Genomic DNA, 115343 nt, shown 5'->3' on the forward strand with positions numbered 1-115343 from the left:
ACCGGCCTTTGGACTGGCAGCCCAATGCTCATCATACGCCATAACGACAATATAATCGGCAAAAGAGCCTAACGAGCGACGATCCAGAAAAGCAGACCACATCTCACTGTTCGATTTCGGCGTCACATCAACTGAGAGCATCAAGCCATGAATGCGCGCCATCGCTTTGATTTCGCGGACAAATTGAGTGATATTCGGTCCATCATCTGTATAGACGTTCTCAAAATCAATGTTAATGCCGTCCAAATGATAGGTCTGTGCATACTCCAGCATCTGCTCAATAATATGCGTACGTGTCTCATATGAGGCAACGGCTTCTTTCGTAATATCCGGATCAAAGCTGTTATCCATCAAGCCCCACACTTCCATGCCGGAATGGTGAGCCCAGTTGACGTATGCTTTATCCCCTTTGCTTTTTACGTTGCCTTGTCCATCTGTAATATGGAACCACGTGGGACTGACCACATTAACTCCAGGCATCTTGCCAATTGAAGCCACATCAGGCTGTCGATTGTATACAGCTTCCCAAACCAGGTTGACCGGTTTATTCTGCCACTTTTTCTCCGCCGCAGTCAGTGTGAATTTTGGCTTGTCCAGTTCCTTTTTCTCCGTAAGGGTGACATACTTATTAGCCACATAACCGGCATAACCATTATCCAACTGAACAAAGCTCTGGTCATCTCCTGTTTGCCATACTCTTACTCGTGCGTCCTGCTCCATATCAGCAATGATGGGAGAAGATTCTCCCCCGCGTTTGTATAGTGGAACCGTTTTGTCCACCTTGGAAGACAATGTATCAATCTCTGCATACTGAATGGTGTCACCTCCACGCATCAGTAGCACTGCACCCGTTATAGCATCTTCCTGTATCGCTATCCCATATACTTCTTTTAATGGTTTGAGCGGAATATAAGCTTCGCCCCCAACCACCTCCGGTTTAACCGTCATGGGATAATCTCGATGATTAAGTTCCGCCTTCGTACTGCCTTCCTTCATATGGAGCACTCGCTGCGGTGTTGCAATAATGATATCTCCTGTGCCAGCTTCATAACGTATTCCGGAATCGATCGCCTCTTGCAGCACCGATACAGGCAACTTAAGCTGATCCCCCGTTCCTGAAGCCTCACCATCCATCAGTTGTCCGTCCACAAAAATAGGTTGGTTCATTCCAATCCAGTCGGGGTCTTCGTGAATCTGATTAAGCCAAACATTCGTTACTAGCCAATAAGCACCGCCTGCAATAACACAGGCAGCCAAAAATCCAGGCCAGAACGAGCGGCGCTTCTGACGTGTATATCTGCTTTTTCTACTCAAACGTCTACCTCCGTTAATCATGCTGAATCATGAAATATCTAACCTGCTGAGACTATATACATTCTATCGTCCTAAAAACAAAAAACGTGAAGAATCCAATCTGAATTCTGCACGTTAATATTGTAATTCAACTCTCTTAATCCCTGCAACTTTTACAAACACCATAAACTTCCAATCGGTGACCATGTACTTCAAATCCTGTACTTGACTCCGCCTGGAGCTCCACGCTTTTTAGCGAAGGATAACTAAAATCTTCGATCTTGCCGCATTTATCGCAGATAACATGGTAATGATCCGTCACATTGGCATCGAAGCGACTTGAGTTATCTCCGTATGTCAACTCCCGGACCATGCCCGCTTCCAGAAACATCTTCAAATTGTTATATACAGTCGCCACGCTCATACTGGGAAACTGGGGTTCAAGCGCACGGTAAATTTCATCGGCAGTCGGATGCCCCATGGATTCCATCAGATAGTTCAATATGGCATGACGCTGGGGTGTAATACGGACACCGGTCGTTTTCAGATGCTCCAACGCATGTTGGACACGTGTTGCCATAAAACCCACCGCCTTACCTTTCATTACTCTGCAGAGACAGAATGTATGATCACTGTTCTCTTCATTCAGAGTTGATCCTCGGCTGGAACAACGACTTACATTTTCCTGCCGTGTAACCTTGCCAGTTTATATTTATTGTACGGCGATTGCAAGTTTATTGTCAACGCGTCAGTCAGGGAACTTCGGACGTTTGGTCTTGGGAATTCTGTCCGTCTTCGGTCATTTGTTCCAAGTTATCATCCGTATCTTCCGAATCCAGTGAATTCGTTCCAACAGGAGGCACTGCAGGATTACGATCAATAGTGAGGTCGCTGTTTCCCTCAACTTTAACCGTATACTCTCCTTCACCAAGCTGGCCCTCAATCGTTTTATTCTTCACTTTAAACGGCAGATCCGTTTGCAGATCTCCATAACTGCTGGAACCACTGAGGCTATAATCCCCCCGCTCCGGAAGCAGAATGTTAATAGCACCTACAGCGCTATAAACGTCCCAGTCACCGCCTACTTTGGCGGATACAATACTTATACTACCATTGAGGGATTGAGCTTTGACTGCCAAACTTGCGCCGTCTACACTGATATTTCCGTTTCGGGTATCCGCCGTGATCTCTCCGACGGAGTCCGTGATGCTAATACTTCCGACTTGTGTAGTCAGATTCACATTTCCAGAAACCCCACGGGCCTTCATGTCGCCTCGATTACTGTTCAAGTCCACATTTCCGATCGCATTTGCCACAACGACATCACCATTCAGCGTTTTACCGGAAATATCACCTACCGCATTCGTAATTCGTATACGTCCATTTCCGGTCTCGGCCAAAATAGTACTAATGGCCTCCGGACGATTCAACAGTATGGCTCCATTGGACGTTCGAATATCGAGATTAAAACGACGATCATCCGGGATCGTTATGGTGATATTCATCCGCGGCTGTGTTTTCTCGTTCTCTCCATACGTTTTGCCTGTAGTCTTGATATGAATCACTTTTGTCCCGTCTGCCTCAACAAAGGAAGCGTCCGCTACTGCTTTGGCCTGTACTTCAGTTGTCTGATCCACCCAAACTACCGTGCGCACTTCAATCTCTTCTGTGTCCCCCCGCTGTATCGAGATATCCCCGTTAACTCCCTCAACTACAAGGTCCGACGTATCCATACCTACAGGCACCCGAATCGTGCCCTTATCTTCCATATATCCTGCTGCCTGACTATAATCCATGGATGCTGCTCCCAGATTAAGACTCACCCTGTTCCACAAATGCATATAGTGATCCTGCTCTGAAACGATAAATACAGAAGCCGTCAGGACAAGGGACGTCAGGATGCCCTTCGCATCGGGTCTAAAGCGCATTTTAATTTTCTCACCTTGGTTGTCTGAAGCTGCATTCCCTCTTCGACGTGTCACTAAGAACAACAGTATGTATTCTACACCTAACACAACGAGCAAGAGGGGCCACCAATCGACCATCTCATATACATAGTCCGTTCCCCACCGTTTATCCAAAATCAACAGCACACCGACAGCTACGAGTAAGGCGGCAGCCGTATAGCGGCCGACCCGGACTTTACGGTTCATGGCTATCCCTCCTTGAATAGTTCACACTAGATTTTCTTCTTGCGAAGCATGACCCAGATTTCCCGTCCGAAAAGGATTAGTCCTCCTGCGATCATCAGAACAGCAAAAGTGTATCCGCCATAGACAGCGATTAGCTCTTTAAACCAACGTGGTTTACGAAAGAACAATACCAGCAGCGATCCCCCTACAATCAGAAGCAACCCAAACGAAATGCCTCTCTCCCACACCATCATGGCTTCCCCTGCAGAACGATCATTAGGGATGGGCTTGTCCGAGCTATTATGGGTAACCGCTCTTCTCCTGCGCATCATCACCCAGTCCGCAGATTGTAATACGTCGAATACATTGTAAAAGTAAATCACCGGAATAAACAACGCCAGCAGGATAAGCAATGGTACATTGATCTGTATTCCAATAGTTGAGAAGTACAAGAGTGCTGACAGGTCCAGAAGCACAAGCATCATGAAAGTCAGACCTCTCATGTATAATCGGAGATAAATATGGCCCAGACCCGGAATAACCGCACTTAGCAACCCGGCAATAAACTTGTGAGTCCGATTTCGGACAGGTTTTCTGCGCGTTCCGCTGGAATTATTGTTCGACTGACGTTTCCGTTTCATAAACGACTCCTTTCTTCCGGGGCTGACGTTCCCGCTCTTCATGCATTTGGTTAGATAGTACCCTAAAGAGCCAGGAGAGTAACTGGAAGAAATATGGTTATGAGCAAAAACCCTCCGGCACTACAGGCCTCAGAGGGTTTAATTCATTTATTCGACTGACACTTTCGTTACATGTTCCCACTGTCTTAACTTGGATACGAGCTGCACTGCACTGAACTCATGCGGCATGTAAACATGCAACACAATTTCAATTTTGCGTTCAACCGATATCATTTCTGCATAAGCCAAATCCTGCTCATTAACCGTTATTTTACGGATTTTGATCTTCTCCTGCTCCATAAATGAAGATACCTGTTCCAGGAAACCGGGCTCAGACAAGGTATGAAGTGTAACGACATGCAGTTTGTTTCCCCGTATATACCTAAGCTCCAACTTATTGAATACCCAGAGGTTAAGTAATACCAAGACTGTTGACACGATAGAGGCAAAAAAGAATCCCGCGCCTGTTGCCAGTCCGATGGCTGCCACAACCCAAATGGAAGCTGCCGTTGTCAGTCCGGTAATCGACTTGCCGGTAAAAAGAATCGTGCCCGCTCCAAGAAACCCAACGCCTGTAATAACGGCTGTAGCCAGACGGGCCGGATCAATCCTTACGTTTAATTCATTTGCAAAATCTTTAAAACCATAAATAGACAACATCATGATTAGTGCAGATCCAAGGCACACCAGAATATGGGTACGCAGACCGGCAGCATGATTGGAACGCTCCCGCTCCAGGCCTACAAGCCCTCCAAGCAGCATAGCCAGTAATAATCGTAATAAAATGTGCCACTCATCTATTAACCAGGGATTGCCCAAAGCCGGTATTCCTCCTCCAAGTTGTTCACATCATTAATCTTTATTCTTATGAAATGTCGTTAATTCCACTCCAGGTGCAATCTGTACAACTTCCACGGGTTTAAAACCGAACTTGGTATACAATTTCACGGCTGGCTGGTTCAACGTTCCTGTGGAAACGATATAACGAGGGAGATCCGGATACTGCTCAAACACATACGTCATCAAAGCAGCAGCAATTCCTTTACGAAAATGATCAGGATGCACCATCATTCGTGTAATCGTCAACGTATTGATCTCTTCCTCATCCACTGCAACCGCACCAAGCAATTCGCCATCCGTGTCCAGATAGCCATAGAAAGTCTCTCCACAATTCTGCAGCGTCTCCATCGTATCCATCAAAGGTGGAATTTCCTGAAACCCGATGATTTCGGCTTCAAGCCGATAAGCTACATGCTGCAGTCGCCAGAGCTGACCTACTGTCTCCAGATCACTCAATGACAAAGATTGAATCTTCATAACCTACCTCATCTCCTTCATACGTCCACTGAATCCAGACAATAAAATCAAACTTGTGCCCCTAACAAAAAGAGGCTGTCACAGGGACGAGCCTCTTTCTGTCCGGCCTCACCGGATGGATTAGCGGTTCAGTACATCTGTAAGCAGTTGATTGGCTAGTCCCGGATTGGCTTTGCCTTTGCTTTCTTTCATGACTTGACCAACGAGGAAGCCAATGGCCTTCTGCTTACCAGCCTTGTAATCTTCCACGGATTGTGGGTTGTTTGCTACAACCTGCTCCACAATGGCGAGAATGGCACCTGAGTCACTAATCTGGACCAGACCTTTTTCTTCAACGATTTGCTGTGGAAGCTTGCCGCTCTCGAGCATTTCCTTAAATACCGTTTTGGCGATTTTACTGTTAATTGTACCTTTTTCAAGCAGTCCAATCATCTCGCCCAGACCTTGGCCAGTCAGTGGCACCTGAGTCAATTCAAGGTTGCTGGTATTCAAATAACCAAGCAAATCACCCATAATCCAGTTGGATACGGCTTTGGCATCCTTGGTGTATTTCAGACTGTCTTCAAAAAGATCAGCGACCGCTTTGGAAGAGGTAATAACCTCCGCATCATAATTAGGCAGTCCATAATCAGCGGTATAACGGGCTTTACGCTCGTCCGGAAGCTCCGGTATGGAAGCTCTGATCCGTTCTTTCCAGGCTGCATCGATATGCAGCTTCACCAAGTCCGGGTCTGGGAAATAACGATAGTCATGCGCTTGCTCTTTACCACGCATCGACAGTGTTTTCCCTTGAGCCTCATCCCAGCGACGAGTTTCCTGAACCACTTCACCGCCGTCGTCCAGAATTTCCGCTTGGCGATACTGTTCATATTCCAGACCACGCTGAACGCCGCGGAAGGAGTTCATGTTTTTCAGTTCGGCTCTCGTTCCAAGCTTCTCCTGTCCATGCGGACGCAAACTAATGTTGGCATCACAACGCAGTGACCCTTCTTCCATCTTCACGTCAGATACATCACAGTACTGCATGATGGCACGCAATTTCTCCAGATATGCACGCGCTTCTTCCGGAGAAGAAATCTCCGGCTCGGAGACAATCTCCACCAGCGGGGTACCAACACGGTTGAAATCGACCAATGAAGCATAGCCGCCGTCAACGTGGGTAAGCTTCCCTGCATCTTCTTCCAGATGAAGACGCGTAATGCCGATTCGCTTCGTTTCACCGTTGACTTCTATATCGATCCAGCCGTTCTCACCGATCGGTTGATCGAATTGTGAGATCTGATAAGCTTTCGGAGAATCGGGGTAGAAGTAGTTTTTGCGATCAAACTTGCTGACATCAGCAATGGTGCAGTTAAGGGCCATGGCCGCTTTCATCGCGTAATCTACAGCTTGGCGATTCAATACAGGCAATACGCCTGGATGTCCGAGACAGACCGGACAAGTATGTGTATTTGGCGGTGCTCCAAAGGCAGTGGAGCAACCGCAAAAGATTTTGGAGTTTGTATGCAACTCGACATGGACTTCAAGTCCAACGACCGTTTCATATTTAGATGCGGACATTTCTATATTCCTCCGTTCCGGGCAGTCTACAGCTGCGGACGCTGCTTGTGGAATTCCGTATTTTGTTCAAACGCATGCGCTACGCGCAGTACGGTCGTTTCATCAAAAGCTTTACCGATAATTTGCATGCCGACAGGTAGGCCATCCGAGAATCCGCAAGGGATGCTGACTGCAGGTACACCAGCCAGGCTGACTGGAATGGTTAGAATGTCGTTGAGATACATCGTAAGTGGGTCATCGACTTGGGAACCAAGTTTGAATGCTGTTGTTGGCGCAGTTGGTCCAATGATGACATCATATTTGGCAAATACGTCGTCGAAATCCTGTTTGATCAACGTACGGACTTTTTGAGCTTTCAAATAATACGCATCGTAGTAACCCGAGCTGAGTGCATAGGTTCCAAGCATAATGCGTCGTTTCACTTCGGGACCAAAACCTTGACTGCGGGACTGATGGTACAGGTCCAGCAAGTTTTCCGGATTGTCTGCACGGACACCATAACGCACGCCGTCGAAACGAGCCAGGTTCGAAGAAGCCTCTGAGGAAGCGAGCAGATAATACGTAGCCACCGCATATTCGGTATGCGGAAGGGATACTTCTTCCCATGTTGCACCGAGTCCTTCGAGGACTTTCAGGGCAGACAGGACTGTTTCTTTAACTTGAGGATCAACGCCTTCTCCAATGTATTCCTTTGGAACAGCAATGCGAAGTCCTTTGACGTCCCCTGTCAGTCCGCTCAAGTAATCTGGGATATCCACTTTCGCGGATGTCGAATCTTTGGCGTCATAACCAGCAATGGCTTGCAGCACATAGGCAGAATCCTCGACATTTTTCGTCAGAGGTCCAATCTGATCCAGGGAGGATGCGAATGCAACCAGACCAAAGCGGGAAACGAGTCCGTAGGTAGGTTTCAATCCGACAACGCCGCAATAGGATGCAGGCTGTCTGATGGAGCCCCCAGTATCTGATCCCAATGTGAAATAAGCTTCTCCTGCCGCAACAGCCGCAGCAGATCCACCACTTGAGCCGCCTGGAACACGATCGAGTGCCCAAGGGTTACGTACAGGGTAGAAGCTTGAATTTTCATTGGAGCCGCCCATGGCGAATTCGTCCATGTTCAACTTCCCGATCGTCACGGTATCCGCCGCTTTCAGCTTCTCGACAACCGTTGCATCATATACCGGGTCGAAGTTGCGCAAAAACTGGCTGCCGCATGTTGTGCGCAGTCCGTTCGTAACGATGTTGTCCTTAATGCCGACTGGCAGACCGAAAAGTAAACCTTTCTCCTCACCGCTGACGAGACGATCATCCAGTTGACGTGCACGTGCACGTGCTTGTTCTTCATCCAGCGCCAGATAAGCCTTAACCTTTTCATCCCGTTCACCAATGTTCTGATATGCCTGATTCACCAGATCGCTGACCGACAGCTCCTTGGCGTACAGCTTGTTATGTATCTCCGGCAACGATTGTTCAAATAAACTCACGTAATTCGTCCTCCTTCCGGTTATCCGTTATTCCATTACAGCAGGCACTTTGAATTGCCCTTCTTCTTCTTCTGGTGCATTGCGCATGACCTGTTCAATCGACAGACTTTCCTTCGTCTCATCTTCACGCATCACATTGCTGACGTGCAGCACGTGAGTGGTTGGCTCAATGTTCTCTGTATCCAGTTCATTCAGCTTCTCAGCATATTTTAAAATCGCGTTCAGCTGTCCAGTCAGGGTCTGCTCTTCTTCGGCAGTCAAATTAAGCCGGGCCAGCTTGGCCACATGCTGAACGTCATTATTCGAAATACTCATTTCCGGATGCCTCCTTCATTCGTTCTAATTCCTGAAACCGCCAAAACGAATCGTTCGTTTAACGGGCTAAAGTCCCAAGATAACTTTTTTCATTATAGGTGAGATAGTTCGACAATTCAATGCAAATGACCCGAGTTACCGAATATGCAAAATAACCCCATAACAATGGAGTCTTCCTTTAATGCAAATTTCAAAACCTAATTAACTGAATTTTCACACGCATAACCAGTATAATGAGGGCTTCAACGTTCATACGTTCCAATCTAATCAAAAAAGAGCCGGCATCAGCCGACTCTTAAAATTCTAAATCCATGCACGCAGGTTAACCTGCTTTATAAAATCCGCCTGTGACATAACATCGTTCGCGGTTTCCTCTTCCTCTTCCACAGCTTGAAAATCTCCGTTCATCAGATGATGAAACAGTTTCTCATTGTGTGTCGCAAGGGCGTAATCTATCAACGCTTCTCGCTCGACCCGCTCAGCTTCCTGCTTCAGCAGAACCTCTTCTAGATCGACGTCGCCGGATGGAACAAAAAAGTTCCGATTCACCTGCGGCACTCGAAGCACGTAATCGAACGCATTGTCCGGATTCCGGTCATAAGCGATGATGAAACCATATTCCCCCACAGGAAGATTCTGCTCAAACGCATCCGCGACGATGACAACCTTCTCTCCTAATCGCAGCATCGTCTAACCTCCTGGTAGTCTATCTTTTTATTATTTGTATAGTCTACTAGAAAAGAATAGCGATGTCTACGATTACTAGAATTAAACAAAACATTTGTGCAAAATCTTTTTTCCATGTCGCAAACTCATTATTTGCCCGATGTTTGCTTAGGAGTCCTGCGGTCTGCTCGGATCACAACGAACCAATATATGATCAAAGGTGTGGGGAATCCGGTGATGCCCCACAATCCCCATAACCAGGGGAAACGGTCACGCCTTCGTGCATCCTGAAAGATCCATGTTCCCTGTATCAGCAAAAGAATGGCAATCAGAATAAGCCATATGAGCGGAATTTCATTTAAAGGATAATGCAGATCATTCATGACGAGTCTCCTTCCGGCGTCGCCCTGACCAGATTGCTGCCACGGCAATCGCTGCGCACAAGCTAATAGCCTGGATACCCAAATATAGAGCTGGAGCCGAATGGAACAATAAGGCACCAAAAGCGATAATGAACAATCCCACAATCCAGAACAAGATCATTTCGATCCGATTGGCTCGTCGTCTCATTTGTCTTCGTTCCTTGACTTGGGCTTCAATTGAGGCTAATGAAGGAATATTTACAGGTTCATACGCATCATCGAGCACTTTCAACTGTTGTTGCATCCGCATCAGAATCTCTTGTTCATCCTGTTCTTCAGATCCACTCATGCTCATCCCAGCTCCTTTCTCAATTGACGAAGGCCATAGGCAGTTCGAGACTTCGCCGTTCCGGATGGAATACCAAGCATTTCACCAATTTCATCATAGCCATAACCATAATAATGCTTCAGCAGGACGGCAATACGATGTTCTGGGGTTAACCTTGTCATAGCATCCATCACATCTGTCCATTCTTCATTCCGGCTCTCAAATTGCCATCGCAATTTTCGTACAGCCTGATTACGAATTGCTTCCAGCCAAATCTGTTCTCTTCGCCTGCGTCTAGTCTTGTCGATATATATACGGGTGGCAATCGTAATCATCCATGACGAAAAGGCAGACGAGCCATCGTATCTATGAATATTTTCCATACATCGAATCATTGTATCCTGCACCGTCTCCTCGGCAACGTTGGGGTCCATCGTTACTTTGACAAGATACTTATACACAAAAGCGTAATGACGCTGCAGCAGTTCTGCCAGTGCACTGTCATCTCCCTGTATCGCTCTCTGTACCTCTTCCAGTTCGGCTGCCTCCATCTGAATCATCACCTGCTCTCCGCTCAGTCTTATGTTATTACGACAGGCTCTGCAGAAACGTTCAATTCAATCCAAAAAAAATCTGAAGCCGACAATTTCCCGGGCAATCAGACTTCATTTCGGTAATCTTGCAGTTTGTCGAACCACGGTTGGTTGCGGGCTCCGCTGCTTAATAAACGACTTCTCCAGATATTTTGCTGTTGATCTTTGATTGGATTCATCTCATTATTCATGTAGTTATGTAGTTGAGGACGCTGGTTAACTGCTTCTATTCTGCTACTTTCCATTGCTCGACGGTTTTCTTCGATGATCACATGCTCGGCACGTTGTCCCAACTGAATCACTCGCTTTTTCTCCACTTCTATTTCCTCGCTCTCATTAGCTATTGTTTCATAATTCTTCTGACTATTATCATCTCAAGCTTATTATAATTCGACTGACTAAATGGACTAGAACAATCTTCTGTAGATACTTGTCAACGATCTGTATGTAGGGCTAAACGGGATGTAACTTTGATAAAAAAGAGGCTGAAAACAAAAAAAGAACGCAAACCGGGTATAGACCACAGTCTGCGTGCTTCGCAAGTTAGGGTGTTTCTTTTTATTGCTTCAGTTAGATGGTGCTTAAACGCTTGTAACAACTAATTGCTATTCTAATGAAAAAGTTGTCACTTGTCCAGACTTTCTTCACATAAATTGTCGGATCATCTTGCAGACACGTAAGGATTGTTCTTCTTCTCATAACCGATTGTCGTTTTGGGACCATGACCTGGATACACTTTGACCTCATCCGAGAAGGTGTATAACTTGTTCTGGATCGAATCAATCAGATCCCGTTCACGGCCTCCGGTCAGATCCGTTCTGCCTACACCCATACGGAACAGAACATCACCTGCAAACAGATCATCACCACATAGCAGACTTACACTGCCTGGTGAGTGTCCCGGTGTATGGTACACTTTGAACGTATGGCCAATAAAGTTCAAAGTCTGCCCTTCGTCCATGGCATATTCAGCTGGATCTGTCGAAAGCGGCGGGGTAGCCTGAGGCCAGTTCAAAGAACCATTCAATTTCGGCGTCGTGAGCCAATCGCTCTCCAAGTCATGCAAATAAACGGGACAGCCTTTCAATTTGCGAATTTCATCCACGCCACCCATGTGATCAAAATGCGCGTGAGTTAGCAGGATCGCTTCGATCTCCAGGTCCTGAATGGCTTTGAGTAATGGGCCCGGATTCATTCCCGGGTCAATGATTACGGCTTTACCTGGATCATCACCCTGCAACAGATACGCATTGGTCTGGAGCGGTCCCAATGAAAATGTACGAATGTTAAGCATATCGGCTTAGTAACCCGAAATCAGTTCACGCAACTCACGAATAATCGCTGCATTTGACTCCGTTCCTTCCCCATAACGTTTCCCAATCTCTTGACGTGCAACAGCCAAATTATCCTGATAATCTGCCGCTTCACGGTCCGGGTTGAGACGTTTGAATTCAACCATAACTTCCTGCACATGTTGCGGACGAGGCCCCCATTGACCCAGTACATGTCCGCCCGTATCTGCAAAAATAACGACAGGGACAGAGCGTCCGCCCATCGTAAGGAACTCATCCATCACTTCAGGGTGATTTTCCAAAATAAGAACTTCTGTCGGAATGCCGGAGATTTCCAGCGCCTGGAACACGACCGGAACATTACGTACCACATCGCCACACCAGTCAGCAGCCAAAATTAACACACGCAAATCATCGCGGTGATTCAGGCTTTCGAAAAATTCACGATCATCCTCGCTTGGCCATGCAAAGCTGTCGTAGTTTGCCTGAAACTCACTTTGGTTCTTCGTCATGCTCTCAATGAATTCTTTCGGTGGCAGACCTTTACCGAATTTGTGAGACAAGTTTGGTTTTCCCATAACTAGACACTTCCCTTCTTTTTACGAACATTCATCCATTTAATAAGTACATAAACAATCATAAGTGCAAGAGCAACGAGCAGAATCGGCATAATATAAGGTGCCGCTTTCTCGTTGATATGTTGCCATTGATCTCCAAGTATCATCCCTAAATATATAAACAATGCAGACCAAGGTATAACAGCGAGGGTTGTCAGCAAAATAAATCGACCCGTATGCATTTTGGATATACCGGCAGGAATCGATATGGCATGTCTTACGACCGGAACAAAACGCGCCGTGAAAATGACACCTGTCCCATACTTGCGGAACCACTCTTCGGAATGGTCGATGTGCTTTTTCTGGATCAATATGTATTTTCCGTAGCGTTCAAGTACAGGTCTTCCGCCATAACGGCCAATCCAGTAAATAAATAGCTGGGCTATGACACCGCCCACGGTACCAAAAATCATTGCACCGAAAAAATTAATATGGCCTTGTGAAACGAGAAAACCTCCATATGCCAGTACAATTTCACTCGGAATAACTTCAAGCATTAGTCCAAGCATAATTCCAAAGTATCCAAGACTCTGAATCCAATCGAATAATTGATTGACAATGTTATGAATAACGTCCATCTCGACCCTCTTTCTTCATCCTGATTGGCAGTGCCCTTCCACACCATGGATGTTCGTCCCTATTTTATCACAGGCATGTAGCTGTTGCTACTTCCCCCGTTTGGGATAGTGTCCCGCAAGCAGCCGTTTGCATATGGTATCGGGAGAGGAGCGTGAGAAGATGTCATTCAAATCAGCACCCGGTACTCCCCCGGTAAAACATAACACCCCAGGCCAGAAACTGCCTTCTGCCCGAGGTATCCGAAGAGCATGCAGCAAAGAGCTGTATCGAACAGCCAAAAAGTTAAAGGTATATATCTCCCCCGAGCTGATGAAGCAAGCGGAAGAATTGTATTATGGGAAGGTCATCGCCAATCTGCTCTGGATCGGAGAAAATCGGGATAATCGCAAAAAATTATGCGAATGGTGGAACGCGGATGTCAGCTTAGAAATTGCGACTCTATGGGGTGTGGAGGTAGAACCGCTGCAAGCTGCCTTTAAGAATGCGTTTGGCGGATATCGCCTGTAGGTTGGGAGTATGTTGAATCATTGTTTTCATGGAATTTGTTCACTATCGGCGTTGTGTGAGGTCAGATATTCAGGGACTCTTTCTGGTCACTTCTGAAGCAAGTGGACCAAAAGCAAGGAGGCGCAGATTATCCCCATAACGTAATGCTTCTTCTTCAAGCCCAAAACGCCGATCATTTCTCTCCTCCCCTGCTGCCACTTCTTCCGCCAGTTGTCTGTAACGTTCATATATCCTTACTCCAGCAGCAGCGGTCTGCCTCCCTCGTTCAGCATACCCTGCCGCCAGTTCCCTCCGTGATGCCTGTTCCATCCAATACAAGGCTTGGGACTGGCATGACGCGTCAAAACGATTCAGGGCCAGGCCTTGTTCAAAATAGTTCCCGGCCGACTCTCCTCTACCCGATTGAGCGGCTAACCGCCCCAGCTCTCCGTAGAGTTGGGGTGAAACAGGGGAAAAGGACAAGCTCTGCACCAATATGGATTCAGCCTTTTCCGCTGGAAGCGTACGGGACAGAGAGATGGCGATATCCGGTCTGTAGGGGTTGAACTTGTACGCCGAAGTAAGCAGCACCTTTCGTTCAGCACCCCCTGTATCTTTTGACATTGCTAGACGATATTGTTGTTCTGCCGCCACATGTTGTCCAGCAAGCCAGGCTGTCCCGCCAAGCCAAAACATGACGAACAGTCCAGTTAATATCCGTTGAGGCCACGGGCTCAACTGTGGGAAAAAACGGGGGTGTTTTTTGTCAGCCGAGGCATCCAGTAGAGTTGGCGACGAGAGGGCCCAGCCTCCAAGCCAAATAAACATCATCCAAAGGAAGGTGAAGCTCCAGTCAAAGTCCATAGCGCCATGGAGGCCAAAAACAATAACCGAAGGCAGCAGCTGTGGTGCATGCCTCCACATCGTTCGCAAGGTGGAAAAGAACCATCCGGCGATAAGCAGCAACCCGATCACGCCTGTATCAAGGGCCAGATCGAGGAAGCCGTTGTGGACCTCGCCTCCAACATAAGGCGAGGATTGGATGGCGCGAAACATGTTGCGCCATGTCTCTCCCCCGTGGCCCAGCCATGCGGCCTCGGTCCAGAGCTTCAGGGCGTCCCGCCACATCTGAAGGCGGGACAGCCCTGTGCCAACACCAGCCGCCATGCGTTCGGTGGTGGAGGCCACGGCCACAGTGGCGGCGGTGATTGCCGCCAGCACTGTGGCCGTAAGGGCAGCGGCGCGCGCACGAGCGCCGCTGTGCCACAAACGGCACAGCAGCAGCGTGCCGAGCAGCGCAGCTGCCCATGCCCCGGCCAGCGCCAGCAGGCCGGGCACGGGTGCAGGCGCCAGCTGGGCAGCAGCCAGCTGGCGGTAGAGCCAGGCCGCGCACGCCAGGGGCGCGGCCGTGGCCAGCAGCAGCGGCAGGCGGGCACCGCGCCGCTGCAATGCGAAGGCGGCGACCGCGGCGCAGCCGGTCGCCAGCCAAGCGCCGCGCGACTCGCTCAGTAGGAGCGCGGCTTGCGCGGGCATGAGCGGCAGTGCTGCCGCGATGAGCCGCCCGGCCGACAGCGGCCGGGCCATGACGCGTGCGGCGGCAGCCAGCCGCTCCAATGCGTACATGCCAACAACGGCACCGTACGCATTGGGGTACTGCAGCAATCCACCGAGCCGGGCTCCGGCGGAGCTGATCTCGGGGTCAGCGGTTCGCATGACCCCATAAGGCAGCGGCAGCACACCGCACGCGGCAAGTACTCCGCTTAGTACAAGCAGGCCGCCTGCCAATTGCCAGCCGCAGGCAAACCATCGCGCTCCGTTTGCGCGTGAGGCCAGTATGACGGTTAGCAACGCAAATATCGCCAGAAGGCTCCAGCGCAGCATCTCATCCAAGCTTCCCTGTACACTGACAGAGCCCATCCATACATGCAGGCCAAACCAGACTGCCATAGCCAGGGGACAAAGCATCCAGCGGAAATGAGCATACTGCATAATGGCCACATATAGTCGTTTGAGGTAATCCAACCACTGAGCAATCCCTAGCTGCCCTCTCGTCTTCGGTGCATTGAAGCACATAATGAACAAAACAAACCAAATAAGTACACTTCCTGATGCCATCAGTACCATAGGATATACGTCCGTAGCATAAAACAATCCCCTACATAGACATCCTGCCAACAGTAAAGCCACTGCAATTAAACCAAGAACTGCCGTTAATTCCGATTCTGAACTCCACTTAGCCTTCTTATCTGATTTCCCCCCCTTCATGCGTCCCTCTCCTTTTTCCCGTCTCCGTATTCTTCTTAATTAGTTTCAAACAAAAAAAGACAGAAGTCCCCATTAGGGTCTTCTGCCTGATTACATGCCTTTGGCACATTATATATATTTTCACGGGACCCTCTTACCAGTATGTCCCGTCAAAGGCGATGGCAGACGATCTACATCGTCTCAAAGGATCAAGCAACTAAATCATGCATCGCTTTTCATTATCCCGTAAACATTCACATTCAACAGTGATCACAGTGGCTAGCATCTTGGGTGACATCTTTGATAGATTCCCCATTTGAATTCTCTTGGCTCGCATCTGCCCCATGGTTCGGCGCAGCTTCTTTCAGCTTGCCGTCACCTGGAAGCAAGTCCGCACAAGCCCGCTCCAAATAAGGATCTGCGTGAATGAAATCACGGAATGCAGTATATTCATTCCACATGTCAGCAGTCTGCCCAGCCTGGCCTCGTACTGCACGGATTAATATATTTTTCGGCGTATGCTCCATGTCGATAAATTCGAGCAACTGCGTTTTGTATCCCATCAGATCGAGCAGCTTGGCCCGAATGGCATCAGTTGCCAAAGCGGAGAAGCGTTCCTTCAGAATACCGTGTGACAACAACGGATTCATCACGTTGGATTCAATCTGGTCAAACAGCTCGTGCTGACAGCACGGTACAGATAGAATGACCGAAGCGCCCCATCGAACCGCTTTCTCCAAAGCAGCATCGGTTGCTGTATCACAGGCATGCAGCGTTACGACCATATCCACTTCATTCAGCTCGTCGTAGTCAGCGATGTCTCCAACGAGGAACTTCAGGTCACCGTAATGCAATTTGTTTGCCAAATCATTGCAGTGTTCAATAACATCGGCTTTTAAGTCGAGGCCAATAATTTTAAGCGATCTGCGCTGCTGTACGGACAAATAGTGATATAAAGCAAAGGTGAGATAAGACTTCCCGCAACCAAAATCAACAATGGTAAGTGGACGGCCCTCCGGCAGATGCGGGATGACATCCTGTACCATTTCGAGGAAACGGTTGATCTGTCTAAACTTGTCGTACTTGCGAGCCAAAACGCGGCCTTCCTCGCTCATAATCCCCAGCTCGACCAGGAACGAAACGGGAACTCCATCTTCCAGCACATATTGCTTTTTGCGATTATGCGAGAGGTCCACCGCCGTCTTGGAAGGCGACTTGGTCAAGATGGACACTTTATATTTTTTGCTGATCAAAATTTGATAGTCTGCGTCTGTAGTACAGAGCAGACCTTGACGAAACGTCTCTTCGCATAGCAAAGTCATGCGCTCTGCCGCTTCATCCGGAGTCAAATTCTCGTGCAGCACTTTGTTGGTATAATGAAATGCGAATTGATAATGAAGCTGATTCTTGAGCGTTACCGGCTTGACTTGCACTTTCGTATACGAGACATTGTCCCGTCTGCGCAGCTGGCTCCAGGTCGCTGTAATCAGCGAATTCTGTTCAAAGATGTCTTGTATAAGCTTTCGCAATGAATCCACGGGGGTACATCTCACTTTCGGTTTGGTTTGGTCAACCGTTACCATAACACAATTCCGTTCCCTCTCCAAGTTAACGTCCTATTCATCGGTTTAACGGTTCAGCTCGGCAAGCCCCTCTTCCACTTCCTCACGAGGCAAGCCACCTTGTTGCAACTGCTCATCTTCCAGTTGTCTTAACCTTTCATAGAAAGCCTGTACCTCACCCCGATACTGAATAGGATGGCTGTCGTCTACCTGCAGCAGTCTGTACCAGCTATTCTCAGCCTGATCATAACGCCCCTGCTGTTCACGATACAGGGCAAGCTGCTTTTCCGTTCGTGCCGGAAGTTCGTATTGTTTCGTCTGCTTCAATATTCCCTCCACACGATCTGGTGCATCCAGCAGCTTCGGATTAGCCCCATTATTCAGTGCGTACAGGTAAAAATGAAGTGATCTCATCAGACGAATAAGTGCTTCATTCTCCGACTCCATTTTTTCCTGGTCATCTATGCCCTCTACTTTGGCCTTTTCATTATAAATGTACGCCTCTTCTTCGATCAGCCTGGCGGCTTGTTGCAGATTGTCCACTTCAATGACGCCGCGAAAACGGAACATTTCAATGACATCTTCGGCCGGCAGTGAGTTCAGCAGAGATAAATTCAAACCAAACTGCCTACGTAGGAGCTCGTCCAACTCAGACAGAGCCTCCGTGTGTTTTCGCTGTTGTTTGAGTGTAAATACTTTGCCGATCGCTTCTGTCATTTCCTCCATCATGCGGAGCAGATAATCTTTCCTGAACATGCTATGTGCCCCCTCATCATTCGATCGTGTACATTCCAGTTTCACTTGCATGATCCATTCTCATCATTTTAATTCATGCCATGACAAAAAGCCAAAACATGGTCTATGGCTCGTCCTATGCTCTGGCCCTGAACAAATATAAAACCCCTGCCGTTCTTGAGCGAACGTTACAGGGGTTTAGCAAGGTACCGACGCTCCGCCAAGGAGGCGAAATCATCTGATACTCTATTCATGTTCCATTATTACTTCGATAATCCCGTCAAAAATTGTTTAATGACCTGAATTAATTCTTCCGGAGCTTCATACATGCTCATATGTCCTGCTCCAGGAATCACGGCTTGTGTAATATGTGGCTTGTCACTTGTGAATGTACGTTCCGGCGGAATGACGGCATCCTTCTCTCCGGCAACCAGCAGGACAGGAAGCGGTGTAGCGGACAATACATCACGGCGGTCCGGTCGTTCTCGCATAGCCAGTGCAGCTCCAGTTGCCCCTTGCGGTGCAGTCTGGTAACCAATTTCCTTCACACGAGTCACTTGCGTCGATAGCGATTCCACATGTTCTGGTGCAAACAAACCGGGAACCAGCCCATCTACAAAGTGAACAATGCCTTCCGTCTGGATGGTGGATACTGCACGAAGGCGTTTTTCTTTACCCTCTTCACTATCCGGATACGCTGTGGAATGAATCAAGCCGAAGGCATTCAATCGTTCTGGGTGGCGCTGTGCAATAGAAAGTGCGATATATCCGCCCATGGAGTGACCGAGCAGGACAGCCTTGTCCACCTTTAGCTCGTCCATTAATTGCAATACGTCATTGCCCATCTGATCAATGGTATAACTACCTACAGGCGCGTCCGTTTTGCCATGTCCACGCAGATCGGGTACGATGCAACGATAGCTGCGTGCAAGCTCAGGCACCACTTCATCCCAGTAGGATGAACTGCCGCAGTATCCGTGGAGCAAAATGAGTGCTTCTCCCTTACCCTGTTCGGCATAACAAATCGTCGTTCCGTCACACATCACTTTTTCCATATAAATCCCTCTCTCTGCGCGAATTAAATTAATTCAAGTTGTATATTATTAAGCCTGCATATCATTAATGAAACGTTTATCTGTATTTCACTGCTTCGGCGACCGCCTCAGCAATCGTTCGGGACATGCCCATAACAAAATGAAGCGAGGTCATCTGTAGAATGGAATAAGGTCTCGGTCCATTGGCATTCACTACAGCAGCCACGCTGTAATGACCAACTGGCGGCAGCTTGCCGCCAACCGATTTTGCCGGAATAAGTGGATGTTCCGCAAGATAGTATGTACCTGTTGCCTGTTTTGGACCCAGACAAGCATCTATGGCGATGATGGCATGATGTGACGGGACAAGCGCCAGCCTCTTCTCCAGTGTATCAGCATCACAAGGAGAAGCCAGAGTCCCTACAACGTGATTCACTCCATACTCCTGCAGTAGACTGCCTGTCAGTGGGCCCAGTGCATCTCCGGTGGAACGGTCCGTCCCGATACAGACAAAGGTGATTTCATCCGGTGAATGAAGCTTATAGATGTGCTTGAAAAATAATACCAAGTCTTCTCCCTGCACATTTTGGCGGGCTTCCCTACTTTGATGACGAACCAATTCCCGCTTATATGCTGCCAATCTATTTACCTCCTTTACACATGTGCTCCCTACCTGAGGCTCTATGGTTATATTCCTCATTTTACCCGATGCTTGATTTCGCCGCAAAAGCATTGGCCTGGGCCTGTCCAATCATGATACAATGACAACAGTTTCCGATAAGGAAGGGATGGACATAACGATGGATTTAACGCAAGCAAGCGCAGCCAACATGGAATATATGATTGAGGCGATCAAAACGAAGCTGCGGATGGCCAGTGGAGCTGCCATGCAGGCTTCGGCTTTCCCACTTGAGAAGTATGAAGATTTGTTTGACCTGTATGAGATGGTCCTGGGCAAGGAACATCTGAGTATCTCTGAAGTGGAAGCTGTCGCTTCCGAACTGGGTAATCTCCGCAAATCCTAGGCATTGCCCATGGAAAAGAGGACCTGTCCTCCACATCACAGTGGAAACAGGTCCTTTTGCGGTTGTTTTTTCGTCAAGGCAAATCCACCAATACAAATTCAGCAGTCTCGCTGCCTGTACCTGTAATTTGCAGATCACAGCTTTTGCGGATTCGTGCAGCATCACCCGGCTTGAGATTGAAGTTACCATCTGAACATACAATCTCAATGTGACCACTAATCAGAAAGAGATGTGTACGCCTATCTTCATGTTGAGAGTACATTAATTTTTTGCCGGATTCCAGATGGGATAGATAGCAAGTTACATCCTGTGAAATAGGCAATGCTCCTTCGGCTCCTTCTCCCCCTTGTCCCGATACAATCGGACAAAGACGGTTCAGATGCTCCTGAGCCTCCACACGACGATTGGTATACGCTGGCTTCAGCATGCGCTGGGAAGGCAAGAACCACATCTGTATGAAGCGTACCGGTTCATCCTCTGACGGGTTAGTCTCTGAATGTTCTACCCCGGTACCCGCACTCATGACCTGAACCGTTCCCGGTTCCAACAATTGCTCTGTTCCCATGCTGTCCGTATGTTTCAACGTACCTGATATTACATAACTAACAATCTCCAAGTCATGATGTGGATGTCGCTTAAAGCCTTCCTGCGGCATCAGTGTGTTGTCATTATGAGCCAGAAGACAACCAAAATGGGCATTGCTTGGATCATCATAGTCCGCAAAGGAAAAGCTGAATTCACTGTGTATCCAACCTCGATCCGACGTGTGCCTTTCTTCCGATGTCACTACTTTAATCATGTTCATCCACCTCCAAGGGTTTAAAACTGCCGCACTTTCGCAACAGTTCTTGCGTGTATATTTAGAATTCTATAGATTAATACCAGTTGGTATGTCATCTTTACCCGTGGTCCGGGAATTCTAATCACGCCCCTTGCATATGGTTATACGCTTTCTTCTGTTGAGTGAAGCTTGAATTCGCTATCTGCCCGCCCTACGACTTTACCTGCGTCATTCCGAATGTCAGGTGGATATACTTCTGCCAGTCGTTCAATGGTTTTCCGATTGCTATACCCAATCTGCTCCAGAATGGATTGGGCAATAAAGGCCCATTCTTCTTCCGAACCGTCAAGCACTTTGAACGTAATTCCGAGGCGTTCCTTTTTCAGGGCAAAACCAAACACACCCTTGAAACCGCCTTTGGCTACAATGTTGCTGTCTTCAAGCAGCACGGAATCCACACGCTGCGTTCCTCCTACCATTAATGGATATTCGTTCATGGCTCCAGTAATGGTCTCTACCGCGGAGCGTGTAGATGGGTCCTCGATCAGATCCGGGCAAGCCAGCTTCAGATATGCGTTCGACAATGCCGATAACGGCAACGAAAATACCGGAAAGCCGCAGCCATCCGTCCCAAGTTTAATCTCTTTCTGTTCAATCCCTGCCATATAGGCCATGGTCTCCAGAATTTCACGCTGTACTGGATGCTCTGGCTCTGCATAACTTCCCAAATCGGCCTGTTTCATCTGAGTGTATGCGAGAATGCCTAGATGTTTACCGGAGCAGTTGTGGAGAATACGACGCTTCTCTCCTTGAGCACGCAGCCATTGATTCCGGCTTTCTTCATTTAGGGGATAACTCGGTGCGCAAATCAAGCACTCTTCACCCAATCCTATTTTGCTTTCTAACTGCTCCAGCACCTGAATATGCATCGGTTCCGATCGGTGCGAGGAAGACATGATGGCAATTTCCTGAGATGTAAGGCCATAATGACCGGCAATACCAGCCCGAATCCCCGGAATGGCCTGAAAAGGTTTGGCGGAGGAACGGGTAAACGCTCTAAAATGAGGATCGCCGGCTGAATATACAACATTGCCGTTCTCATCCGTAATGCTTATGTGTCCGTAATGGGCGCATTCCATAACGCCCGCACGGTATTCTTTAATTAACAGGGCACTCTCCATGCGAGTTCTCTCCTTTATACTCCCGAATTCATCTCTGCTTTGCGTCACGACGCCGCATGGGATATCTTAAATAGTATAGTACAAAAGCGACGTTTTTACAGTTTTTTCGACAGACATTTCGGGTAATCCTTTATCAATCTTTATCTACCTACTACCATCGCTGAAGGAGATATTCATTTATGCTGCGCAAAACGCATTCACCCACTTCCGGATTAGCTAGCAAAACTTCGGTACGTCCACTGCTCAATTGGGCTGGTGTCGGAATTATAGCCAGCGTTTCGGTCGTCTTCTTGCTGGCGACTCTGGGAGCGTTGCTGGGTAACGATGTTATCCTTTCATTGGATGATCGTATCCAGCAGTTGTTTTATCTGAACTCGGATTCACGTCTTCATCTGTTGCCTTTCATTTCATTCATTACTGCGCTCGGTTCTTTCAGACTTTCTGCCATGGCAGCTATCGGTTTTTCAATTCTACTCTTGTGGCAGCGTCGTCCTCGTTTCCTCATATATGGATATGCGTTACTCAGCAGTTTTGCCATGATGTGGATCCTCAACACCTTATTGAAGGAAATATTCAAGCGGAGCAGACCTGAACTGGATCATCTGTTGGTCGTACACGGATATAGTTTTCCAAGTGGTCATGCGATGATTTCGATGGGTTTTTACGGAATGCTCTTTGTCATCTGGGCGATTGAACGACATCAACGGGCATCTGGAGTTACTCTGCCTGTCCTCTGCGGAATATTGTTTATATTCCTGATCGGTATCAGTCGCATTATGCTGGGGGTACATTATCCAACTGATGTCTTCACCGGATTCGCCGCTGGTCTGGCTTGGATCTTCTGCATGATTAAGGGGATTCAACGTTCCGTCTGAATTGTATTATCCTACAATTTCCAGTACATTTCTCCCTACATTGATTGTTTCACCTGGAAGCACGGCGTTTATATACGAAGTAAGCAAACGCGAACAGACACCATCCTACATCAAACAAAAAGGAGGCGGTTGTTATGTGGGGTATCATTATCAGCATTGTTATGGCAGTCATTATCGGTGTGATTGGTGATGCACTTGCCGGCCATAACATGCCTGGAGGAATCATCGGTGCAATGGTTGCCGGATTTGCCGGAGCCTGGCTGGGAGCACTCTTGCTTGGTAACTGGGGACCGGTCATCGGTAACTTTGCCGTAATTCCTGCCATCATTGGAACAGCGCTCTTTGTCTTTTTGCTGGGGCTTGTGTCCAGACTGTTCAGACAGGCTGCCTGATCGGTCAACAAGGTGTTCGTTGTTTCGTATCCGTTTCTTAAATTTGAAGAAGGAGTGATTTGACATGAATAAAACAGAAGAACAATATCCTGTACAAAGCGGTTCCACTTTCGCCAAAGGAATTTTCATCGGAGGTTTGCTGGGAGCAGCAGCAGCATTACTCTTTGCCCCTAAACCAGGGCGCGAATTGCGTGGTGACCTTTCCGAGAAAGTGGGGATCGTTACAGATCGCACAAAAGAAGTTGCAGCGGTTGTCGGGGATAAAGCTTCCGAACTGGCTAAAACGGTCTCTTCCAAAACTTCTGATATTGCAAAAACGGTAAACCAAGGCCGTAATGACGTTATGGACTCCGTAAGAAAAGCTTCCGCTGATGTGGCGAATGAAGCATCCAAAGCGTCGGACGAAGTGGCTGCCGCTTCTGTAGAAGCAAAGGAAGATGCACGTAAAGAATTGAACTCGACCAGCCTGTAAGGCTTGTTGATCGAGTGACCAATAGCCAGCTGTATTCCAGCTGGCTATTTTTTATCCACTGCGAGATTAAAGGAGGAAGAACATGAGTAAAGTCACAATGAACGGCAATACGCCCATTACCAGAGGAAAACCCGCACAACAGTATGATACAACAGAACACCCTTTTGAATTGCGTCATGAGGTCAAACGTCTGAACACACGGCTGGATCAGATTGCAGACAGTCTGGAAAAATCTCAAATCAAGGATATTATCGAAAACTACAGCAGTCCCAAAAAACGTATCATTACCAACTTCACCGCTGGTATGGCACGTGGTTTGGGTTTGACGGTAGGGACCTTCGTCGTTCTTGGTCTGCTCGCATTTATTCTCAGTCAATTCGTAAACATGCCGATTGTGGGACAATATATTGCTGACTTACTGGGATACATTGAAGATTACAAAAAATAAAAGGCACAGGGTGAGGCTGGCAACGTCATCGCTTTCGATTGCCATTGGCATGCTTCTCTGTTTCTTTGGCCGACGGCTGGGAGGCCTTCACTTTGAGCAGATCCCCTGTCCAGCCCTTCATCATCATCCATACATACATGCCGATCATGCTAATGATTATAAGCGCAAGGACGAGTACAACACCCCATGTTTTGTCGATCCAAGGCAGATTCTCGAAGTTCATTCCCCAGATGGCTCCTGCAGCCGTTGCCGGCGTGAATACCGAGGTTACAAGGGTCAGTGTCTTCATAATCTCATTGCCCCGCACCCCTGAAATGGCATTATCAATGGAGATCAGTGTATCAATCTCTGTCTCATAATGTTTGAACAAACGCTCCATCCTTTCGATCCGGTGCTGGAGCTGCTGGAAAAAGCGATTCTCTTTCAATTCATCAAGGTAGGCTTCCCTGGCGGCGGCTATCAGCTCGGAATACGGAATGAACAGATTACTCCAATACAGCAACTCAAATCTAGCCGCAAGTATCTGATCCATCAACGTGCGAGCATTGCGGGATTCCATCGTCCGCTCCAATTCCCTCAGATTCATCTCAAAATGATCCATACCCACATGGTAATAATGCAATATGGCACGAAAGAGCACAAACATGCCGTCCCTTGCTTCACTGCACTGTTGTAACATGGCTGCACGTTCACCTGTATTCATAATCCCTCTGGTATTGTCATCTACATTCAAGGTAACCAGTCTTTCTTGATCCACATAGAAAAACATCTGATTATCTTTACGTTGATCGTTTCTTTCATTCTTGACCGCATATAATAATGACCCGAATATCACGGGCTCCGTGCCGTTCATGAAGCGGACGGACAGGTAGTTGGACTCTACCTCCGGTATTTTGCGAAGCCAGTACTGCATTTCTGGAAATACGCTCGTTAGTTCCTCCAAGGCATCAGCCATACTCTCCTGATCAGGTGCCACCCAATCCCACCATTCCCAATGGTCTGAGTAGGTAAGCTTGTCCCGACGCGCTTCCAGCTTGACTTTATCCACAATCACAAACATCCACTCCTGCATTCATACTGTTCATTAGAAAATCATTGATCCCAAAAAAAGGACACGTATGCATTCCATTGGAATCACGTGTCCTTCTCTATGCCGTGCTCAATATCATCACCGATCTGCATCTCATAATAATGAAGCATTCGACATAATCTGTTTTAATTTCTCAGTGGCTCGCTTCTGGATACGGGATACACTCATTTGGGAGACTCCCAATTTCTGAGCAATTGCCCGCTGCGACTGACCATCCTGAAATGCCAAAATAAGCACCTTTTGTTCCTGTTCCTTCAACTGTCCCAATGCCTGCTGCAAGTCCATCCGCTTCTCAACCGAATCGAAGTCATTCACATCAGAACTGATCAGTTCGCCCAAAGTGGCCGCACTCTCATCCTGTGATAGCGGAGAATCCAGTGACACATAATGGTAACATTCCCGACCAGCCAAGACTTCGATGGTTTCCTCAGGGGTTAAATCCAGGTATTCAGCAATCTCGTTCACACCTGGTGAACGCTCCAGCTTCACTGTCAATTCATCAATGGCATGCTGGACAAGTGCTCCCTTTTCCTTAATTCTGCGGGGCACCTGAATATACCAGGACTTGTCCCTCAAATAATTTTTCATATGACCGATCATGCTCTTCATGGCATAAGGTTCAAACGGAATACCGAGATTGATATCGTATTGCTTAAGCAAACGAATCAGAGCCATCTGCCCGGTCTGATACAAATCCTCATACAGATCGGGTCGATTCCGCGCAATTTTACCTGCTGCCATCTTCACCATCGGTTCATATTTGCGGATAAGAACTGTTGCAATTTCGTTATCCTGGGTTTGCTGGTATTCCCAGATCAAACCTATAGCTTCAGACATGGACTCTGGGGGAGTCACTTTTTCATTCATACTTTCTCCTCACTTCTTGCAAGACGTTTTACGAGTACTACTTTCGTACCTTTGCCCGTCTCACTTTCCACACTGACATCGTCCATCAGAGCTTGCATCAGGTAAAATCCAAGTCCACCGATTTGGGCATCTGTCAGCTCTTTGTCGTGAAGGCCTGCACGGGATACCGCCGGGTTAATGTTCTCGAAGCTGGCACCTTCATCTTTGACGGTAATAGCCAGCGTGTCATTATCCACTTCGAACACAACCTCAACCATGCCGCCTTCGTGTGAGTAAGCATACAGTACAGAGTTATTACAGGCCTCGGATACAGCAACCTTCATATCCTCAATGTCCTCATAAGAAAATCCCATTTTGGACGCAACACCATATAGATTGAGTCTTACAATATCAACGTAATCAGCTGTCGCCGGTAAATTAAGGGTGACTCTTTGAACTTCTGCATTCATTCCTTTTTCGATCCTTTCCTATTGGGAATTCTTCTGTGAGACAAAGAATTTGGCAATACCCGTCATATCAAAAAGTTTCTGAATTTGCGCAGGAACTTCCTGTACTTCAAAGCGAGCTTCCATTCCATGCCGTGCTTTCAGAACAGATAACAGGATACCAATGCCTGTACTATCGATGTACTTCAAGTCTTGCATGTTAATGATCAAATCTTGTTCCTTGTTGTCCACGAGCGGCTCCATCACCAAACGGAATTCAGGAGCAACCGACAAATCCAGTTCGCCAGTCAGATACACCGTGCACACGCCGTCATGTGTTTCTGTTCTTGCATTGAATTTTTCATTTTTATTTGTATTCATTAGACATCTCTCTCCTGATCAATGGTTTCTTTACCTAATAACCCATCTACAGCAAATATGAAACAGTAATCGAATTAGAAAATATTTCAATTGGCCTGATTTATGGCCGATGCGTTGGATTTGAACACTTGCCTTTCTTCCTGAAATCGGGACAACTTCTGTTTCACATTGCCCATTTTTACAGGTTTGCTGATGTAATCGTCCATACCTACAGTGGAACATCGCTGTTGAATACCATCCATGACATTGGCGGTCATCGCTACAATAACCGGCTGCTGGTCTTGAGGAAGGCTCTCACGAATTCTGCGAGTACACTCCAATCCATCCATCACGGGCATTTGTAAATCCATAAATATATAATCATAGTTGCGGTTCGCCAAAACCATCTCCAGCGCCTTCTTGCCATCTTCGGCGATATCTGCGATGAGTCCAAGCTTGCTCAGCATAATTGACATTAGTTTCTGATTAATAGGGTGATCATCAACGATTAATACGCTTGGATGCATTTCATAATTTTTTTTAATGTCCGTAAGCTGAACGTCCCCCATACCTGTCGTCAGCTCAGTTTCGACATACCGCTGCGCCTGAATAGTAAATACAAACGTTGCACCACGCAGCTCCGACGTATCTAGATATATCTTTCCACCCATCATTTCAACGAGCGTTTTGCATATAGCCAGCCCCAGACCGGTTCCACCATATTTGCGCGTCATAGATGTATCCAGTTGGGAAAACGGCTGGAACAGACGGTCTACTTTGTCTGGTGCTATACCTATTCCTGTATCTTTCACAGCAAACTCCAGCGTCATTCGCCCGTCTTTTTCCTCATTAACGGATACGATCAGATACACGCCGCCATGGTCCGTGAACTTGATGGCATTGGCAATCAGATTCAGCAAAACCTGACGCAGTCTTGCCATATCTCCATAGATCAATTCGGGTACCGAATCTTCCAGGAAATATTCCAACTCAATATTCTTTTTGCTGGCTTCTGCCGCGAACAGTCTCAATACTTCACTAATACAGGAAACAAGTTCGAACGGATGCTCTTCCAACTCCATTTTGCCGGATTCCATCTTGGTGAAATCAAGAATATCGTTAATCACCGTAACAAGTGCATCGGCACTGCGACGAACAATGTCCGCGTATTCCTTCTGATCTTCCTTCAGATCCGTTTCCATCAACAGATCAACCATACCGATGACGCCATTCATCGGCGTACGAATCTCATGACTCATCATGGCAAGGAACTCGGTCTTCGCGTTTGCAGCGATTTCCGCTTCCTCTTTAGCCTGAATGAGCTGCTGATTCATCTTCTCCAGTTCCTGCGTCTTCTGATGCAGCAGCATCGTCTGTGTTTTCAAACGTTTATTCGTGATAAACATTTCTACAAAGCCCTCAATTTTGGATTTCAAAATCTGAGGGATAAACGGCTTGACCATATAATCAATGGCCCCTGCGGAATAACCTGCAAATAAGTGCTCTGCCTCTCTGCTATTTGCAGAGATGAAAATGATCGGCACGTCCTTAGACTTGTCACGCGCCTTGATTAACTTTGCTGTCTCAATTCCGTCCATCCCAGGCATCTGCACATCCAGCACAATGACCGCAAATTCGTCTTTCAGCAAACAGCGAAGTGCCTCTTCCCCGGAGGTTGCCTTGACGAGCTTGTACTGTTCCGATTCCAGAACCGCTTCGAGAGCGAGCAGGTTCTCGGGGCGGTCATCTACCAATAATATGTGGATTGGTTCATTGAGCCCCATGACTAAGCTTAACCCCCTATTTAATCTTCCGGTATATTTTTTCCGTCCGGTCTAACGGCTCGTAAGCATCGCTGAATTCCGTAAAATGTATGGATTCCTTAGATCCCAGAACAAGGATGCCGAAGTGGCTCAAACTTTCATGAAAAAGTCCGTGTACATGGTTCCGCAGTTCATCATTGAAATAAATCATGACATTGCGGCAAAAGATCACATTAAACTCGTTAAAAGACCGGTCTGTTGCCAAATTATGTTCGGCAAAAATAATATTTTTCCGTAAATAAGGATGAAATATAACGGAATTATATTTCGCGGTGTAATACTCCGAAAATGCGCGGGTGCCCCCGGCTTCCAGATAATTTGTAGTATATAATTTCATTTTCTCAATGCCATATACGCCTTCCTTGGCCTGTTGCAATGAGCGGTCATTCATATCTGTTGCGTATATTCTTGCCTTGTCGTACAGTCCTTCCTCATGCAGCATAATCGCCATGGAATAGACTTCTTCCCCTGTAGAACAGCCAGCATGCCATATCCGGATATATGGATAAGTCCTCAGTACAGGAATAATCTGTTCCCGAAAGAACCGAAACAAGGTTGGATCACGAAACATTTCCGTTACAGGGATGGACAGATTCTGTACAAAACGATCAAATGCAGAACGGTCATGAAGTACTTTCTCCTGTAAACCCGAAATGGTCTTCAGTCCTTCGGCATGTACATAATGCCAGATTCTGCGTCTTAACGACGGTAACGCGTAGTTCCTGAAATCATATCCATATAAACGGTGCATACCTGCCAACAGCAACTCGATCTCGATCAGTTCACGCTCTTCGTCTTGCGGCATGCGGATCGATTCTGCCTCCGCCTCGGTAGGTTCCCACGGTGTCATATTTTCTCTCCACTTCTTCATTTGTTACTTGCGTAATAGATGTATTGTCTTTCATTACCCAAACTATCGGGTTACGAATACAGCCATACCCGCATTAAGGATAACAATTGGTCCGTTTGGATCGGTTTTTTCACATAATCGGATGCTCCAGCCTCAATACACTTGCCACGGTCATCTTTCATAGCTTTTGCGGTTAAGGCAATAATTGGCAATTTTTCGAATTTCGGTATCTGTCTGATTCGTGTCATGGCCTCATAACCGTCCATCTCCGGCATCATCATATCCATTAATACCAGATCAATTTCCGGGTTCTTATCCAGAATCTCCAGAGCTTCACGGCCGTTCTCCGCAAATGTCACATCCATGCGATAGCCTTCAAGCACGCTTGAAAGGGCAAATACATTACGGATGTCGTCATCCACAAGCAATATTTTCTTACCTTCAAACAAGGTTTCCTTATTATGCAGCTTCTGCAGAATTCGACGCTTGTCTTCCGGCAGGTTAGCTTCTACTCGATGCAAGAACAAGGTCGTCTCATCAAGCAGACGTTCTGGTGACTTCACGTCCTTGATGATAATGGACTCCGCGTATTTACGAAGCTTCATCTCTTCTTTGCTGTCCAGCTCTTTGCCAGTATAAATAATGATCGGCAGATCATTCAGATACTGATCGTCCCGAATCTGATCAAGTAACTCGAATCCAGTCATATCTGTCAGCATCAAGTCCAGAACCATGCAATCATAGCGTTGACTGTGCAATTCATTCAAGGCCTCACTGCCCGTGGACACTGCTGTGATTGCGACATCATCGTGGCCAATCAGTTCAATGATGGCTTTCCGCTGTATTTCATCATCTTCCACAATCAATAGTCGTTTCAATTGATTCTCTGTATAGGATTCGATATGCGAGAAAGCTTTATCCAGCGAATCTTTACTGGAAGGTTTTTTCAGATAAGCAATGGCTCCCATCATTAGCCCTTGTTTCATATCATCAATTACCGAAATAACATGTACCGGGATATGACGTGTCGCCGAGCTGCTTTTCAGTTCACCCAGAATCGCCCAGCCATCCATCACAGGCAACTGAATATCGAGGATAATTGCATCCGGCAAATATTGACGGGCCATTTCGAGTCCTTTGTCTCCCTGAAGCGCCACGATAGCCTTAAATCCTCTGCCTCTCGCCATATCCATCAAAATATGCGCAAAATTCACATCGTCCTCAATAATGAGGAGAATCTTGTCACCTTCCAAGAGGTTCTCCTGATCATCTTCCAGTTGTTCAAGCACAGGTGAGTCCGATTGAGGCAGCTCCATAAATGAACTACTTTCCGGATCAGGTGTGAGTACGGTCTGTCTGCCCGAACCCATCATCCGTGAGTTTCTTCCAAAGTTTTCACTCTCAGAAGCAGCAGCGGCTTCTCTTGCCGCATCGTCCACCTGAACCTCCTCATCGTGATTATCTGGCAGGAGCAAGGTGAAGCAACTTCCCACACCTTCGGAAGACTCTACCTGGATAGCACCGCCAAGCAGGCGGGCAAGTTCGCGACTGATGGACAGTCCCAGGCCCGTTCCGCCATATTTGCGGCTGGTTGTACCGTCCACCTGCTGGAATGCTTCAAAAATCAGATCCGTTTTGTCCGAAGGAATTCCGATCCCGGTATCCTTCACGGTAAATCCTACATATTCCTGGTTCGTATTCAGGTACCCTGGAAGCTCTTCAATTTTCATCTTCCGTCCAATCAGGCTTACAGATCCCCGGTTGGTAAACTTGAACGCATTCGACAACAGATTCCGCAAAATCTGCTTGACGCGATGGCTGTCGGTATATACCCATTCCGGCAAATTGCTGTCGAATTCAATGTTCAGGTTGAGTTCTTTTTTATTAGCCATTGGGCCAAAATTCTGTTGAACAAAGCTGGTCAGTTCTTCCATTCGCACCGTTTCATAATTGATATCCATTTTGCCTGCATCCACCTTGGACAGATCCAAAATTTCATCAATCATTTTCAGCAAGTCGGCACCGGACATATAGATCGTCTGTGCATATTCCTGCTGTTTAACACTCAGATTTCCATCCTTGTTCTCAGATAACAATTGGGACAGAATCAAAAGACTATTAAGTGGTGTACGCAGTTCATGCGACATGTTTGCCAAAAATTCCGACTTGTACTTGCTCGTCATCGACAATTGCATGGCTTGCTGTTCCAACTGTGTTTTGGTTATCTCAATCTCGTCGTTCTTCTCTTCCACTTCACGCACCTGTTCTTCCAGTGCGCGAGTCTTGGCAATCAGCTCGGTATTAAAGTGCTCCAATTCTTCCTGTTGACGCTGCAACAGCTCCTCAGAACGTTTGAGGGCCCCCGTCTGTTCTTCCAGATTCTCATTGGAACGGCGTAACTCCTCTTGCTGTGTCTGAAGCTCTTCAGATTGCACCTGCAATTCCTCGGTGAGCGCCTGGGATTCACGCAGCAGCTCCTCCACCCGCAAACGGCGACGAACGTTGTTGAGAATGACGCCCAGATTCATAATCAGCTGCGAGAACAGCTGTGTATGCAGATTCGTGAACCCTTCAAACGAAGCCAGTTCGACAACGCCAATCAGTTCATCCTCAAATACGACAGGGTAGATCATCACACCAGAAGCACGCGATGACCCCGTTGCTGATCCGATGTTCACATAATCCTCCGGGGTTTTTTCCAGAATAATTGGCGTCATATCCAATGCGGCTTGGCCAATTAATCCCTCGCCGATACGGTAAACCTCTTTGCCAACATCTTCATTCTCTTCAAATGCATAAGCACCATAACGTCTCAGTTCGTCCGGATGCTTCTCTTCGTCGATCAGGTATACGACACCCAGTTGAGCTCCAAGTACAGGTGTAAATTCACTGATGAACATCTGTGAAATCTGGCGAATTGAACCTATGCCCCGCAACAATTCCGGAACTCTGGCTATGTTCGAACTCATCCAGTTCTGATCTTGCTGTGCTTGTACATAAGCTTTCTCGATTTCCAGTTTCTCTTCCAAATCATTGGAGACATCCTTGAACACCCTGGCAATCTGACCGATCTCGTCAGTGGACTTGACCTGTATACGCCGAATGGTTCGATAACGGCCTTTACCAAAACTGTTGATCATCATGGACACGGTGTTCAGACCACGTGTAATGCTTGGCAGTACCCACATAATGACACCCAATGCGAGTAGCAATCCGGCAATCATGATGGCTACTGTAATCTGTACCGCGCGCATATAGGCTGCGTTCGCATCCTTAATCTCGGTATCTATCTCCTGGTCCTGATAACGGGACAGGGCATTCAGGCTGTCTACAGCTTCCTTTTGTACCGCCAAACCGGTTGAATTCCGGTAGTTATTGGCATCCTCTGCCCGATTCTGAGACATAAAACTGACCTGTCTTGCGGCATAAGCATTGTAAGCTGCCCAGGCCGTATTCACACGATCCACCAGTTGATGCTCTGGTGCGCTGTCCGCCCGATTCCGAACTTCCTCAAGGTAGCGTTCGCCCTTTTCCTGCATTTCCTTCAAATCACCGTCTGCAGCACTAATCGAATTATTGGGATTAAGCAACAAGTTAGCCAGCACTTTGGCTATATCATTGACCTCTCCACGTGTAGCAGAAGTATATCTGACTTTGAGGTATCGCTCCTGATACATCTGATCGATCTGTTGATTACTGCTGTTAAGCCGTTCGTAACTCACAAACGTAAGCACGATCATAATGGCCATCAGAGCTGTAAAGCCAATCAGCAGTTTATTTCTGATCTTCATTCAGCTTCGACCCCTTTATTTAAGGTAATCCATACCAAACATTTATCATCATCCCGCTCCTGCGGAATTTCATCATCGAAGAACAACGCCTGCATGGCCGCTTCATCCCACTCGTGGGAACCCGCCAGTTGTTCCTTTAGAAAAGCCTGCTGCATTTCCTGATCGCCCTGAACGGCTTCAGTTAAACCATCCGTATAAAGTGCAATGTGCCCATCGCCTTCATAGTGAATCGTCTGTGGTTCAATATCCATCTTGTCGAACAGACCTACAGGACAGCAGACGCTGTCAAACGTTGTCACACTTCCGTCGTGACGGAAAAAGAGTGCTGGCGGATGCCCTGCGTTAACATAATCAATACGTTTCATTCGTGTATCTACTACCAGATATATGGCTGTAAAATAGTACTGCACCAGCTGTTTTTCTAGATGCAACTGATTAAAGCGACGATTCAACTCCTGAATAACCTTCTCCGGGTCTACATACGTTGTAACGGTGTCTTTCAGCACGGAAGCAATGAACATGGTAAATAGTGATGAAGATATCCCATGCCCCATCATATCCAGCAGCAGGACTCCATATCTGCCTTCACCAAGTGGGTACCACGAATACAGATCACCCGCAAGTTCAAACGAAGGTTTATAAATAGCATTAACGTGAAACAACGGATCTTCAATAGCGGGACTTAACACAGCATTCTGTACCATTGCCGCAAGTTTCAGTTCATCCTGAATCCGTTGGTCACGCTCTTTATGCCAGTCCTTCTCTTGCTTCAGACGAAGCGCAAGACGGATTCTGGCCATCAGTTCGACTTTGTTAATAGGTTTGGTCACATAATCGGATGCACCTGCATCCAACGCCTCGGCTAATTTCTTGGAATCTCCGATCGCGGTTACCATAATAATAGGTATATCCTTGAGATTTTCAAATTTCTGCACAATGCTGCATGCTTCGATTCCGTCCATCTCCGGCATCATCATATCTAGCAAAATCAGGTCAATATCCGACGGCTTGGGACGAAGTTCATTGTTTTCCTCACCAATCCCAAGGACTTCAAACATCTCCATGGCAGAACTTGCCGTTACAATGTCACGATAGTTTTCTTTTTTCAGAATTTCTCGAATGATAATGACATTCGTCGGATTGTCGTCAACAATAAGTATTCTCATTTCTATCTCCTTATCTGTGGCGTCCGGGTTTGTCGATTCTTATCAGGTCAGCTAACAACCTTAATTATACAAATTTCGCATACAACACAGCGGTAGACATAATAATTCCTAGTATAACTATAATCGTATTATCAGAAAACTTCTATCAGTAAATGGCACCATCGCAGGAGAATTCCCCCGCTTGTTACCCTGTTTTTGCTGCGTTCTGATCCCGCTTCCAAACTTGCAAAAACATAGATAAGGAATGGGGATATCCCCATTCCTTATCTATGTTTTTGGTTAAGCATTCTGCGTTATCAACTTGAAAGCTCTTTTGAATGATGCAAAATACTCGATTCTGAAGCTTGTCCATTTTCAGAGGGCTCCAGCTTACGTGTGTGTATCGGCTAAGCTATTCTTTCTTTTTGGCAATCACAAGTACTTTGCCTTTATCGAGTTCACTCTCGTAAAAATCTGCCTCAGCTTCGGTGAAGCCCATCGAAACAATTTTGGCCCGGAGTTCATCACCGCGGGAGCGGAACAGATTCGCCAAGGAATCAAATACGCCTTCTTCCTTGATGCCAATCTCTTTGGCATCTGCCGTATCGGCAATCCGATCTGTACGATCCTTTTCATGGGCTAGAACGAAGATATGATCAGCAAGGTATCCGGTAATCTGCAATTCTTTCACCGCTTCTACCGCTTGGACTCCGTTTTCTACCACTTTTGCATAAGCTTGCGCATTGGTTGAATTCATCGTTTCCACTCTCCTCTGATTGATCTTCTTTATCGAGCTACTTAGTATATAACCATACGATATCGGGTTGAAACGCTTCTGGATTAACCAATCCTAGGAAACCGATTCATCAAAGAGGTCTATTCCTTCAATATGATTGGAGCCTGGTTTCATATAAACCTTCAGCGCCTGACTTCCTCGAAGAAATACTTCTCCATCCTCTGCTACATAATACGGCTTGCCTAACACATCTCGAATGGCTTCAATATTCATATCAATCCATTCCTGATTAAGCTTCAGACGTTTCTCGGATGAATCAATATGCACATAATTGACCACTCCTGTATCTTCGCAGAGCCCAACCGTTACATCTTTGAATTGGTACTCAGGGCAACCCAGATAAGGATCATGTTCCTTATGAACCGGTTTGCCTTTATTGGCTAAAATATCATCGATGCTGTCATCCAGAGAAATGCCATTCAGAGTCCGAAAGTGCTGGACAGGTCCGGATCGATCAGCAGCCAGAATGATCTCTGGTGTCTCCTCTTCCACTACCGTCCATTGCATATCATGAGCAGCGGGTACCGCTGCCGGTTGAACGGAAAAGGGAGAAATTACGCTAAACATAACAAGCAGTATTTTCATCATGATTCTCACCCTTTCATCAGGTTCATCACCGCTCTGAAGACATCTATTAATTACAAAACGGTCATGCTATTTCCGCATACGTTGCCATACATTAGCGGCTACATCCACATATTTCAGCCAGCTTTTCCCGCCTTTGGCATCATCATGATATGTAGCTTCATAGGATTGTAGTGTCCGATCTGTCGGTGTAGCAGGCGGCGTCTGTACTACATTGTCTACTTCTGAACGTTTGCTCTGTTCACTGCTGCTGCGTTTCGTCTGAAACTTGGCCATCAAAGTGGATGACACCTGCTTTGCTGCTTCCGTTACTTCGTTCAGTACTTCTCCCAGATTTTGTACAGATTCCATAACGGGATCAATTTGTTTCATTTTGTGCTGCACATCAACCGTAATATCATTGGCATGCCTTACCGTCTGTTTGACTTCATAACTAAGCTCATCAATGGTCTTCTGAACTTCCTGCAGTGTCTGTGACACATTGTCGAGTGAACCCTGAGCAGACTTCAAGGTACGGATTAAGAAGAATACAAGTACTGCAAATGCAATTGCAATTAAAGCCACACTAATTTGATAGATCATAAAAGAACCTCACTTTCCAGTATAAATCGGTTTTGTTATTGCTTAGTTACCCGACCAATTCCGAGGCGAAACAAATAGGATATCAACGGTAAAAACAACCCCGGCTGGTAAAATATCGCAATGTTTCAACCCGAAAGGCCTCGGTTAAAGAACAACTACACACGGCAGTGAGACGAACACTTCTCGCTACCAAGTTCTATAAACGAAAGGATGATACCCATGTTGAAATGGTCGGTACTATTTCTAATTATTGCTCTTGTTGCAGGTATTTTCGGATTCTTCGGTATTGTTGAGGCAGCTGCATCCATTGCCAAAGTACTTTTCTTCATCTTTGTTGTACTGTTCGTCATCTCCCTGATTACGGGACGCAGCCGAATGCGATGAATGGGGCTTCCCAAATATGAACAACACTCGATACATACAAAAGCCTATCGTGCTTGCAAAAGCCGGTAGGCTTTTGTGCGTTCATAATATCTTTTTTGCAACAATTGTTCCCCAAGGACATCGCGACTTATCTCTATTATGTATTACGCTCCCTTCTGGTCTATTCCATCGCTTCTCCCCGATTACATCATAAAAACAGGACCATTATGACATAGCCAACCCGGTTTTCTCCCACCGAAGTATGATATTTACAGGCTCTCCCTATACCCACATATGCTCCAGTTGACACTGGAGAATCCAAGAAAATATTGTTATAATTTGTGATTCACAAGTGAGCTTGCTTGGTTACTTTTAACACAGGACAACAAATTACATACCTAACCGAGGAGGAAAAACAAATGAAAAAAATCGTAAGTTTTGCCGCTGCTCTGACTTTGATGGGTTCCATGGCTGCAGCCGCAGGTGCTGAGGAAGCGGTTACCGGAACGGTAGCTCCAGAAACAGGAACACAGGCAACCACAACAACGCCGGCTGTTGAAGTGAACAAACCTGCTGTAGACACTGTAGAAGGCACAGCTGAGACCGTAACTGGCACAACAGAAGACACAACGGGTACAGAAGGTACTTCAACGACTACTGAAACAACAGCTCCAACAACTGACGGAAAAATGTTCGATGAGCCTGTTGTAAAAGCAGGAGATGAGGTGCTGGTCCCTACGATGCTGCTCAACCTTTTGGAGCGCACATGGTTCTATGATGCACCTAATGGCAAACCAATCGGTGCACTGGGTTCCCAAGTCATCGATACGACAGGTGAAGTTGTAGATGGATTCGATGGCGGTCAATGGGTACAAGTATATACGTGGAAAGGTAAAGCTTGGATCCACGTTGCTATTCAATAGTATCGTATAATCGTTCTAACGATAAGTAAAGAGGACAGCACGCAGGCAGCGGCTGTCCTCTTTTTCATTTCAAATGCGCTTATTTCCGGTTTATCCCTCCCGGTTTCAAGGGCTTCCCGTCGTGCCTTCTTCCATCTTCGGCTCCACATGCACATGTACATGCATAATATTATGTGAACGTTTCAAGCGCTCTTCAACCCGGTCACAGATCTGATGACCTTCGATCAGGCTCAGTCCTCCATCCACCTCAATAACCACATCTACCAGTACATGACTGCCGTGCACACGCGCTTTCACGTCCTTGATCATTTCCACACCAGGAACCCGAGCCACAGATGATCTTAGGTCTGTCAGTTCTTTCTGATCAAATCCGTCTGTCAGACGATGTGTTGAATCCCGAAAAATCTCCCAAGCTGTCTTACAGATCAACAGACCTACAGCAATTGCAGCTACTTTGTCCAACCAAGGAAGACCAAATTGTGCACCGATGATTCCGACCGCAGCCCCTATGCTGACCCAGGCATCCGAACGATTATCTTTGGCCGCGGCCATCAGGGCCTGACTGTTAATTTGCTTGGCAAGACGGTGATTGTAGCGATATACGCCTAGCATCACTACCGCACAGACCACAGCAACTGCTGCGGCCCAAAGATTGGGAGCAACAAAATCTCCTTCATACCAGGAACGAACAGCTTCAACCAGCACCTGCAGGCCGACCATAGCCATAATAAATGAAGCAATCAGAGCAGCAACCGTCTCCGCTCTAAAATGACCATAGGCATGATCCGAATCGGGTGGTTTCTGGGATATCCGAAGCCCGATCAACACAGCAACGGAAGCAACAATATCCGTAAGGTTATTAAAACCATCCGCCAGCAAAGCGCTGGAAGCAAATAAATATCCACAGATCAGTTTAAAGGCGGACAAGACGAGATAGGCCACGATACTGACCCAAGCCCCGCGCTCCCCTTTGCGTATTTCTTCATAGGCGTTCAAACCGGGCGACACTCCTTTAACGTTTCGTATTACGGTTGTTCCATGTTACCAAATGCGTACCATGTGGGTCTACAGAAACAGTGTTGCCAAGCTGCATTGCTGTAGGGAAGCCGAAACAAAGTTGCCAGACCGCAGGGCTGTAGGTGAAGAGAAAGAATGTTGCCCCAGTCAAAAAAGTGAAGGATTCCAGCATTTTATCAGGTTGCCCTTGTGGGGCTTTTGTAAAACGTATAAAATGAGTACATCCCGTCCAAATTGGACGGCTTACTGTAAGACCGGGAGGGAAACAACGATGAGCGATAATAACGAACCGAAAAAGGTCAGTTTGCAGGATGCCATACGCCAGAAACTGGCGCAGAAGAAAGAACAGGCAAACACAGGTAACCAGTCCAGTGCCTATTTTGAAGGCGGACCCAAAGCAATGAAGAGCCAAAACAACAAAAAGCCTAACAATCAGCGCCGCCGTACTGGCGGATCCTAGACCGCAAGAAGCTCTTGTATGAGAGTCTCTATGGTTACAGGATCACCCTGTATGACCAAAAAAAGAACCGCAAGCCTCCTCTGGAGAGCTTGCGGTTCTTTTTTCACTTTATAAAAACAAACAGTTTAACCATGTTAACAATACTCGATGTAAACAGATTAGCTTATCTTAAGCCTCTACTGGGTACATTTTGTTACGCAATTCTTTAATTTCGTCACTTTCCAGATACTCATCATAGCTCATTTGGCGATCAATGATGCCGTTTGGCGTGATTTCGATAATCCGGTTAGAAATGGTTTGAATGAACTGATGGTCATGCGATGTAAACAGCATGGTGCCGTCAAAATCAATCATACCGTTGTTCAGTGCGGTAATGGACTCCAGATCCAAGTGGTTCGTTGGCTCATCCAGAATCAGGGCATTGGCGCCAGTTTGCATCATTTTCGCCAGCATACAGCGAACTTTCTCGCCTCCGGAGAGTACACTTGCTTTCTTCAGGGATTCCTCTCCTGAGAATAGCATACGACCCAAGAATCCACGCAGGTACGTTTCATCCTGATCTTTGGAATATTGACGAAGCCAGTCCACGAGGCTCATATCTACTCCGTCAAAATATTTGGAGTTATCTTTCGGGAAATAAGCCTGGGTTGTGGTAATACCCCAAGTGTATTCGCCACCATCTGCTTCCGTTTCACCCATAAGGATATCAAATAACAACGATTTGGCATTGCCATTCGGGCCAACAAAGGCAATTTTATCCCCTTTATTCACTACAAAACTGAGATCATTCAGCATGTTCACACCATCAATCGACTTGCTGATACGATCTACGGTTAACAATTGTTTACCTGCTTCACGCTCAGGTTTGAAGTTAATGAATGGATATTTACGGTTCGATGGACGAAGGTCATCCAGCGTAATTTTGTCGAGCTGTTTCTTACGCGAAGTCGCTTGCTTCGATTTGGAAGCATTCGCAGAGAAACGTTGAATAAAGGCTTGCAGCTCTTTAATCTTCTCTTCTTTTTTCTTATTGGCATCACGTTGCAGAGCAAGTGCCAATTGGCTGGACTCGTACCAGAAGTCATAGTTTCCTACGTACAGCTGGATTTTACCAAAGTCGATATCCGCAATGTGAGTACATACTTTATTCAGGAAGTGACGGTCATGGGATACGACAATAACAGTACCTTCATAGTCCATCAAGAAGTTCTCCAGCCACTGAATGGATTCGAGATCCAAGTGATTGGTAGGCTCATCGAGCAGCAGGTTGTTTGGACGACCAAACAATGCTTGTGCAAGCAGGACACGAACTTTTTCGTTTCCGCTCAGTTCTACGATCTTCTTCTCATGCATGTCACGGTCAATACCAAGACCAATCAGTAGTGCTGCTGCATCCGGCTCTGCATCCCAACCGTTCAACTCGGCAAATTCACCTTCAAGCTCGCCGGCACGCAGGCCGTCTGCTTCCGTAAAATCTGATTTGGCATACAGCGCATCTTTCTCTTTCATAATGGCATAGAGGCGACTGTGGCCCATAATTACCGTTTCGAGCACTTGAAATTCATCATATTCAAAGTGGTTTTGCTTCAATACGGCCATGCGTTCGCCCGGGGTGATGTGCACCTCTCCCGAGTTCGATTCAATTTCACCGGACAAAATTTTCAAGAACGTTGATTTGCCGGCTCCATTGGCGCCGATCAGGCCGTAACAGTTGCCTGGCGTGAATTTGATATTCACATCTTCAAAAAGTGCACGTTTTCCGTAGCGAAGCGTGATGCCGCTTGTACTGATCATTAAGCATACCATCCTTTATTTAATATTCTGCATACTGCATGAATAGCAACTTGCATTAATCATGGATTCAATATCCCGAAGCCTATTCTGGCACCATATTATAACACAAAAAAGCGGCAAATTCGAAAATTGGCCGCTTTTTAATCGTTAAAGATTTGGTAAATGTACTGTTCATGCGGGTATACCCTTACATTAGCATATCTGGATCACTTTTGTTAGTCTTGTTTACTTTTCTCGTGCCGGATGCGGAGCGTCTCGCCATGTCCCAGTACCCGAATACGTTCGGCGTTGATTCCCAGTCTTTCTCGTTCCACGTCCATTCGATCGAGTGCTTCCTTGGGTGTGTCATCCGCCAGCTTAAATGTTCCATAATGCATAGGGACCATAAGCTGGGAACCCGTTTCTACAAATCCCTGCAACGCTTCTTCCGGCGTCACATGCTGGGATGTCATAAACCATTCTGGATCGTACGCTCCGATTGGCATCAGGGTGACACCGATATCGAAGCGTTCACCGATCGTTTTAAATCCCTGAAAGTATCCTGTATCTCCTACAAAATAAATAACCGGCGGGCCGCCATTAGGATGATCAGCCGATGCCTCTATTGGATCATCCGTTCCTTCTGCTCGGGAATTTTCATGATCATGATTTTCGCTCATCGCAGCACTCTCCTCAGACGGAATGACTGCCGGGTGATTCTGCTCGAATACATAACCGCCCCAATGGGACGTGTTGGTATCAAATAAGGTTCGGCGCGTCCAGTGCTGCGCAGGTACAAAGGTTATTTTGACACCGCCAAGCGTAATATGTTCCCACCATTTCATCTCATGACACCGATGGAATCCTTTGCGCACCATTTTGCGTTTGAGACCATCGGGAACAATGAGCAGCGTCTTGGCTGTGACCAACTTCCGCAGCGATGCGAGATGCAAATGATCATAGTGGGAATGTGAGATCAAAATGACATCCAGAGGCGGAATATCCTGAATCGGAATGCCAGGGGCACCGAGCCTGCGCTGAAATCCCATTTTCTCGGCCCAGACCGGGTCTGTCACGATGTTTAGTCCATGATATTGAATAAAGAACGTGGAATGCCCGATCCAGGTAATCGTTGTTTCAGCCCGGTTGGCGTGGAGGTAATCCAGTTCAGGTGGGTGCTTGGGCACGGTGTAGGAATAATCCTTAACTTTGCTGCGCCGTTGCTCCCTCCATTGCTTGAATTCCTTCAGCGTTTTGTCTGTACTTACATTATCAATGTTGTTATAACGGATTTTCGGCATGAAAGGGCCCTCCTCCCCTCCTCGTATCTTAACAAAAGATTACCCCGAATTGGAAAGTACGTACCAACGAATCAATCCTTTGGATTTGTGCACTTCGCCAAGTAGACGAACAAAAACGCAATTGCAGCCACGATGATCAGTGGTGGGGCGTACATAATCGTAAAGGTCTCAAAAAAACTTAATCCCGTTATACCCGGAATACCTGTCACTCCCGCGTCAGAGCTGAAAAACAACCGTGGAAGCATGATGAACAGCATGTTGGGAAGCATGAACGGACTCATCCTTTCTTTTTGCCAGCATTACCCCGCACATAATTGGCATCAAACAGAAACAGCTTCATAATGAGCACGAGTGAAGGAATGAGCACCAGCAATCCCAGGCTGAACGCCGTAATGAGCGCAATACCCATCGTCTTGTTCGTAAAGCTGTCGTATATATTAATGTACGGATACAGAATGTATGGAAGATGCGAGCGCCCATAGCCGTACCAGGCAAAGGCAAACTGCAGCATGACGGCGATAAAGCACCAGCCCAAATATTTACGTTTCCATATTAGCGAGACGGCGATCACAAAACAGATAAAAGATGCGATAAACATCCATGAGATATTCAACATCTGCTCAAAGTGTGCAGGATTCTGTTTGTTAATTTGCAAAAATGCCAGAAAGCTGGCGAAGATCGTAGGCAGGCTCCATAGGAGCGCATACTCTCGAAGAACTTCAAACGCAGTCTCATCCTCCGCCCGCTTGGCATAGTAGGAAAGAAACATCGCTGAGATATACAGCACACTTACCAGAGCAAGCAATACAACAGACCAGGTATACGGATTCGTCAGAAACTCACGCCAGCGAAAAAATACCTGATCACCTACCTCCTCAATAATTCCACCTTCGGATATCGCCAAAATGGTGGAAAACACCGCCGGGATCAGCAATCCCGTCGCTCCGTACAATGCCATGTAGATTCGGCTGTTCTGCCCATGATTCCCATAGGTATTATAGGCGTAATACACGCCCCGAATCGCAAGCAGCACAATGGCCAATGAACCTGGAACAAGCAACGCTGTCCCATAATAAAAAGCGCTATCCGGATAAAATCCGACCAGACCGACAACAAAAAATATTAGAAACACATTCGTCACTTCCCACACGGGTGAGAGATAGCGCTGAATAATGTTATGGATTTTGTTCTCGTGTCCGCTTAGTATGCTGTAAAAGCTGAAAAATCCGGCTCCAAAATCAATTGAAGCCACGATCAGATATCCAAATAAAAACGTCCATAAGATCGCGATGCCTGCAATTTCAAAGCTCAATGCACGATCCCTCCTTCCAAGCCGAGAGACTCCAGTTCCTTCTCTGCTTCCTTGTTACGGAACAGCTTGCTGAGTACCCGAATCGCTGAAAAGCAAAGGATTAGGTACAGCAGTATAAACAGAACCAGCATCCAGCCTACGGAGGATGATGTTGTTGCTGCTTCCGACACCTTCATGTAACCGCGCAATATCCAGGGCTGTCTGCCGACCTCGGCGAACATCCAGCCCAGCTCAATGGCAATCATGGCCAGTGGCCCAAGCAGGACGATGCCGAGCAAGAGCCATTTGGGATAAGGCTTGCGCCCCGGCAGCCAGCGCCGGAACACATAGAGCACCGGAATCAGCAGAATGATCACGCCGGTCGTTACTTTCAGGTCAAACATATAGTGAATGGACAACGGCGGCCTCAGATCGGCCGGAAATCCTTCCAGCCCTTTCACTTCCGTGTCGGGTCTATTTCCCGCCAGTATGCTGAGTGCATAGGGAATCTCAATGGCGTATTTCACTTCATTGTTCTCGTCAAGAATCCCCCCATAGACCAGCGGCGCCTTTGTCATCGTTTTGAAATGCCACTCTGCGGCAGCCAGCTTCTCCGGCTGGTATTTCGCCAGAAATTTACCGGAAGAATCTCCGATCATGACGGTGCTGACCGCAAATACGAGCGCACATACCGTTGTGAGTTTAAGTGCCTTTTTGTAATACACATGATCCCTACCCCTAAGCAAGCTGAATGCGGCGATGCCTGCCAATATACCCGCACTTAATGTGTATGACGAGGCGAGCACGTGGGATACCTTGGTCGGGGTAGCCGGGTTCAACATCGCAGCAATTGGATGGATGTCCTTCATGATGCCATTAATCAGGGTAAACCCCTGAGGCTGGTTCATAAAAGAATTCACCGTTGTAATGAATATCGCAGAGGCAGAGGAACCTAGTGCCACCGGAATCAGCAGCAGCATATGGGTATATTTCTTTTTGAAACGGTCCCATGTGTAGAGGTAAATGCCAAGAAAGATCGCCTCCACAAAAAAGGCGAACGTCTCCATAAACAGCGGCAGGGCAATCGCCTGCCCCGCTACTCGCATAAACATCGGCCACAGCAGGCTGAGCTGTAAACCGATTGAGGTGCCTGTAACCACCCCAACGGCAACGGTAATGACAAAACCTCGCGCCCATCTGCGCGCCAGCAAGGTGTAATGGATATCATTGGTGCGCAGTCCGCGCCATTCAGCCAAGGCGATCATGAGTGGAACGCCTACACCGATGGAAGCAAAAATGATGTGCACAAACAGGGTAAGACCGGTCAGCATCCGGCTGAGCAGAACAGGGTCCAGGGATGACATGGGGCTACACTCCTCTTTCACATAATCGTTATGTACGACTTCATACCACCTGTGTGATGAAATGCCTCAATAACTCATGATCCGGATAATACTTTTGACAACGGCATACAGCACGATCACGGCTGCGACCAGGCAGACGATAATAAGGGTTTTCTCTTGTTTACGGAACATAGACCGGCCGTCCTCCTTTTGCATGGAATGCAAATTATGGCTCTGTAGACAGTTTGCAAAAGAAGTTGTTTTTTTATCCGGGGAATTTTGAAAAACAAAAAAAGCCTTTATCTATTTCAGGATGAAAGCATCCTATTAGATAAAGACTTCTCTTGCCTTACAAGAGTTCGTCCTGCTTGGGCAATCGAACCTTGAACGTACTTCCTTTGTGCGGCGCGGATATAAAGGTAAGCGTTCCCTGGTGATCCTCTACAATTTTGCGCGAAATGTAAAGCCCCAGTCCAGTCCCGCCAATCTGACGATGATCCGAATTGTCCACACGATAAAACTTCGTAAACAGCAGGTCCTGCACGTTCTCTGGAATACCTATTCCATAATCACGTACATCGATACATAACCATTCTTTTTCTTCCCACAGCGTGATATCGATTCGGTCTGCTCCAGGTGAGTACTTGACTGCATTGCCAACCAAATTATGCAGTACCTGGACCATCCGGTTCTGGTCCGCGTAAGCAAAAAAGTCTCCATTAAACGCATGTACATAGATGCGCTGAATGGATTGCATATTCCATTGCTCAGCAACACCCTCAACCAACTCAAGCAACGGTACATACGTCTTGTGGTAGGTCATGCCTTCATTGTCCAGACGTTGAATATCAAGTACATCATCCAGCAGACTGCTCAGTCGTGCGCCTTCCGAAGAAATGGTTTCCATGAACTCCTGACGCTGCGAAGTGGGAAGGTCATACATCATCATTAGTTCCACATAGCCCATAATGGTCGCTACAGGGGTACGAAGCTCATGCGACACCACACTGATCAGTTCGTTTTTCATCCGATTCAGGCGTTCTTCCTCCGTACGATCGCGGAACACCAAAAGAAATCCATGGTTTTTACCGGGAACATCCATTTGCTTCATGTACAGGGAAAACACACTCTTTTCCACATCATTGAATATAAACTCAGTCTCAACAAAGGCCAGTTCTCCGTTCAGAAAAGCACGAGTCTGCTCCACCAAATTGAACTCGGCGGTTAACACCAGAGTATCAATTGCATTGGCTAAGTCTTCGATGGATCTGCCCGAAAAATCTCCGAGGCCAAACATTTCTTCAATCCTTCTGTTAACTATCGTGATGGTGCCAGAACGATCAGACATGACCAGACCTTCCCGAACGGATTCAATGAAATGCTCGCTGATATCCCGCTGTTCCTGAATGGCAACTTTTTCATGAAACAGCTCCGCATTCAGCTTCTCCAGAGCCAGCGCATGACGTACACGGTCTTCTTCAGCCCTTGTCCGCTCGGTAATATCCTTAATAAATAAGTTATAGAGCGTCTCGTTATTGCCCAACTGAATTTCTACTATTTTGTACTCAATTGGAAAAACCGAACCGTCCCGGCGGATGCCTGAAATCTCTTCGACAATGACATGCCGTTTACCCCGAATATACTCGCATTGATTCAGCATTTCCTTGATTTCCATGCAGCTCGCTCCCTGAAAAAGGGAAGGGGCCTCCTTCTCGAATACAACTTCTTCCCGTTTCAGTCCAAACATTCTTTCGGCTTCGGGATTGAACTCGATAATCAGTCCGTTTGAATCCACAGAAATAATAGCATCAATAGATGAATCAATAATTGCGCGTTTGATCTCCTCACTATTCTTCAGCTCTTTGGTTCGTTCTCTGACTCTGTCTTCCAGCGTAAGCTTGTCCTGACGTATTTGCTCAAATTGTTCAAGGAGCACATCGGCCATTTTGCGCAAATTGCCAATCAGAATCTGTACTTCGGTGACGTGGCTAGTCGGCCAATCCATCTTGCCATTACGAAATAACAGTCTTGGAAGGGAACCTGTCATCCGTGTGAGGCGTTTCATTGGACTTACGACTTTCTTGCTGAGCGGAGCAGCCACAATCATAGAAGCCACGAAAATGATAAACAGAGATTGAAGCGTAGTCAGATAGATCGACTCAATCCGTGTATAATAGTTGGCTGAGTCAGTCTCAACGAATACCCTGTATGGTGTACTTGTTGTCATATCTGCTTCGTACATAAACGATGCCTGTTTCCAGTGAGTAAGCACATCGCTATAATAAGCATCCCCGGAATGGAATAGTATGCTGTTCTCCCCTGGCTTGAGAAAACGATATTTGTTGATATCCAGGTATTCCCCTACTGGAAGTGTATCAAGCCCTGAAGCAATGACCTTATCATTCGGATCGAGAATGATGACGTTCACATCCAATAGATGATGGTAACGCTCCATACTTTGATGCATGTTCTCCTCGGTTAGATATTGTTCATTCAAATCCTTGATCACAGCATTCGCAGCATGTTTTAGATTAGAAACGATAGTGTTATTGATCTGACCTAGTTGTCTGCGACTATCGGCCGATAACAGAACCAGAGAGACAACGACTACAAAGGCTACGACGTATTTAAAAGCAATTCGTGTGAGCGGAATGGTTCCTGTTCGTTTCGACTTCAGCTCGCCATTTGTAATCCAGAAGTCCACCACAATACCTGCAATCAGTGCATTAACCATGCTGGTCACAGCGACATGCATGTAGGTATATTTTAATTCTTCAAGATTCATGCCCGTAATGAAATATCCGTAACAGGTCACTGGCAATAACATCACGACCCAGAATGCAGCATTGGCCTTCATGACACTTCCATTCTTCCATCGGATCTGCCATCCCAGCATCCAGATTAATTCAATAGTATGAGCGCCAATCATAAAAAAACTATTTGGGACTAGACCCGCGAATAACACACCCAAGGTACAGATTGCTATCAAAGTAGTGAATCCGTATATGGCTCCATGTAAGCGCAAGGCAATAAAAGTTGCGGCTGTACCAAACAAGAGCTGTACCCCGTAAAAAAGAGTCAACGGAAATATCGTTCCCAGCGTACCCAGGATAATAAGTATAGCCGTACCCAACCACGGAATACGGAGTTTGATTACCATCCACTCCAACACCTTATTTACTCTTATGTAGTCCACAGGCAGCCGTCCTTATGATTGATTTCTATGTTTGCATTCAACAACAACGTTGGTACCTCCTATGGATTAAAGCTCGTAAGAGCTACTTTATTTCCCTCAAACCGTTCTGATACATTATACTGTAATTACTACTCAACGCAGCTTTGGGAAATTTTGAATGATCGGCAAATGACCTTCATTCATGGTAAAATACTGAAGTTTGGCTTCAAATCTATAGAACTTACTACATATGCATCCTATATTCTGGAATACAAACATTAAAATTTTTGCAGCATTTCCACACAAATCACGCCATTTTTTTAGAAGTTTCTTAACAAATTCATTTCATCAGGAGTGTGACCTCAATGTCTATCAAAGTTCTTCTTATAGAAGATGAGAAAAATCTGGCCGACATGATTGCTTTCTTTCTTGAGGAGGAGGGTTACATAACTGAATGGGTTCATCATGCACGCGAAGCACTTCAACTTTTCCCACGATTCCAGCCCGATATTGTAGTGACTGACTTGATGCTGCCTGAAACAGACGGTAATGATCTGGTTGATGCGTTTCGCCAGCACTCGACTGTGCCCATATTGATGATCTCGGCCAGCACCATGCTGAATGATCGGCTCCGAGCATTACACAATGGTGCGGATGATTTTCTTTGTAAACCCTTTAGTCTGAAAGAGCTTGATGCGCGTATTAAGGCATTACTGCGCAGATCCGCTATCTCCTACCCGGACAAACCGATAAAAGAGGACAAACCTGCTGAAGTTGTCGGACATGTCAGTGTGAATGAGTACAGAAGAACCTTGTTTGTGAATGGCATTGAAATTGAGGTCACTCATATTGAGTTTGAAATTATGAAGGAGTTGTACCGAAATCCCGGCAAAGTGTTCACCCGCAATGAACTCATGGATCGAATTAAAGGCTCAGAACGGGCATATCTGGATCGTACAATCGATGTGCACATCTCCAGCCTGCGTAAAAAAATTGAACCCGACCCCAAAAACCCACGGTATATCAAGACGGTTTGGGGAACGGGATATAAATACGTCATTTAGTACACGCCGAAATGAAATAATGGCTCATGTCCTCACTCTGTCATCATCTCATCGACTGGGTTGAGGGTTGAGCTGTTTTTGTTTTGTATGCAAAAGAATGCAGCCACCGCTGGATTTCCACGATCAGCCTATCTGGTTCTTTCTCTTGCCAGAGGATCATCTTCATCAGACCCGTACCGGTAATAAGCTGCAAATGGCGCTTGCGAATCAGGGATTGGAAATCCGTAATCACCAGTAAAGGAATCTGAGGCATAAATGCCCGAATGGCATTTGCTGCTGAAACGGCTTGCCCGGCGTCCTGATAATCGATAATACAATATCGAGCTGTGCCCCATTCCGAGCCAGCCTCGCTTTCCACGTTCCTTTCTTTTTTAACTGCGGACTCCCTCTGCTCGTCTGTTATCCATTCATTCAACAATTCAATCATATTGTCATAATCAATACCACGACTTCCGTCCGAAAGTACGGTAATGGGTTCCATAGTTATAACCTCCAGTTCATTCTCTCTTCTTATTGTGCCAATCTTCATTTAAAAATGTTCGTGTGTGAACATAAAAGAAGTGTTAACTATCTTCGTACCTCTTCACAAACTGTGTAAGGTTCATTACCCATTTCGCAGTTTGCGGCAATTCATGTAAAATAGGGATATGCCCGTGCTAATTGCGGGAACTTTAAGAATGAATCCGGTACAGGAGGTTATGAACCGATGAATATTGTTTCCATTGAACCAACACCCAGTCCCAATACGATGATGCTGCATCTGGATGAACGTCTGGAGGACGGGATTCGCAGAACATATACACTGGATAACGAACGGTCTGCTCCGGCGTTTATTCGCCAGATGCTTCATATTCCCGGAGTAAAAAGTGTATTCCACACGACCGACTTCGTAGCGCTTGACCGCAAGGGAAATGCGGATTGGTCCGTCATACTTGGCGAAGTTCAAAGTCGTCTCGGGCAGCAAGGAATTGATCTGGACTGGATTGAATCTGAAGACGTCTCTGGTGAACACTTCGGTGAAGCACAGGTATTCGTTCAATTCTTCAGAGGTGTGCCGATGCAAATTCGGGTTAAAGCCGGCTCCAAGGAAGAGCGGATCTCGCTCTCGGATCGGTTCGTCAAAGCAGTTACTGAAGTCGCCAGTGCAACGCTGATCAAGGAACGGAAACTGAGTGATTACGGCGTCCGCTACGGGGAATTGCCTGAAATTGCAAGAGAAGTTGAACAGGAGCTGGAAGCAGCCTATCCGCCAGAGCGTCTGGAACGCGTGATCCAACAAGCCATTGAGCACGGCACTAATTCTGAAGAGTTCGTGGAACGTCGCCGCCAGCTGGATGGTGCCGAGCTTGAAGAAGCTCTGCATAATGAGGACTGGAATGTTCGCTACGCTGCATTTGATGGTATGGAACCCACAGTAGAACGACTGCCACTCGTTGCCCATGCACTTCATGATAATAAAATGCAGATTCGCCGCCTGGCTGTTGTATATCTTGGGGATATCCGTACACCGGAAGCGATGGAACTGCTGTACGAAGCTCTGCAGGATAGTTCACCTGCTGTACGTCGGACTGCCGGAGATACCCTCTCCGATATCGGTGATCCTGCAGCAACGGCAGCCATGACAGCTACATTATCCGACAAAAGCAAGCTTGTACGCTGGCGTGCGGCCCGCTTCCTGTACGAAGTGGGAACCGAAGAAGCAGAGCAAGCTCTGCGGAAAGCAGCCGATGACCCTGAGTTTGAAGTCAGCCTGCAAGCCAAAATGGCACTGGAACGGATTGAATCTGGGGAACAGGCAGCCGGAACCGTATGGCAGCAGATGGCTGGGCGTAACAAGACGTCGGAATAGTGCTTTCGATTCATATCCAACAATTGTTATTGCACTGGAATACCATGGGGGTTATACTGATTGTCTGTTTAATAAACAGAACATCGAGTGTTACGTTCTGTGATTTATAATTTCATAGACAATAGATACACCTCATCCATGATGATGAGGTAGAGGTCGCGGGTGCGATCAGTACGCTGAAGGAGGCGCTAAGGAGCCGCTTATGAATTCAGCCGAAAGGTGCACCCGCCGAAGCCCGCAGGACGGTTCCTTACGTTGTCCAGCGCGGCTGGGGCTGTTGCCGAAAGGTGCAGAACTGTCACAGATGTATGATGCCTTCCTCGGAGGGTATGATTTCTTCTGTGTTGAGCTATCTTAAACATTTGGGACGAGGTGCGGACGATCGATAATAAAGACCGCAGGCTAATGCCTGCGGTCTTTTGTGTTATTTTCCATTGTTCTGAACCCATTAGTACGCTGAAAGAAGGAGTGTTTCCATGCAAGACCGCAACAACCAAACCACAACAGGACCCACCCTGAAAAAAGGACTACGTGCACGACATATGACCATGATTGCACTTGGTGGATCCATTGGTACAGGACTGTTCCTCGCTAGCGGCACCGCCATCTCCACTGCCGGACCCGGCGGTGCACTGATTGCTTACGTTGCCGTCGGCATCATGGTCTTCTTTCTAATGACCAGTCTCGGAGAACTGGCTACCTTCATGCCCGACTCCGGTTCATTCAATACGTATGCGGCCCGCTTTGTCGATCCGGCCCTTGGGTTCGCCATGGGCTGGAACTTCTGGTACAACTGGGCAGTCACCATTGCGGCAGAGCTCGCTGCCGCAACCGTACTCATCAAATACTGGTTCCCTGACAGTTCATCCATGTTGTGGAGTCTGTTATTTCTTGTATTAATCTTTGCCCTGAATGTGTTGTCCGTTAAAGGGTATGGAGAGTCGGAATACTGGTTCGCCATTATCAAAGTCGCTACAGTGATCATCTTCCTTACCGTTGGTGTGCTCATGATCTTCGGCATTATCGGGGGAGAAGCGGTGGGGTTCAGTAACTTTACTGTAGGGGACGCACCATTCCATGGCGGATTCTTCGCGGTTCTCGGTGTATTTATGGCTGCTGGGTTCTCTTTTCAGGGAACAGAGCTCATTGGTGTCGCAGCCGGTGAGAGCGAAAATCCGCGTGAAAATGTCCCTCGTGCTATTCGGCAAGTGTTCTGGCGTATTCTGATCTTCTACATTCTGGCGATTACAGTCATCAGTCTGATCATTCCTTACACACATCCGAATCTGCTTAAAGGTGATCTGAACAACATCGGAGTTAGTCCGTTTACCCTTGTCTTTGAAAAAGCGGGTCTGGCCATTGCTGCTTCCGTCATGAATGCCGTTATTCTGACTTCTGTACTGTCTGCCGGGAATTCAGGCATGTACGCTTCAAGTCGTGTCCTGTATGCTCTTGCCCGGGATGGCAAAGCGCCTCGCTTCCTGGGTCGGTTGAACAAAAAGGGCATTCCAATGAATGCCCTTCTCTTGACCACAGCGGTGGGTATGCTCGCTTTTCTAGCCTCCCTTTTCGGTGATGGTATTGTATACACCTGGCTGCTTAATGCATCTGGTATGTGTGGCTTTATCACCTGGCTTGGTATTGCCATCAGCCATTATCGCTTCCGCCGTGCCTATGTGGCCCAAGGTCGGGATCTGAACGATCTGCCCTACCGTGCACGCTGGTTCCCATTTGGTCCGATCTTTGCTTTTGTGTTATGTATCATCGTAATTATTGGACAAAACTATCAGGCGTTCACGGGCGATCAGATCGATTGGAGCGGTGCCCTCGTCGCTTACTTGAGCGTTCCGCTGTTCCTGATCTTATGGCTGGGTTATAAATTCATTAAGAAAACAAAAGTTGTACCATTACAGGAATGTGATTTTACAACAACAAACGAATAACGATATTGCACAGGCATCCTTCTTTCCACTGGAGAGAAGGATGCCTTTTTGGTTCGTCCAAGTTTCGAGATAGCTATCATCCACGCAAAAAAAGAACGCTCATCCACGAGCGTCCTTGTTCACCATAAGGTGTGTCCTATTATAATCATTCATAAAAAGTCTGCTGTTCACATGGTCCAAGTAATCTTCACACGCAGATCGACGGTATCCTCCATGTTGGACACGTAATACGATATCGACTTCATGCCAAGCTGATACAAATCCTGCAAATCCTCTACTAGTCCTGTCTCAGTACCCTTGTATCTGAAAGTCAGCGAGGTTCCGCCATCCTTGAGCGCACTCTGAACTTTTGTTTTCAGAGCGGAATGACCACTAACCGCATCACTTTCATCATAGAGCGAATATTCCAGCGTACGATACAGCTTCTGATACGTGGTTGCCTTGCTGCCTCCCGCCTTCACCAAAGTTTGCAAAGCTTCACGATAAGGGGCAGATGCAGCAGGATACTTGCCTTTAGCTGTCCAGACATGGTCACGTGCCATCTCATCATCACTGAGCAAATAATAACTGTGACTTACCTTGCCTTTACGGTCTGGAGTAGGATCGTCCCACGTCGTATCCATATGGTACCACTTGCCATCCAGCTTGACGAGATTCCAGGCGTGTAATTGCTCACCAGCCGTTCCTTCCACAATCCGGTTCTCTATACCCACCTGCTCCAGCATACGATAAGCCAGTAATGAATACCCCTGACATACGGTACTGCCGGTAACAAGTCCATCGTAGGCAGTATATTTCTGCAAGGATGTATCGTAGGAAAGGTTAAGTACAATCCAGTCATGAATGACTTTAACTTTCTCATGATTCGTCATGCCAGGCACGATAATCTCTTTGAGCACGTTGGTCACCTTACGGTTCACATAATCGGTCTGCTCCTTCGTTTCCCGATATGCCAGCTTCACATGCACCTCTGCGGATACATTGGAGCCTTTATAGTTAAATGCGTAACTTTTAACGGTATATTGAATATAAGGATCACTGGTCATTGCTTCGTCAATGGAGCTCTGCAACTGTTTCTTGAGGCCTTTCACATTGCCTTTGTATGTAAAAACAAGTTCCTCCGTACGCTGGGACATCGCATTAAGCAACGTCTCGCGCAGATCCGTATTCGTGGATATGTCCGATGTTCCCGACGCCGCGTACAGCTGATCCAGATCGACCGCATGTGGCAGTGCCACAGCGACGAGACAGCCAGCCAATAGCAGGGTTATCACTCGTTTTCCGTGCTTGCCCATGAAAGGATACCACCTCTCTTTGCAAAGTTCTCATGCCTCATTGTATCACAAAAGGGATTGACGGCAGGCTTCTAGTTTTGTCGAAAAGCATCAAAAGAGACCCTCCGCAGAAGGTCCCTCTGTCTTCATCAAACCAAACCTAACCTACCCGTTATCCTCATCATATGACTCTTCCGGGCATTTATGCAACAAACTCCAATCAATATAAACGATTGCCGCTCATAAAGGTATCCGTCTTACCCTGAAGCTTGGCCAGACGTTCCAATACCTGAGCCGCTTCGGCAACCGTCACTTTGCGTGCAGGCATGAATCGTCCTTCGATTGAAGGCAACAATCCCAGCTTGATGCTGAGGGAGACAGCTCCCTTGTTGTTGACTGCACTGGCATCTGCCAGGTTGGGAAGATCCGATGGCAATGTGTAGAATCCGGCTAATTTCTCATAGCGCAAAATGCGTACGAGCAATACCGCCAGCTCTTCACGAGTCATCTCCTCTTCTGGATTTAGCTTCGTTTCAGAGTCAGCACCCGCTAACCAGCGCTGATCAATCAATGTCCGCACAGCTTGGTAATAAGGGCTCTCCGGGGTAATGTCAGCATATAAATTGCCATCCCCATCTCCACTATAATACATATCCATATTTGGATTAACTGCTCTTGCCAGATAGGTAAACCAATCACCCTTGGTGATGACCCGGTCTGGGAATACACGTCCCTGTTCATCTGGAAGAAGCACTCCATGTTGCACCATGTTCTGAAGGGCTGCTTCAGCGGCATGTCCCGTAATATCACTGGTTGTAACTTGAACTGCTCCAGTGATACTGCCGTACATCGACTTCCATTCTCCCGTGTTGGCATCCAGCACTTCATACGTGATGCTAGTCAACGAACTGTCAGTTTGAGTAGGCATGTAGGCAAGCTTCACACCCACGGGAACGGATTCACTGTTGCCCATGCTGAACCCCCCATAACGAGAGTAGGCCAGTACCAATTTGAATTCTTCAAGATAGGTAGCTCTGGCTTTCTCATAGCTGATGGCCGGTTTGACATCCGTCGGCAGCTGTTCTGGCGTTGCAGCAACCAGCGCATAATATTCATTGAGCGTTCCATCATTTGAAACTTGTACCTGAACCGTATCATCCTTAACCAAAATTCCGTTTAGGTACCGTTCGAATATAAATGTTCGTGCATCGTCCAATTCAAGCACCGTTGAAAGTCGGAATTGCTTGCTTGCATCCGGCACAAGTGAGATGACTGTATTGACAGCCAGTTTCTCTGCCTGAGATTTGGTCACGGTCTTGCCCTTCACTTCCATCTCCGGCTTCTCCTGATCCATGCCCGGCATCATGCGCTGATAAATGTTCACACTGTAGATCTGTCCGGTTGCCGCATCAACCTGTGCCGAAATGTCTCTCATAAACATATAAGACACACTTGCATTGCGGTTGCTCCAGCTCAGGCTCCAGACCTGATTGTTTGGACTTGCAAAGCTGCCTTTGGTTAACTGGCTATACTCCAATTGATAACCTTCCGGTATATTAAAACTCTTTTTGACCAGCTTCTCTGCCTGCTGAGCATTCAATTTCGATCCAGTATTCGGTGTAAAAGCAGCTACACTGCCTTTAAGAGGTTTGTCCTCCTGGGAAGCTTCCTGGGCAAGGGATTCACCTGTCAAGCTATTGATTCGATCCAGTGTATCCGCATTTAGTGGAGTAACACTTGAGTTCTTCGGCGTGTACCCCAAGTAATACTTCTGGCCTTTGCGAGAAGAAAATCGTTCTTCGCTAATATAGGCCAGCTGAACATCGAACTGTTCCTCGAACTTCTGCTGAGCCTGCTCCGCTGAAATGGCTGCCTTCGATGATGGATATTCAGCTCCAATCGTAGTTCGTGAATATCCTGTCACCACACCGCTCTGATCCACACTTATGTAGGCTGTTTCCGCCTCGGATACCAAGCCTTCATGTTTCAGTTGGTAGCTGTACGTATATTCTGTTCGGCCAAATAGGGATTGCTGCGCGTTGTTTATATACCGTTCATCAACGGCAACAAAACCACCTTCCTTCAGATTCGGAATTGCCTTATACAGGAACTCATCTGCCTGCTTTCTCGCTTCGGTTTTCGTTAATTTCGTCTCCGAATCCGAAACCTGCCTTTCCAGCAACTCAGAAGGCAAATGTACACTTAGCACTTCCCCTGTAACCGCATGTACCGTTGCGCTGAATCCAGTGGATCGGTTCCCTTCACGCAGTTCAAATCCGATATCCCACGCCTTATAATCTGGTGGTGGAAAAGAATTCGGTGAATCAAATCGTGCGTATGAAATCGTTGCCTTCTTTAACAATGGAAATAATTTCAGTATATTCTCGCTGGCTTGCTTGGAGGAGATTTTGGCTCCTTCAGGCACCTCGTTGTCTGTTAATCCAAGTTGTTGTTCCGTTTCCCCCGCTGCGGATTCTGTTACCTGTTCCGCTGTCGCTGCCGACGCGCTGCCTGCAAACCCTGGTGTCTGTGATGCCAGAAGCAAAGTTGCCATGGCTGCTGTAGCCGCTTTGGCTGTAAACATTTTGAATCGTACATTAAAATTCCAATCAAAACTCAAATCTGGACCTCTCCCTTCAATTTCATACAAGGATGCATGCAAAATCACCTCGCATGAATATTGCCAGTCTATTCTATGATACCATAAGCTTCCTTTTTAATCGTCATTTTCCCAACAATTTTACAAATGTGAATTTCTGCATATTTTATAGAAACAGCAAAAAACGCCAACAGCGTTGGCGTTTCAACGATCAGCTTGAGCATTAATTGGGCTGAATTTTCTCTATATTGACGTTAGGTATAACAGATTCATTGGACTGAGCCTGCACCTGTACATGAGTTTTCAAAAAAGGAATCACCGTATTCCAGAACACAGGATCTTCTTCTGAACAGCTATGGCCTCCACTATTGACCCATAGATGCTCTACGGGCGGATCCGCTTTAGACATAAAATATTCAAGTTCGCTCGGTGGAATAAAGTTATCACCTTTGGAATGTACCATAAGCATCGGCAGCTGCATTCCCTTGCGCCGTTCATTCAGCAGCATAACTGGATCACGCTGGCGATACGTTTTCAGAGATTCTCCGAGCCGCCAGAACCAGATTCGCGGAATCAGCTGGGCCAGTGGAAACAGAGGCAGACGTCGCCGTCTCAGCTCGGAACTGACAATAACCTCGAATTGGGATGGCATGGAGTCCGTGATCACCGCTGATACAGGAATGCCCTCCGTCACAGCGAGGATCGTCCCTAGTCCGCCTAAGGAGTGCCCAAGCACACCGATTGCAGCAGGATCAATTTCCGGCCGTGACGACGTATATTGCAATGCTGACAGCAGATCGTCGCGGAACAGGTAAGCTGAGGCCGCTTTAACCGGATCACTGGCTCCGTGGCTTCGAACATCGTACATAAAGAGCGCATAACCTGCTTCCCAAATGGGACGTGCATAACGGAGGACCCGGGATCGGTTGGAGCCCCATCCATGTGCAATAATAACCAACGGCCAAGGCTTCGGGACATGAGCTCCAGCCGGAATGAACCAGCCATGCACTCGCCCGCCTCCACTCTCGAAGGTTATATCCTCAAATGGCATGGGCGGTGTGAGCGTAATCGGAATCTTTTTGGGGGTTTGACTCTTCACAGCTGCCTTCCATAAACTACCCGCAGTTACCGCGGCAACAGCAATCATCCCGCCAATCATCGTTTTAGCTTTCACTGGTGTCACTCCTCTCCGTTTTCTGGCCTAACTCCATCATACGACAGCAAGGTTAACAGGACGTTAATCCACATCACTTCTTATATTATCTAATGGTACAGAAGCTCTTCTTATATACCCTGATGTGTCTAATCCACTTCCGTTGGCTTCAAGGTTCAACCCTCGATTTTCGCTATTTCCACAAATGCACGTGTGCAAGCGGCAATCTGCTCATCATTCCCTGCTGCAAGTGCTTCTCGTGGTAAAAGTGCACTTCCAAGGCCCACTGCTGCCGCACCCGCAGCATAATAATCTGCAATGTTATCCAGAGTGGCTCCTCCTGTGGCAAGCAGTGGAATATGATTCAATGGAGCCTTGATTTCACGTAAATACGGAATACCCAGACTCGCCATTGGAAACAGCTTCACCACTCTTGCTCCTGCTTCATAGGCAGCCACAATCTCCGTTGGAGTCATCGCACCGGGCCAGATCTCCACTCCATGTTCTACAGCATATTCAATAACGGACAGATCGACATTCGGAGACACCAGAAATTGAGCACCCGCTGCAACGGCTTCTTTGGCCATCTGCACATTGAGTACCGTGCCCGCCCCGATATAAGCCTTACCCTCATGCCTTGCACGCCAGTCTGCAATAATATCGTGTGCCCCAGGTGTGTTCAGCGTCACTTCCATCAGACGGATTCCCCCATCTGTCATCCCCTGCCCTGCTGCCTGAGCAGATTCCCGGCTAATACCGCGCACAATAGCGACCAGTCTCGATTCCAATAATACTTCCGTCAGATTCATGCCAACTTCCCCTTGTTTCATAGATTCGGCAGCCGAAGACAAGTATTCTTTATCACCGCTTTTCCGTTAGTCACTATTGTAAAGCATATCGTCCCCTGGATGAAATCATTTGATCCAATTTCTTGGAGAGAGTGTGCATCAAAGTCTCCGATATACACTTAATTGGAAACGCAAAAACCTCTCCATGGAAAAAGGGATTATTCATCCCCTTTGTTCCATTAGAGAGGTTTGTTCTAAGCATTTTCCAGCACATTATCCTTCTCCAGATCCTTAAAATATTTATCATTATACAACATGCTGGGATGTGTCGGATGGTACATCAAAGCAATGTCATTGTGCTCTTTGGCTTTGGCCCGATTGCCCATCCGGTCATAACACACACACAATTGTAAATGCGGCATCCATGTCCATGCAGCTTCGTTCAATACTACCATTGGATCGGTCGGGCGTACGGCGCGGGTCGCCTGTTCATACCAGTATAAGGCTTTACGGTAATCCGTATGGTCGGCAAAATATCCACCTAATCGGTAACAAATCTCTGCCCTCGGCAAATCAAAGGCAAAGGATCTCAGTAATGCCGAAACTTCCTTTTCCGAACGTTCAAGTGCTACCTCACAATCAGCTATCTTCTGGCATGCTGCAATCTGATCCTCGACCCATCCCAGCCCGGTGTCCAGAAATTTTCCATAGTATTGTACTGCATCTTCAAGATGCCCATGGTCTCTCAGTTCATTGCCAAAATAATATAAATCACGCGGAGAGAATTCCTCCCCTGCCTGTTCGCGTTTACGATAAATCTTTAGATTGCGGTCCGTGTATTCCTTATCTTTCTTATGCGTGACTGCCACATCGCTATGCAGCAGATGACCGGCCACTTCCAAATATTCATGCACGGCACCAATCCAGCGATAATTCCGATCCCGCCGCACCAGTCGGTTCCGCCTCAGACTATATGCCACCTGTCCCTCCGCCGTAAAGGACAGATGATAATCCATCGTAACACTATCCACAGCAGGGTCCAGGGAACGCTTCAGTTCAATGAGCTTCACCCGGTCATCCGGTTCAAACACATCATCTGCATCCAGCCATAGTATATATTCACTTTTTGCTTGTTCAAAGGCAAAGTTCCGTGCTGCCGCAAAATCATCCACCCACTCAAAATCGATAATGCGTTCCGTATAACGAGCCGCGATCTGACGCGTCTGGTCCGTCGAACCCGTATCTACGATCACAATCTCGTCAGCAATCCCATTAACCGAGTCCAGACATCTGGCGAGGGAAGCCTCTTCATTTTTCACAATCATACACAGCGAAATACTGATCGATTCTTCTCCGCGTATGGCTCTGCGATTAAAAGCAGCCACTCCCGGCAATTCCGATAGTCGATAGATATGATAGGCCGGAAAATGTGTATCCACGTATAAACGGAAACCCAGTGCCTGAGCACGAATGCAAAAATGACGGTCCTCACCCCAGAAAGATACATTCGGAATCTGGTCATAGGAAATCCCGGACTCCAATACGTTCCTACGAATGATGGTACACGCCCCAAGTCCCCCCACTTCATAACAACCCGGGGTACGCAATTGCCTCAGAAATGTATCCGTTTGTGTACTCTCGTCCTCTGCCTCCTCCCCTGTGACCCGTTTGTTCTTACGAAACAGGGCGTACTCATCCTGCAACCAGACTTGTGGCATTTCCCTTGTGCCCGGCTGCCATCGTGTCCAGAAGATATTGGAGATGATCTCCTTCCTGTTCGATACGAGCTGTTCCAATGTCCGTGGATGCAGGACGAGATCGGAATCAATCAAGAACACGGCATCGTACTTCTGGTCACGGGCGTATGCCAAAATACGATTTTTCAGTCCGGCTACCCGCCAGATCTGTTCGTCGCGCCAATAGTGCCCACCCTCGTCCTTGTTGTAAATTCCTTTTCCCTGATTGGCATCTGCTTCATCTACATTGGCATCCAAAAGGTTGCCTTCATGCCGAAGTACAAACTCATGGAGCATATTAGATGCCGCTTCTTCTTCATTGTCGTCCACAAACAGATAGTCTGTCGTTACCGTCGTTCGCTCAAGCGATTCCAAGGACTGGAGAAATTCACGGAGTACCGCAGCCGTCTGCCGAACAGGACTTGCGATAAGAACCTTTTCCTTTGGCTCTTCTTTACCTTTTTCTTTTTCCTTCTTCAAATCTATTGTCCTCCTTCCCTTATTCCGACCATTGCAGGAGTCTTGGATCTGCATCCAAAATCGATTCGTACTGTTCCTTCCAGCCATATCTCGCATCCGGGTCCAGTGCCTGATAGCGCTCATATTTACGAATCCGGTCCTCTGCACGTGCCCAACCATAATGCTTCACCCGAGGGGAGTGACATCCATAGGCAAAATGCTGAATGGTTAGTGGAAAACGGCCGCAGTGCTGCGGGGTTTCCTTCCATTCATAGTTCCATTCTGGTCGGTATCGGACCAGAAATGGCCGATAATACACATGAGCCTGCCAGTATTGGTCTTCCCGGTAATGTGTATCGCTCCACATATCAAACAACCTGAAATAAATGGCGTCCTCCGTTCCACCCAACAGTTGATTCCGAACAATACCAAAATCCGTCGTCAGAATTTCGTCCGCGTCCAGATTCAAAATCCATTCCGGTTTGGTAGCCACCGTAGTCTCCCACTGCTGCTTGCGTAAACTCACCTCATCTGCAAACAGGGAGGCCGGGTTCACAATTAACGTAAGCGGGATTCCCTCCAGCATTTCCTGGCATAAAGCGACGGTATGGTCTGTACTTCCGTCGTCAATGATCACCGCACGATCAATCCACGGCCGGTGCGTCTCCAACGCCTGTCTGAGATACCTGTACCCCTCATTGCGGACAATCATGGACAAGGTGACATGCGGCCTCGTGGTTGTTTCACTATCTTCCAACTCCCCACCTCCAGGCTGAGTCTGTCACGCATATTACCTGATGTGATATGGCTGATTAAAATGGCATAACCCTTGTTAACCTTAATATCTAATCTATGCGCGTCTGGAATAGGGTTATGTCTGGCATGGAACCTTTCATGACGTTTAGGAACCTTCAAAATATGATATGTCCTTCTTTCATGAACAACGACAAAAAAGGCACCCGCTTTCGCAGGTACCTCCTTAATTTAATATTTCATTGGTTTAATATTTAATGACCTATTGGGATCTCGATATGGAAGAGGTCTGAATAATCAACGATATGCTGCCAGACGGTCATTCAGGCTGCGTGTTTGCCCGTACACATCCTGATACAGTGCAAATAGTCCGTCATAAACCTTGACCATTTCCGGGTTAGGCGCGTAGGATTTGGCAGGGCGAATGAACGCTGCTGCACATTCCTGCAAGGATGGGAACCAGCCACAGCCATAAGCTGCCAGCATCGCCGCGCCCATTGCTGGGCCCTGCTCACTTTCCAATTTCACAATGGTTGCATTGAAGACATCGGCCTGCATTTGAAGCCAGGCTTCATTTTTAGCACCACCACCAATGGAGATAACTTCATTGACCGTTTTGCCAGCGTTACGCAGAATATCAATGGACTCGCGCAGCGAGAATGTAATGCCCTCCATCACAGCACGTCCAAAATGCTCCAGCTTATGTCCGGCATCCATGCCGATAAAGCTACCACGAATGTTCGCATCCGGGTGTGGTGTACGCTCGCCGACGATATAAGGCGTGAACAGCAACCCGTTGCTTCCAGCCGGAATTGCATCAATGCCCTGCAAGAGCACATCAAATGATTTGTCTGCTGCAAAAGTATCCTTGAACCAGGACAGGCTATATCCTGCCGCAAGCGTTACCCCCATAATATAGAACGCATCTTTCTCGCCATGGTTAAAAAAGTGCACTTTGCCTTCGAAATCGAGATCTTTACGCTCTTCATAGGAAAGCACAACCCCGGACGTTCCGATGCTGCACATGGTCTGTCCTTCACTCAGAATGCCTGCGCCAATGGCTCCGCATGCATTGTCCGCACCGCCTGCATATACTTTGGTTGCGGCTGCAAGTCCGGTTTGATCCGCAATCTCAGGCAGCAGTGTGCCCACTTCTTCAAATGACTCCACAAGTCGTGGGCACAAGGATACCGACAGTTCAAAAGCTTCCGCGATTTCCTTGCTCCACTGTTTGCCTGCAACGTCCAGCAGCAATGTGCCTGCTGCATCCGAATAATCCATGGCATAATCACCTGTCAGGCGATACCGCACATAGTCCTTCGGCAACAGGAACAGGGCTGCCTGTTGCAGCAATTCCGGCTCGTTCTCCTGTACCCACAGAATTTTGGGCAGGGTAAAACCTTCGAGTGCACGGTTGCGGGCAATGCTTAGCAGTTTGCCATCCAGCACCTTCTCAATGCGGCGGCACTGAGCCGTTGTCCGTGTATCATTCCACAGAATTGCATTGCGTAGCGGTTTGCCCTCGGCATCCACCAGCACCAATCCATGCATCTGTCCGGAGAAGCTCAGTCCTTCAATTTCCGAAGGATGTACGCCGGACACCTCCAGCAATTTGCGCAGCGAAACAATTGTCTGCTCTACCCAATCTTCAGGGTTCTGCTCACTGTATCCAGCTTTGGGCTGGTACAGCGGATAAGCCTCGGATGCTTCAAACGCCACTTTCCCTTCACGGTTAACCAGCACAGTTTTAACTGCGCTGGTTCCCAGATCGACACCAATTACGTAACTCATGGGTTAACTCCTCTCGTTTATCTCAGGTTATATCCACGAAGAATCCAAGTTTACATGAGAGTCACTCCGTGATCAGAAAACCCTTGGATCGCCGTTACCCCCGGATTTCCTTCATCCCTTTTACATGGGAGAAATCCGGGGATAAATGCGACCGCATCGCTTCCTCCGGGTCCTTTCTGCTCACTCCGTTCTGCATGCTTAATCATGGACACACATGGATATGAAACGAGTAAAACGTACTCGTTTCTGTAGCTAAAATCGTGCCTACGACCTATATCTGTCATTAGTAGTGGACACGCAAACCATAATGCACAAGAAACTCATTCGGTTCAAGGATCAAAAAACCGCCCCCGCCTTCCCAGGGGAAAGTCGGGGACGGTCCGAATGTCATGCTTGTTCAGGCGTTCCGTGGTACAAGCTTAGGCTATGCTGGCGTGCACACTTTGTTATACTCCTCCACAAGCGTTACTACAGGCAAAACGTATGGTTGGTTCACAATCTTCCATACCAAAAGCCTAACTGATATTAGTCAGCCAGGATGTATTGGTTGAGTTTTGCTCTCAGCAATTCCTGACGTCCGGATTGGTTTTTGCGTGGGCTTTCGTTGTTCAGCGCGTACTCTGCAAGGGAAGCCAGTGTTGCTTTACCTGCAACCACATCTGCACCGATACCTTCGCTGAAGCTGCTGTAACGTTTTTCAATGAAGTCATCGAATACACGATCTTCAATCAATTTCGCTGCTACTTTCAGACCTTTAGCATACGTATCCATACCAGCGATGTGTGCCAGGAACAGATCGTCTGCTTCGAAGGAACCACGACGTACTTTGGCGTCGAAGTTCACACCACCACGGCCGATACCGCCATTTTTCAATACTTCGTACATAGTCAATGTAGCATCGTACATATCAACCGGGAACTCATCCGTATCCCAACCGATCAGCATGTCGCCTTGGTTAGCATCGAGGGAACCGAGCATACCGTTTGTGCGGGCAACGCGGATCTCGTGATCGAATGTGTGACCAGCCAATGTAGCGTGGTTTGCTTCCAGGTTCAGTTTGAAGTGTTTGTCCAAACCGTATTTTTGCAGGAAGGCAATGGAAGTTGCTGCATCATAGTCATATTGGTGTTTGGTTGGCTCTTTCGGTTTAGGCTCAATCAGGAATTGTGCATCGAAGCCAATTTCCTTAGCGTAGTCTACTGCCATGTGGAACATGCGGGCAATGTTGTCCTGCTCCAGTTGCATGTCTGTGTTGAGCAACGTGTCATAACCTTCACGACCGCCCCAGAACACATAGTTTTCTGCGCCCAGACGTTTCCCCACTTCCAGACCTTTCTTGATTTGCGCTGCAGCATGAGCGTACACATCTGCGTTGCAAGTGGAAGCTGCACCAAACATGAAGCGTGGGTTGGAGAACATATTGGCTGTATTCCAAAGCAGTTTTTTGCCGCTGGATTTCATGTGGCCTTCAATCAGGTCAACGATCGTATCGATGTTGCTGTAGAACTCACGCAGGCTGTTGCCTTCTGGTGCGATGTCCACATCGTGGAAACAGAAGAACGGGAGATTCATTTTTTCCAAAAATTCAAATGCCGCTTCCACGCGTACTTTCGCGAGGTCCAGACCGGAGTATTTATCCCAAGAACGAACAGCAGTCTCTGCACCAAACGGGTCACTACCGCCCGCTGTTAATGTATGCCAGTAAGCCATGCCGAAACGGAAGTGCTCTTCCATCGATTTGCCGGCTACAACTTCTTCCGGATTATAATGTTTAAAAGCAAATGGATTCGTGGAATCTTTACCTTCGAATGAAATTTTATTAACGGATTCAAAATAGGCCATATAAAATGCCTCCTCAATAGTTTTAAAAGTAATCGTTTACAACGTTATCCTAACACATCGGTTACACTTTGTCTATTGGTTAAACAAAGTAAAAATAAAATTTTTTTTGCACGTTTGTTTACGCTATAATAGTCGAATAGCTTGTTTACGGATTGCGGGTCTGAACCCTTTTATAGAAGAATAGGAGTGCCTTATGGATATGAAAATTACCGGAGACCAGATGCTGGTCAAAAAAATAAACAAGTCGATCGTCCTGGATACGATTCGGCGTCATGCCCCCCTCTCCCGTGCGCGGGTATCCGAGATTACAGGGCTGAATAAAGCAACGGTATCCAATCTGGTTGCCGATCTGATCAATGATGAACTCTTGCAGGAAATTGGCCCTGGGGAATCCAGCGGTGGACGTAAACCTCTGATGTTGCTATTTCGCGGTACATCGGGATATGCCGTAGGTTTGGAGCTCAGCGTAACCCACTTAAAGGGTGTGCTCACCGATCTGGAAGGTCATATCATCACAGAGTACGCCGTGAAGCTGGAACATCATGATGTGTCCTCTGTATTTGAACAGTTGAAACTTGCGGCAGAACATCTGATTCATGCAGCCCCTCCCTCCCCTCACGGGGTAATTGGCATTGGTATCGGGGTGCCGGGTATGGTGGACGAGGAAGGAACGGTGCTGTTTGCACCCAACTTGGGGTGGGAGAAGGTTCCCCTGCGTGCCATGCTGGAAGAAGTATTCGAGTTACCCGTCACGATCGACAATGAAGCGAATGCAGGTGCGCATGGAGAGTTAAATTTTGGTGCAGGCATCGGTGTACGTCATCTGATTTACATTAGTGCAGGCATCGGGATCGGTTCAGGCATTATGGTGGATGGTGAGCTGTACAAAGGAGCCTGGGGATATGCCGGAGAAACAGGCCATATGTCCATAGAAGCAGAGGGCAGACCTTGCTCCTGTGGCAATCGTGGTTGCTGGGAGTTATATGCTTCGGAGAAAGCTTATGAGCATCCGGATCATCAGTTGCTTTTGCCGGCACATACGACACGGGAATTGATTGATTATGCACAGCAAGGCCATGATGATGTATTGAAGCTATACCAAGAAATCGGCCGCAAACTGGGAGTTGGCATCACCAATATCGTCAACAGTTTCAATCCTGAGCGCATCATTATCGGCGGCCCTCTTTCTGAAGCAGGGCCATGGATTGAAACGGCGCTGAAACAAGTGGTGGAGGAGCGTACGTTGCCCTATCACCGCCGCAGTTTGCAGATTGAATGGGCTGCTCTGGGCAGTCGGTCCACACGTGTTGGTGCCGCTTACTCAGCAATTTCCCAATTTCTAGGTAAAATAAGAGTGTCCGTCTAATAACCGATGAAAATTGACATCATTTTGCCCCATTTCCTCCCTTTTTGTTAAAGAAATCCAGAGGTATAATAGGGTTATGTGATTTTTGTCATGGTGGCATGAATGTCGCCGTGTTAATTCCGATGACGAAACGGAGTGAAAATTCGTGACCTACGTGGATACTTCAGATATCTCGGCGCAAATGTTTGTCACCGTACTCCTGTTCCTGATCGTGCTTGCGCCGCTGTTCAGCCTTGGCATACTTCGATTGTTTCAGAGCAAAAAGAAGGCTGGTTTCATGTACATGCTGTCAGGCGTACTGGTGTATGTAGTATTTCAGACCTTTATGAGTATATTTTTTTAGATAAAATATGTTTGATTTTAACGTCAAATCCCCTTTTACATCCACAAAAGAGTTCATGAAACATGTGCTCTGTTGTAGCTGTGAAAGGGGATTTTTCATGTTGCAGATAAAAGAAGCCTCAGTCCTGATTCGGACTAAGGCTTCTCCAATATATATTCAAACGGCTCGCGCGAACCGGAATAGCTGCATGTGACTTGAACTTACCCTATACAGGGTAAATTAAGCGTCCAGCGCTTTGGCGAATTGAGTTTTGTTCATACCCAGAATGCGGTGTTCACCAATAACAGTCAGAGGTACGGCACGTACGCCCATGTCCCATACTTGTTGTGCGAACTCATCGCTTGTCTCGATGTTGCGCTCTTCATAAGAGATGCCTTTGTCAGCCAAGAAGCTTTTTACTGATTTGCAGTTTGGGCAGTTGGTTGATGTGTATACAATTACGTTTTCCATGTTTATTCACCTCATATTGTTATTTTATAGACTAATCTATTGATCAAAACAGCTCTTCCCTTACAGAACTACTGCGCTGTGCTCCAAGCTCTCAATATATTTCTCTGTATCCATCGCAGCCATACATCCACTACCTGCAGCTGTGATCGCTTGTTTGTAACGGGTATCCTGTACATCACCACAAGCGAATACGCCTGGGATATTGGTTTCGGATGTGCCCGGTGTAGTCAAAATATAACCGTGTTCGTCGGTTGTGATTTGTCCGCCCAGGAATCCAGTGTTTGGTGTGTGACCAATTGCAACGAATACACCGCTAGCAGGGATGATTTCTTCTTCACCTGTTTCGTTGTTCAGTACTTTCAATCCAGTTACGCCGTTGTCGCCAGCCAGCACTTCAAGAGGGGTACGGTTCAATGCCATCTCCACTTTCTCGTTGCTGCGTGCACGATCCTGCATGATTTTGGAACCACGCAGTTCTTCACGACGGTGTACCAAAGTTACTTTGGAACCGAAACGGGACAGGAAGCTCGCTTCCTCCAGCGCGGAGTCGCCACCGCCAATAACAATGATTTCTTTGTTGCGGAAGAAGAATCCGTCACATGTCGCACAAGTGCTGACACCACGGCCCACATTCGTTTCTTCTCCAGGAATACCGAGGTATTTAGCAGATGCGCCTGTAGACAGGATCAAGGTTTCGGATACGAGTTCACCCATACCTTCAACCTGAATTTTGAATGGACGCTCGCTCATATCGATGTTGTTTACCCAGCCTGTACGGAATTCTGCACCGAAGCGTTCTGCTTGTTTGCGCATATTGTCCATCAATTCAGGACCCATAATGCCGTCAGGGAAACCTGGGAAGTTCTCTACTTCTGTTGTTGTTGTCAATTGACCACCAGGTTGCGGTCCTTCAATAACGAGTGGGCTCAAGTTGGCACGTGCCAAATAGATTGCTGCTGTCAGCCCTGCAGGGCCTGTTCCAATAATAATTGATTTATACATGTATAGTTCCTCCCCCGGGTTCTGCAAAAAGGTCAGGCTCTCCGGCATCAAAAGCAAATGCTTTTGCATACACTAGAACGAAAGCCTACATCATGTCCACATGAACTGCCCGTTATGACAATTAACCTATGCAGAAACGGAATTCTAATTTATAATCATTCTAATCTGTTGTTCATTATGATCTCTTTTATGTACGGTGTCAATGCTCGGCAGCGATTATGAAGAAGTCTTCATCAGGAGGGAAAATGGAAGCATGAACGATGCACTCATTGGCAGCTTTATCTCAGCCATGTCTACCGGCCTTGGGGCCATACCTATTCTATTTATGCGTAAAGTTACCCACCGTCTGCGTGATATTTTGCTTGCCTATGCAGCAGGGATCATGACCTCTGCCTCGGTGTACAATCTTATTCCGGAAGCGCTCGGGCAATCCAATTTGTTTGTACTTGCCCTTGGTATTATGCTGGGCAGCATGGTCCTGCTTGTGCTGGAGATGAAGATTCCACATGTTGATCTGGAAAATCCCGAGAAGATGCCTTTCAAAATTGAAGCCAAAGCCTTCATGATCATTGCAGCCATCACCATGCATAACCTGCCCGAAGGGTTATCGGTAGGTGTCAGCTACGCAAGCAGTGACGCAGGACTTGGCAATCTGATTGCCTTTTCCATTGGATTGCAGAATGCGCCGGAAGGATTCCTTGTCGCCCTCTTCCTCGTTAATCAGAACATCGGTCGCTTCAAGGCGCTCGGTATCGCCACGCTGACGGGTGCAGTTGAGATTGTGACAGCCATGATTGGTTACACACTCAGTAGTCTGGTCTCCGGTCTGGTCCCTTACGGTCTTGCCTTTGCAGCGGGTGCGATGATGTTCATCGTGTACAAGGAACTGATTCCCGAAAGTCACGGCGACGGCAATGCACGGGCGGCAACGGTTTCCTTTTTGCTCGGACTAATCACGATGATTGGCCTGACTGAACTCTTCTAATAGAAAGAACATAGAACAGCCCTCACATGAACACAAGAATGGACGGCAAAAAAACCTGAAAGGACAGCGGCTCGCTGACTTTCAGGTTCTTTTTTTGTTCACAAATGAAGATTCAATGAAATAGTTTGAACGATCTGTAAAGGGCGTTGGACGATCACAATCCGGATTTGATAAATCGAATCAATTCGGCATTGAATTTTTCCAATTCATCATAGAACGCCCCGTGACCGCTCTCCTCAAAAGCAATCAAATGAGAACCGGCAATGCCTTTGTGCATCTCTTGGGCAAACTCAAACGGACAGATCTCATCCTTCTTCCCGTGTAAAATCGCTGTTGGCACCTGAATTGCACTCAGGTCACCTCGCAAATCCTCATCTCGCAAGGCAATGGCACTGTTAATCGTACTGTAAGACGAAGCCTCCATACCGAGTGCATGGAACCAATCCATAAACGGCTGACTGTGCTGCTTCGCGAAAAACATGCCGCCAAATGTCTCCAGCAGCTTCGGACGATCTGCGAAGATCGGCTCGATAATCTGCTCGGTGAGCTGCGCTGGAGTCAGCCCATACGGATAACCATCACGCTGTGTGAACACCGGTGCCGCCGCAGACAATAGGGCCAGCTTGGATACACCATGTCCCGCATGGCGGGCCATATAATGCACGGCAATCGCTCCACCCATGGAGAAGCCTGCAAGTACCACGTCAGTCAACTCCAGATCATCAATTACAGCACGCACATCGTCCGCCATCCGGTCGTAGTCATAGCCTGTGGACGGTGCGTCCGACTTGCCATAACCTCTGAAATCTATTGCGATGGCACGAATGCCATGATTCGGCAGTACATTTAATTGATATTCAAACATTTTATAATTGACTGGCCAGCCGTGCAAAAAGACAACTGGTGTTCCTTGACCAATATCTTCAACAAATACACTCACATTCGGTTCAACTTGTACGTAACGTCCCATATTTCACAGCTCCCTTTATTGTCATGTCGTTGCAACGGCATATGCCGAACTGCATGGTTATATTTCAATAACAACGCTCCATTTCCTGTTCCGTGCGGAACGTTCCTCTGGAATCGCCTCTTCGAATCATTACCCTCTGACCCAAGGTTCAAACGCCATGCGATTTAGCTGAGTTAGAAGCGATATCCAACATAAACCACTCTCAGCCTTGTTATCGTAGCAATCTCAGCCCATTTAGAATAACCAGGATCGTGCTGCCCTCATGGCCTACTACACCCAATGGTAATGCAACATCTTGTAAGAAGTTGCCCGCGATTAGAACCAGAATTACCGTGATGGCAAAAAACATATTCTGCTTCACCGTCCGCTGTGCCCGGCGCGCCTGCCTGATCACCCAGGCGATCTCTTCAATATTGTCATTCATCAGTACAACATCTGCTACTTCCAGTGCCGTACCGCTGCCCGATACGCCCATGCCCATACCCACCGTTGCCGCTGCAAGTGCAGGTGCATCATTCACACCGTCGCCAACCATTAACACTTGCCCATACTGTTCACGAAGCAGATGCACCTGTTTCACTTTATCTTCAGGCAACAGATCTGCATACACCAAGCCTACACCTGTCTCACGGGCGATCACCGCTGCCGATTCGGAACGATCACCTGTCAGCATGGCTACCTTCACGCCCATAGCTTCCAGCTTTTCCACCGCTGCGGACGCTTGTGGGCGCACGGTGTCCCTCATCGCGATCAGTCCGGCCATCTCCCCGTTCGCTGTTATGGCAGACACGGTTTTGCCTACTCCCTCAAGTTGGGCACGTATGCCATGCCACACAGCCAGATCGTTCATATCAGAAGCACCCAATTTCTCCTCTGTATCATTTGTATTAATTACCTCACTGATATGATGTGTATCCAATTCATCCGTTTTGCCAATTTTCCAGAGAACACCGTTTACTTTCCCCTCAATCCCCCAGCCCGTCAGAGCTTGAACCTGTTCAGCAATCGGGAGTATGATGTCCTCCTTGCTTGCCTGCTCCACAATGGCCCGAGCCAGCGGGTGCATCGAAAGGTTCTCAATCGCGGCTACCGTACCCAACAACTGTGCCCGGTCATATCCGTCTGCCGTTATAATATCGGTCACCTGTGGGGTGCCCATCGTCAATGTCCCTGTTTTATCAAAAGCAACCACCCGGGTCTGGGCCATGTTCTCCACATGAGCGCCGCCCTTGAAGAGAATACCGCGACGCGCACTGCTGGACATAGCTGATAACATGACCGGCATAATCGAAGAAACCAGGGCACAAGGTGAAGCTACAACCAGAAACACCATTGCTTTGTAAAACGCCTCGTTCCATGTCCAACCAAGCAATAACGGTGTTCCCGCAATAACCAGCACCGTTACGGCGACAACAATACGGGCGTATATCCCCTCGAATCGCTCAATAAAGCGTTGGGAATCCGGCACTTCCGTCTGCGCCTCTTCCACCAGTTTAATGATTTTGCCAAACAACGATCCTTCAGCGGATTTGGTCACCTCCACATATAGAGCACCTTCGCCATTCACGGTACCTGCGTATACCTCGTCACCAGCGATTTTGTCTATAGGTAAGGATTCTCCTGTAATCGAGGCCTGATTGATAAAAGAGCTACCCCGGTACACTACACCATCCGCCGGAACCAGTTCGCCTGGTTTGACCAGCAACAGATCCCCCGGCTGCAAATCATCGATGGATACACGATTCATCTTCCCGTCCTCAATACGCAGCGCCGTTTCCGGTTTGAGCGCCAGCAGTGATGAAATATCCTTGTGACTGCGCTCCGTTGCATAGCTTTCCAACGCACCACTTAACGCAAAAATAAAGATTAGCATGGCGCCTTCATTCCAGTAACCGATGGCTGCCGCTCCCAACGATGCTGCAATCATGAGCAGATTTACATCGAGATCACGATCCTTGACCAGTGTCTCTATGCCTTCTTTGGCCTTGGTCCATCCACCTATGGCATACGCAACGATATATAGCAGTACGGATAATGGGTTGGACCACGATGCAGTCGCCCAAGCAATAAGCATCAAAAGTCCACTGCCCAGAGCAGCTTGCATTTCCTTGTTGCGCAGCATAGCCCGAAAGTCTGGTTTGCGCCCTCGTCCCGGACCAGGTGTGTTGGCAGAGCGCTGTTCAGCTTTTGCTTGGGTTTGAATAGGTTGGTGTATCGCTTGCATATGAATCACAATCCTTTCTGATTGTCGGGTTGTGGAGTGCATTTTGCAGCATCCATGTTCCCTGTATTGAAGTCGTATTGAGAATGAGAGCCATTGTTAATGCCCTAAAAATGACACATGCTGCTGCGGGAATCCCGCAGCAGCATGGTTATTGAATGATTTTTGAATCATTTTGAATGAGAATGATAATCATTTTTGTACTTATGCAATTATTTTTACCCAATACAACTTTTGCTTCATTATATGCCTGTGTTCTGCATTTGTAAATGGGTTTTTCACCTTAGCCGATGTAAAATTAAAAAAAGCCACTCGTCCATAAGGACAAGCGGCTCGTGTAAATTTAATTTATTAACGTTATGAATTAAACACTAACACTTGATTGCTGACTAGCCTTAATGGCTTGCTCCAGATCGTAGAGGATATCCTGAATATTCTCTGTACCCACAGATAAACGAATCAGCTCAGGATTAACGCCTGCTGCAGTCTGCTCATCTTCTGTCAGCTGTTGGTGCGTCGTACTTGCCGGATGAATGATCAGTGACTTGGAGTCACCTACGTTGGCAAGGTGAGAGAACAGCTTCACATTCTCAATCAGTTTGCGTCCTGCATCCACTCCGCCTTTGATACCAAAGGTCAGAATGGCTCCCTGGCCTTTCGGCAAATACTTCTGTGCCAGTTCATAGGAAGGGTGACTCGGCAAACCTGCGTAGCTTACCCAGTCCACATCCTCATGTTTCTCCAGATATTGCGCCACAGCCAGTGCGTTGCTGCTATGACGTTCTACACGCAGATGCAGTGTCTCCAGCCCTTGAATGAGCAACCATGAATTGAAAGGTGAGATAGTAGCACCAAAGTCACGCAGCAATTGTACACGAGCTTTGATAATATAAGCAATCGGTCCAACCGCTTCTGTATATACGACACCATGATAGCTGGAATCCGGTTCTGTCAGTCCCGGGAACTTGCCACTCGCTTTCCAGTCGAATTTGCCACTGTCCACAATAACTCCACCAATGGAAGTACCGTGACCGCCAATAAATTTGGTAGCCGAATGAACGACAATATCAGCTCCATGCTCGATTGGACGAAGCAGATATGGACTTGGGAATGTATTGTCTACAATCAAAGGAATGCCATGTTCATGGGCGATGGCTGCCACAGCTTCAATATCCAGTACGTTGCCTTGCGGATTACCGATCGTTTCAGCGTACAATGCTTTTGTCTTCTCCGTAATCGCCGCCCGGAAATTTTCAGGATCACTGGAATCTACAAACTTTACATCTAGGCCAAGTTTCGGTAGTGTGGTTGAGAACAGATTGTACGTTCCTCCATACAGACTCGCTGCGGAAACAATCTCGTCACCCGCACCTGCGATGTTTAAGAGAGAGAACGTAATCGCTGCCTGACCGGAAGCGGTAGCCAGTGCACCCGCGCCTCCCTCAAGTGCAGCAATACGTTGTTCGAACACATCCGTGGTCGGATTCATCAGACGCGTATAGATATTGCCAAACTCTTTCAATCCAAACAGATTGGCTGCATGCTCCGTATCACGGAATCCGTAGGATGTTGTTTGGTACAACGGTACAGCACGTGCATGGGTGGTCGGATCAATCTCCTGGCCGGCATGGATTGCCAATGTTTCAAATGAAAGCTCACGTTCGTTTGACATAAATCTGTTTCCTCCCTTAACTTATACGTTTGGCAAATCCCTAGATGTCATGACATGGTGGCGTATGTTTTCCATATTCTCTCACAAGATGTCGCTTTTGAAAAGAAATATTTCCGATTTTTCCGATGAGAAATGTTAAATATGTATCAGTAAGACTGCTACACCAAAAAAACCTTTGCTCCCGCAAAGGTTTTCCGGATTTTTTTAACCATCACCTGCTGAACTTCTGCCCGACTTTATACCGTCTATACCCGAACGCCACTCCATACCTCACGTAAATGCTTGGCCGCTGGGACAGCTTCTTCCGCCGTTACCCCTTCTAGTGAAATATCGATGTGTGGTTTATAGGTCTTCAATAGTTCAAAAAATAACGGATAATCCAGAATGCCCTCACCCGGCACCGGATTGAACTTTTCACCCTGTGCATTGAAAGCCACATCTTTGGCATGAATGACAATGATGCGCTGATACAGCGTTTCCATCACTTCACGCAGAAATGCAGACTGGTCAGCCACATGCGGTTGTTTGATCAAATTACAAGGATCAAACAGCATGCCCAGATTGGATGAAGGAATTTCTTCAAACAGACGGATCATATGTTCACGTGAATGAAGTGTATGAGTAGATACAGGCTCAATCGCCGCATGAACGCCCCACTTTTCCGCCTCTTCCGCCAGTTCCTCTACCGTCTCCCGCAGCACCGTCCACGCCTTTTCTTCATATCCATCCGGATGAGAGTCGCGATACGTATCTAGGCCCCCGGTCTCCGTTGCCACCATGCTGCAACCGAAATCCCGGGCATAACGCAGATGCTCCTTGAATCGATCAATGTCTGCACGACGGGCCACAGGATCAGGATCAATCGGGTTAATGTAGCAACCCAATACCGCAATCTTGACTCCGCGCTGTGCAAATTGATCTCCGATCTCGTTCGCCAGTCCAGGGCTCAGCTTGCCATTGGCCGAGTCTACATCCGACAAAGCCTTGGCTAATGCCAGCTGTACCGAATTGAATCCGTTATCCGCGATGGTCTGTGCAAGCTGTGCCGTAGGTTGTTTGCCAAACGTATGCGCAAGAATACCAAGTTTCATGTCACTGCCTCCTTTGCAATCGGATCGCTGACAGGGTTAACGAGCCATCCAGCCGCCATCCACATTCAGTACGTGACCATTCAAATAATCCGAAGCCGCCGATGCCAGGAAAACAACCGGACCTTTCAGATCCTCAGGTGTTCCCCAGCGTCCAGCCGGAATCCGTGCTGTGATGTCACGGTACCGATTTTCATCGGCGCGAATCTGAGTTGTATTGTCTGTTTCCATATAGCCTGGTGCAATCCCGTTGATTTGAACACCTTTGCCTGCCCATTCATTCGCGAGTGCTTTCGTTAAACCGGCTACCCCATGTTTACTGGCCGTGTATCCCGGTACGTTAATTCCACCCTGATAAGACAGCATGGAGGCAATGTTAATGATCTTTCCGCTTCCCCGTTCAATCATATGTCTGCCGGCCAACTGGCTCAGGAAAAATACCGTATTCAGGTTAAGACCTATGACATCATGCCAGTCCTGTTGACCGTGATCGGCTGCAGGTGTACGACGAATAATTCCCGCATTATTGACCAGAATATCAATTCTCCCTTGAAAGTCTAATGCCTTTTCAAACACCCCGGTCAATTCGTCCTCACGACTCAAATCAGCTTCAACCACATACGCTTTGCGTCCTAGAGCCTCAATGGCACGCGCTGTTTCCGATGGATTGGAGTAAGACACCAGCACAACATCTGCCCCGGCTTCGGCAAGGCCAATCGCCATTCCTTGCCCAAGACCTCCTGATGTACCAGTGACAAGTGCAACTTGTCCGCTTAAATCAAATGGGTTCATGAATGATTCCTCCGCATGTTATTGGGTTGCAAACCGTGTTCTTCAGCCTCGGCAGTCACGTAACCACTGTGGAACTGAAGGTCAGCTCTGATAATCGACTTCGATGCCATTTTGCCTGTACAGGGCTGCTGTTTCCTCATTCAGCCGACTGTCGCTGATGATGCAGTCCAACTCCGAACAGTGTGCAAAGGTCCGAAGGGCAAATTGTCCGAATTTATAATGATCCACGACGCCATAGACCTGCTGAGATGCAGAGATCATCGATTTTTTAAGTGGCACCAGATCTCCTGTATATATGGAAAGTCCAAATTCCGGATGAAGTGCCGTCGTTGAGATAAACGCTTTGTGAATGTTGAGACCCGAAATGAAGGCCGCCGTGTCGTCTCCCACCAGCATATTGCGGACTCTTGCCCCGCCAGGCACAACAAGTCGCACCTGCTCCTTTTTGGTCAGCTCAGCAATGATGAACAAATCATTGGTAACCACGGTAATGGACTGATTCTCCATACGCTTCGCCATCTCCAACGTAGTGCTTCCGCCGTCCAGCGCAACAATATCTCCTGGCCGGATATAAGCAAGGGCTCGCTCAGCAATCTCCGTTTTTTCCGAATGATGCTTTTCCGTAGCCCCACGACTTGTGAGGATGCCGTACTGGTCGTTCTGAGCCAGCATCGCACCCCCATGGACACGTACGAGCAATCCCATGCCTTCCAGCTTATCGAGATCCTCCCGTACGGTCTTGCCCGTCACCTGCAGCAGTTCACTCAGATCACTGACGGTGACTTCCTGCCGCTCCAGAAGAGCCTCCATAATTTTTTCATGTCTTTTCAATGGATTCATCACAGATCAACTTCCTATACATCTTTATTAAGGTGAATAACAAGTTTAACACGTAACACTTTGGGTACAGAAAACCTTCCGATCGCTCTTATCCCCAGATTTTTTTGAACCCCTTCTTCAAGGGGGAAATCCGGTGATAAAGGCGCACGCTTCGCTTCTTCAGGTCCTTTCTGTCCCCTCCGTTCTCATGTCTTCTTGAGTTCAACTTAAAAAAGATATTTGTAATTTATTATTTCAAGTCCTTCATCGCCACGCCGTCCATATCCTCGAACGTCTGGTTTTCCCCAGCCATTGCCCAGCAGAAGGTATAGCTGCTCGTACCGACACCACTGTGGATAGACCAGCTAGGAGAGATGATGGCCTGACGGTCACGTACAACCAGATGCCGTGTTTCGTTTGGCTCGCCCATCATATGGAACACGACGCCATCTTCCGGCAGGTTGAAATACAAGTATACTTCGGAACGGCGGTTGTGGGTATGTGCAGGCATGGTATTCCACATGTTGCCCTTGTCGAGTTCCGTAATACCCATTACCAGCTGACAGCTCTGAATTCCGCCTTCTCCCTGGTGGATATAGCGATAAATCGTCCGTTCATTCGAGCTTTCGATGCTACCGAGATGGTTCGGCTGAGCCTGCTCCTGAGTTGCCTTTTGCGTAGGATAAGTATGGTGTGCTGGTGTAGATACAAAATAAAACTGAGCCGGCTGGTCGTTGCCGCTGTTCTTGAATACAACCTCTTTTACACCTCTACCGATATAAAGGCACTCTTTGGCACCAATCTCGTATCCTTGACCGTCGGCTGTCACGGTTCCATGGCCTCCCACATTAATGATACCGATTTCACGACGCTCCAGGAAAAAGTTCGTTCCGATATCCTTCAGATTCACTTCAAGTGCAATATCCTTGCTTTGAGGTACAGCCGTTCCTACAATATAACGATCCACATGAGAGTAAACGGTCACCAATTCATCTGTTGCAAACAATTGCTCCATCAGAAATTCCTCGCGAAGACGGGATGTATCATAGTTTTTCACTTCATTTGGGTGTGCAGCATAACGGTTTTGCATCATTAATCCATTCCTTTCGTTAGTCAGATAATGTTCATATAAGTTCATTTTAGTTTATTTTGTATCTTTTGTGTACCTTTTTTTATAAAAAAAAGGCTAACCAGTATTTATTGGTTAACCTCATAATACGAACAGCATCCTATACTTCGATATTTTTACAATCTATTGCATTAACTTAATAGAAGAACCTTTCCCTCGATGCTCGATTCAGCGGTTGCAATGGCCTGTTTCACATTTGCAAGCTCATATGTTGCCCCAATGTTTGCCATCAATAGTCGGCCTTCCCGAACTAACTCAATCACTTCATTGAATACCTGTTCCCATCGTTCTTGCGAACATCGCTCTACCCAATGCTTTAGCCAAAAGAGTTTAACGTTAACTTGCGTTCCGCGGGTCATCTCATGCCATAACGGTGAGATACCCGAGAGCAGTCCGACGCTTATTACCGTGCCATGCGGCCTTAAACAACTCACGAGCTGCTCTCCATCTGCCCCTCCGATGCAGTCGACAGCCGCATTAGCGCCACGCCCCTCCGTTAATTCTGCAACTCTCTCCTGTAGCAACTCTTCCATCGTATTCACAACAGAAACTGCCCCAAGGCGATATAACTCAGCAGTATGGCGATCATTTCTTGTGAGCGCAATCATACGAAATCCCAGAATCTTCGATAATTGTGCGAAGATTCGCCCAATTGCGGAACCACCGGCATTGACAATCAAGGTATCGCCGTACGTTAGATGAAGTATATCCGTACAAATCAGCCAAGCTGTTATCGGGTTAATGTAGATCTGACTTGCCGATTGATCATTAATATCATCAGGCACTATGATCGCATTTCGATCCAAAGTTCTCACCATCTCTTGCCACGTGTTCTCGCCTTTCAGCGGCAGGACGCGCCGACCCAACATTTGATTGGATACTCCCGGCCCTACTGCCTCCACTACACCCACTCCCTCGAACCCCGGAACAGCTGGCAGAAGGGTCCGATGCGGATATGCACCTCGAACAGGAATGACATCTGAGGGATTAATAGGCCGAGCGCACATCCTCACCGCTAATTCACCAGGGCCAGGGGGTACTAACTCCTTCTCTTCTATGCACATCACTTCGTTCGGCTCGCCGAAACGATAATAACGTATAACCTTAGCCTTCATTATTGCATCTCCTAAAAAAAATTTTCTTAGATAAAAATATAAATATAGTATGTAATAAAATAGACAATAAACAACGTTGTTTATCCAAATACAGGCATTGAGTCTTAAAAGGGAAATCCTTTTCAGTAGAATTAATAGCCACCCTAACACAACTTCAAAAGGAGATCTCTCAAGAAAAAGATTACCCCATTTACGAACTTAGTGTACATGTTATTACTGAAAAAGAAGTGAAGTAAGTTTTGCAAATGATCGTATATCACAATACAATTGAGTACTTTGTAAAAATATATCACTAGTGTCCCCAATGTTGCGATAGATCAAAGAACCCGACGGGAAAATCCCCGCCAGGCTCTGGTTAACTTGCGATGTATTATAAGGAGTAAATGAGCGCCTCATAAGGACGCAAACGAAGGGTGCCTTCTCTAACCTCATCCGAGGTTGAGCGATCCAGATTGCCAATGACCAAGCGGGCATTCATGGCTCGATCTGCGAAAGAAGCAGGCAGACGATAGGACTGCTCCCGGTCCGAATGATTGAGCATGACAAGCCATGTCTCTCCATCTAGACTGCGGCTATATGCATATACATGTTCTTCCCCGGCCGATTGGTCACGATAATCTCCATAGACCATAACCGCGTGCGTTTTACGCAGGGCAATCAGCTGCTGGTAATATGCAAATATGGAGTCCTGCGCGGCCAAATCCCGCTCCACATTAATCTCTTCATAGTTGGGATTCACCTGCATCCACGGCTGCCCTTCGGTAAACCCGGCATGCTTGCTGCTGTCCCACTGCATTGGTGTGCGGGAATTATCCCGGCTCAGCGGCTGAAGACTGTGGAGGACTTCATCTGGCGCACGGCCTTTACCGATTTCTTCCTTATATTTGTTCTTCATTGCAATATCGTGATATTCATCAATGGAAGAGAACCGGACACCCGTCATGCCGATCTCCTCTCCCTGGAATACATACGGTGTTCCCGGAAGGGTATGAATCATGGTCGCCAGTTGTTTGGCCGATTCCACACGGTATTGTCCATCATTGCCATACCTTGAAACCTGTCGGGTGTGATCGTGATTGTTCAGGAACTGGGAGTTCCAACCTTCATGGCGGAACGCTTCATACCAGCTCTCCTGAATTTCCTTGTACCGTGCCAGATCCCATGTAGGCATGTCATCCGCCACCTGGAAATGGAATAACGTATGCAGCTCTTTCCGATTGTCGCCCACATACAGAAGGCCATCCTCAGGTGTGACAAACGGAATTTCTCCTACGGTCATGATGTCATAATGCTGGAGAACCTCCCGATTCATTTCCTGCAAATATTCATGAATGCCCGGATTATTGCCCAGATAATCAATGTTCTCCGGGTGCTCCGCATCCGGGAAACCTTCCAGCTTGGCGAGCAGATTAATAACATCCATGCGGAAGCCATCAATGCCCTGATCCAGCCAGAAACGCATCATCCGATAAATCTCCTCACGCAGCTCGGGATTTTCCCAATTCAGATCAGGCTGCTCCTTGGCAAAGGAGTGGAAATAATACTCTCCCGTCCGCTCGTCATATGTCCAGGTCGACGGTTCAAAATAGGAGCGCCAGTTGTTCGGCGGGCCATCCGGCTTCCCCGGCTTCCATATATACCAGTCGCGTTTCGGATTATCGACAGATGAACGTGATTCTTCAAACCATGCATGCTGCTCTGATGTATGATTGACCACCAGATCCATAATGAGCTTCATGCCCAGTTCATGGACCTTGTCCAGCAATTGCTTGAACTGCTCCATCGTTCCGGCTTTCGCCATGATGCGATAATAATCCGCTATGTCATATCCGTTATCTTTATCCGGCGATTCATAGATGGGATTAAGCCAGATGACATCAATACCCAGACTTTTGATATAGTCCAGCTTGAGCATCAATCCTTCCAAATCCCCGATGCCGTCTCCATTCGCATCCAGGAAGCTCCGCCAGTAGACCTGATATACAACGGCTTCTTTCCACCATGCCCGGTTCATGCTGCATCTCCCCTTTTGTGCTTAATGGCTGTGCTCCCGCAACGTACGCTCCAGGAATGACAGCGTGAGCTGTGTCGTATCTTTCAGCACCACGTTCGCTCCGGAACCTTTAAGTACAGCTTCTTCACCAATACCCACGGCGATCATGCCTGCGGATTTGATGGCCTCAATACCTGCCTGCGCATCCTCGATGCCGATGCAGGCTTTAACGTCAGCACCTACTTCTTCTGCTCCACGCAGGAACAGATCTGGTGCAGGTTTGCCGTGCGGTACGGAATCTGGATGTACCACATAGCGGAACAGCGAGTCCAACTCCAGCGCCTTCAGAATTTGAGGGGCATTTTTGCTGGCCGAGGCGATAACCGCAGGAATGCCGGAAGCTTGCAGCTCAAGCAGCAATTCCCGAATTCCAGGGTAGGTGTGCTCGGGTGTCAGCGAGTCCAGCAACGAAACATAATGTTCGTTTTTACGCTGTGCGAATTCTTCCTTTTCCTCAGCCGAAAACGTATCTTCCTTGCCACCCAGACGTAAAATGCGCGCCAGCGACTCCCCACGGCTAATGCCCTTTAACTGCTCGTTGAACTCCCGATCAAACGGAATATCCAGCGATTCCCCCAGCTTTTTCCACGCTACATAATGGTACTCCGCCGTGTCAGTAATGACACCATCCAAATCAAAAATAACGGCTTGAAGTGCTCCGTTCCCTTTCATTACCCGTTCCTCCCCATGTTATTGCTCTAGTTGCCATTCAATTCGTTTCTCGTTGCTTTCCCGTCTCTCGCCCTTCCAGTCCAGAACGACCGTCCAGCCCGATGCATTGGAAATGCTCGCATACCGTTTGCCCTCACGGGATTCAAAATGAATATCGAACTCTGCATCGCCTACCATCAGATGCTCCAGACTGCATGTTTTGTTTTCCCATGCCTGCGGCATATTAGGTGATAAGGTTACACGGCGATGCTGTGCTTCCGGTTGAACGCCGAAGAAATGTCGTACGACTGGTACAGCCAGTGCATAGATGGTCCACGCCTGCACTACACAGCCGTAGTCAGGGGACATCTCCGAGAAAGAACCTGGCACTACACGTGAGAAGCTTTTCCCCATCCGGCGCAGTAAATCCAGTGCGTGATCCGGATGCCCGTACGCCGCTTCTGCAATCGCATGTGCTCCAGTAGAGATTGTCATCGTGCCCTGTTGATACATGGCAGCAAGATACGTACCGTATTCACCAATGAAATCGCGGTTTCGCATTGCTTCCAGAGCACGCTGTGCTTTGTCCTGATCGGCAATTCCTGCTTCCATCGGAGTGACAATGACCCAGTTTTTGTTCAGCAGCCAACCGCGGTCTTTCTGATTTTCACCTGCATCGGCCAGCAATCCTTCCACGTACTCCCGGTAGTCTGTGATCCCTTGCTTTTCAGCGAGAGAAACCATGTAATCCACCTTGGGCACAATATCGGAAATAGGTGCAACGGCATCCGCATAGAGGCTGTCTTTTTCAGACCAATACACATCATTCACCGCACGTACCGCTTGTTCGGCCAGTTTTTGATATGTCTGGTGCCGCTTCGTTTCACCCAAATAGAGACTCATGTGCTCCAGCGCCTGAAGAGCCTTGGCTGTATATACGGCACTATCAATCAGTTCCATATTCAATCCGGCAATCTCGATGATGCCATAACCGGAAGGGAACAGGTCTCCGTCCGGATCCATCTCACCCAGCAGCCAGTCGATTCCCTGAACACAGTAGTCATAATGCTCCCGCAGAAGTGCATCGTCTCCGGTCCACAGGAACATTTCCCATACAAAGGCGATATAGTGTGCCGTCTCCTGCGTGTTGCCGCGATTAGACACGGCTCCTATCGTGGTCACTTCATGCACAAAACGTCCATTGCCGTTCGCTTCCTTGGATTTCTCCAGCAATAAACTCAACGTATCCCGCACCAGTTGATGATCTCCCGTAGCAAGCACACCCTGAAGCGCATACGTACTGTCACAGCCGAACCACCACGGATATGTGGGTCCACCTGCCGTCAATCCGCGACCGATTCCGTCTACTTGCTGCACCAGCCACTGATTATTGCGCTTCACCCAGGCAAATTGCTCGTTCAGCTCATCCTCGCCTTCAATGGTCAACACTGCGCGCTGATCCAACTTGTCGTAGAGTTGCTGCTTCTGCTCTTTCAAGCTGACGTAGTCACGTTCGATGACTGCATAAGTCTGCTCACAGGCTTCACGGGACGACTCCGAACCGGCAACAAATAACCGGAAGCGGAATACATCCTTCTCCTCCAGCGTGCATTCGGTTACAAAAGAAATGCCTGTGCCCTTGCCTGCCGTCAGTTCTGGTCCGTAAATCTCAGGACCAACTGTCATTTCCGTTCCAGGCAGGTCACTTCCAATCACGGCATACCAGTCTTGGGCATCATCTTTGACGATGACTTTGCGCGAAGAAATGGCTTCTGCTGTTTCACCCGCTCCTGGGATAATTCCGATCTCATCGGAATACCACACTGGACGGAGATCGGTACGCGACAGCAGCTCCAGCTTGAGCCGGGTTGTTCCTTTGCCGTAAGCGCTGATCTCATATTCAGCGACCATGCCTTTTTCATAATCGGGGGCAAACTGGCTGCGTTCAATGGATACCGGAATGTGGCTCAATCCGTGATCATAATCGAACCGGCTTCCGCCCCAGGATTCACTTGTGAATCCGTCTGCCCTTGCCCATACCGCAATATTACGATCCAGATCAGTTACCTTCAGCCAGAAGCCGTCCAGCAGCTTGATCGGATGCAGCCATACACCGCCCATTTCGTTAGCCATATGATGCCCAAAGTCGGGAAAGTATCCGTCCTGGGTACCGCAAATCTTTACATATTCACCTGCGTTATAATACAAATTAAAAGGATGTCTGCTTGTTAATGTGGCCATGATAATCCTCCTCTGCGGTTTGGCTCACCGCTCATCTCTTCTATTCATACGGACGATTAGCCCTTGATTGCAGAAGAGATGGAAATGCCTTCAATAAAGTATTTTTGTGCAACAAAGAATACAAGGAGTGGCGGAAGCATAATCAGCATCGTTGCAGCCATTAGCATGTTCCATTCCACGTTATACAACCCTTTGAACATGGACAATCCGAGAGCCAGCGTATACTTCTCACTGGAGTTCAGATAAATGAGTGGTCCCTGGAAGTCATTCCATACGCCCATAAAGGTAAAGATCGATACGGCAATCAGTGGCGGCATGGAAAGTGGCAGCATGATTTTAGTGAAAATCTGCATTTTATTTGCTCCATCTACAAAAGCAGACTCATCGAGATCACGCGGAATGCCGCGCATGAACTGGCGAATCAGGAAGATGTTAAACGCTCCCCCCCCGAAGAATGCAGGGATAATGAGTGGTAAAAATGTATCAACCCAGCCGATTTCCTTGAACATGATGAACATCGGGATCATCGTTACCTGCGAAGGCAGCATCATCGTCGCCAGTAGCACCAGGAACAGCGTGCGTTTGCCGCGGAAGTTAAACCGGGCGAAACCATACGCACATAGGGCAGACGAGAATACGGTACCGACTAATACCGGAATCAGAATAATCAGCGTATTTTTCAAAAATGTAAAAAACGGGATGGCCAAGACGGCATTTTTATAGTTAGACCACATCCATACAGCCGGGAAAAAATCATCTTTGAACACCTCGGCAGGTGTTTTAAGAGACGTTGCAAACGTCCATAACAGCGGGATCAGCACGACGGCTGCACCAGCAATAAGCATGAGCATAGAGAATAGTTTCGAGTAGACCGGTTTCCGTGTCGTTGCTTGATTCATCATTTGTCCTCCTCTCAATCCTTTTCGTTATCGCCCTGGTAATAGACCCACATCGAAGAACTGCGGATGACCAGCAACGTAAACGCCAGAATGATGATGAACAATACCCAGGACAATGCCGAAGCATAACCCATTTCAAAATCGGTAAAAGCTTTATTGTACAGATACAAGTTATAGAACAAGGTCGAGTTAAGTGGTCCCCCGTTGGTCATAACAAATGCTTGTGTAAAATACTGGAATCCGCCGATGATACCCATAATAACGTTGAAGAACACCGTTGGGGAAATCATAGGTAATGTGATGTTGAAAAACCGTTGAAACGGTCCCGCTCCATCCAGATTGGCAGCTTCATACAGCTCTTCGGGAACTCCCTGCAAGCCGGACAAATAAATGATGATCGTGTTGCCGACGCCCCACAAACCCATGACAATCAGTGCGCCCAGCGCATAGCTCGGATCTTGAAGCCAAGCTGGCCCCTGTACGCCGAAGAAGGCAAGCGCCCGGTTCAGAATGCCGTATTCCGGATTGAAAATCATAATCCACATCATCGATGCCGCTACAGCCGGAATGACGGATGGCATGAAATAGATCAAGCGGAAAAATTTCATGCCTCTGTTCCGCATGTTTAGCAGCAAGGCGATAAGTAGTGATGCCACTTGATACAGCGGTACGGATACCAGAGCGAAAATAAAGGTAACTTTCAACGATTGATAGAAAAGCTCATCATGAAACATCGTTTTGAAGTTATCCAGACCGACCCATTCAATCGATTGTACGCCGGTAATAATATCCCATTTGCTAAAAGCCAGCAGCAGGGAGAATAACATTGGACCAATGGTAAAGAGCAACAAGCCTATAAGCCAGGGCAATATGAACCAATACCCGGCACGCTCGGATTTAGAATTACGCATAGCAGCCTCCTTGATGAAGAGGGTGAATCAGCATGGCCGCCGACTCACCCGCATGGTTTTTACTTGATTTTGCTGTCAACGTTCTTCGCAGCTTCATCCAGAGCGCCTTTGACATCCTGTTTGCCAAGCAGCACTTTTTCCAGCGCCTTGGTGAATTCTTCAACAAACACAGGACCGTTTGTAGAACGCATGGTTACCGGTTTTTTAGCATAATCCATCATTTCGATGACTGGTTTGTCTGCTACTTCTTTGGCTTTGACTTCATCTAGTTCTTTCACAGTCGCTGGTAATACTTTACCGTTCGCAGAGCGAAGTTTCTGTGCATCTGTACCCGAGAGCCACTTCACCAGTTCGTAAGCCGCTTCTTTATTTTTACCTGCTGCGTTGATAGCCCAACCCGCACTTGCGATGATGCTTGAACGAGTACCGTCCGTATTTTGTGGAATAAGTGCAGAACCATATTGAACATCGGATTTGTCGAGATCACCTTTGATCCAACGACCTGTAATCATCATGGCGAGCTTGTCTGTCATGAACATCGATGAATCTCCGCCAAGCGTCTCGGAATCCAGTGGCGTCGGGGATACACGGCTATCTCCTTGAGACCAGGAAACATATTGATCCATTGCCGCTATCGTTTTTTCACTGTTCATGTAACCTTCTGCAGCTGTTCCATCCTCATTCGCGATGTCTGTACCGTAATCCCACAGGTACGTATAGATTGGATATTCCCATTTGCCGGCGTTGAATCCGAATTGAGTATATTTTTTGCCATCTTTTTTAGTCAGTTTCTGTGCAGTTGCAATCATGTCATCCCATGTCCATTCATCTGTTGGATAAGGGATTCCCGCTTCATCAAACATGCGTTTGTTGTACCACAGAGCAAGTGGGTTGAAATCTTTAGGCAAGTAGTATTGTTTGCCTTCGATTTTCATATTTTCAATGAGATCCTTTTGGAAAATATCCAGATTAAACGCAGTGTCTTTGCTCAAATAATCGTCGAGTGGCTCAATTACACCTTTATCAACGTATTTGTAGTAGTCGCCTTCACCAACCAGGAATACGTCTGGTGCCTGACCTGCTGCCAGAGATGTAGTGAGTTTTGTTCCATAACCTTCACTTGGAATAGGCTCAAACTTCACTTCGATATCCGGGTGTGCAGCATTGAACTCTTCCGCAAGCTTCACTTCATCCGCACCGGAGTTGACATCTCCCCATACGGAGAAGGTGAGTTTTACTTTTTCTCCTTTTCCGCCTTCCGCGCTATTACTTCCACCTGAAGAACACGCGGATAACACTAATACCAAAATCAGCATCATGACCAAACTTGCGGACCCTTTTTTCATTTGAATGACCTCCACATGGATTTATATTAAACCAAGGTTTGAAACCGTTTGCTGAAAGTAACTTGCTGACCGGACAGAAGGAGAGAAATTTCTTCCTCTGCATCACTCTCGATTAGAATACCCTCGGACGTGATTGTGATATGCAACAGCTGGTTTTGCCAGTAAAGCGGGAATTTCAGACTGCTCCAGGACTCTGGCAGCTTTGGATCGAGATGAAGCTGGCCATCCAACATACGAACTCCGGCAAATCCCATCACAACACATTCCCAGATTCCGCCCAGAGAAGCTGAATGGATGCCTGCATCCGAAGAGTGCATATGCGGTCCCAGATCAATCTCGGACGCCCGGCGGAACAGATCATATGCGAGCGGACGATTACCGAAGTCACTGGCAAGGATACTGTGCGTCGACAAGGACAATGAGGAATCATGCAATGTTTTTTCCTCGTAGTAGTCATAGTTCGCACGTTTGATAGCGGGTTCAAATTTATTCTCAAGCAGGAAGAATAGCATCATGATGTCAGCCTGCTTCGAAATTTGCATTTCACCAACCTGATCCAGGTTGTAGTCATTGAAGATGCTGGCGACTTTCGTCTGATTTTTATAAGGGGTAAGATCAATGACTTTCTTCTGCAAGTAGGTATCATCTTGTGGAATAAGTCCTTGTTCATTCGGCCCTGGCAGATACATTTGATCCAGTCTGTTCCACGCTTCCCGAGCAGATGTCAGGTCAAGCTTCGCAGACAATGCTTTGAGCAACTCAGGTTTCTCCTGCTGAAGCTTTTCATAATATTGAATGGCCAGTTCCATATTGAAGTGAGCCATATGATTGGTGAATGCATTGTTGTCCACATGCTCCTTATACTCATCCGGTCCAACAACCTCATTGATGTGATAGCGGCCTTGGGCCTCATCCCACTCCAGACGGCTGGCCCAGAATGTGGCTGTATCAAAAATGATCTCGTAGCCATATTGATCCATGAACGCCTCATCGCCTGTAGACTGGACGTAATGCCAAACGGCATAAGCGATGTCAGAGGTAATATGCTGTTCAATGAAGCCGGACCAGATCTTCGTCTGCTCTCCGGTTACGATATCTACATCTCCCCATACCGGTGTAACTTCGCCATCTTCGATCCAGGCTGCTTCCCACGGATACATGGCTCCTTCGAATCCGTTCTCCTTGGCCTTGCTTCTAGCTCCATCCAACCCCTGATATCGATATTCCAGCAAGGATCTTGCGATCTTGGGATTGCTGTAGATGAAGAATGGAAGGATGAAGATTTCCGTATCCCAAAAGGAATGTCCCTTGTACCCTTCACCGCTTAATCCTTTCGCCCCGATTCCCATACGATTATCATGAGCAGGTGTCATAATGACGAGGTGATAGATGGCGAAACGGATGGCAAGCTGGTCATATCCACTTGTGCTGTCCACTTCAATGTTGTACGTGGACCAAGTATCCGCCCAGGCGTTAGCGCTTTCACGAAATAGCTGATCATACCCTTTTTGCGACTCTTGCTTCAACTCCGTCAGTGCAGATTCACGCATTTGCTCCAGTGAATATCCACCGTTGTTGTACACCAGATCGCGGCTGGTATGCACATTCGAGATTTTTTCCAGTGTTACCGATTGTCCGGCTTCCACGGTTACTGTGCCTTCGATGCCAACCTTGCGGCGTCCCATCGTTTGACGCAATTCCGGCTCAACCTTTGCACCATTCAGCTGCCAGTGGTGCACCGTATTGGTTACAAAATCAACAGCCGATTGTGTCGTCGTTGACGTCATTTGAATATAAGTCTTTTCAAATATCCGTTTTTCGCCTTCCGTGAAATGCTGCGCACCCGAGTTCGTCCATTGTCCATTAATACCGGATGCAATGTGAACACGCGCTTGACCATCCAGTGGCTTGATGCTTACAGATGAACCAACCAGATGACGGTTACTCAAGGAAACAAAGCGACGGAATTCAAGTTCAAAGCTTTCTCCTGTCGGGCTCTGCCATACCACGTTACGGGTCAGCTCACCGTTCTTGAGATTCAGTTGACGACTGTAGCTGATCGTTCTTCCTTTTTCCAAGCTGAAGGTTTCCCCATTCAGGGTGATTGAAAGTTCCGTTACATCCGCTGCATTAGGGAGTTCTGTTACCTCATGCTCGTCAAACTTATTGAACGTTCCGGCTACGAACCAGTTCCGCACCTGTCCAACATAATTTTCGTCCGTTGCCGAGCGAAGTCCCATGTAGCCGTTTCCAAGTGAGAGCACAGCTTCGCCTTTCCCTTGATGAGGCGGATCAAACCCGGTTTCAGTTACCAGCCAGTTACTCCATTCTCCTTGTCCTGCATCATATTTCAGCAATGTGTATTCCCCCTATGTCTATCTTATGTTGTATCCGAAACGTTTTGGATTTGAGTGAAAATAATACCGAAACGTTTCGGATTTAATAAAACATTTCGGTTCTCTCTTCATCTCGTTCATTTTGCAATCCCTCGCGAACCGTATTCTCAGCTAAACTCAGCGACCTGGTTTGGCTGTCGAGGATCTCAAAACCAATTCATTTTGCAAAATATTAAATTTGGGGCTGTCTTCCGATCTCAGCATGCCCATCAGCAGGTTTGCAGCTTCATGTCCCAACTGATACATGTTCTGTCCGATGGTGGTGAGTGGTGGTTGAAAATATGCGGCTGTTGGAATGTCGTCAAATCCCACTACAGACAATTCATCTGGTATAGAGATGCCTAGTTCATTCGCAGCCTTCATTACACCCAGAGCCATCATGTCGCTTGCACAGAAGATTGCGGTAATTTCCGGATAAGCCTTCAACAACTCTGAAGCTTGCTGCTGTGTTTCTTCTTCCGTGAAATTCCCGTTTACGATCCATTCAGGCTTCAAGCTCAACCCTGCATTTCGCATTGCATCGGAATATCCTTCATAGCGCTCCTTGGATACAAAAGCCTCGGGGTACCCGTTAACCATGGCAATCTGCCGATGACCCAAACCAATAAGGTGCTCTACAGCAGTCTGTGCACTTTGTTTGTGATTCGTTGATACAAAACCAACATACTCACTGTGAATGGGTATATCAATCAATACACAAGGAATGTCACTATCCAATACTTCCTGCAAATACGGATCATCCGTCTTCACACCCTGAAGAATGACACCATCCACTTTTCGTTCCCTACACAGCTGTGTGTACGTTTTCATCTTTTGCTTCGCTGTATTTGTGCTGAACAAAATCAGATCATAATCCGAATTGGCAGCGCTATCATTAATACCGCAAAGCACTTCGAATACAAAGTTGTTATCGATGTTTTTGTACGTCATGCCTGATACGAGCAACCCCAGCGTTTTGGTTTCCTTCATGACCAGGCCTCTCGCTAGACCATTTGGACTATAGTTCAGGGTTTCGGCGGCTTCTTTTATCAGTTTGCGCGTACTATCGCTGACGTCCGAGTACCCATTCAGAGCTCTGGATACGGTCGTAATCGAAAATCCCGTCATTTGTGATATGTCTTTGATTGTAGCCAATTGCTTTCCTCCAAAACGTTTCGGATTACTTATATTTCTGAGTATACGGATTCGAGAGAAAAAATCAAGAACTTTTTTCGACATTATTTTCGCCTTTTTATATCTCATGCGTCCCTTCCCTTATTCTGCCCGCATTCAGGATGAAAAAAGGATAAAAAAAAGATCTCCCGACTTTTAAATAAAGTCGGGAGATCCCTACCTATTGCATAAAACTTAATGTGCAACTGTATTGTTCAACATGATCCAGATGGAACCAATAACGATGGTCAACATGATCAACAGACCAAAGATCAAAGCCATTACATTCCAACGTGGCTTCTCCGATTCACGGATATGCATGAAGAAGAAGAGTTGAACCACAAACTGAAGTGCTGCTGTTACCAGAACGACACTCAGCGTTGCTGTTCTGCCCATCATGTCGTTCAGAACCACTACCAAAGGGACAATGGTCAGAACAACGGACAGAATGAAGCCGATGACATAGGACTTAAGTGAACCATGCTGTTCGTGGCCATGGGATTCATGTGAGTTATGCTCTGCCATCTACATCACCCCCATCAGATAGACGATCGACAGGAGGAAAATCCAGACGACGTCCAAGAAGTGCCAGTACAAGCTGATTACGTTGATTTTACCGCGAGTGACATCGGTAATTCCACGTTTTTTCAGTTGCAGCATCAATCCGATCATCCAGATCAGACCGAGCGATACGTGAAGTCCGTGAGTACCCACAAGGGTGAAGAATGCACCAGAAGATGCACTCGTTGTATAACTGAACCCTTCATGAATCAACTCAATAAACTCCGTTACTTCCAAGGCGATAAAGCTCGCACCCAGAACAGCTGTAACTGCCAGCCAGCTGATCAATTGCTTCACCTTGCCCTGATTCATGGCAAGGACCGCAAGTCCACTTGTGAATGAACTTGTGAGCAAGATAAATGTCTCGGCAATAACGCCAGGCATTTTGATCAATTCAGACAATACAGGTCCGCCCGCCGAATTGTCACGCAACACAATAAAGGTTGCGAACAACACGGAGAACAGGATAACGTCGGAAATCAGGAAGAACCAGAATCCGAGTATTTTCAATTCTTGCGGGTCATGGTGACCATGGTCGTGATCATGTGCATGGTCATGACCGTGCTTAGCGGCTGCTTGAGCCATTTATACCGACCCCCTTAACGACGCTTCGGTACGCTTAATTTCGTCAACCGGAATATAATAATCCGTATCGTATGAGAATGAACGAGCGATCATGCAAATTCCTACGCCAGCGAGTCCAAGAATCGCCATCCACAGCCATCCGAATACAAAACCGAAACCGGCGATGAACCAGCATATAGACATGATGAACGGAATCGCGGAATTTTTAGGCATATGAATCGGCTCAAGCGGCTGTTCAGGTGGATAGATGCCTTTGGCACGACGTTCTTTCTCTTCCCACCACTCATCAATATCATCTCCGCGCGGTGTAATGGCGAAGTTATATTCAGGAGCAGGTGAAGGAATCGACCACTCGAGCGTACGACCACCCCAAGGGTCGCCAGAAGCTTTGAGTGTTTTGTATTTCCGAATGCCGTCTGCGATTTGTGCAACCTGGAACAAGAATCCGACACCCATCAGGAATGCCCCGATTGTGGATACAAAGTTCAGTTCCCACCAGCCGGTATCCCAGCCATAGGTGCTCAGACGACGTGTCATACCCATCAAACCGACAGCGTACTGCGGCATGAAGCAGACATAGAAACCGATATTCCAAGTCCAGAAAGCCCATTTACCCAGTTTTTCTGGCAGTTGGAATCCAAACATTTTAGGCCACCAGTAGTACAGACCTGCAAAGTATCCGAATACTACACCACCGATCAATACTTGGTGGAAGTGGGCAATCAGGAAGTAACTGTTGTGGAACTGGAAGTCAGCAGGTGCAACGGACAACATAACCCCCGTCATCCCCCCGACGATAAAGCATGGTATGAATGCAAGTGTCCATAGCATCGGGGTATCCATGCGTATCCTTCCCCTGAACATGGTAAACAGCCAGTTAAAGATCTTAACCCCTGTTGGTATGGCTATCAACATCGTGGTTACGGCGAAGAATGCATTAACGTCTGCTCCCGAACCCATCGTGAAGAAGTGATGCGCCCATGTAAAGAAGGACAGGAAGCTAATGATCAGCATCGCAAATACCATTGATTTGTAACCAAACAATTTTTTCTTCGAGAATGTACTTACAATCTCGGAGAACACACCGAATGCCGGCAAGACAACGATATATACCTCAGGGTGACCCCACATCCAGATCAAGTTGATATACATCATTGGATTACCGCCCAGATCAAGTGTGAAGAAATGCGCCCCCGCAAACCTGTCGAGGAAGAGCAATGCAAGTGTCACTGTCAAGATTGGGAATGCAAACAGAATGATAATACAAGTGGAGAATACCGACCATGTAAACATCGGCATTTTCATCCATTTCATGCCTGGCGCACGCATTTTAATGATGGTAACCAGGAAGTTGATACCGGTAGCCAGGGAACCGATACCCGAAATCTGAATACCCCATATATAGAAGTTTTGGCCCACCCCCGGGCTATGCGATAGCTCCGATAAAGGCGGATAACTGAGCCAGCCTGCGTCCGGTGAACCACCGATAACGAAGGACAGGTTGAACAGCATTGCTCCCAGGAAGAATAACCAGAAGCTTAGTGCATTAAGGAATGGGAACGCAACGTCCCTTGCCCCTATTTGAAGCGGTACAATAACATTAAATAAACCGAACATAAACGGCATCGCCATGAACAGGATCATGATCGTACCGTGAGTCGTAAAGACCTGATTATAATGCTCGGGATGTAAGAAATCCATGTTAGGCATAGCTAGCTGAAGACGCATCATCAGTGCATCCACACCACCACGGAAAAGCATGATAATGGAAGCAATAATATACATAATACCGATCTTTTTGTGATCGACGGTAGTTAACCAGTTACGCCAGAGCCAGCCCCATTTTTTGAAATAAGTCAGCACCGCTACGATGGTAATCATCGTAATTCCGATCGCCACGTCCGCACCATAAATCAGCGGATCACCGGTAACGAAAAACTCCGATGCAAACTCCTTAAGTCTCTCTAACATTGGGGGCCTCCTTTCGAATCTTTAGTTAGCACTCTTGTCCACGTCTTGCGTAGTAATCTCTTTGGCACCTGAAGCTTCACCGTGCTTGCTGTGAGCACTTTGACCGTCAATAACATACTTAGTCACGATGTCTTGGAACAGTCCTTCAGGGAAGGAGGAATAATAAGCTACATTGCTTGTTCCCGGTTCCGCCAGTGTTTTATACGTTTCTTGCGTCAGCGGTTGGGATTGTTGTTTCACTTCATTCACCCATTTGTCGAAGTCTTCCTCCGATGTAGCATTGACGTCAAAACGCATTTGGGCGAAGTGTTCCCCGGTAAAGTTGGCGCCTGAACCCCAATATTGACCTTCATGATCAGCTTGCAAGTACAAGGTCATCGCCATACCCGACATTGTATAAATCTGTCCACCAAGCTGCGGAATCCAGAACGAGTTCATCGGTGAATCCGCGGTGAGCTCAAATTTTACGGGCCGGTCTGCCGGGATATTCAACGTGTTGACCGTTGCAATACCTTGCTCCGGATACATAAACAACCATTTCCAGTCCAGTGAAGATACTTGAATGGTCACCGGTGCTTTCTCGGAAGCCAATGGCTTCGAAGGTTCCAGATCATAGGTGTAGCGAATTGTTACAACCGCCAGCAACCCAATAATAATAATCGGAACGGTCCACCAGATAGCCTCCGCTTTAGTGCTATGAGACCAGTTAGGCTCATAAGCAGATTTATTGTCCGGTTTGTCGCGGTAACGCCATACAATTACAGCAGACAAAATCAATACAGGCACAATAACGACTGCACACAGAATTGTCGAAATGACAATCAAATCTCTCTGCGAAGCGCCAATAGGCCCTTTCGGATCCAGAACAACGTACTGCCCGCCTGCCAGCATTGGCCAGACAATCAATGCAATTGTAACCAACGTCAGGACAACCGGAATGATTATCCGAATTAGCGACCTAGGTTTCTTGTTCATCTTGATCCCCTCTCCTTAAATTCGCTCATACTGAAAAAACAGTATACTACTCTCTTCCTTCTAAAGATATCAGAAATGAGCAACTTTTTTGTTCATGTTAACAAATTTGTCGATTTTGCACCTTAAATGTGTGAATTTTTTCTCACAAATCACTTGCATACTTGATATTTCCTCATTGTAATCTTTACACTTCAAGTCACAAAATAAAACCCTTTGCAGTCCCGTTGAACAGTATCAACGAATCCGCAAAGGGCTTTATTGACTGGGATTCCGGGTGCTCATCCAGTCTTATTATGAACGAATTAACGCAAGATTATTTAATCGGCGCCTTCGTCTTCCCGGCGTGTATGAACAAGTCCAATCGATTTGGCAATTACATAAATAAATACACTACCGACCAAGAAACCAATACCCACCATTAATCCGAGGTTACGATCATTAAAATCATTCAGGTTGATCAGGCACATGATTACTCCCGTAATGAGGGCAATCCAAGCCAGAACTGTCATCGTTAACACTGCACGCCGCATATTTTTATCTTTGCGCTCCAATTGGCTTACCATTGCTGTCTTCGATGCCATAGTAAACACTTCCTTTTCCCTTTTTGTAAGTGCTTTCCTTATACCAATATACCACATCAGTATGATTTTTAGTCAACAAATGTTCAAATTTATTTCGCAATTTGGACACTTTATTTGTATTTTAACTGTTGACAAGAACCAGATCACTTCTTCTTACTTCTTATAACCCAAAAACGCTCTTTTCATAACATGAAACAGCCTAGACCTTATGAAACCTTCATGAACATGTAAGTCCTAGCTGAAAATAAAACAATAAAAAAGACGGTGCTTCGGATTACCGAACCACCGTCTTTATTCTGATTACCACGTATGTTCCTACATTTAACAATTGAACTAACGTAATTATTAATTTATGTCAGGTTCTGAGCACTTCTTCCTGAAATATTGAAATTAAAGCCTAAATTCGTGTTTCCAACCAATTATTTTTGATCACATTTTGATACCAGTAATAGCTTTCTTTAGGTGTTCTGACCAATGAACGGTAATCTACATGCACAAGACCAAAGCGCATACGGTATCCTTCCGCCCACTCAAAGTTATCCATCAGAGACCAAGCCATGTAGCCTTTCAGGTTGATCCCGTCGTTGATAATCCGATGAATTTGGGCCAAATGCTGCTCATAGTATGCAATCCGGCGATCATCATTGATTTTTCCGTTTTCCAAATCATCATTGATGCAAGCACCATTTTCTGTGATGTAGACATCCACATTCCCGTATTTTTGCAAGTAATGCATGAACTCATACAGTCCACGTGATTCCACAGGCCAGCCAATATCAGTCTTGGTAAGTCCCATATCGACCTCTTCGGATTGCAATGCACCAGCCTCTGGATTGAAACGATTGATTCCCATGGTGTAGTAGTTAATTCCAAGAAGATCAATGGGCTGCGAGATAATTTCCATGTCGCCTTCCTGAATCGGCACTGTGGCACCTGCTTTTTCAAACCAGTCAACCATAAATTGTGGATACGATCCTTTGTAGATCGGATCTAGGAACCAATCCGTATTCAGAGCAATTGCCCGATCACAGGCTGCCTGATCTTCTGGAGATTTGCTGTAAGGCTCAGCCCAGCATACATTGGGTGCAATACCAATCTGTCCTGTTGTACCCAAGCGACGGAACGACTGAACGGCTTTACCGTGAGCAACGAGCAGTCCGTGAGCAACATTAATGGATGTTTGCAGGTCCTTATTTCCTGGTGCATGAATGCCAAGCAGGTTGGACAGAAACGCAATACACCATGGTTCATTGAAAGTCAGCCAGAAATTAATTTTACCGGAAAACTCCTTGAAGATGACTTCAGCATATTTTACAAATGCATCCACCGTCCTGCGATTGCCCCAACCTCCGATATCTTCCAACGTCTGGGGCAGGTCCCAATGATACAGCGTACAGAAAGGTTCGATTCCCGCTTCAAGCAACTTATCCACGAATCGATGATAGAAGTCCAATCCTTCACGATTGATCTCGCCATCTCCATCAGGAATAATACGCGGCCAGGCGATGGAGAATCGGTAGGTGTTGATCCCAAGCTTTTTCATCAGCTCGATGTCTTCCTCGTAACGGTGGTAACTGTCACATGCCACATCCCCATTATCTCCATTGAATACTTTGCCGGGCGTACGGGCAAACGTATCCCAGATGGATACCCCGCGTCCGCCTTCCTGCGCTGCACCTTCAATTTGATAGGAAGCTGTAGCTGTTCCCCAGCGGAAATCTTGTGGAAATTGAAAAATCGTCATCGTTTACTCCTCCGTCTCATGATGACACGCAGATCGTCTGTCCTGCGGTCATGGTTAAAATAACTACATAATCACCCTGAGGTGTAAGCTGCGCCTTAGCCTGATCGTTCCCTTCCACACGCAGTGGGTATGTGCTCCGAATGGTTATCGAGCCATCGTGATCAGCCTTGATTTCGGCGCTTGAGAGTCTGCTATCTGTCCACTCAATTGCCACCGTATATGCACCTCGTGCCCGAAGCCCCTTCACACTGCCACTGGCCCAGTACTCAGACAGCGCTGGCAGCAGATGTAATTCACCCAAATGGCTTTGTAACAACATCTCGGCGATCCCCGCAGTGCCACCAAAGTTGCCATCGATCTGGAACGGCGGATGATCATCGAACAGATTAGGATGCGTGGATCGAGCCAGCAGTGTACGGACAAACTGATGTGCGAGCTTACTATCCAGCAACCTCGCATACAGATTGATCAACCAAGCACAGCTCCAACCTGTATGCCCGCCACCTTGTGAGATGCGACGTTCTAGTGACACTCGCGCTGCTTCCACCAGTTCAGGCGTATCCAGTCGGTTGATCTGCTCCCCCGGATACAGACCATACAGATGGGAGACGTGACGATGCCCCGGTTCGGATTCGGCAAAATCCTTAAACCATTCCTGTAGCTGCCCCTCGCTTCCGATCTTGAATGGATAGAGTTTGCTGCGTGCCTCGCTCCACTCATTCGCCAGTTGCTGATCCACATCCAGCTGTTTGGTTGCCTCAATGCATCGATCGAACAACTCACGAATCAATGTCATATCCATCGTCGAAGCCATGGAGATGCTGCGAGCCTCACCTTCCTCGGTGAGAAACTTGTTCTCTGGAGAGGTTGATGGAGCCGTAACCAGATATCCGTCCGGTCCCTCCACCAGCCAGTCGAGACAGAAGAGTGCCGCTTCCTTCATGATTGGATACGCGCGTTCCGCGAGGAATTGCTGATCACGGGTAAACAGATAATGCTCCCATAGGTGTGAAGTCAACCACACGCCACCCATTGGCCAGAACGCCCAACTTGCGTCTCCGCCTGTAGGCGTGGATGTCCGCCAGATATCTACATTATGATGGGCTGTCCAGCCGCGCGCTCCATACAAAATGCGTGCCGTTCTTCTCCCGGTATCGCTTAGATCCTCCAACAAGCCAAACAGCGGCTCATGGCATTCACTCAGGTTGCATACTTCTGCCGGCCAGTAATTCATCTCGGTATTGATATTAATCGTGTAATCACTGTGCCAGGGCGGCTCCACCTGAAGATTCCAAATTCCCTGCAGATTGGCTGGCTGGCTTCCTTCACGTGAACTACCCATTAACAAATATCTACCATATTGAAAATAGAGTGCCTCCAGGCCAGGATCATTTGCTCCAGCCTGGTACACTTGCAGTCGCTCATCTGTAGGCAATTCTTCATTGGCTGAAGCGCCGAGATCAATAGATACTCTTGAAAATAAAGTCCCATGATCCAGGACATGTCGCTCCCGAAGAGCCTTCATACCATGAGCCATCGCTTTTGTTATTACTTCCCTGCACTCCTGATCCAGAAGCACACCATCTTTAACAGGCATCACATCATAGCCTTCAAAGGCGGTCGCAGCTGTCAGATAAAAAATAACCTGGTCAGCTCCCTGAATATGAAGTCTTCCGTCCATAACCGCAACTTCGGCATTCTTGCCAGTCGCAGTCGCGGCCAGTCGCATAGCATAAGCCGTTCCCCGATCTTCTTCGTAGATGACAGACTCCGGATGATCCCTGAAATAATTCGATTCAACATGACTTGGACAGCGACTGAATAGTGTAAGTGCATCGCCCGAAGTCTCAACATTATAAGGATGTGGACTGTCCAACGTAACGCTGACGTTTACAGATCCCTCACGATCAGCAGTGATGGTACAGACCATGAGATCATCCGGCGCACTGGCATATACTTCACGTACATAACGAGTGCCTTTATATGAATACTTCGTCGTTGTAATGCCGGTATGGAGATTAAGCTCCCGCTCAAATTCATCGTACGCGATCCCATCCAGTTCATCGTGCTGCAACTTAAAATGACCCATCGGCTGATAAGCTTCCACATCACGTCCCAGCATTTCGCGGTTCAGCAATTGTTCAGCTTCGCTATATTGCCCGGACATAATCAGTTCACGGGTCTGTTTCAGATACCGCTGACTGCTGTACTGAATGGTGTCGCGTGGAAATCCGGACCACAATGTATCTTCATTTAGCTGGATTTGTTCATCCGCTGCTCCGCCGTACACCATACCGCCAAGGCGACCATTGCCGATAGGCAACGCCTCTTCCCAGCGAGTAGCGGGCTGACGATACCACAGACGATTTTCTTTTGTTCTCTCATTAAATGGGGACATAGATAACTCCTATTCATGAATCAGCTATTTTTTAATTATTACTAAAACGTTTTCGACATATCTAAATAAACAATATAAATACTGTTTTCCTTGGTCTGAACCCTTTTACATACAAGGCTGAATCGTCGTTTATCTGAAAGTGCTTACAGTAAGAAAATTATATTTGATTTCGAAATTTGCGTCAATGTTAAACATCACATAGTCAGCAAAAAAAGACCCTTGCTCAGGGCCTTTTTTTGTATATCCGCTTATTCAATTAAAACATAAGTTATTTTACGTCTTTACCTGTCCACAGGGAAACACGATCCTTAACCCAAACAGTGTACTGTTTCTCCATTTCGACTGCGCCAGCTTTATCCAACTCGGCGAGGAAATCATCGTATACTTTATCAAAGTTCGCAGCTGTAGTCAGAACAGCTTCAGGAATACGTTTGCGCACGATATCCTGTGTTTTTCGGAACGTTACCTCATAATCTGTACCTGAAGGTACAGGCATGTTGTATGCTGCGCCCCAGTCTTTCAGTTGCAAATCATCTTCAGAAGGATAGAATTCTTTCCATGTTGTAATGCCATATGCTTTCAACGTTTCTTTCTCTGCCGCAGTATAACCAGCCTGAATCTGCTCAGGGAAGTTCGTTGTGTAATAGTTATCCGTGGAATCTTTCACGCCATCACCGTATCTCGCACTAAACACGCTATACATACCGATTCCTGTTTCTTTAGTGAAGTTGGAGTTGTCATTGGTTTTACGATCCTGGATATCTTGAGGAATCACCCGTTGACCATCTTTTACATTGTAGTGTTCGCCTTCAATTCCCCAGTTTCTCAACACTTGACCTTCGTCCGAAGCGAGCCAGTCCATGAATTTGATAATGCGAACCGGATCTTTGGCAGAAGTTGTAATCCCGATGCCATATCCGTCAAATCCGGTTGGCTGGAATGTATGATCCACAATGTCCTTGTTCAGGGATACAGAGAAGTGAGCATATGTGCTGTCATCTTTGCCCGCTGATTTGAGTGCATTTTCAGCTTCTTGATAATTCCACTCCTGGTCAATCAGACCGAGTACACGGCCACTTGCGATTTTGGATTTATATTGGTCATCCTTTTGGACAAATGTATCTTTGTCCAGCAGTCCTTCATTGTACATTTTGTTCAACCAGCGGAAGTATTCTTTCTCCTCTGGACGTTTGTAGTGCAACATCGCTTCATATGTTTCAGGGTTGATGTAATATTCTCCATCATCCGGTGCTCCAGTTGCCTGGAAGGCCGGGTTCGTTACTGTAATCATAATCTTCCAATCATCTGCATTCAGCGTCAATGGAATGGTCGGCTGACCGTCAATCGTTGGGTGTTTTTTCACATATTCTTTCAATACATTCTCGTAATCCTCAAGTGTTTTCACTTCAGGGTATCCGAGCTCTTTAAGTACTTTTTGCTGAATTTCAAATCCGCCTGTTGCGTCAAACGCAACATTATCAACACCCATATTTGTTGGGATTGTATAAATGGCCTGATCTTCCGAACTGTATTTCAGACGGTTCATCTGGTCCCCATATATTTTTTTCAGGTTTGGAGCATGCTCCTCAATCAGATCCGTCAGGTCAAGCATTGCCCCTGCATCTACTAGTTTAGACAAGTTACCTTTTGGGAAAACAATATCAGGGTACTCACCGCTAGCCGCCATAAGTGCAATTTTCTGGTCTCCACCATTGTTTACATCATACTCTGCTTCAATCGTAACGCCTGTTTGCTTGGTAATCTCTTTACCGACTGCATCCTGCATCTTGTTCCAGGTTGGACTCGCATCCGCACCAAAGAATGTGATAGTAACCGGATCGGTTCCACTGGACTCCGAGGCTTCTTTACTTCCCGAATTTCCGCAGCCAGCTGTAACCAGCATTGCACTTGCGAGCATCAACATTGCAAACGTCTTGGGTGTATTGCCTTTCATTTTGCCTCTCATTGTCTAGTCCCCCTATTATTTATGAAGGTTTTATCTGTATAACAGGCTTTAAGCCTGAGGATACCGCTGTAAGACACATTTCTGTATGCGCTTACTTAAAAATAAATTTTACTCTTTCTTTATCAAATCTAAAACTCATGAAAACTCTCTTCTAACATCCGTAAAACGTTTTCGGAAAATAATTTAAAACGCTTACTGAAAGTGCTTACATTAACGATTATATGCTATCCTCCCCCTTTCGTCAACAACAAAAAAGGCCCCTTTCAAGGGACCCATTTCGCTTTGAAAATGATCGTTTATATTGACTTATTTTCAGTATTATTTCACGTCTTTACCTGTCCACAGAGCTACACGTTCCTTGATCCAAACGGTGTATTGTTTCTCCATCTCTACCGCACCTGCTTTATCAAGCTCTGCCAGGAGATCATCATACACTTTGTCGAAGTTCTCAGGTTTGGCAAGGATAGCTTCAGGAATACGTTTGCGGACAATGTCCTGTGATTTCTGGAACGCTACGTTATAATCCGTATCCGAAGGTACTGGCATGTTATATGCTGCGCCCCAATCTTTCAGCTTCAAGTCGTCTTCAGAAGGATAGAAATCTTTCCACGTTGTGATGCCATAGGCTTTCAATGTTTCCTTCTCTGCGGCAGTATAACCTGCTTGGATCTGCTCAGGGAAGTTCGTTGTGTAGTAGTTGCCTGTGGAATCTTTGACACCATCGCCATATCTAGCGCTGAAGATGTTGTACATTCCGATACCTGTTTCTTTGGTGAACGCCGAGTTGTCATTGACTTTGCGATCCTGCACATCAGCAGGGATGACACGGTTGCCATTTTCAACGTTGTAGTGTTGGCCTTCAATCCCCCAGTTTCTCAGCACCTGGCCTTCATCCGAAGCGAGCCAATCCATGAATTTGATAATACGTACAGGGTCTTTTGCAGTTTTCGAAATTCCGATGCCATATCCATCGAATCCGGTAGGTTGGAACGTATGATCCACAATATCCTTGTTGAGGGATACAGAGAAGTGAGCGTACGTATTCTCGCCATTGTTAACTGATTTCAAAGCATTCTCAGCTTCACCATAGTTCCATTCTTGGTCAATCAGCCCCAGTACCCGACCGCTTGCGATTTTGGATTTGTATTGGTCGTCCTTCTGCACAAATGTATCTTTGTCAAGAATGCCTTCATTGTACATTTTGTTCAACCAGCGGAAGTATTCTTTCTCCTCTGGACGTTTATAGTGCAGCACCGCTTCATACGTTTCAGGATTAATGTAATATTCACCGTCATCCGGGCCTCCTGTTGCCTGGAAGGCTGGATTCGTTACCGTAATCATAATCTTCCAGTCATCTGCATTCAGCGTCAGCGGAATGGTCGGCTGCCCGTCAATAGTTGGATGTTTTGCATAATATTCTTTCAGAACTTTCTCGTAATCCTCAAGCGTTTTTACTTCTGGGTAGCCAAGTTCTTTCAATACCTTTTGCTGAATCTCGAATCCGCCTGTAGCATCAAACGCAACATTGTCTACACCCATGTTCGTTGGGATCGTGTAAATGGACTGATCTTCCAAACTGTATTTCAGACGGTTCATCTGGTCCCCATAGATTTTCTTCAGGTTTGGTGCATATTTGTCAATCAGATCTGTCAGGTCAAGCATCGCGTCTGCATCCACAAGCTTAGACAAGTTACCTTTAGGATAGATAATATCAGGGTATTCACCGCTGGCAGCCATCAAAGGTATCTTTTGGTCGCCACCATTATTCACATCATACTCGGCTTCAATTGTAACACCTGTTTGTTTCGTAATTTCTTGGCCGACTGCGTCCTTCATGTTGTTCCAGTTTGGACTTGCGTCAGCACCAAAGAACGTAAAGGTGATTGGACTGGTCGTATCCCCTGTGTCCGTTGGTGTCTCTGAAGCCGTAGTTCCTCCTCCGCTACCACTGCATCCTGCTGTAATGGCAAGAGCGCTGGCTAACAGAAGCATTGCGAATGTTTTTGGTGTTTTGCCCTTCATGTGTAATCCCCCTTATGGATAAAATGAAGCTATCTATTGTAGAACAGGCTGACCTGCACATACCGTAATTGGGTGATTCTCATTGTAAAACGTTTGATTTTATAACATAAAAAGCGTTTTCTAAATGAAGTGAAAAACACTCATTCTATCCAGTAATTCGAGGAACCAACCCTTACTCTGTTTGACTGAAGAGAATCGTGTACATGCCTTGATAAATTAGTAATGAAAGTGCTTTCATATTTGAATAATAATCCCTCTAAAAGTCCTTGTCAATAGTGAATACACAAAATTGAAAACGTTTTTCGGAAAACGTTTTAGGTATAAAAAAGAACCCAGTTTCCTGGGCCCTTTTTTTCGAAAAAACTAAGTCTGCTGAAATGCATTACTTGCTCTCTTCACCGCTCCACAATTGAACACGGCTTTGTACCAGCTCGGTGTATTGTTTTTCCATGTCCTCTGCTCCTGCTTTGTTAAGTTCAGCAATCATTCCGTCATAGATGGCATCAAATTGCTCTGGAGAACTGAGGATTGCTTCTGGGATCCGTTTACGGATAATATCCTGTGTTTTTTGGAAAATAACGTTGTAATCCGAGTCACCTGGAGTCGGCATATTGTACGCTGCTCCCCATGATTTAACTGGGAACTCATCTTCACTTGGGAACAGATCTTTCCACGTTGTTGCGCCGTATGCTTTGAGTGTCTCTTTCTCCGCATCGGAATAAGCCGCTACAATCTGCTCAGGGAAATTCGTTGTGTAATAGTTATCCGTGGAATCTTTAACGCCATCTCCATAGTGACCAGACATATTGGTATAGAGGCCAATACCTGTTTCTTTCTGGAATACGGCAGCATTATTCGTTTTTTGGTCCTGAATATCCGCCGGAATCACACGTTTGCCATCTTTCACTTCGTACTGCTTACCTTCAATACCCCAGTTCATCAGCACTTGACCTTCCTCAGAAGCTAGGTAATCAAAGAATTTAATTGTACGAACCGGGTCCGGATTCGATGTTGTAATCCCTACACCCCATCCAGATACAAAACCAGGGTCCTGGAAGGAATGATCCTTGATATCTTTAGACAGAGTTACCGGGAAGTGTGAATAGGTCGCTTCATCTTTGCCCGCTGCTTTCAATGCGTTTTCCGCATCGGAATAACCCCAATCCTGGTCAATGACGCCCAGAACACGTCCACTTGCAATTTTGGATTTGTATTGATCTGTTTTCTGTACAAAGCTGTCCTGATCAAGCAGTCCTTCTGCGTACATATGGTTCAACCAACGGAAATACTCTTTCTCTTCCGGACGTTTGTAATGCAGACTTGCCTCATATGTCTCAGGATCAATATAGTACTCGCCGTCATCCGGAGCACCTGTTGCCTGGAAGGCCGGATTCGTTACCGTAATCATGATTCTCCAGTCATCTGCGTCCAGGGATAACGGAATCGTTGGTTGACCGTCAATCGTTGGATGTTTCTCCTTATATGCCTTCAATACATTTTCATAATCCTGCAGTGTACGCACCTCAGGGTATCCCAGCTCTTTCAATACACGCTGCTGAATCCCAAATCCGCCGCCTGCATCAAAATACTTCTGGTCTACCGCATAATACGTAGGTAGTACATAAATTCCTTGATCTTCGTTGTTATATTTCAGCCGGTCCATGTAATTACCATATAGCTTCTTCAGATTGGGAGCATATTGCTCGATCAGATCAGTCAGATCGACCATTGCCCCAGCATCCACGAGCTTGCTTAGCTCTCCTTTGGGTGACACGATATCCGGATAGTCTCCGCTTGCTGCCATTAAGGATACTTTATCCTGACCACCACTGACGGCAAACTCACCGTTAAGGGTTACTCCTGTTTTCTCTGTAAGGACCTTCCCCACTTCATCCTTCATACCGTTCCAGTTCGGACTGGGATCGACGCTAAAAAAGTCAAAAGTAATCGGAGACGTATCACCGCTAGTGTCCTTAAACGACGTTTCGCCGCTGTTTCCTCCACCGCAACCTGCGAGCAAAGACATCGCAAGCACTGGAGCCAGTGCAATCTTCATTTTGTTTCTTGCCATAATGGTAATCCTCCCGTTTCATATGTCTGTCTATTCGGGACTTTTTTGTCCCTGTCTATAGCTTCATGAATGTCACTCCGCAGCCCTATACGGTGAAGCGCAGGCCAAATGGCTGCGCTTCGGGCATTCTGATGCTTCTTTTATTATACGGCCACTCTATCTATGTGGCGGCCTGTACAAACTTGCTTAAGCTTTTACTGCACCCAATGTCATACCACCTACAAAATACTTTTGCAGGAATGGATACACAATCAGGATTGGAACCGTAACAACGATCGTGATCGCCATTTTGATGGATTCCGGTGAAATCTGTGTCATCTGCTGTGCCATGTCATTGGCGTTACGTCCGGCTCCCGAGCCTTGCTGTGTACTTTGCAGTACTTTCATCAGCTCGTACTGGAGCGTGGTCAGATGCGCCTTCGAACCATTATACAGGTACGTATCGAACCAAGCATTCCACTGGCCTACAGCCAGGAACAACGCGATGGTTGCAAGTACCGGTTTACAGAGCGGCAAAATGATTTTGTAATAGATCTTAAAGTCATTCGCACCATCCAGCTTGGCTGATTCCTGCAATGCATACGGCAGGCCATCAATGAAGGAACGGATAATGAACACGTTAAACGCACTGATCATACCTGGCAATACATATACCCAGAATGTACCGATCAGGTTCAGGTCACGCATCAGGATGTACACCGGAATCAGACCACCGGAGAAATACATCGTGAGTGCAAGTGCAGTAGAAACAAACTTTCTCAACTTAAAGTCAGGACGACTCAGTGTAAATGCGATCATTGAGGAACTGATCAAACCGAGCACGGTACCTACAATTGTACGTAGAATGGATACCTGCAAACCTTGCAGCAATCCATCGTATTGGAAAATCGTTTTGTAGTTTTGCAATGTGAAATCACGTGGCCACAAGTAAATTCCACCACGTACGGTATCTGTCGAGTTATTGAGTGAGATAGCCAGTACGTTCAGGAATGGATACAGTGTTACAATCAGCACCAGGGTCATCGCGAGGATGTTGAATATATCGAACAGCTTATCGCCCCGAGTAGCATTGAATGCTTTGTTCGCCATAATGTCGTCCCCTCCCTACATGATGCTTTCTTTGGTGAATTTTTTGAACAATCCGTTCGCTGTAAACAGAAGGATGATACTGACAACGGAGTTGAATATGCCTATGGCTGTACCATACGAGAATCGTCCCATATTCAAACCATAATTGAGCGCGTATAGATCAAGTACTTCCGAGTAGTCTAGCACTAGACTGTTTTGCAGCAAAAATTGCTTTTCAAAACCGATACTAATCAGATGCCCGATGGACATGATGAACAGTACAGAGATCGTAGTCCGAATGCCTGGCAACGTGATATGCCACATTTGTCTCCAGCGGTTCGCTCCGTCTACACGGGAAGCTTCATAAAGTTCTTGGTCAATACCGGTAATGGCCGCCAGATAGATGATCGCATTCCAGCCGGTTTCCTTCCACATATCTGAAGCGGTTACAATGTACCAGAACAGGTTCCCCTTAGCCATGAATTGGATCGGCTGATCGATAATGTTTAGGTTTACCAAAAGGTCATTGATAATCCCTCCATCGGTGGAGAGCATCTTGGTAATAATCCCTGCCACTACGACCCAGGATACAAAGTGAGGCAGATATGATACCGTTTGCACGGCGCGCTTGAAGAACATGCCTTTCATCTCATTCAAGAGAATCGCAAAGAAAATCGGCACGATAAAACCGATAACCAGTCCCATCAAGCTCATTGCAAGCGTATTTCGAAGTACCAGATAGAAGCGATCATCACTGAATAACTCTACAAAGTGTTTAAAACCAACCCACTCTTGATCACCGAACGATCTGGCCGGTTTATAGTTTTGGAAAGCCATCGTCCATCCCCATAGTGGCAGATAGTTAAATACAAAAACCCAAGCTACGAATGGCAATGACATGAGATAGAGATACTTTTGCTGTTTCATACTGTCCCAAACTCTGTTCCGCCGTTTTTGTGTTGGCGGATTGGGGTCACTGCTTTTTTTCGCGGAAGCGGATTTTTCTGTTAGCGTTTCCATCTCCGTTCCCCCTCCTCTGATTTATAAAATAATCATACCTGATAGAGCGTTTTCAAAATACCAGCTGGATTTTAGAGAAAATCATATGAAAATTAGATATCCCCCTATAAAATCCGATATTATATCTATAAAATTAGTGATAATGACGCTGTTTATTATTAATCATTGAAATTAAAAGGGAATTTAATTTGAAAATGGTAATTATCGAAAACGTTTTATAGAAATCGTTTACTTTACTTCATACCAAAAAGAAAAAGGACCTCAGGGGTCCTTTCAATAGACTATTAGTTCGAAAACGTTTTTTACCTAATCAGGAGAAATACCAGGTACAGAAGTACTATCCTCTGAACAGGGGCTACTCCCGTTCCGGGTCTCCTGAAGAATCTTTAGACTGTGATCTGGCAAGCTCTCTAGCATGTTTGTAAGCGGAAGGTGATTCTCCTACATACTTCTTGAATTTGCCGTGGAAGTAATCCACGTTAGCATACCCCACCCTCGCGGCAACCTGGTGTACCTTTAAGCCTTCATCGAGCAGTTCCTTCGCCTTCTCCATTCGAACCTTATCGAGAAATGCATTGAAATATTCTCCGGTATGGTTTTTGAACAGCTTGCCCAGATAACTGCTATTGTAGTTAAATACCTCTGCGAGTACCTCCAGTTTGAGATTTTCGCCCGGATTACGACGGATAAATTCAATCATCTGTTTCAGTACCGTATCCTTGCTGCCTCCACCCATGCGCTGAATAAGCCGGTTCAGGTGTTCAGCGGCCATCACTTTGAGATCCAACAACGTTAATTGATGGTAAACCTCCGTAATGAGAACAGAATGCTCCTGCATAATGGATTGCATATGCTGATTGGTTGCCGCAAGTTTGTTAATAGCCAATGAAAACACTTGGGAGAACGCCGTCTTAATCGCCTGCTCTGTCTGGTGATGCGGAATTAGGCGTTCCTCCATCTCGGTCAGCACACGCATTACTGACTCGTTGCTCCGAATGTCGAGCGCATAATACAACTTGTCCGCCAGCTCTGCTTCATCCGGTTCACTACTTTTTTCCTCAATGGCAACAACTGGCCCGGAATCACTTTCGCTCTTCTCACCTTCATTCCATAACATAACTCGTTGTTCCGCGAATAGGAAACGTCCGACCAATACGCCGTTGGCCTGATTATAGGAATGTGCGATGTCTGCTGTGGAGTTTACAGGTTGACCTGCTGCCGCGTACATATGAATATTCCACTCTCCCAGCAGCCCTTCCAACTCATCATATAAATTCCCGGCAGCTTGTTCAGTCAGAATAGGCTCTTTGCATAACAGTCCCAATCCGGAATGGAACGAAAACACAATGCCCCGATCTTTCTGGTCAAAAGCTTCCGCCAGTCTGCGTTTCACCACACTACCACGCTGTAAATCAGGTTCGGCATGCATCTCCAGCAGCACAACTTGATACTGCGACCAATTCAACCCAAGAGCATTTGCTTCCATTGTTTCCGTACCTTCCAGGCTATCAAAAAGCAATGCTTCAATCTGATGCTCACGGTAGGCTGTATCCTCGCCAGCATGGCGGGCCAGGGTCACACGCTCCCTTGTCAGCATCACAGAGATCCGCTCCAGCTCACTGATAATCTCCTCTTCATCCACTGGCTTGAGCAGATAGCCATCCACGCCAAAACTGATGGCTTTCTTGGCATAATCGAAATCGGCGTACCCACTCAGGATCAGAAAGTGCGACCCCGGATGGTGCTGCCGCAATTCTTCTATGACATCCAGTCCGGTCATGCCGGGCATGCGAATATCGATGATCGTCAGGTCCGGTTCCAGCTCTTCGAACCGGGTGATGGCCTCACGCCCGCTGGCAGCTGTACCAACCACCTGAAAGCCGTATTTTTCCCAATCAATGATCGTTGTCAGTCCTTCACGTATGCTCGGTTCATCATCTACCAATAACACTTTATACATGCTGGTCTCCTCCTGCTGGCAAGGTGAAAGAAACCTCTGTTCCTTCCCCATACACACTCTTAATCTGTAATCCGTATGGCTCGCCGTAGGTCAACGTTAAACGTTGATGTACATTACGCATGCCAATTCGGCTCTTCTCCTGTTCTTCCGGTCCACAGATGAACTGCATCACTTCAGCCAGACGCTCCGGCGTAATGCCTGCCCCATCGTCATCGACACGCACCTGGACAACATCCTCCACCAAACGAATATTTATATTCACACGGACCGTGCCCTCTTTATTTTCCAAACCATGCACAATCGCATTCTCAACCAGAGGCTGAATGATCAAAGGAGGGATGTACATCTTCTCCACCTCCGGATCGATATGGATCTGGAAAGCAAGTCGGTCGCCGTAACGGAATTTCTGAATTTCCAGATAAGAACGTACCATTTCAAGTTCGGCTCTGAAAGTCGTTTTGCCGCTGCCAATCTCAAGGCTCTTGCGCATCAGTTTGCCTAGCAGCCTGACGATATTGGCAATCTCCGCCTCGCCTTTGATATGGGCTTTCATGCGGATCGACTCCAGTGCATTAAACAAAAAATGAGGATTGATCTGGCTGGCCATCATTTTCAGTTTAATCTCTTTCTGCGCGATTTCCAATTGATTGTTCTGTTCCGTTGCCTCTACCACCTGAGTCATCAGTTCATTAATGCTCTTCACCATGTAATTGAACTGCCTCGACAATTGCCCAATCTCATCATTCCCGTCAATGCGGGAGGTGACATTCAAATCACCCAGCGCGAGCTTATTCAGATGTTTGCTAAGGCGTAACAATCGGTTCGACGTGAGAAATGAAATGATATATACAAGCAACAATGCAATGACCAGCACAAGCGTAATGAAAAGCATACCGATCATGCTAATCGTATTGGCGTCTTTGACAATATTTTTGGTGGCAAAAACCGAAATGATCTTCAGGCTGTTCATGCTCGATCCAGGACGCAGCTCATCAATGACAATATTGGATGGCTCCCCCTGAAAATCTGCTTCAATTGTGCCTTTGGCCTGATTTTGCAGATCTACACCAAAATCAAGCTCGTCCAGCGTTTTACCCACCAGTTCGGTATTTTTGGCTGCAACCACATAACCCTGTTCGTCCGTAATCAACGTCTCGAACGGTTCCTGACGTAACAATCCATTCAGCTCATCCTGATTGATTACAATCATCAGCACACCCTCGGTCCGATATTCGGCAAAAGGCACTTTGCGCACCAGACTAAGCTTGTGCACCGGATTATCTCCCTTGTCAGGAATGTAGAACCAGCCGATGCTCGTCGTTTTCAGTGCCTTTTGGTACCAGTAGCTCTCCTCGGTCTGCTTGTCCACTGGAATGAACTCCAGATTGTTGATCAGCGTCGGATTGGTGGAGTAAAACCGGATGCCCGCAACCTCACGGTACAGACGCTTATATTCCTGAAAATCTTTATACGCGAGGTAAGCCGAGGTCAGCTCCACAACGCTTTGGTATCGTTTGTTCACAATTTCCTTCAGTTCATTGTTGAACATCAGAATGTTGGAAATATCCGTAGGTACACGCAGTAGTGTGATGGTCTGACTCTTGACCTTGTCCACGTTGTTGATCGTCTGTCCAATTGCATTGTCCAGCGCCTGCTTCCGAAAGTATCCGGTTACAGCAAGTCCAATAATTAGTACCGGAATCATGACGACAAGTACATAGGATATGAGCAATTTATGCTTTAATTTAAGATTGTTGGATGTTCGTATGAGCCTTTTAAACATATCTGCACCTTCCGTCGCTTATAAGCGCTTACATATAAAGGTCAGTACATATTACGCCTGCCCTTCCAATTCATCATACCACATAACAGCAAAAGCCCTGCAAGAGGGCTTCAAAAAAGGCTGTATGCTGAGTGATAAAACAAACATGAAGTTTGTATAGCTGTTTCTAATGTAGGAAGGAAAGCAGATTGCTTAGCGGCTGTGTGCTGAGCGGAATCCATGTCCTTTGGAACGTAGCGCAACAATCAGAGCTACAAGTGATAGGAGCAGGATGGCCCAGGTAAAGGACGAGGCTCCCCATTGATTCAGAAGCACGCCTCCCGCCAATCCGCCAATAGCAATAGCGAGATTCCAGACGGTCGTATTAATCGGCATTACGATATCTATACCCTGCTCCCCGGCAGCTTGGGCAAGTGCAGTCTGTAACAGTGTAGCCGCACCGCCAAATGTCAGCCCCCACATTGCAACTGAACCAAAGACAACGGCAACGTGCTCGCTCCAAAGACCCAATACCAGAGAGATTAGGGCAAAGCCCGAAAGACTGATGAGAACCAGCATACGCAACCAACGATCAATAAGAATACCTGTAATCCAGATGCCCACCAATGCCATTAGGCCAAACACAAGTAGCATAAGTCCAACCTTTGATTCCAGACCAACATCGGCAAGGAAAGGAGCGATATAGGTGTACAAAATATTATGAGCCAGCATCCAGGCCAGAACGACAGCCAGAATGGGTATTACTCCAGGGGTCAGCAGCACCTTTATTGAAGAAATCCGCTGATCAGCAGACTGCCCAGGATAATCGGGTACTTTCCAGAGCACCCAGAAAATCAGTACAAACGCCAGCAGCGACATCAGCCAGAATACCGAGCGCCAGCCCATAAAGGAACCCAGCAGCGTACCTGCGGGAACACCGAATGATAAGGCAATCGGTGTTCCGATCATCGCAACAGCCATGCCCCTGCCCTTGAGATGATCAGGCACCATCCGTAGTGCATAACTGCCAATCAGACCCCAGGAGACACCGGCTGCAACACCGGCAAAAAAACGAGCGACAAGAGTCAGTACATAGTTTGAAGAGAGGGCTGTAATGGTGTTGAAGACCAGAAAACCGATAATCGCTAAAAGTAAAAGCGGACGGCGTCGCCAGCCTCTTGTCAACACGGCCACAGGTATGGCGGCAATCAGAGAACCTACTGCATAAAATGTGACAAGCTGCCCTGCCCCTGCCTCAGAGACCTGCAGTCCTTCCTTGATTTGCGGCAGCAACCCCGCGGGAAGAGTTTCAGTCATAATAGCTATAAAACCAGCCATAGCCAAGGCCAGCAGCCCAAACCATGGGAAACGTTGAGAAGATTTATCGGACATCTGTGCAGCTCCTTTTTAGATAATATAGGACATAAAATCGAATTATGGATCGATCATTCCTTATATTATCCACCCTCTCCCACCTTGTCAACGACTTTTGGATCGATTAGTATATAATTAAGAAAAACGAGGGGGAATCTCTTATGGCAAGAACCGGACGTCCCCGCATTTTTGATCGGGATGAAGCCCTGTTGCAGGCAATGATGCTCTTTTGGGAACAAGGATTCGAAGCCACCTCATTGCTTCAACTTCGAGCGGTCATGGGGGATATTTCAGCAGCCAGCTTCTATGCAGCCTTTGAATCCAAAGAAGCTCTTTATAAAGAAGCGGTAGAACGATATATGGGTTCGTTTGGACGCGTTACGGAAAGCTTCTCGGATCTTACGCTATCTCCAAGAGAAGCGATTGAAACAACTTTAAGAAGTACCGCCAAAATGCAAACAGACAGCGCACATCCATCTGGCTGTTTAATTGTGCTGTCAGCCAGCACATGTTCTTCCAAAAACAATCATATCCGAGACATTACCGCAGAGAAAAGAAAGCTGACTCGCAACCGCCTGCAGGGTTGCATCCAGCGCGCTGTGGAAATCGGCGAACTGCCTGCCTCCACGAATGTCTCGATGCTGACCACTGTTTTTGATACTTTTATGCAAGGTATCTCTACACAAGCCCGGGACGGTGTTCCTTATGCAACGCTTGATCAGGCTATCACCGAAATTATGGGCATCTGGGACCTTGCTCAACATCCAGCGTGACCTTAATTCCTAATGGTCGAAATGTTAGAACAATCAAAAAGGCACTCCCATAATTGGAAGTGCCTCTTCAGTATATAATTTACCCATGTCCCGTTATGGACGGGGTGTGTCTACCCCATTCAGAATCAGTTTGGGATGAATATCTGCGCTAAGTGAAGCGGAAACTGCACAATACTTCTCTTCAGCCATTTGGATGGCTTTCCAGATCCGGTAATCCGGGATATCGCCGTCCACCTTGAAGATCAGATCAATGGCAGTAAAACCTTTCGGCATACCTTCACTGCGAGTACCCTGTGCTTCAATCTCAATGCCAGTAATTTTGTCCAGGAAAGCGTCCAGAATCATCGTGATATCGATCCCCATACAACCTCCGAGACCTGCCAGTAACAATTCCATGGGTGTAGCACCCTTGCTGTCACCACCATAGGCTGCTGTGGCATCCATGCCAATCGCGTAGCCAGAGGGTCCTTCGGAAGTAAACGCGCGTTTGCCTTTCCATACAGTTGTTACATTCATGATGTTTATCCTTCTTTCTTAGAATAGTTTACGCTCTGCAGATATCCGTTCTGGGTACGGATCGTTCATTTGGAGACAAAGGCGAACGCTACGCTTCTTCAGAATCGATTCCGTCCCCTTCACTCAGTCTGCTTATCTCTGAGAATTCTTAGAATTCAGTAATTTGCTGCAAAAATCTGCGTGTCCGCTCCTGGGTCGGGTGTTCAAAAAAGGCCTGCGGACTTGCTTCTTCCACAATCGATCCATCCGCCATAAAGACAATTTTGTTAGCCACATTCCGGGCAAACTTCAACTCATGCGTAACGACCAGCATCGTCATGCCTTCCTGTGCCAGCTCCTTCATAACGGAGAGCACTTCTCCCACCAGTTCGGGATCAAGGGCTGAGGTAGGCTCATCAAACAGCATCACCTCAGGCTCCATGGCAAGCGCGCGGGCAATCGCTACGCGCTGCTGCTGTCCACCAGACAAACGGGATGGATATGCATCCTGCTTGTCCGACAGGCCGACTCGATCCAGCAGAATCCGGCCGCGTTCGGCCGCTTCGTCCCGCTTGATTTTTTTCACAGTCACGAGCCCTTCCATCACATTGCCGAGCACCGTCTTGTGCGGATACAGATTGAACTGTTGGAATACCATGCCGGTCTGCCGACGGATTTCCAATACCCGAGCCCGCTGGATTCGCTGCGAGTCGGCACTGTCTACTACAACACCATTCACTTCAATCTTGCCG

Annotated in this window: 103 protein-coding genes, 1 pseudogene and 1 riboswitch (2 of these 105 only partly in view); of the genes and pseudogenes, 17 read left to right on the plus strand and 87 right to left on the minus strand. The window is 47.1% G+C overall.

Features of this window, described 5'->3' with window-relative positions; all coding sequences use genetic code 11:
- The 17 genes from ACDJ58_RS25285 to ACDJ58_RS25365 form a co-directional block, all read right to left on the minus strand.
- A protein-coding gene (locus ACDJ58_RS25285) for a glycosyl hydrolase family 18 protein (protein ID WP_413373584.1) crosses the window boundary here: on the minus strand, window positions 1–1314 show its 5' portion. Its footprint begins 417 nt before the window's first position; 1314 of the gene's 1731 nt are visible here — the first part of the coding sequence; the start codon lies at window positions 1312–1314; the stop codon falls past the left edge of the window.
- Window positions 1315–1450: 136 nt separating this feature from the next.
- Complete coding sequence (gene perR, locus ACDJ58_RS25290) at window positions 1451–1873, minus strand: peroxide-responsive transcriptional repressor PerR (RefSeq protein ID WP_024631328.1); 423 nt, start codon at window positions 1871–1873, stop codon at window positions 1451–1453.
- A 172-nt stretch (window positions 1874–2045) separates the two neighbouring features.
- Window positions 2046–3446, minus strand: a complete 1401-nt coding sequence (locus ACDJ58_RS25295; protein ID WP_413373587.1) for a DUF4097 family beta strand repeat-containing protein — start codon at window positions 3444–3446, stop codon at window positions 2046–2048.
- A 26-nt stretch (window positions 3447–3472) separates the two neighbouring features.
- Window positions 3473–4066: a hypothetical protein gene (locus ACDJ58_RS25300; protein WP_413373588.1), complete on the minus strand. Its 594-nt coding sequence runs from the start codon at window positions 4064–4066 to the stop codon at window positions 3473–3475.
- Between the two features lie 147 nt (window positions 4067–4213).
- Window positions 4214–4924: an MgtC/SapB family protein gene (locus tag ACDJ58_RS25305; RefSeq protein WP_099858589.1), complete on the minus strand. Its 711-nt coding sequence runs from the start codon at window positions 4922–4924 to the stop codon at window positions 4214–4216.
- Window positions 4925–4957: 33 nt separating this feature from the next.
- Complete coding sequence (locus tag ACDJ58_RS25310) at window positions 4958–5422, minus strand: GNAT family N-acetyltransferase (protein WP_413373590.1); 465 nt, start codon at window positions 5420–5422, stop codon at window positions 4958–4960.
- Window positions 5423–5542: 120 nt separating this feature from the next.
- Window positions 5543–6982, minus strand: a complete 1440-nt coding sequence (gene gatB, locus ACDJ58_RS25315) for an Asp-tRNA(Asn)/Glu-tRNA(Gln) amidotransferase subunit GatB (protein WP_094939147.1) — start codon at window positions 6980–6982, stop codon at window positions 5543–5545.
- 26 nt (window positions 6983–7008) lie between these two features.
- The gene (gene gatA, locus ACDJ58_RS25320) at window positions 7009–8466 is read right to left on the minus strand and encodes an Asp-tRNA(Asn)/Glu-tRNA(Gln) amidotransferase subunit GatA (RefSeq protein WP_413373591.1); all 1458 of its coding nucleotides are present in this window, start codon (window positions 8464–8466) and stop codon (window positions 7009–7011) included.
- Window positions 8467–8493: 27 nt separating this feature from the next.
- Window positions 8494–8781 carry an Asp-tRNA(Asn)/Glu-tRNA(Gln) amidotransferase subunit GatC gene (gene gatC / locus ACDJ58_RS25325; RefSeq protein ID WP_110001637.1) on the minus strand — a complete coding sequence of 96 codons (288 nt, stop codon included), beginning with the start codon at window positions 8779–8781 and terminating at the stop codon, window positions 8494–8496.
- A gap of 303 nt (window positions 8782–9084) precedes the next feature.
- A complete protein-coding gene (locus ACDJ58_RS25330) occupies window positions 9085–9468 on the minus strand; it encodes a hypothetical protein (RefSeq protein WP_024631336.1) in 384 nt (127 codons plus the stop codon).
- A gap of 128 nt (window positions 9469–9596) precedes the next feature.
- Window positions 9597–9830: a sigmaY antisigma factor component gene (locus ACDJ58_RS25335; RefSeq protein ID WP_413373592.1), complete on the minus strand. Its 234-nt coding sequence runs from the start codon at window positions 9828–9830 to the stop codon at window positions 9597–9599.
- On the minus strand, window positions 9823–10158 hold the full coding sequence (locus tag ACDJ58_RS25340; RefSeq protein ID WP_413373593.1) for a YxlC family protein: 336 nt from the start codon (window positions 10156–10158) through the stop codon (window positions 9823–9825). Before ACDJ58_RS25340 ends, ACDJ58_RS25335 begins: the two co-directional genes overlap by 8 nt.
- Before the next feature lie 2 nt (window positions 10159–10160).
- Entirely contained in the window at window positions 10161–10688 is a 528-nt protein-coding gene (sigY, locus tag ACDJ58_RS25345) for an RNA polymerase sigma factor SigY (RefSeq protein ID WP_113055490.1), read from the minus strand.
- A gap of 107 nt (window positions 10689–10795) precedes the next feature.
- A complete protein-coding gene (locus ACDJ58_RS25350) occupies window positions 10796–11032 on the minus strand; it encodes a hypothetical protein (RefSeq protein ID WP_413373594.1) in 237 nt (78 codons plus the stop codon).
- A 359-nt stretch (window positions 11033–11391) separates the two neighbouring features.
- Window positions 11392–12024, minus strand: coding sequence for an MBL fold metallo-hydrolase (locus ACDJ58_RS25355; protein WP_090904734.1), 633 nt, complete (start codon window positions 12022–12024; stop codon window positions 11392–11394).
- A gap of 6 nt (window positions 12025–12030) precedes the next feature.
- Window positions 12031–12600, minus strand: a complete 570-nt coding sequence (locus tag ACDJ58_RS25360; protein ID WP_113055371.1) for a thioredoxin family protein — start codon at window positions 12598–12600, stop codon at window positions 12031–12033.
- A gap of 2 nt (window positions 12601–12602) precedes the next feature.
- On the minus strand, window positions 12603–13217 hold the full coding sequence (locus ACDJ58_RS25365; RefSeq protein ID WP_413373595.1) for a DedA family protein: 615 nt from the start codon (window positions 13215–13217) through the stop codon (window positions 12603–12605).
- A gap of 160 nt (window positions 13218–13377) precedes the next feature.
- On the opposite strand from ACDJ58_RS25365, the gene ACDJ58_RS25370 reads away from it, so the two are divergent.
- Window positions 13378–13725 carry a hypothetical protein gene (locus tag ACDJ58_RS25370; RefSeq protein ID WP_064640579.1) on the plus strand — a complete coding sequence of 116 codons (348 nt, stop codon included), beginning with the start codon at window positions 13378–13380 and terminating at the stop codon, window positions 13723–13725.
- Window positions 13726–13794: 69 nt separating this feature from the next.
- On the opposite strand, the gene ACDJ58_RS25375 is transcribed toward ACDJ58_RS25370, so the two are convergent.
- Window positions 13795–15042, minus strand: a complete 1248-nt coding sequence (locus ACDJ58_RS25375) for an O-antigen ligase family protein (protein WP_413373596.1) — start codon at window positions 15040–15042, stop codon at window positions 13795–13797.
- Between the two features lie 244 nt (window positions 15043–15286).
- On the opposite strand from ACDJ58_RS25375, the gene ACDJ58_RS25380 reads away from it, so the two are divergent.
- Window positions 15287–15427 carry a hypothetical protein gene (locus ACDJ58_RS25380; protein WP_413373598.1) on the plus strand — a complete coding sequence of 47 codons (141 nt, stop codon included), beginning with the start codon at window positions 15287–15289 and terminating at the stop codon, window positions 15425–15427.
- Between the two features lie 781 nt (window positions 15428–16208).
- Here ACDJ58_RS25380 and ACDJ58_RS25385 read toward each other — a convergent pair.
- From ACDJ58_RS25385 to yyaC, 4 genes are all read right to left on the minus strand, one after another.
- Window positions 16209–17486 carry a class I SAM-dependent methyltransferase gene (locus ACDJ58_RS25385; RefSeq protein ID WP_413373599.1) on the minus strand — a complete coding sequence of 426 codons (1278 nt, stop codon included), beginning with the start codon at window positions 17484–17486 and terminating at the stop codon, window positions 16209–16211.
- A gap of 90 nt (window positions 17487–17576) precedes the next feature.
- A complete protein-coding gene (locus ACDJ58_RS25390; protein ID WP_413373600.1) occupies window positions 17577–18266 on the minus strand; it encodes a DUF6483 family protein in 690 nt (229 codons plus the stop codon).
- 242 nt (window positions 18267–18508) lie between these two features.
- Window positions 18509–19300, minus strand: a complete 792-nt coding sequence (locus tag ACDJ58_RS25395) for an alpha/beta fold hydrolase (RefSeq protein ID WP_413030464.1) — start codon at window positions 19298–19300, stop codon at window positions 18509–18511.
- Window positions 19301–19376: 76 nt separating this feature from the next.
- Window positions 19377–19919, minus strand: a complete 543-nt coding sequence (yyaC, locus tag ACDJ58_RS25400; RefSeq protein ID WP_413373602.1) for a spore protease YyaC — start codon at window positions 19917–19919, stop codon at window positions 19377–19379.
- Window positions 19920–20079: 160 nt separating this feature from the next.
- Here yyaC and ACDJ58_RS25405 point away from each other — a divergent pair, with 160 nt between their 5' ends.
- Window positions 20080–20304: a DUF1128 domain-containing protein gene (locus tag ACDJ58_RS25405; RefSeq protein ID WP_413373603.1), complete on the plus strand. Its 225-nt coding sequence runs from the start codon at window positions 20080–20082 to the stop codon at window positions 20302–20304.
- A gap of 73 nt (window positions 20305–20377) precedes the next feature.
- Here ACDJ58_RS25405 and ACDJ58_RS25410 read toward each other — a convergent pair whose 3' ends face one another.
- Both ACDJ58_RS25410 and ACDJ58_RS25415 read right to left on the minus strand, forming a co-directional pair.
- Window positions 20378–21103 (minus strand): pirin family protein, encoded by a 726-nt coding sequence (locus ACDJ58_RS25410; protein WP_413373605.1) that lies wholly within the window; start codon window positions 21101–21103, stop codon window positions 20378–20380.
- A 143-nt stretch (window positions 21104–21246) separates the two neighbouring features.
- Window positions 21247–22266, minus strand: coding sequence for an asparaginase (locus ACDJ58_RS25415; protein WP_413373606.1), 1020 nt, complete (start codon window positions 22264–22266; stop codon window positions 21247–21249).
- Between the two features lie 179 nt (window positions 22267–22445).
- Here ACDJ58_RS25415 and ACDJ58_RS25420 point away from each other — a divergent pair, with 179 nt between their 5' ends.
- The 4 genes from ACDJ58_RS25420 to ACDJ58_RS25435 all read left to right on the plus strand — a co-directional run bounded on the left by ACDJ58_RS25420 (window position 22446) and on the right by ACDJ58_RS25435 (window position 24453).
- Window positions 22446–23141, plus strand: a complete 696-nt coding sequence (locus tag ACDJ58_RS25420; protein ID WP_413373607.1) for a phosphatase PAP2 family protein — start codon at window positions 22446–22448, stop codon at window positions 23139–23141.
- 134 nt (window positions 23142–23275) lie between these two features.
- Window positions 23276–23533 (plus strand): GlsB/YeaQ/YmgE family stress response membrane protein, encoded by a 258-nt coding sequence (locus ACDJ58_RS25425; protein ID WP_413373608.1) that lies wholly within the window; start codon window positions 23276–23278, stop codon window positions 23531–23533.
- A gap of 64 nt (window positions 23534–23597) precedes the next feature.
- Window positions 23598–24005 carry a YtxH domain-containing protein gene (locus ACDJ58_RS25430; RefSeq protein ID WP_413373609.1) on the plus strand — a complete coding sequence of 136 codons (408 nt, stop codon included), beginning with the start codon at window positions 23598–23600 and terminating at the stop codon, window positions 24003–24005.
- A 97-nt stretch (window positions 24006–24102) separates the two neighbouring features.
- A complete protein-coding gene (locus ACDJ58_RS25435; RefSeq protein ID WP_413379827.1) occupies window positions 24103–24453 on the plus strand; it encodes a DUF5665 domain-containing protein in 351 nt (116 codons plus the stop codon).
- Window positions 24454–24478: 25 nt separating this feature from the next.
- Here the strand turns inward: ACDJ58_RS25435 and ACDJ58_RS25440 are convergent, their stop codons facing one another.
- The 11 genes from ACDJ58_RS25440 to ACDJ58_RS25490 all read right to left on the minus strand — a co-directional run bounded on the left by ACDJ58_RS25440 (window position 24479) and on the right by ACDJ58_RS25490 (window position 36767).
- Window positions 24479–25507 carry a magnesium transporter CorA family protein gene (locus ACDJ58_RS25440; protein ID WP_413373610.1) on the minus strand — a complete coding sequence of 343 codons (1029 nt, stop codon included), beginning with the start codon at window positions 25505–25507 and terminating at the stop codon, window positions 24479–24481.
- Between the two features lie 129 nt (window positions 25508–25636).
- The gene (locus ACDJ58_RS25445; RefSeq protein WP_024631358.1) at window positions 25637–26410 is read right to left on the minus strand and encodes a sigma-70 family RNA polymerase sigma factor; all 774 of its coding nucleotides are present in this window, start codon (window positions 26408–26410) and stop codon (window positions 25637–25639) included.
- The gene (gene rsbW, locus ACDJ58_RS25450; protein ID WP_063566601.1) at window positions 26407–26859 is read right to left on the minus strand and encodes an anti-sigma B factor RsbW; all 453 of its coding nucleotides are present in this window, start codon (window positions 26857–26859) and stop codon (window positions 26407–26409) included. Before rsbW ends, ACDJ58_RS25445 begins: the two co-directional genes overlap by 4 nt.
- 18 nt (window positions 26860–26877) lie before the next feature.
- Complete coding sequence (locus ACDJ58_RS25455; protein WP_053778980.1) at window positions 26878–27216, minus strand: STAS domain-containing protein; 339 nt, start codon at window positions 27214–27216, stop codon at window positions 26878–26880.
- An 86-nt stretch (window positions 27217–27302) separates the two neighbouring features.
- Window positions 27303–28979 (minus strand): response regulator, encoded by a 1677-nt coding sequence (locus tag ACDJ58_RS25460; RefSeq protein WP_413373611.1) that lies wholly within the window; start codon window positions 28977–28979, stop codon window positions 27303–27305.
- Window positions 28980–28995: 16 nt separating this feature from the next.
- Complete coding sequence (locus tag ACDJ58_RS25465) at window positions 28996–29868, minus strand: CheR family methyltransferase (RefSeq protein WP_413373612.1); 873 nt, start codon at window positions 29866–29868, stop codon at window positions 28996–28998.
- A gap of 71 nt (window positions 29869–29939) precedes the next feature.
- Window positions 29940–33659 (minus strand): response regulator, encoded by a 3720-nt coding sequence (locus tag ACDJ58_RS25470; RefSeq protein ID WP_413373614.1) that lies wholly within the window; start codon window positions 33657–33659, stop codon window positions 29940–29942.
- A complete protein-coding gene (locus ACDJ58_RS25475) occupies window positions 33656–34825 on the minus strand; it encodes a PP2C family protein-serine/threonine phosphatase (protein ID WP_413373615.1) in 1170 nt (389 codons plus the stop codon). The genes ACDJ58_RS25470 and ACDJ58_RS25475 overlap by 4 nt, the downstream gene beginning before the upstream one ends.
- A 391-nt stretch (window positions 34826–35216) precedes the next feature.
- Window positions 35217–35561, minus strand: coding sequence for a general stress protein (locus ACDJ58_RS25480; RefSeq protein ID WP_064640589.1), 345 nt, complete (start codon window positions 35559–35561; stop codon window positions 35217–35219).
- Between the two features lie 93 nt (window positions 35562–35654).
- Window positions 35655–36188, minus strand: coding sequence for a hypothetical protein (locus tag ACDJ58_RS25485; RefSeq protein ID WP_413373617.1), 534 nt, complete (start codon window positions 36186–36188; stop codon window positions 35655–35657).
- Between the two features lie 66 nt (window positions 36189–36254).
- Window positions 36255–36767, minus strand: coding sequence for a DUF948 domain-containing protein (locus ACDJ58_RS25490; protein WP_413373618.1), 513 nt, complete (start codon window positions 36765–36767; stop codon window positions 36255–36257).
- Between the two features lie 219 nt (window positions 36768–36986).
- On the opposite strand from ACDJ58_RS25490, the gene ACDJ58_RS25495 reads away from it, so the two are divergent.
- Both ACDJ58_RS25495 and ACDJ58_RS25500 read left to right on the plus strand, forming a co-directional pair.
- Entirely contained in the window at window positions 36987–37151 is a 165-nt protein-coding gene (locus ACDJ58_RS25495; RefSeq protein ID WP_017692264.1) for a DUF1328 domain-containing protein, read from the plus strand.
- A 398-nt stretch (window positions 37152–37549) separates the two neighbouring features.
- Window positions 37550–38053, plus strand: coding sequence for a hypothetical protein (locus ACDJ58_RS25500; protein ID WP_413373620.1), 504 nt, complete (start codon window positions 37550–37552; stop codon window positions 38051–38053).
- Between the two features lie 105 nt (window positions 38054–38158).
- Here the strand turns inward: ACDJ58_RS25500 and ACDJ58_RS25505 are convergent, their stop codons facing one another.
- Window positions 38159–39049 (minus strand): cation diffusion facilitator family transporter, encoded by an 891-nt coding sequence (locus tag ACDJ58_RS25505; protein ID WP_413373621.1) that lies wholly within the window; start codon window positions 39047–39049, stop codon window positions 38159–38161.
- A gap of 292 nt (window positions 39050–39341) precedes the next feature.
- Here ACDJ58_RS25505 and ACDJ58_RS25510 point away from each other — a divergent pair, with 292 nt between their 5' ends.
- Entirely contained in the window at window positions 39342–39530 is a 189-nt protein-coding gene (locus tag ACDJ58_RS25510) for a hypothetical protein (RefSeq protein ID WP_063566591.1), read from the plus strand.
- Between the two features lie 168 nt (window positions 39531–39698).
- Here ACDJ58_RS25510 and ACDJ58_RS25515 read toward each other — a convergent pair whose 3' ends face one another.
- The 6 genes from ACDJ58_RS25515 to ACDJ58_RS25540 all read right to left on the minus strand — a co-directional run bounded on the left by ACDJ58_RS25515 (window position 39699) and on the right by ACDJ58_RS25540 (window position 48398).
- Window positions 39699–41324, minus strand: coding sequence for an ABC-F family ATP-binding cassette domain-containing protein (locus ACDJ58_RS25515; RefSeq protein WP_413373622.1), 1626 nt, complete (start codon window positions 41322–41324; stop codon window positions 39699–39701).
- A gap of 215 nt (window positions 41325–41539) precedes the next feature.
- Complete coding sequence (locus tag ACDJ58_RS25520) at window positions 41540–42604, minus strand: MBL fold metallo-hydrolase (RefSeq protein ID WP_413373623.1); 1065 nt, start codon at window positions 42602–42604, stop codon at window positions 41540–41542.
- A 71-nt stretch (window positions 42605–42675) separates the two neighbouring features.
- The gene (cydS, locus tag ACDJ58_RS25525) at window positions 42676–42873 is read right to left on the minus strand and encodes a cytochrome bd oxidase small subunit CydS (protein ID WP_413373624.1); all 198 of its coding nucleotides are present in this window, start codon (window positions 42871–42873) and stop codon (window positions 42676–42678) included.
- A gap of 8 nt (window positions 42874–42881) precedes the next feature.
- Window positions 42882–43916, minus strand: coding sequence for a cytochrome d ubiquinol oxidase subunit II (locus ACDJ58_RS25530; RefSeq protein ID WP_413373625.1), 1035 nt, complete (start codon window positions 43914–43916; stop codon window positions 42882–42884).
- Complete coding sequence (locus tag ACDJ58_RS25535) at window positions 43913–45259, minus strand: cytochrome ubiquinol oxidase subunit I (protein WP_413373626.1); 1347 nt, start codon at window positions 45257–45259, stop codon at window positions 43913–43915. Before ACDJ58_RS25535 ends, ACDJ58_RS25530 begins: the two co-directional genes overlap by 4 nt.
- A gap of 328 nt (window positions 45260–45587) precedes the next feature.
- Window positions 45588–48398, minus strand: coding sequence for an ATP-binding protein (locus ACDJ58_RS25540; protein ID WP_413373627.1), 2811 nt, complete (start codon window positions 48396–48398; stop codon window positions 45588–45590).
- A 380-nt stretch (window positions 48399–48778) separates the two neighbouring features.
- Here ACDJ58_RS25540 and ACDJ58_RS25545 point away from each other — a divergent pair, with 380 nt between their 5' ends.
- The gene (locus tag ACDJ58_RS25545; protein WP_413373628.1) at window positions 48779–49477 is read left to right on the plus strand and encodes a response regulator transcription factor; all 699 of its coding nucleotides are present in this window, start codon (window positions 48779–48781) and stop codon (window positions 49475–49477) included.
- 43 nt (window positions 49478–49520) lie between these two features.
- Here ACDJ58_RS25545 and ACDJ58_RS25550 read toward each other — a convergent pair whose 3' ends face one another.
- Window positions 49521–49958 carry a hypothetical protein gene (locus tag ACDJ58_RS25550; RefSeq protein WP_413373629.1) on the minus strand — a complete coding sequence of 146 codons (438 nt, stop codon included), beginning with the start codon at window positions 49956–49958 and terminating at the stop codon, window positions 49521–49523.
- A 225-nt stretch (window positions 49959–50183) separates the two neighbouring features.
- On the opposite strand from ACDJ58_RS25550, the gene ACDJ58_RS25555 reads away from it, so the two are divergent.
- Both ACDJ58_RS25555 and ACDJ58_RS25560 read left to right on the plus strand, forming a co-directional pair.
- A complete protein-coding gene (locus ACDJ58_RS25555) occupies window positions 50184–51326 on the plus strand; it encodes a virulence factor (protein ID WP_413373630.1) in 1143 nt (380 codons plus the stop codon).
- Between the two features lie 142 nt (window positions 51327–51468).
- A riboswitch (Lysine riboswitch) is annotated at window positions 51469–51686 on the plus strand.
- A gap of 116 nt (window positions 51687–51802) precedes the next feature.
- The gene (locus ACDJ58_RS25560; RefSeq protein ID WP_413373631.1) at window positions 51803–53269 is read left to right on the plus strand and encodes an amino acid permease; all 1467 of its coding nucleotides are present in this window, start codon (window positions 51803–51805) and stop codon (window positions 53267–53269) included.
- 167 nt (window positions 53270–53436) lie between these two features.
- On the opposite strand, the gene ACDJ58_RS25565 is transcribed toward ACDJ58_RS25560, so the two are convergent.
- The 9 genes and pseudogenes from ACDJ58_RS25565 to xylA all read right to left on the minus strand — a co-directional run bounded on the left by ACDJ58_RS25565 (window position 53437) and on the right by xylA (window position 65664).
- On the minus strand, window positions 53437–54564 hold the full coding sequence (locus ACDJ58_RS25565) for a transglutaminase domain-containing protein (protein WP_413373632.1): 1128 nt from the start codon (window positions 54562–54564) through the stop codon (window positions 53437–53439).
- Window positions 54565–54763: 199 nt separating this feature from the next.
- Window positions 54764–57163 (minus strand): YcdB/YcdC domain-containing protein, encoded by a 2400-nt coding sequence (locus tag ACDJ58_RS25570; protein ID WP_413373633.1) that lies wholly within the window; start codon window positions 57161–57163, stop codon window positions 54764–54766.
- A gap of 202 nt (window positions 57164–57365) precedes the next feature.
- Window positions 57366–58316: an alpha/beta hydrolase gene (locus ACDJ58_RS25575; protein ID WP_413373635.1), complete on the minus strand. Its 951-nt coding sequence runs from the start codon at window positions 58314–58316 to the stop codon at window positions 57366–57368.
- Between the two features lie 155 nt (window positions 58317–58471).
- Window positions 58472–59104, minus strand: a complete 633-nt coding sequence (locus tag ACDJ58_RS25580) for a bifunctional 4-hydroxy-2-oxoglutarate aldolase/2-dehydro-3-deoxy-phosphogluconate aldolase (protein ID WP_413373637.1) — start codon at window positions 59102–59104, stop codon at window positions 58472–58474.
- A gap of 233 nt (window positions 59105–59337) precedes the next feature.
- On the minus strand, window positions 59338–60408 hold the full coding sequence (locus ACDJ58_RS25585; RefSeq protein WP_413379829.1) for a glycosyltransferase: 1071 nt from the start codon (window positions 60406–60408) through the stop codon (window positions 59338–59340).
- Window positions 60409–60834: 426 nt separating this feature from the next.
- Window positions 60835–61422: pseudogene (locus tag ACDJ58_RS25590) on the minus strand (hypothetical protein); the annotation flags it as partial.
- Entirely contained in the window at window positions 61319–62035 is a 717-nt protein-coding gene (locus ACDJ58_RS25595) for a glycosyltransferase family 2 protein (protein WP_413373638.1), read from the minus strand. The pseudogene ACDJ58_RS25590 and the gene ACDJ58_RS25595, both read right to left, overlap by 104 nt.
- A gap of 293 nt (window positions 62036–62328) precedes the next feature.
- Window positions 62329–63822 carry a xylulokinase gene (gene xylB, locus ACDJ58_RS25600; protein WP_413373639.1) on the minus strand — a complete coding sequence of 498 codons (1494 nt, stop codon included), beginning with the start codon at window positions 63820–63822 and terminating at the stop codon, window positions 62329–62331.
- Window positions 63823–64347: 525 nt separating this feature from the next.
- Window positions 64348–65664, minus strand: coding sequence for a xylose isomerase (xylA, locus tag ACDJ58_RS25605; protein WP_063566575.1), 1317 nt, complete (start codon window positions 65662–65664; stop codon window positions 64348–64350).
- Between the two features lie 199 nt (window positions 65665–65863).
- Between xylA and ACDJ58_RS25610 the strand changes: the two genes are divergently transcribed.
- Window positions 65864–67030: an ROK family protein gene (locus tag ACDJ58_RS25610; RefSeq protein WP_413379831.1), complete on the plus strand. Its 1167-nt coding sequence runs from the start codon at window positions 65864–65866 to the stop codon at window positions 67028–67030.
- Window positions 67031–67175: 145 nt separating this feature from the next.
- Window positions 67176–67373 carry a hypothetical protein gene (locus ACDJ58_RS25615; RefSeq protein WP_053779005.1) on the plus strand — a complete coding sequence of 66 codons (198 nt, stop codon included), beginning with the start codon at window positions 67176–67178 and terminating at the stop codon, window positions 67371–67373.
- Window positions 67374–67592: 219 nt separating this feature from the next.
- Here ACDJ58_RS25615 and ACDJ58_RS25620 read toward each other — a convergent pair whose 3' ends face one another.
- On the minus strand, window positions 67593–67823 hold the full coding sequence (locus tag ACDJ58_RS25620) for a glutaredoxin family protein (protein WP_024631391.1): 231 nt from the start codon (window positions 67821–67823) through the stop codon (window positions 67593–67595).
- 60 nt (window positions 67824–67883) lie between these two features.
- Window positions 67884–68825, minus strand: coding sequence for a thioredoxin-disulfide reductase (trxB, locus tag ACDJ58_RS25625; RefSeq protein ID WP_064640605.1), 942 nt, complete (start codon window positions 68823–68825; stop codon window positions 67884–67886).
- Between the two features lie 253 nt (window positions 68826–69078).
- Here trxB and ACDJ58_RS25630 point away from each other — a divergent pair, with 253 nt between their 5' ends.
- The gene (locus ACDJ58_RS25630; protein ID WP_053779008.1) at window positions 69079–69810 is read left to right on the plus strand and encodes a ZIP family metal transporter; all 732 of its coding nucleotides are present in this window, start codon (window positions 69079–69081) and stop codon (window positions 69808–69810) included.
- Window positions 69811–69964: 154 nt separating this feature from the next.
- On the opposite strand, the gene ACDJ58_RS25635 is transcribed toward ACDJ58_RS25630, so the two are convergent.
- From ACDJ58_RS25635 to ACDJ58_RS25785, 31 genes are all read right to left on the minus strand, one after another.
- Window positions 69965–70780, minus strand: coding sequence for an alpha/beta fold hydrolase (locus ACDJ58_RS25635; protein ID WP_413373641.1), 816 nt, complete (start codon window positions 70778–70780; stop codon window positions 69965–69967).
- 211 nt (window positions 70781–70991) lie between these two features.
- Window positions 70992–73004, minus strand: a complete 2013-nt coding sequence (locus ACDJ58_RS25640) for a heavy metal translocating P-type ATPase (RefSeq protein ID WP_413373643.1) — start codon at window positions 73002–73004, stop codon at window positions 70992–70994.
- A gap of 361 nt (window positions 73005–73365) precedes the next feature.
- On the minus strand, window positions 73366–74673 hold the full coding sequence (locus ACDJ58_RS25645; RefSeq protein WP_053779010.1) for a homocysteine synthase: 1308 nt from the start codon (window positions 74671–74673) through the stop codon (window positions 73366–73368).
- Window positions 74674–74918: 245 nt separating this feature from the next.
- Window positions 74919–75764 (minus strand): sugar phosphate isomerase/epimerase family protein, encoded by an 846-nt coding sequence (locus tag ACDJ58_RS25650; protein WP_053779011.1) that lies wholly within the window; start codon window positions 75762–75764, stop codon window positions 74919–74921.
- Between the two features lie 36 nt (window positions 75765–75800).
- Window positions 75801–76553, minus strand: coding sequence for a 2-dehydro-3-deoxy-D-gluconate 5-dehydrogenase KduD (gene kduD / locus ACDJ58_RS25655; protein ID WP_413373645.1), 753 nt, complete (start codon window positions 76551–76553; stop codon window positions 75801–75803).
- An 81-nt stretch (window positions 76554–76634) separates the two neighbouring features.
- Window positions 76635–77393, minus strand: a complete 759-nt coding sequence (locus ACDJ58_RS25660; RefSeq protein WP_413373646.1) for a DeoR/GlpR family DNA-binding transcription regulator — start codon at window positions 77391–77393, stop codon at window positions 76635–76637.
- Between the two features lie 229 nt (window positions 77394–77622).
- Window positions 77623–78462, minus strand: coding sequence for a 5-dehydro-4-deoxy-D-glucuronate isomerase (gene kduI, locus ACDJ58_RS25665; protein WP_413379833.1), 840 nt, complete (start codon window positions 78460–78462; stop codon window positions 77623–77625).
- Window positions 78463–78632: 170 nt separating this feature from the next.
- Window positions 78633–79616: a zinc-dependent alcohol dehydrogenase family protein gene (locus tag ACDJ58_RS25670; protein ID WP_413373648.1), complete on the minus strand. Its 984-nt coding sequence runs from the start codon at window positions 79614–79616 to the stop codon at window positions 78633–78635.
- A gap of 370 nt (window positions 79617–79986) precedes the next feature.
- Window positions 79987–81630, minus strand: coding sequence for a glycoside hydrolase family 13 protein (locus ACDJ58_RS25675; protein WP_413373649.1), 1644 nt, complete (start codon window positions 81628–81630; stop codon window positions 79987–79989).
- Window positions 81631–81651: 21 nt separating this feature from the next.
- Window positions 81652–82341, minus strand: a complete 690-nt coding sequence (pgmB, locus tag ACDJ58_RS25680; protein ID WP_413373651.1) for a beta-phosphoglucomutase — start codon at window positions 82339–82341, stop codon at window positions 81652–81654.
- 18 nt (window positions 82342–82359) lie between these two features.
- Window positions 82360–84561, minus strand: coding sequence for a glycogen debranching protein (locus ACDJ58_RS25685; protein WP_413373652.1), 2202 nt, complete (start codon window positions 84559–84561; stop codon window positions 82360–82362).
- A gap of 56 nt (window positions 84562–84617) precedes the next feature.
- Window positions 84618–85460: a carbohydrate ABC transporter permease gene (locus tag ACDJ58_RS25690; protein ID WP_063566566.1), complete on the minus strand. Its 843-nt coding sequence runs from the start codon at window positions 85458–85460 to the stop codon at window positions 84618–84620.
- A gap of 14 nt (window positions 85461–85474) precedes the next feature.
- Window positions 85475–86371, minus strand: a complete 897-nt coding sequence (locus ACDJ58_RS25695) for a carbohydrate ABC transporter permease (RefSeq protein ID WP_053780124.1) — start codon at window positions 86369–86371, stop codon at window positions 85475–85477.
- A 59-nt stretch (window positions 86372–86430) separates the two neighbouring features.
- On the minus strand, window positions 86431–87717 hold the full coding sequence (locus tag ACDJ58_RS25700) for an extracellular solute-binding protein (RefSeq protein WP_413373654.1): 1287 nt from the start codon (window positions 87715–87717) through the stop codon (window positions 86431–86433).
- A 26-nt stretch (window positions 87718–87743) separates the two neighbouring features.
- Window positions 87744–90074 (minus strand): glycoside hydrolase family 65 protein, encoded by a 2331-nt coding sequence (locus ACDJ58_RS25705; RefSeq protein ID WP_413373656.1) that lies wholly within the window; start codon window positions 90072–90074, stop codon window positions 87744–87746.
- Window positions 90075–90230: 156 nt separating this feature from the next.
- On the minus strand, window positions 90231–91247 hold the full coding sequence (locus tag ACDJ58_RS25710; RefSeq protein WP_413373658.1) for a LacI family DNA-binding transcriptional regulator: 1017 nt from the start codon (window positions 91245–91247) through the stop codon (window positions 90231–90233).
- Window positions 91248–91460: 213 nt separating this feature from the next.
- Window positions 91461–91790, minus strand: a complete 330-nt coding sequence (gene cyoD / locus ACDJ58_RS25715) for a cytochrome o ubiquinol oxidase subunit IV (RefSeq protein ID WP_413373660.1) — start codon at window positions 91788–91790, stop codon at window positions 91461–91463.
- Window positions 91791–92411: a cytochrome o ubiquinol oxidase subunit III gene (gene cyoC, locus ACDJ58_RS25720; RefSeq protein ID WP_053780129.1), complete on the minus strand. Its 621-nt coding sequence runs from the start codon at window positions 92409–92411 to the stop codon at window positions 91791–91793.
- On the minus strand, window positions 92412–94382 hold the full coding sequence (locus ACDJ58_RS25725) for a cbb3-type cytochrome c oxidase subunit I (protein WP_413373662.1): 1971 nt from the start codon (window positions 94380–94382) through the stop codon (window positions 92412–92414).
- Between the two features lie 21 nt (window positions 94383–94403).
- The gene (gene cyoA, locus ACDJ58_RS25730; protein ID WP_413373664.1) at window positions 94404–95357 is read right to left on the minus strand and encodes a ubiquinol oxidase subunit II; all 954 of its coding nucleotides are present in this window, start codon (window positions 95355–95357) and stop codon (window positions 94404–94406) included.
- 317 nt (window positions 95358–95674) lie between these two features.
- Window positions 95675–95938 carry a hypothetical protein gene (locus ACDJ58_RS25735; RefSeq protein ID WP_091000449.1) on the minus strand — a complete coding sequence of 88 codons (264 nt, stop codon included), beginning with the start codon at window positions 95936–95938 and terminating at the stop codon, window positions 95675–95677.
- Between the two features lie 397 nt (window positions 95939–96335).
- The gene (locus ACDJ58_RS25740) at window positions 96336–97682 is read right to left on the minus strand and encodes a GH1 family beta-glucosidase (RefSeq protein ID WP_413373666.1); all 1347 of its coding nucleotides are present in this window, start codon (window positions 97680–97682) and stop codon (window positions 96336–96338) included.
- A 16-nt stretch (window positions 97683–97698) separates the two neighbouring features.
- Entirely contained in the window at window positions 97699–100080 is a 2382-nt protein-coding gene (locus tag ACDJ58_RS25745) for a glycosyl hydrolase family 95 catalytic domain-containing protein (RefSeq protein ID WP_413373667.1), read from the minus strand.
- A gap of 268 nt (window positions 100081–100348) precedes the next feature.
- The gene (locus tag ACDJ58_RS25750; RefSeq protein ID WP_413373669.1) at window positions 100349–102046 is read right to left on the minus strand and encodes an extracellular solute-binding protein; all 1698 of its coding nucleotides are present in this window, start codon (window positions 102044–102046) and stop codon (window positions 100349–100351) included.
- A gap of 318 nt (window positions 102047–102364) precedes the next feature.
- Window positions 102365–104068 carry an ABC transporter substrate-binding protein gene (locus ACDJ58_RS25755; RefSeq protein ID WP_413373670.1) on the minus strand — a complete coding sequence of 568 codons (1704 nt, stop codon included), beginning with the start codon at window positions 104066–104068 and terminating at the stop codon, window positions 102365–102367.
- 382 nt (window positions 104069–104450) lie between these two features.
- Window positions 104451–106139 (minus strand): ABC transporter substrate-binding protein, encoded by a 1689-nt coding sequence (locus tag ACDJ58_RS25760; protein WP_413373672.1) that lies wholly within the window; start codon window positions 106137–106139, stop codon window positions 104451–104453.
- 186 nt (window positions 106140–106325) lie between these two features.
- On the minus strand, window positions 106326–107228 hold the full coding sequence (locus tag ACDJ58_RS25765) for a carbohydrate ABC transporter permease (protein ID WP_063566553.1): 903 nt from the start codon (window positions 107226–107228) through the stop codon (window positions 106326–106328).
- Window positions 107229–107243: 15 nt separating this feature from the next.
- The gene (locus ACDJ58_RS25770) at window positions 107244–108227 is read right to left on the minus strand and encodes an ABC transporter permease (protein WP_413373673.1); all 984 of its coding nucleotides are present in this window, start codon (window positions 108225–108227) and stop codon (window positions 107244–107246) included.
- A 355-nt stretch (window positions 108228–108582) separates the two neighbouring features.
- Window positions 108583–110187 (minus strand): response regulator, encoded by a 1605-nt coding sequence (locus ACDJ58_RS25775; protein WP_413373675.1) that lies wholly within the window; start codon window positions 110185–110187, stop codon window positions 108583–108585.
- The gene (locus ACDJ58_RS25780) at window positions 110180–111970 is read right to left on the minus strand and encodes a sensor histidine kinase (RefSeq protein WP_413373677.1); all 1791 of its coding nucleotides are present in this window, start codon (window positions 111968–111970) and stop codon (window positions 110180–110182) included. The genes ACDJ58_RS25775 and ACDJ58_RS25780 overlap by 8 nt, the downstream gene beginning before the upstream one ends.
- 192 nt (window positions 111971–112162) lie before the next feature.
- On the minus strand, window positions 112163–113341 hold the full coding sequence (locus ACDJ58_RS25785) for an MFS transporter (RefSeq protein ID WP_413373678.1): 1179 nt from the start codon (window positions 113339–113341) through the stop codon (window positions 112163–112165).
- 143 nt (window positions 113342–113484) lie between these two features.
- On the opposite strand from ACDJ58_RS25785, the gene ACDJ58_RS25790 reads away from it, so the two are divergent.
- Window positions 113485–114096 carry a TetR/AcrR family transcriptional regulator gene (locus ACDJ58_RS25790; protein ID WP_413373679.1) on the plus strand — a complete coding sequence of 204 codons (612 nt, stop codon included), beginning with the start codon at window positions 113485–113487 and terminating at the stop codon, window positions 114094–114096.
- Between the two features lie 93 nt (window positions 114097–114189).
- Here ACDJ58_RS25790 and ACDJ58_RS25795 read toward each other — a convergent pair whose 3' ends face one another.
- Both ACDJ58_RS25795 and ACDJ58_RS25800 read right to left on the minus strand, forming a co-directional pair.
- Window positions 114190–114612, minus strand: a complete 423-nt coding sequence (locus ACDJ58_RS25795; protein WP_413373681.1) for an OsmC family protein — start codon at window positions 114610–114612, stop codon at window positions 114190–114192.
- A gap of 148 nt (window positions 114613–114760) precedes the next feature.
- On the minus strand, window positions 114761–115343 hold the 3' portion of the coding sequence (locus ACDJ58_RS25800) for an amino acid ABC transporter ATP-binding protein (RefSeq protein WP_413373682.1). The gene runs 164 nt beyond the window's last position; the window shows 583 of its 747 coding nt (coding positions 165–747); the start codon falls outside the window, past its right edge — the gene reads right to left on this strand; the stop codon is at window positions 114761–114763.

The organism is Paenibacillus taichungensis, assembly GCF_047302525.1.
Lineage (GTDB): Bacteria > Bacillota > Bacilli > Paenibacillales > Paenibacillaceae > Paenibacillus > Paenibacillus taichungensis_B.

Coding starts and splice junctions, on each gene's coding strand:
- perR (WP_024631328.1), bottom strand. CDS start 1,873: ATGGCAACACGTGTCCAACATGCGTTGGAGCATCTGAAAACGACCGGT.
- ACDJ58_RS25295 (WP_413373587.1), bottom strand. CDS start 3,446: ATGAACCGTAAAGTCCGGGTCGGCCGCTATACGGCTGCCGCCTTACTC.
- ACDJ58_RS25300 (WP_413373588.1), bottom strand. CDS start 4,066: ATGAAACGGAAACGTCAGTCGAACAATAATTCCAGCGGAACGCGCAGA.
- ACDJ58_RS25310 (WP_413373590.1), bottom strand. CDS start 5,422: ATGAAGATTCAATCTTTGTCATTGAGTGATCTGGAGACAGTAGGTCAG.
- gatB (WP_094939147.1), bottom strand. CDS start 6,982: ATGTCCGCATCTAAATATGAAACGGTCGTTGGACTTGAAGTCCATGTC.
- gatC (WP_110001637.1), bottom strand. CDS start 8,781: ATGAGTATTTCGAATAATGACGTTCAGCATGTGGCCAAGCTGGCCCGG.
- ACDJ58_RS25330 (WP_024631336.1), bottom strand. CDS start 9,468: ATGCTGCGATTAGGAGAGAAGGTTGTCATCGTCGCGGATGCGTTTGAG.
- ACDJ58_RS25335 (WP_413373592.1), bottom strand. CDS start 9,830: ATGAATGATCTGCATTATCCTTTAAATGAAATTCCGCTCATATGGCTT.
- ACDJ58_RS25340 (WP_413373593.1), bottom strand. CDS start 10,158: ATGAGTGGATCTGAAGAACAGGATGAACAAGAGATTCTGATGCGGATG.
- sigY (WP_113055490.1), bottom strand. CDS start 10,688: ATGGAGGCAGCCGAACTGGAAGAGGTACAGAGAGCGATACAGGGAGAT.
- ACDJ58_RS25355 (WP_090904734.1), bottom strand. CDS start 12,024: ATGCTTAACATTCGTACATTTTCATTGGGACCGCTCCAGACCAATGCG.
- ACDJ58_RS25360 (WP_113055371.1), bottom strand. CDS start 12,600: ATGGGAAAACCAAACTTGTCTCACAAATTCGGTAAAGGTCTGCCACCG.
- ACDJ58_RS25365 (WP_413373595.1), bottom strand. CDS start 13,217: ATGGACGTTATTCATAACATTGTCAATCAATTATTCGATTGGATTCAG.
- ACDJ58_RS25370 (WP_064640579.1), top strand. CDS start 13,378: ATGTCATTCAAATCAGCACCCGGTACTCCCCCGGTAAAACATAACACC.
- ACDJ58_RS25380 (WP_413373598.1), top strand. CDS start 15,287: ATGACGCGTGCGGCGGCAGCCAGCCGCTCCAATGCGTACATGCCAACA.
- ACDJ58_RS25390 (WP_413373600.1), bottom strand. CDS start 18,266: ATGTTCAGGAAAGATTATCTGCTCCGCATGATGGAGGAAATGACAGAA.
- ACDJ58_RS25395 (WP_413030464.1), bottom strand. CDS start 19,300: ATGGAAAAAGTGATGTGTGACGGAACGACGATTTGTTATGCCGAACAG.
- ACDJ58_RS25405 (WP_413373603.1), top strand. CDS start 20,080: ATGGATTTAACGCAAGCAAGCGCAGCCAACATGGAATATATGATTGAG.
- ACDJ58_RS25410 (WP_413373605.1), bottom strand. CDS start 21,103: ATGATTAAAGTAGTGACATCGGAAGAAAGGCACACGTCGGATCGAGGT.
- ACDJ58_RS25415 (WP_413373606.1), bottom strand. CDS start 22,266: ATGGAGAGTGCCCTGTTAATTAAAGAATACCGTGCGGGCGTTATGGAA.
- ACDJ58_RS25420 (WP_413373607.1), top strand. CDS start 22,446: ATGCTGCGCAAAACGCATTCACCCACTTCCGGATTAGCTAGCAAAACT.
- ACDJ58_RS25425 (WP_413373608.1), top strand. CDS start 23,276: ATGTGGGGTATCATTATCAGCATTGTTATGGCAGTCATTATCGGTGTG.
- ACDJ58_RS25430 (WP_413373609.1), top strand. CDS start 23,598: ATGAATAAAACAGAAGAACAATATCCTGTACAAAGCGGTTCCACTTTC.
- ACDJ58_RS25435 (WP_413379827.1), top strand. CDS start 24,103: ATGAACGGCAATACGCCCATTACCAGAGGAAAACCCGCACAACAGTAT.
- ACDJ58_RS25445 (WP_024631358.1), bottom strand. CDS start 26,410: ATGAATGAAAAAGTGACTCCCCCAGAGTCCATGTCTGAAGCTATAGGT.
- rsbW (WP_063566601.1), bottom strand. CDS start 26,859: ATGAATGCAGAAGTTCAAAGAGTCACCCTTAATTTACCGGCGACAGCT.
- ACDJ58_RS25455 (WP_053778980.1), bottom strand. CDS start 27,216: ATGAATACAAATAAAAATGAAAAATTCAATGCAAGAACAGAAACACAT.
- ACDJ58_RS25460 (WP_413373611.1), bottom strand. CDS start 28,979: ATGGGGCTCAATGAACCAATCCACATATTATTGGTAGATGACCGCCCC.
- ACDJ58_RS25465 (WP_413373612.1), bottom strand. CDS start 29,868: ATGACACCGTGGGAACCTACCGAGGCGGAGGCAGAATCGATCCGCATG.
- ACDJ58_RS25470 (WP_413373614.1), bottom strand. CDS start 33,659: ATGAAGATCAGAAATAAACTGCTGATTGGCTTTACAGCTCTGATGGCC.
- ACDJ58_RS25475 (WP_413373615.1), bottom strand. CDS start 34,825: ATGAGAATACTTATTGTTGACGACAATCCGACGAATGTCATTATCATT.
- ACDJ58_RS25480 (WP_064640589.1), bottom strand. CDS start 35,561: ATGAATTCAACCAATGCGCAAGCTTATGCAAAAGTGGTAGAAAACGGA.
- ACDJ58_RS25485 (WP_413373617.1), bottom strand. CDS start 36,188: ATGATGAAAATACTGCTTGTTATGTTTAGCGTAATTTCTCCCTTTTCC.
- ACDJ58_RS25490 (WP_413373618.1), bottom strand. CDS start 36,767: ATGATCTATCAAATTAGTGTGGCTTTAATTGCAATTGCATTTGCAGTA.
- ACDJ58_RS25495 (WP_017692264.1), top strand. CDS start 36,987: ATGTTGAAATGGTCGGTACTATTTCTAATTATTGCTCTTGTTGCAGGT.
- ACDJ58_RS25500 (WP_413373620.1), top strand. CDS start 37,550: ATGAAAAAAATCGTAAGTTTTGCCGCTGCTCTGACTTTGATGGGTTCC.
- ACDJ58_RS25510 (WP_063566591.1), top strand. CDS start 39,342: ATGAGCGATAATAACGAACCGAAAAAGGTCAGTTTGCAGGATGCCATA.
- ACDJ58_RS25515 (WP_413373622.1), bottom strand. CDS start 41,324: ATGATCAGTACAAGCGGCATCACGCTTCGCTACGGAAAACGTGCACTT.
- ACDJ58_RS25520 (WP_413373623.1), bottom strand. CDS start 42,604: ATGCCGAAAATCCGTTATAACAACATTGATAATGTAAGTACAGACAAA.
- cydS (WP_413373624.1), bottom strand. CDS start 42,873: ATGCTTCCCAACATGCTGTTCATCATGCTTCCACGGTTGTTTTTCAGC.
- ACDJ58_RS25535 (WP_413373626.1), bottom strand. CDS start 45,259: ATGTCATCCCTGGACCCTGTTCTGCTCAGCCGGATGCTGACCGGTCTT.
- ACDJ58_RS25540 (WP_413373627.1), bottom strand. CDS start 48,398: ATGGTAATCAAACTCCGTATTCCGTGGTTGGGTACGGCTATACTTATT.
- ACDJ58_RS25545 (WP_413373628.1), top strand. CDS start 48,779: ATGTCTATCAAAGTTCTTCTTATAGAAGATGAGAAAAATCTGGCCGAC.
- ACDJ58_RS25550 (WP_413373629.1), bottom strand. CDS start 49,958: ATGGAACCCATTACCGTACTTTCGGACGGAAGTCGTGGTATTGATTAT.
- ACDJ58_RS25555 (WP_413373630.1), top strand. CDS start 50,184: ATGAATATTGTTTCCATTGAACCAACACCCAGTCCCAATACGATGATG.
- ACDJ58_RS25560 (WP_413373631.1), top strand. CDS start 51,803: ATGCAAGACCGCAACAACCAAACCACAACAGGACCCACCCTGAAAAAA.
- ACDJ58_RS25565 (WP_413373632.1), bottom strand. CDS start 54,564: ATGGGCAAGCACGGAAAACGAGTGATAACCCTGCTATTGGCTGGCTGT.
- ACDJ58_RS25580 (WP_413373637.1), bottom strand. CDS start 59,104: ATGAATCTGACGGAAGTATTATTGGAATCGAGACTGGTCGCTATTGTG.
- ACDJ58_RS25585 (WP_413379829.1), bottom strand. CDS start 60,408: ATGATTGTGAAAAATGAAGAGGCTTCCCTCGCCAGATGTCTGGACTCG.
- xylB (WP_413373639.1), bottom strand. CDS start 63,822: ATGAGTTACGTAATTGGTGTCGATCTGGGAACCAGCGCAGTTAAAACT.
- xylA (WP_063566575.1), bottom strand. CDS start 65,664: ATGGCCTATTTTGAATCCGTTAATAAAATTTCATTCGAAGGTAAAGAT.
- ACDJ58_RS25610 (WP_413379831.1), top strand. CDS start 65,864: ATGAAAATTACCGGAGACCAGATGCTGGTCAAAAAAATAAACAAGTCG.
- ACDJ58_RS25620 (WP_024631391.1), bottom strand. CDS start 67,823: ATGGAAAACGTAATTGTATACACATCAACCAACTGCCCAAACTGCAAA.
- trxB (WP_064640605.1), bottom strand. CDS start 68,825: ATGTATAAATCAATTATTATTGGAACAGGCCCTGCAGGGCTGACAGCA.
- ACDJ58_RS25630 (WP_053779008.1), top strand. CDS start 69,079: ATGAACGATGCACTCATTGGCAGCTTTATCTCAGCCATGTCTACCGGC.
- ACDJ58_RS25635 (WP_413373641.1), bottom strand. CDS start 70,780: ATGGGACGTTACGTACAAGTTGAACCGAATGTGAGTGTATTTGTTGAA.
- ACDJ58_RS25640 (WP_413373643.1), bottom strand. CDS start 73,004: ATGCAAGCGATACACCAACCTATTCAAACCCAAGCAAAAGCTGAACAG.
- ACDJ58_RS25645 (WP_053779010.1), bottom strand. CDS start 74,673: ATGTCAAACGAACGTGAGCTTTCATTTGAAACATTGGCAATCCATGCC.
- ACDJ58_RS25650 (WP_053779011.1), bottom strand. CDS start 75,764: ATGAAACTTGGTATTCTTGCGCATACGTTTGGCAAACAACCTACGGCA.
- kduD (WP_413373645.1), bottom strand. CDS start 76,553: ATGAACCCATTTGATTTAAGCGGACAAGTTGCACTTGTCACTGGTACA.
- ACDJ58_RS25660 (WP_413373646.1), bottom strand. CDS start 77,393: ATGAATCCATTGAAAAGACATGAAAAAATTATGGAGGCTCTTCTGGAG.
- kduI (WP_413379833.1), bottom strand. CDS start 78,462: ATGCAAAACCGTTATGCTGCACACCCAAATGAAGTGAAAAACTATGAT.
- ACDJ58_RS25670 (WP_413373648.1), bottom strand. CDS start 79,616: ATGAAGGCTAAGGTTATACGTTATTATCGTTTCGGCGAGCCGAACGAA.
- ACDJ58_RS25675 (WP_413373649.1), bottom strand. CDS start 81,630: ATGAACCGGGCATGGTGGAAAGAAGCCGTTGTATATCAGGTCTACTGG.
- pgmB (WP_413373651.1), bottom strand. CDS start 82,341: ATGAAAGGGAACGGAGCACTTCAAGCCGTTATTTTTGATTTGGATGGT.
- ACDJ58_RS25685 (WP_413373652.1), bottom strand. CDS start 84,561: ATGGCCACATTAACAAGCAGACATCCTTTTAATTTGTATTATAACGCA.
- ACDJ58_RS25690 (WP_063566566.1), bottom strand. CDS start 85,460: ATGAATCAAGCAACGACACGGAAACCGGTCTACTCGAAACTATTCTCT.
- ACDJ58_RS25695 (WP_053780124.1), bottom strand. CDS start 86,371: ATGCGTAATTCTAAATCCGAGCGTGCCGGGTATTGGTTCATATTGCCC.
- ACDJ58_RS25700 (WP_413373654.1), bottom strand. CDS start 87,717: ATGAAAAAAGGGTCCGCAAGTTTGGTCATGATGCTGATTTTGGTATTA.
- cyoD (WP_413373660.1), bottom strand. CDS start 91,790: ATGGCAGAGCATAACTCACATGAATCCCATGGCCACGAACAGCATGGT.
- cyoC (WP_053780129.1), bottom strand. CDS start 92,411: ATGGCTCAAGCAGCCGCTAAGCACGGTCATGACCATGCACATGATCAC.
- ACDJ58_RS25725 (WP_413373662.1), bottom strand. CDS start 94,382: ATGTTAGAGAGACTTAAGGAGTTTGCATCGGAGTTTTTCGTTACCGGT.
- cyoA (WP_413373664.1), bottom strand. CDS start 95,357: ATGAACAAGAAACCTAGGTCGCTAATTCGGATAATCATTCCGGTTGTC.
- ACDJ58_RS25735 (WP_091000449.1), bottom strand. CDS start 95,938: ATGGCATCGAAGACAGCAATGGTAAGCCAATTGGAGCGCAAAGATAAA.
- ACDJ58_RS25740 (WP_413373666.1), bottom strand. CDS start 97,682: ATGACGATTTTTCAATTTCCACAAGATTTCCGCTGGGGAACAGCTACA.
- ACDJ58_RS25745 (WP_413373667.1), bottom strand. CDS start 100,080: ATGTCCCCATTTAATGAGAGAACAAAAGAAAATCGTCTGTGGTATCGT.
- ACDJ58_RS25750 (WP_413373669.1), bottom strand. CDS start 102,046: ATGAGAGGCAAAATGAAAGGCAATACACCCAAGACGTTTGCAATGTTG.
- ACDJ58_RS25755 (WP_413373670.1), bottom strand. CDS start 104,068: ATGAAGGGCAAAACACCAAAAACATTCGCAATGCTTCTGTTAGCCAGC.
- ACDJ58_RS25760 (WP_413373672.1), bottom strand. CDS start 106,139: ATGGCAAGAAACAAAATGAAGATTGCACTGGCTCCAGTGCTTGCGATG.
- ACDJ58_RS25765 (WP_063566553.1), bottom strand. CDS start 107,228: ATGGCGAACAAAGCATTCAATGCTACTCGGGGCGATAAGCTGTTCGAT.
- ACDJ58_RS25770 (WP_413373673.1), bottom strand. CDS start 108,227: ATGGAAACGCTAACAGAAAAATCCGCTTCCGCGAAAAAAAGCAGTGAC.
- ACDJ58_RS25775 (WP_413373675.1), bottom strand. CDS start 110,187: ATGTATAAAGTGTTATTGGTAGATGATGAACCGAGCATACGTGAAGGA.
- ACDJ58_RS25780 (WP_413373677.1), bottom strand. CDS start 111,970: ATGTTTAAAAGGCTCATACGAACATCCAACAATCTTAAATTAAAGCAT.
- ACDJ58_RS25785 (WP_413373678.1), bottom strand. CDS start 113,341: ATGTCCGATAAATCTTCTCAACGTTTCCCATGGTTTGGGCTGCTGGCC.
- ACDJ58_RS25790 (WP_413373679.1), top strand. CDS start 113,485: ATGGCAAGAACCGGACGTCCCCGCATTTTTGATCGGGATGAAGCCCTG.
- ACDJ58_RS25795 (WP_413373681.1), bottom strand. CDS start 114,612: ATGAATGTAACAACTGTATGGAAAGGCAAACGCGCGTTTACTTCCGAA.